Below are 115,343 nucleotides of genomic sequence, written 5' to 3' on the forward strand. Positions count from 1 at the left end.
GACTGTTGACTGTTGACTGTTGACTGTTGACTGTTGACTGTTGACTGTTGACTGTTGACTGTTGACTGTTGACTGTGAACTCGAATTTACTATTCCGATGCTAACGGATTTGATATGAGGGGGAGGGCGGGCTTAACAATAGCCGGAAAACTTTTCGGATCTCTTGTTTATAGCCGAGGCTCGCTCCCCCTGGCCAAGGGCGGGCACGGGGGCACCGCCCCTACGAAGGGGGATTTTCCGAGTTTCCGGTTCTCCCTTTCTTAAGGCTAGGGGGGATTGAGCTTAATTGTTTAACAGCTTCTTCAGTCCCCCTCTGTTCGGATGAAAGTTTGACTCTTGAGCGGTTGAAACCGCCGAGTTTTTTCTGCTGGGATTTAGACGCGCTCGTGGAAAGTCCGTTTAATCACATCTAATTGTTGTTCGCGGGTAAGTTTGATGAAATTAACCGCATAACCGGAGACACGAATTGTTAGCTGGGGATAGTTTTCTGGATGTTCCATCGCATCTAGTAATGTTTGCCGATCGAGGGCGTTAACATTGATGTGATGGCCGCCATCGTGGAAGTAACCGTCTAACAGACCAACTAGGTTATTAGTCCGATCGCTCTCCATTCTGCCCAAGGCCTGCGGTACAATCGAAAAAGTATTCGATATGCCATCTTGACAATCACTGTAAGGCAGTTTTGCTACAGAAGATAAGGATGCGAGCGCCCCACAGGAATCTCGGCCGTGCATCGGGTTAGCACCGGGAGCAAAGGGTTCGCCTGCTTTACGTCCGTCGGGAGTGCTACCAGTTTTTTTGCCGTACACTACGTTAGAGGTAATCGTTAGTACCGATTGAGTCGCTACAGCGCCGCGGTAGGTTTTGTGCTGGCGAATTTCGTTCATGAAGCTTTGCACAAGTTCGATCGCCAGACTGTCTACGCGATCGTCATTATTGCCGTATTTGGGATATTCTCCTTCGATCGAGTAATCCACTGCCAAACCTTGCTCGTTGCGGATCACCTTAACTTTAGCGTGTTTAATCGCCGATAGGGAGTCCGCCACCACAGAGAGTCCGGCAATTCCGCAGGCCATTGTCCGGTAAACATCGCGATCGTGCAATGCCATTTCTAGCCGTTCGTAGCAGTATTTGTCGTGCATATAGTGAATGACATTCAACGTATTGATATACGTTTTTGCCAACCACGCCATCATGTCGTGGAACCGGGCTCTTACCTCGTCATAATCGAGATATTCGGTAGTAATCGGTGGGAACTGCGGCGCGATTTGGTCGCCGGACTTCTCATCTTTACCGCCGTTAATCGCATAGAGCAAAGTCTTAGCCAAGTTAACTCGCGCGCCGAAAAACTGCATTTGCTTGCCAATTCGCATGGCAGAAACACAACAGGCGATCGCGTAATCATCGCCGTATTGAGGACGCATCAAGTCGTCGTTTTCGTACTGAATCGAACTCGTATCGCTGGATACCTTGGCACAGAATTCTTTGAAGTTTTCCGGCAAGTTTTCCGACCACAAAACAGTGAGGTTTGGTTCTGGTGCAGTACCGAGGTTTGACAGGGTGTGCAAGAATCGGAAACTGTTACGAGTTACCAATGTTCTACCGTCAGTGCTTATACCGCCGATCGCCTCTGTTACCCAAGTTGGATCGCCAGAAAACAGAGCGTTATAGTCGGGAGTCCGCAAAAACCGCACCATGCGGAGTTTCATTACAAAATGGTCGATCAGTTCTTGCAATTCCACTTCGGAACTCGCGCCACTTTGCAAATCGCGCTCGAAATAAATGTCTAAAAACGTCGATACGCGGCCCAGAGACATCGCTGCCCCGTTTTGTTCTTTCACTGCTCCCAAGTAGCCAAAATACACCCACTGGACAGCTTCTCGTGCGTTTGCCGCCGGACGGCTAATATCAAAGCCGTAGCTAGCCGCCATTTCTTTTAACTCAAACAAGGCCCGAATTTGCTCGGATAACTCTTCGCGCAAACGAATTGTTGCCTCGTCCATCGCCTCTAGTTCGAGTGATTCTTGCTGGGTTTTTTTATCATCAATTAGGCGATCGACACCGTACAAAGCAACGCGCCGATAGTCACCGATGATGCGCCCGCGTCCATAGGCATCTGGTAAACCTGTGATGATACCAGAACGTCTCGCCAGACGCATCGAGCGCGTGTAAACATCGAATACACCATCGTTATGAGTTTTGCGATATTTCGTAAATATTTCTTCTGTTTGCTCATCTAGCTGATAGCCGTAAGCTTCTAAACCGGCCTTGACAACGCGAATTCCGCCAAAGGGCATAATCGCGCGTTTCAAAGGTTTATCTGTTTGCAAACCTACTATTTGTTCTAAGTCGCGATCGATGTATCCTGCTGCATGAGCCGTGATAGATGTGGGAACTTTTGTATCAACATCCAATACACTTTTTTCGCGCTCTTGCTTCATTAATTCCAGAACTTTTTGCCAAAGCTGCTGGGTTTTTTCGGTTGGTGCTCTGAGAAATTCTGCATTCCCTTCGTAGGGGGTGTAATTCTTTTGGATGAAGTCTCTGACGTTGACTTCGTTTGTCCAGTTGCCTTCAGTAAAGCCGTGCCATTCTGCAAACATAGCTTGCTTTCCCCTCAATTTTTTGTTAGCGATCGATCTTTTCTTCTTCGACCACTACATCTAGTATATATTTAATTTCACTATTTTAAATCCTCAGTTCGCTATTTGTTACAAAAGTTGACTTGCTAATTCCGTGGGAAGAATTAAGATAGATAGTAGGCAGAGCATCCTGTTGAATTATTGTTGAGGAAGCTCTGACAAACTTGGCTCCCCAACTAACACTTGGACAACGGAAATGTTGTTTAAGGGCGGGTCGGTCGGCAACGGGCAAGGAGATTTTTGGGTCACGAACCGCGAACACGAGAGAAAGATGAAGAAAAAGCCGAAAAAGAGTTCGGATTTGATTCGGTGATTGTTATCGAAAGCAGAGCAATATTAATTGCTGATTAATTGAAGAAGGGTATTATGCAGATAAATTCAATGAATCAAAGCACTGCGAGCGATCGGGCTCACGATATTTGGAAAGAACAGCGTCATCCGCTCGATCGGATTTTTCGGCCTCGCTCCGTGGCTGTAATCGGCGCAACAGAGAGAGAAGGAAGCGTCGGACGAACTCTCCTGTGGAACTTGATTCGGAATCCGTTTGGCGGAACAGTTTTTCCAGTGAATCCCCAGCGCCACAGCGTCTTGGGACTCAAGTCTTATCCTGACATTGCTAGCGTCCCGGAAGTAGTGGATCTGGCGGTGATTGCTACGCCTGCTGCTGGGGTGCCGCAAGTGATCCGCGAATGTATCGCTGCTGGGGTGAAAGGGGCAATTATTGTTTCTGCTGGGTTTAAAGAGATTGGCGCGGCTGGGGAGGCTTTAGAACAGCAAGTTATGGCCGAGGCGCGTCGGGGCGGAATGCGGATTATCGGCCCAAATTGCCTCGGGGTGATGAATCCTGTGCTTGGGCTCAATGCTACTTTTGCAGGTACGATCGCCCGTCCGGGTAATGTCGCCTTCATCAGTCAAAGCGGCGCCCTCTGTACTTCGATTCTCGACTGGAGTTTGGGGGAAAATGTCGGTTTTAGCGCTTTTGTGTCGATCGGCTCTATGCTTGATGTCGGTTGGGGCGATCTGATCGAGTATTTCGGGGACGATCCCCATACCCACAGTATCGTTTTGTACATGGAATCTATGGGTGATGCTCGTTCGTTTCTGTCCGCCGCCCGCCCAGTGGCGATCGACAAACCGATCATCATTCTCAAGGTAGGACGTACCGCCGCCGCCGCCCAAGCCGCCGCTTCCCATACGGGGGCTTTGACCGGTAGCGATGACGTGCTTAACGCTGCTTTCCGCCGCTGTGGCGCGTTGCGCGTACATACGATTTCCGATTTGTTCGACATGGCAGAAATTCTGGCCAAGCAACCGCGACCGCAGGGAAACCGCCTATCGATCGTCACCAATGCAGGAGGCCCAGGGGCGATCGCCACTGATGCCTTAATTAGCGACGGCGGTGCGCTGGCAAATCTGTCACCGGAGACGGTGCAGAAGCTTGATGAGTTTTTGCCCCCTCAGTGGAGTCATCACAACCCGATCGATATTTTGGGCGATGCTAGTAGCGATCTTTACGCCAAAACTCTAGAAGTTGTCGCTCCCGATCCCAATAGTGACGGATTGCTGGTCATCCTGACGCCACAAGCGATGACAAATCCCACCCAAACCGCAGAAAAACTCAAGTCTTACAGCAAACTCGGAAAGCCCTTATTAGCAAGCTGGATGGGCGGTGTGGAAGTGTCAGCGGGAACGCAAATTCTCAATCAGGCAAATATTCCGACTTTCCCTTATCCCGATACCGCCGTCAGGTTATTCAACTATATGTGGCGGTACACATACAACCTGCGCGCTATCTACGAAACGCCATCTCTCCCCGCTGATTGCGAAATCGAGACTTCCGGGTGTGCGACTGCTGCGAAGATTTTGACTGCCGCGGGCCAAAATAATCGCACTCTATTAACCGAGTACGAATCAAAACAGTTGCTGGCAGCTTACGGCATTCCCACCGTAGCGACAGAAATTGCAGCAAGTGCGGCCGAAGCTGTGGAAATTGCCGATCGCCTCGGTTATCCAGTGGTGCTAAAACTCCATTCTGAGACGATTACTCACAAAACCGATGTGGGGGGTGTAAAACTAAATTTAGGCGATGCTAACGCTGTAATTAGTGCCTTTGAGGCGATCGCCCAGCGGGTACGGGCGATCGATCCTGCAGCGTTTCTTGGCGTAACCGTGCAGCCGATGGTGCATTTGGAAGGCTATGAACTAATTTTGGGTAGCAGTATTGACCCACAATTTGGGCCGGTGATGCTGTTTGGTTCCGGCGGACAATTAGTGGAAGTCTTTCAAGATCGATCGCTAGCACTTCCGCCTTTAAATACCACCCTAGCGCGGCGGATGATGGAGCAAACTCGCATCTATAAAGCTTTGCAAGGAGTGCGCGGTCGATCGGCAATTGACCTGGTACAACTCGAACAGTTATTAGTTCGTTTCAGTCAACTGATTGTAGAGCAACCTCAAATTGCCGAGATTGATATTAATCCGCTGTTGGTTTCTCCTGAAGGTGCGATCGCTCTTGATGCCCGCGTTGTTCTCCAGACAACAGAAAACCGCATTTCACCCGCGATTCGCCCCTATCCTACGCAATACGTTCAAAAATGGTCAACGGAGGGCGATCGTCCCCTCACCATCCGTCCCATTCGCCCAGAAGATGAGCCGCTGATGGTGCTCTTCCACAAAGAACTTTCCGAAGAGAGCGTGTATTTGCGTTACGCTCACATGGTAAAGTTAAAGCACCGCATCGCTCACGAACGTTTGACCCGGATTTGTTTTATTGACTACGATCGGGAAATGGTGTTAGTAGCCGATCGTCAAGACCCGGAAACCTCAGAACACCGGGTTTTGGGAGTAGCGCGTCTGAGCAAACTCCACGGCACAAACCAAGCCGAATTTGCGCTGATCGTTAGCGATAGCTATCAGAAGCGCGGTTTGGGAACAGAATTATTGAGGCGGATGCTGCAAATTGGTCAGGAAGAGAAATTAGAGGCGATCGTTGGCTACATTCTCAATAGCAACTACCAGATGCAGAGCCTCTGTAAAAAACTAGGATTTGAACTCCAACCAGACCGAGACGAAGGAATGTTGAAAGCTGTTTTTGTCTGCTAAGCTGTGGAGCATTTAAACCACTAACGAGGCTTGTATGGTGCGTCAGGAGTGAACACTTACGCGCTTATGCGGGAAACACTTCTGTACGCTCCGCACCCTACAATCGTCTTTTAAATGCCGAACAGCTTAATAGCAAGTTTGGTTAAACTGATATCTTGCACCATTCTCAATTAGCCGTAGGGGCGGGTTCGCCAACAGCCTTAAAGCTTGCAAATAGGTTCTATAAACCCGCCCGACCCCACGAAAAATCCTCTTATTGATATTGCTGCAAGATGTCAGGTTAAATAATTCTCATTCATCACCACTAAAGTCCTCACTACAAACCGATAAAGTTTGTAGTGAGGACTTTAGTCCTCAAACTAAGATGCTACTAAGCCGCAGCCAAATTTGCTGCTGCGAAATCCCAGTTAGCCAAATTATCCAAGAAATTAGTAATGTAGTCGGGACGGCGGTTTTGGAAATCCAAATAATAAGCGTGTTCCCACACATCCAAAGTCAGCAACGGAGTTTGACCGTGTGCTACGGGGGTGTCAGCGTTAGCTGTTTTGGTAACTTTCAAAGTACCGTTGTCCACAACCAGCCAAGCCCAGCCGCTACCGAACTGAGTTGTCGCAGCAGTCTTAAATTCTTCTTTGAATTTGTCGAAGCTGCCGAAGTCGGCGTTGATTTTCTCAGCTAAAGCTCCTGTCGGAGTGCCACCGCCGCCCGGTGCGAGGGAATTCCAGAAAAAATTGTGGTTCCAAACTTGACCTGCATTGTTGAAAATGCCAGCTTTGGATGGGTCTTTAGCAGATTCCTTGACAATTTCTTCAAGGGATTTGCTCGCCATTTCAGTTCCTTCAATCAGTTTATTCAGATTGGTCACGTAAGCAGCGTGGTGCTTGTCGTGGTGGAACGAAAAAGTGTTGGCCGACATATGACCTGACTCTAGGGCGTCAGCGGCGAAGGGTAATGGTGCAAGTTCAAATGCCATTGTGTTCAATCCTCTCTGGATTACTTTTGGTTTTTGGGCTAACTTTCCGGCTTTTGTATGATTAAAGCCGAGAGTCGCTAGCTTGAGTTTATCAAGCTGTGGTAAATAATTCTTTACAATTTTCATATTTTATAGCAGTTGGGGCATTCCAGCATTCAGACTTGTATTTTTTAGATATCAAAGCTACTTATTGCAGGTTTCACATAGCATAAAGTATCACTAAATGTCAAGCCACCGGGGTGGCAAATAAAAGTGTGTGTGAAATTGTCAACCGAGCGAAATTTTATGAGACTGATAAATAGATTAAACCTGTAAATTGTCAAAGATTAACCTAAGTTCAATTAAGCTGTAAGGAAGTCAAACAAGTTGCAGGAGCTGTCAATGGAAAAGCGTTTAAACAACTCGTCCAGTCACCCCCCTCAATGGTTGAATCTTCAATTAATCGTCACCGCTCTGGAAACAGTCCAAGACTTAATTGTAATTTCCCTATGTATTGGTTTGTTTTGTTTCATGGTGCTCGAACTGCGAGAAATGTTCTTCTCGCTGCTACCTCCTTTGAATTTCCAGGAAGTCACTGCCGACATTCTATTCTTATTGGTTTTGGTGGAATTATTTCGCCTGCTAATTATTTATTTACAAGAGCAGCGGGTTTCGATAGGTGTGGCTGTGGAAGTTTGTATAGTATCTGTTTTGCGAGAAGTTATCGTGCGGGGAGTGCTGGAAACTCCCTGGGTTCAAATATTATCAACAGGCGCATTTTTGCTGGTTTTGGGAGTGTTGTTGGTAGTCCGAGTTTGGTTGCCGCCAACCTTCGAGGGAATTGACCCGGAACGCCGCCTTGCTAGCAGAAATAGAAAATTTTCAGAGCCTGAATCTTCTTCGGAGCCTCTTGCAGTCAATAGCAAGTTTAATTCTCATTGAATATGGCATGACAGGCGATTTTAGATTTTAAATTTACTCTGATATTGCTTGTCACGTTACCAGCCATCATTTCCCGTAAAACTGAGATGTTGCACCATTGTCAATAAGGGGCTCTCCTGCCCGTTCCACAAAGAGTAGATTTTCTCGTGGGGAGTAGGGGTTGGGCAGGAGAACCCACCCAAAAAAGGATTATTGAGAATGCAATACGCTTGGGTTAAGCTCGATCCCCCGGCGCCTAGGGCGGGCACTCTTGGCACCGCCCCTACGAAGGGGAGTAGGGGGTGGGACAAGAAATTACTCAAAGTCAACCCCTACTCCCCAACAATCAGGGGGAGTAGGGGGTATGCGAGGGGGATATAGCCCGGAATAAATAGTTTTAACCCAAGCGTATTGATTGAGAATGGTGCAAGATGTGAGGTCAAATCAACGGGAGCATCTCACCTTTGCAGCCCTCCGCTAGAAATTGGAGTTTTGAGGCAGGAGGCAGGAGGCAGGAGGCAGAAGGAAAGAGGCAGAAGGAAAGAGGCAGAAGGAAGGAGCCAGAAGAAGTATTTTTACAAATATGAGATGCTCCCAAATCAACCTGATAACGTTTGCAGTGAAGACTAAAATCATCTGCATTTTCAGAGGATTTTAGTCCTTACTACAAACACAAGCTTCCTCAGTCATTCCCAATTCTTCCAATCTAAAATCTAAAATCTAAAATGGTATTACCCGTTAGCCTGCAATTCCCCCAAACGGGCAAACACTTCTTTAGAATGAATCGCCGGATTAATCTTCACAAAAGTTTCCCGCAAAATGCCTTCAGGGTCAATAATAAAACTGTGCCGCGCCGAGATAAAACTCATCCAAGAACCGTAAGCTTTACTCACTTTACCATCCGTATCAGCTAACAGCGGAAACTTTAAACCTTCCGAATCGCAAAATTCCGCGTGGGAGTTGACATCATCAGCGCTAATACCGATAATTTGAGTATTCTTTGCCAAGTATTTCGGCAAGTCTTCCTGAAATCTCCGTGCTTCGATCGTACATCCCGATGTAAAGTCTTTCGGATAAAAATAGACTACCAGCCACTTACCGCGATAATCGGACAGGGAGACTTGTCCCTCGCCGCTGTTTGTCGGCAAACTAAAATCCGGTGCCGCTTCATTCAGCGTCGGAAGCTTGCCACCGAGGGCCAATGCAGGTGTGGCAAAATTGAAACTTAGAACAACTAGACAAATTGCCAATAAAGTGCTAAAAAACTTGCGACGGGACATCATAAATTTAGAAGTAGAACTGTACTTAAGACAAGTTTACAGTTTTCTGATTAAATGGGTAAGGGCAATTCGCGGATTGCTTCTAAAACCCAACGATCACTCACTCAAATAGCAATTTACCCATGAGCGCTGCACTCCCGTTAACAGGCAAAGCTATAGTAGTCCAGGTAATTAACGGTCAACCCGTTACGATCGAAGTAGACGGCACTAATGCCCCGATTACTGGGGGAAATTTTGTTGACTTAGTTGAACGTGGCATTTACGACGGGGTGATGTTTCACCGAGTTGTGCGCCAGCCAGAGCCTTTTGTGGTGCAAGGAGGCGATCCGCGCAGCAGAGATACGACAATTCCCGCAAGTCAATTGGGAACGGGTAATTTTATTGACCCGGATACCAATCAGCCGCGTTTTATTCCTTTGGAAATTAAGCCACAAGGGGCCGCGCAACCTGTTTACAACCAAGTTGTAACCCAGACGCCGCAGTTGCCGCACACTCGCGGGGCTGTGGCAATGGCTCGTTCTAATGCTTTGAATTCTGCTTCTTCGCAGTTTTATTTTGCTTTGGATGATTTGCCATTTTTGGATGGTAATTATGCTGTTTTTGGCAACGTTATTCAAGGTTTTGAAACGGTGAATGCGGTGCAGCAGGGCGATCGCATTTCGACTGCAAAAGTCGTTCAAGGAATCGTTCCCAGTCGGGTTTCTAGCATAGTTAGCGATGTTAATGCGCTTAACGCTTTAATCAATAGTACCAATTTCGTAAATCTATCTTTGCGAGCGCTCAGACTGTCAAACACCACCAATAACTATCAAGTCACTTCCCAAGACTCTCAGCAAAATCCCAGCGGTGTAGTGGGAGGTAGCGGCAACAATGCGATCCTCGGTTCACCCACGGATGATGCAATTAATGGCAGCCAAGGCAACGATACCCTCACGGGCGAAGCGGGTGACGACTTTCTCAGAGGCGGCAAAGGTAACGACTCCATTAGCGGAGGTGTTGGCAACGATATTCTGATTGGCAATTTCGCTGACGATATTCTCAATGGTGATGCTGGTAACGACTTTTTGCGAGGCGGTCAAGGGAATGATATCTTAATTGGTGGTGATGGCAATGATATTTTGATTGGAGATACAGGCAACAATACTCTCACAGGAGGTAGTGGTGCAGATACTTTTGTTTTGCTCGGAGTAGATCCTGCTTCTCTTCCTTTTATTACCCTACCCCCGACAAGTCATACAATAGTTGATTTTAGACCAGAGGAAGGCGATCGCATTGCTTTGACAGGAAATTTATCCGATACTACATTCACTCAATCTGGAAGCAATACTGTAATTAACTTGGCAGCGGCTTCTACTGTGGTACAAAATGCTACCGTCGCCTCTGTTCAAAATGCAGCCTTTGCAATTCCTTTATCTAGGATTCCTAGTGCTCCTAACCCTCAACCTACCGATGCAGCCTTGAGAATTGGCTAACTTTAACTAGAGGTGTAAGGTGCGCTGCACCTTACCCAATTCCCAATTCCCAATTCCCAATTCCCAATTCCCCAATTCAACTAATACCATAGCTGGCTAATTTTAGAAACCGCATCTTGATAAGAATCCATTCTCCCCTGCAGCTTAAAAAGCCCTGCCGCCTTCTGAAAATCCTCAAATGCTCCCTGAACCTCTCTCAATTTATATCTAATCACTCCTCGGTTAAAGTAAGCTTTAGCAAAATCGCTATCGAGGCGAATTGCTGACTCAAAATCAGCTAGTGCTGCCAGGGAATTCTCCATTTGCAGGCGGATAGCACCTCGGTTAAAGTAAGCTTGGGCTAAATTGGGGTTCAGCAGCAGTGCCGAGTTGTAATCTGCGATCGCCGCAGTATAATCTTTTAAACCAGTCAGCATAAAACCGCGATTGCTGTAATACTTGGCTCGGTAAGGATTGAGTTTGATGGCTGTAGTTAAATCTTCGATCGCCGATTGCTTGTAGCCTAATTTGTAGCGGGCCACACCGCGATCGTTATAAGCTGACGCGAATTGCGGATTAATGTTAATTGTGGCAGTAAAATTTTTAATAGCGCCGTGCAAGTCTTGTTGTTCGAGATTTTTTAAACCCTGAGTGTAAAACTTTTTGGTAATAACTTTTAAATTTGCCTCTTGTCGGGATTCAGCTTGCTCCCCCGGAAATACTTTGCCTGCAATATTAGTGAATCCCAAAGATTCGATCGAATTGAAAATAGTTGTGACAACTAATTGGCTTGGGAGAAGGGGGATAGTAGGCATGGGAGGAGTGGTGTTCAACTGTATGCACTTATTTTCCTCCATACTTCAGCTACTGACAGTGATATCCGTAGTCTCAGGAACGTGATAAGTTTGATGAGATTTGGTGATGCTGGGGCTTGAGTTGTGTGATGAAAGTTGGGCTTAGTTAGTGATGACGATCGCAATTGTGAACAAATGCGTCTACAACCCTTTAAATATAAGGTTTTCAGGCTAGCTTGGCGGTTTCTTTCTTCCCATAGTGAGCAGTTCCTACCGGGATTGTTTGCAGGTAGGCCCCTGGGGGAGCGATCGCAACTGCCCGCAGCAAGTATTACTTTGTAGCGATATTCGATCGGGATTTGTCCATCGAACACGGCCATCTTAAACCCGGTTTTTACTCACGCCCAGAGCACCATTCTCGCTTAACAGGCTTTCCGGCCTGTTCCACAAATTACTAATATTTTTGAGTAATCTTGCTGAGGAAAGTTGCAGATTATTTGCTATGCTTTGATTAGACATCAATAATTAATGGCGCAAATTAGTGTCAATGAAAAGAGTTATGAGGTTGAAAATTTTCTTCGCGGCCGTATTGGCGATCGTCCTGTTCACTCTCTACTTAACTCCTCCTGTGATGGCCGCGAATGGGGAGGATTTGAGTCACCTATTAAAAGATAATTGGTGCGTCAGCTTTCTCTGGAAGCAATGCGATTTGAGCGCTGTCGATTTGCGGGGAGCTAATCTCCAAGAAGCCAATTTGTCCGGCGCTAATTTGTCCGGTGCTAATTTGTCCGGTGCTAACTTAAAAAATGCTGACCTTTCTGGCGCAGACCTCAGTGGCGCTAATTTAGCAAATGCTGAGATTTTAGGCACGGATCTCAGTCGAGCCAATTTGACCGAAGCTAATTTCAACGGCACGAAGTTGTGGGATGCTAATCTGACTTTGGCAAATCTGAGCCGCGCCAATTTACAAGATGCTAATGTCTTAGATTCTCGACTTTGGGGAAGCAATCTCACGGAAGCTAATTTAACGGATGCGACGCTGCACGGTGCTGATTTGCAATATGCTAATTTAGCCGACAGTAATTTGAGAGGTGCTGACTTGCACAGCTTCTTTTTCCGAGGTTCCAAACAAGTCACAAATTTGAGCAATGCTAATTTAGAAGGTGCTACTTTAACGGGAGCAAATCTCAGAGGTGCGGTGCTGGCAGGGGCAATAATGCCGGACGGGTCTATTAATGAAGAAAGTGGCTTGAATTTACAGTAGAGTAAAATTAAAGTCTGCTTGAATAATTTCAACAACAGGCTTTCGGGCTGATTTCGCAGTGAATGAATTATCGGGTGTAGCTGCGCCCGTTGCCAACAGCTTGTTGAGGAGGCTGTCAATCGATTTTAGATTTTAGATTTTAGATTTTAGATTGAAGCCTTGACCCCACGGATAAATTCGGGGGCTCCTTTATCGGATACAGGTTTTTATTTCTGGGTCCTGAGTCTGCGAAGGAATGAATCCGGGGGCTTGTATCCTGGATGCTTGCGGTCAAGATATCAATTTAAACCAGGGTGCGATCGACCTTTTAACTCCCAAGCTGCGCCCATTGCCAACAGCTTGTTGAGGATGCTGTCAAGATATCAATTTAAACCAGGGTGCGATCGACCTTTTAACTCCCAACCAGTAAATATCGCTAAAATCTAAAATCTCAAACCGAACCTGCGCGCATCTGTTACAATTTTCAACAAAGCCAGAACACCCCCGAACCTGAAGTCACCTGCCTAGGGCTACAAGCCCCCGACAGGAGTCGTGAAGAGCAAAAATATTAGGTATTTAGTTGAAACTCCCAGATTCATCTGTAGAGTCAATCTAAAATCTAAAATCTAAAATCTAAAATCGATGGGCTGTGGAGTCAATCTAAAATCTAATAATCTAAAATCTAAAATCTAAAATCGATGGGCTGTGAGTCAATCTAAAATCTAAAATCTAAAATCTAAAATCGACTGATGGAAACCCTGCAAACTCAACTTTACGAACTCGCACAATTTGCTAATAATTTAGTAAATACTCAACTGACAAACCTCAGTTTAGTCAGCGTCGGAGTCATCTTTCTGGCAGGGTTGCTAACGAGCTTAACACCCTGTATGCTTTCCATGTTGCCGATCACGATCGGCTACATCGGCGGATACGAAGCAAAAAGCCGCCTGCAAGCTGCCGCCCAGTCTGCGTGGTTTTCCCTGGGATTAGCCACCACCCTTGCGGGTTTAGGTATTGTAGCATCATTTGCCGGACAAGTTTACGGGAAAATTGGCGTGGGTTTGCCGATTCTTGTCAGCATTATTGCTATTCTAATGGGGCTGAATTTACTCGAAGCTTTACCCTTGCAACTGCCGTCTTTCGACGCTGTGGGGTGGGTGCCGAAAGATTTGCCGGCGGGCGTGCGATCGTACTTATTGGGCTTAACTTTTGGTTTAGTAGCGTCTCCCTGCAGCACGCCGGTTTTAGCTACACTCTTAGCTTGGGTTTCCAAAACGGGAGATACAGTTTTAGGTGGTGTGTTGCTGCTGTTTTACGCTGCTGGCTACGTCGCTCCGCTGATTATAGCAGGTACTTTTACTGCTAGCATTAAAAAGTTGTTAGAATTACGTCGGTGGTCGAGTTGGATTACGCCTTTTAGCGGCGTTTTGCTAGTAGGATTTGGTGTTTTCTCCCTGCTTTCCCGGATACTTCCCGCGTAAGGTTCGTACTCAGGGCTTCAGCCCTTATTTATAGATATGGCAATCACTACGAAATGCGTGAATTAAGTTTTTTTTAACGAACCGCGAAGACGCGAAGAACACGAAGGAAGAAAGAAAGAAAAGAGAAAGAATTCAAAATTGATTGAAACTTTTTCAATAAAAATAATAATATTGGGTTCATCTTTTTTTTCCCTCCTTTCTCTTCCTTCTCCCTTCTTCCATCCGTTACATCCGTTACACAATCCGTTGCCGAACTTCCTTCCATCCGTTACATCCCGTACATTGCTCGTTGCCGAACTTCCTCCATAATTACCAATGACATCAAAAGAAGTATTTCTATCAAAACTCTCAAACTGGGCGACAGCCCCTCAAAGGTTTTTCAAGCGAGAAATCTTGCCGGTGCTAGCAGATTTGCGGCTGGCAATTATCTTGCTGCTGACGATCGCATTTTTCAGCATTTCTGGCACTGTCATCGAACAAGGCCAATCAGTACCCTTTTACCAATCTAACTATCCAGAACACCCCGCTTTGTTCGGCTTCCTAACTTGGAAAGTTGTGCTAATTGCAGGACTTGACCACGTATACCGCACTTGGTGGTTTTTGTCAATCCTCATTTTGTTCGGCAGCAGCTTAACAGCTTGTACATTTACCCGACAATTTCCCGCACTAAAAGCCGCCCGCCGCTGGAAATTTTATGAAGAACCAAAGCAGTTTGAAAAATTAGCTCTCAGTGCGGAATTAGAAACAGTTGCTTTAAGTTCGTTAGAACCACTTTTGCAGCAAAAAAATTACCGCATATTTCGAGAAGGCGAAAAAGTTTATGCCCGCAAGGGAATAATTGGTAAAATCGGCCCGATTATTGTTCACGCCAGTATGCTAATTATTTTAACTGGGTCGATATGGGGCGCAATGACGGGATTTCTCGGTCAAGAAATTGTTCCCAGTGGCGAAACATTTCAGGTGCAGAATATCCTGGATGCGGGGCCTTGGGCCGGGCCGCAAATACCGAAGGATTGGTCGATGCGAGTTAATCGGTTCTGGATTGATTATACTCCCGAAGGCGGAATCGACCAATTTTACTCTGACCTGTCAGTTTTGGACAAAACAGGCCAAGAGGTCGATCGCAAAACCATTCACGTTAACGAGCCCCTCAGATACCGGGGAGTCACTTTTTATCAAGCAGATTGGGCAATAGCCGCCGTGCGAGTTCGCCTCAACAAAAGCCCGGTTTTACAATTGCCAATGGCTCAGCTAGACACTCAAGGTAAAGGCCGAATTTGGGGTGCTTGGATTCCGACAAAACCCGATTTGAGTGCAGGAGTTTCTCTGCTAGCAAAAGACTTGCAAGGAACGATGTTAGTGTACGGTACGGATGGCAAATTGTTAACTACTGTTCGCGCAGGCACAGCGGTGGAAGTTAACGGAGTGATGCTGACAATTGACGAAGTTGTAGGCAGTACGGGATTGCAAATTAAAGCCGATCCGGGCATTCCGATCGTTTATACTGGCTTTGGGTTGTTGATGCTTAGCGTGCTGATGAGCTATCTGTCTCACTCGCAGATTTGGGCTTTGGAAACCAACGGCAAACTATACGTCGGCGGGCGCACAAATCGCGCTCAGGTGAGTTTTGAGAGAGAAGTTGTGGAGATTTTGGACAAGTTGGCAGAATCTAAAAAAGAGGAAGAAAAGGGCGAAATAGCGCCGACTTCTCTAGCTAGTCAAAATTAATTTTATGGTGGGCATTGCCCACCATTGATGTCAACAACCAGGTAAAAGGTAGTATCAGTCTTCTGTCTGAGTCACAATCCCCTCGATCTCTCCTAGCCCCCCTTAAAAAGGGGGAAGAGCATTCAAAGTCACGCCCTACTCCCTTTTTAAGGGGATTTAGGGAGATAGAGACTCGACTACAAGCGACCTTCATTATGGGTTGGAGCCTGGTTGGTGACACGAATGCAATAGATTTTATATCGGAAAATAAGTGAATTTACGTAAATTATGGTACTGCTAATCAGGGAATTTTTAATAAAAGTCAGTGACTATACAATTGTAAATCTTCACAACAAGAGATATCATCTACAAATAGTTATTTAAAATTTAAAACCTCAATAACTATGGCTCAATTTATCCTGGTATTTTTTTATGCCAATTATCGTTCCTTTTGTCCTTCAAACAGTTTTACCTATACTCAGTGCGCTTTTCGCTCTTTTGATTCCTGTACTGGCTCCTGTTATCAAGTTCGCTCTGACTCGCATTCCCAAAATTCCCTCATATATTCGGCTCCTCAAAATTTTGTATTCAGATATTGACTCATCTGCCAAAGAGCGAAAAATTATTACTGTTGGACTACTGGTAATTAGTAGCATTGTGACTTTCATGGCTTATTCCGTTATACCTTGGACGGGTGTACCCCTGATCGGTGCTATTACCAGTCCCATTGCTGGCGCTATTGCTCTTGTGGTGGCACTGGCACTTTTAGATATGATTTTTGACATGAATAAAGGCTATTACTTAGAGCGACTAAGAGGAAAAGGTTTTGCTGGATTAAATGACATAGAAACCGATATTAAAGATTTAAAAGATATTTTTGGCCAATCCTGGAAGAAAGTTAAATCTACTATTAACGATGCCAGCCAGAAAATTTATGAAGAGGGCTGTAAGCGTGGCATCAACTTTAGTGATAAATCTTATCAAAGCTATATCGATCGTGAATTAGAAGGATTGAATGTATATGTTGGTAAAAATTCAGTTGCAGAGTATGAAGGTATAAGTGCCGACTTATTAAAGCAAAATAAGGGGCAAGATTGGACAAAAGATGCTTTTGCACTAGGGACAGGTGCAACTGTAGGGGCTTTGGCTGGTGTTGGCGCTTCAGCAGTTGCGACCTCAGTATTTGCGCCGGCTAGTATTTGGACAACTATCCACAGCATTCCTTTGATTGGGGGCTTGGTGGGCAGTTCAACGGGTATTGTTGTCAGTGCAGGGTACTACTCATTACTAACATTTGCTGCTCCTGTTGGACTGGGAGTATTAGCAACTGTCGGGATTTACAGCGGTCTGACGGGCTGGAAAAATCAAGAAGAAGCTGCCAAGATGAGCAAGTTTTTATCAGAGATAATTATTGCTGCTTTACCAATGGCTTGGATTGATGGTCAATTAGATGACAAGGAGAAAGATACTATAGATAGATTGATGACTACCTCCGGTATGAGAAAGGAAGAGCGAGATTTAGTTCGCAAAGCCATAGAACAACGGCAAAAATTTGATGAAATCATGACAACGAGTATTCCTTTTGATGAAGAACATCGGGAAAAAAGTTGTAGTCAAAGCAATAAAGAGCGACTAAAGCATCGCCTAATATTATGTACAGCTTGGGAGATTGCCGTTGCTGATGGCAAAATTGATTTGTCAGAATTACATCTTCATAACTGCATGGCAGATAAGCTAGGTATTTCTCGTGAGGAGGTGAAAGAAATCCGGCGGGCGATAAACATCAAGCATGAGCAAGAGCTTTGGCTGACGGAAGCCTTAGAACCAAAGGGTTCCAAGACTAAGTTATTGAGCGTCCGCGAACAATACCGCCTCCAACCAGCAGCGGATAATCTTTAGTCTTTGATAACAATTTATCTAGTTAAGTGAGCAAGGGCTAAAAAAACAGAATACTCAGATACCCGACTTCTTTAAGAAGTCGGGTATCTGAGTATTCTGATAACGCACATTTAAAGGCTGAGCCTTCTACTTCTGGTGCGACACCTCAATCACGGTGTGTACATTCCCCCGCGGCGAAAAATCGCCCTTAATCGTCGCTTCCAGCGGCGCGCAAGCCGCCACAAAATCGTCTAAAATTTGATTGATCGATTCTTCGTGAGAAATGTAGCGATCGCGATAACTGTTAACGTACAGTTTCAGCGCTTTTAACTCTACCACCCGCTCGTCTGGCACGTAAGTAACGTGAATAGTCGCAAAATCGGGATAGCCAGAAAACGGACACTTGCAAGTAAACTCCGGCAAAGTGATGTTAATCGAGTAGCGCCGCCCGACTCGCGGATTCGGGAAAGTAATTAACTCCCCTTCCAAAATCTGGCGTTCGCCGTATTTCATTTCTTCGGTGCTTGACTTTTGCGACATAGTTTGTTCCGGTGCGTAGTTGTTCATAGCGATTGACCAAAAACTTGTAACATTAAATTAAATTTACGTTCAATATCTGTAACAAATATCTTGACGAATTGTGTTGCGATCGATCTAATTGCAAATAGTCTCAGGCTAAACTAAAACAAGTTCACCCTCGCCATCTACAATTATGCAAAATACTACCTTATCTGACAATACTTCCCCCGAAAACTCAAATAGTTACTCTCCATCGGTACCGATTTCCCTCTATCGAGAAGTCACGGCAGAGCTCCAAGCAGCCCAAGCGATGGTGGACTCCCTCAAAACCCACAATCAGCAATTAGTCCAACAAAATCAACAACTCCGGCGAGAAGTAGAAACAGTAGTTCAAGTATCCCAACAGTTACAGCAAGTAGTCAACTCGGCTCAGAGCGTCACCCAGACAGGAATGCCTCAAATGCCGTCAGTCAAATTCAATTTCAGCATTGAACCTCCGCCCCCACCACCTGTAACCTCGCAGACTAACTCTGCCATACCTCAACCACCTCAGACAGTGGCTTTCCCCTTCCCAATACCGGAACCGGAGCCAACAGCCACCTCAATGCCGCAGCCACTTCCCGAAAAATTATTTACAGAGGTGCCAGAAACTCCTTACCGTGTGCGATCTCAACTCAAAAAAACCTCAGATTTAAGCGGATTGTGGTTGGCGATCGCGATTTTTCTGATTGTGATTGCAGCTTTCGGTGCAGGTTATTTAGTTGTCCGCCCTTTATTAATGAAAAAGTAAATTCCAACAAGAATCCCACGGCTCAAGCCGTGGGATTTTAAACAAAACCTAGCATAAATTGTTCAAAGTTACGCTAATTGGCCATCATCCTCTGGCGGCAATCGTTTCTACTGAACGAGGGGCATACTGCTCTTCACAAGCAGAACCTACGATTCCCACCCCTGGCTCGAAACCGCGCGTGAACTCAGTGAGTTTTACCTGTTTAGCTTCCAAAGCTGTCTGTAGCACCTTCATGGCTCGGTGAGGGTCGCCGGCTCCGCAGAAAAATAAATCTGCAGCAAAATAACCGTGTTCAGGCCAAGTATGGATTGCTATATGGGACTCTGCCAAAGTAGCAGTAGCTGTCACTCCGTGAGGACTAAACTGGTGTACGCACAAATCGATGAGAGTAGCTCCTCCGGCTTCGATCGCATCGAGAATAGCGCGGCGGATACGTTCAGGATCGTTGAGCAGGTCTCCAGGAGACTGCCAAGCATCAGCGACCAGATGGGTTCCCAATTGTTTCATTCTGCGGGGTTTTACCTCTATTGAAGTTAAGTCTCAAACCTTTTAACGTTAGCACGATGTCAAAAATTTTGCAAGTATTTTTCACAAAGAAAGATGCAGGTTAGGAGAAGTACGCATCACCAACCGCTTGCGGTATAGTGGGGTCGAACTGTCTCACAGGCAGAGGCCACTAATCGAATTCGTGTTATTTCAGCGCTGCCAAGTTCTTCTCAAACCACCTTGTTTGATTAAAGCGATCTTTTGTTTCCATTGGCTAAAAACCAAAGCTCGATCGTTCCGGCCGTGACGGAATTGATATGAGATCGAAAGGCAAAAGATGCACGGCTATCCTCTCATGCGTAAAATTCGCCACAGCCGGAACGATCGCCCGCCGGGCCGATTCCAGCGCTCGCTCTGGCAGCCTATGCTGTAAAAGTTGACCAGCAACAGGCGATCTCCGCTGGGTTTCTGGCGTCACCTAGCTAAACCCGCCCGGTCAGCCGAGATAGTATCGTTGCCCGTTGGTGTGGGCTCAATGGAAAGACAAGCGCATGATCCAGCAGTATCAACTCGTTGAACAGATTTTTGCAGGCAATAGCGAGATGGCGATGCTGATGCGATCGCACGATTGGTCGCTTTCTGCCCTTGGTGCCGTTGAAACCTGGCCTCAAAGCTTGAAAACCGCGATTCGGATCATCTTAGGCTCTCGCTACCCCATGTTCGTCTGGTGGGGACAGCAGATGACCAACTTTTATAACGATGCTTACATTCCTGTCCTCGGCAAGCGACATCCGCAAGCACTAGGTCAGCCTGCGTCACGGGTATGGGCTGAAGTCTGGGACACGGTAGGGCCGCAAGCAGAAGCGGTTTTGAACCAGGGACAATCGACGTGGAATCAAGAATTGCTTCTGGTTCTGGAGCGCAACGGGTATACAGAGGAAACCTACTTTACCTTTTCCTACAGTCCGGTGGCGAATGATGATGGCCCAGTGGGGGGCGTTTTCTGCGCCTGTAGCGAGGAGACTCAGCGCGTGTTGAGCGATCGCCGCTTGGCAACGTTGCGCGAATTAGCAGCAGAAACAGTCACTGCCAAGACGCAAGAAGCAGCTTGCCAGATTTCCGCCACCGTATTGACCAATAACGCCTATGACATCCCGTTTGCGCTGTTTTATCTACTCGATGGCGAAAGCGAGCTCGCACGACTCGCGGGTACAACCAGGTTAGCAGCCGGAACCCTTGCCTATTGTGAGGCGATCGAGCTTACATCCGCCCAAAAGTGCCAGTGGCAATTGAAGCAAGTCATCGAGACGGGCGAAAGCAGAATCATTGAAGATTTGGAGGCGCAATTTGGACTTTTACCGGGCGGCGCGTGGTCCGGGTCTCCTCATCAAGCGGTAGTTCTACCACTAGCTCGATCAGGAGAAACCTTCGGGTTCCTGATTGCTGGGGTGAGTCCGCTTAGAACGTTTGATGATGATTACAAAGGTTTTTTTGAGTTGATGGCAGGGCAGGTGACAACAGCGATCGCCAACGCCCAAGCTTACGAAGAAGAGCGTAAACGTGCCGAAGCATTAGCTGAGTTAGACCGTGCTAAAACCACGTTTTTTAGCAATGTGTCTCACGAATTCCGCACGCCACTCACCTTAATGCTGTCGCCGTTGGAAGAAACGATCGCGAATTTGAATGGAACAATTCCACCTCAAGAACGCGAACAATTACAGTTGGTGCAGCGTAACGGAATGCGACTGCTCAAACTCGTCAATAGCTTGCTCGATTTCTCACGCATCGAAGCAGGTCGAGTCCAGGCCGCTTATGAACCTGTAGATTTGGCAACCTATACGGCGGAACTTGCCAGCACGTTTCGATCGCTGATTGAACGGGTGGGAATGTCGCTAATTGTTGACTGTCCACCCTTGCCCGAAGCGATTTATATCGATATCGAGATGTGGGAAAAAATTGTTCTCAATCTATTATCAAATGCTTTTAAGTTTACGTTAGCGGGAACAATTACTGTTCGATTGCAGTGCGGCGAAAATTGTGTTGAATTATCAGTTGCAGATACAGGAGTCGGTATTCCGTCCGAAGAACTACCGCATTTATTTGAGCGATTTCATCGAATCAAAAACTCGCAAGGGCGGAGTTTTGAAGGTTCCGGCATTGGGCTATCGCTAGTACAAGAACTCGTCAAACTACATGGGGGAGCGATCGATGTCACCAGCACTTTTGGACTGGGAAGTTGCTTTACAGTGACGATTCCCACCGGAACAGCTCATCTGCAGCCGGAGCGCATTGGTGCCAGTCGCAGGTTAGCATCAACGGCGTTAGGCGCGATGCCATATATCGAAGAAGCTCAACGCTGGTTGCCAGAAGGCGATTTTAGATTAGAAGAATCGAGCATGGCTCCATCCACTCATGAACTCGTCAATCAACCCGCTCAATCTAAAATCCAAAATCTAAAATCTAAAATTCTCCTGGCCGATGATAACGCTGATATGCGCGATTATATTCGACGACTCCTGAGCGGTTCTTATATTGTTCAAACCGTCGCCGATGGCATTGCCGCATTGACTGCCATTGAGAAGAATCCACCCGATTTGGTATTGACAGATGTGATGATGCCGGGGATGGATGGGTTTGAGTTGTTGCGATCGCTGCGTTCTAATCCCGCAACCCAAGACATTCCCATCATTCTATTATCAGCCCGCGCGGGCGAAGAAGCGCGTATTGAAGGACTCGCAGCCGGCGCCGACGACTATCTGATTAAACCCTTCTCGGCGCGTGAACTGCTGGCAAGGGTAGAAGCAAGTTTGAAGCTGGCACGGCTACGACAGGAAGCAACTGTGCGAGAGCGAACCATTTTGGGGCGGGTGACCGATGCGTTTATGGCAATGGATCTCGACTTTCGCTTTATCTACGCCAACGAATCGGCACAACGAGTGTCGCGAACCCCCCTAGAAGCAATGCTGGGCAAAACGATGTGGGAAGCCTTCCCAGGCACGATCGGCAATCAGTTTGAAATCCAGTGTCGCCGATCGCTCAGCGAGCAAATCGCGGTGGAATTTGAGGAATATTATGCGCCGTTTGATTTGTGGCTAGAGGTTCACGTTTATCCTTCACCGACGGGGCTGTCTCTTTTCTTCCGGGATATCAACGATCGCAAAAAAATTGAGCAGGAACGGGAACGGTTTCTGGCCGTCGGTTCGGATTTGCAAGTGATTACGGGCATAAACGGGTATTTCCACTGGGTCAGCCCAACCTTTGAACGAACCCTCGGCTGGACACCAGACGAAATGACATCCCGCCCCTGGACTGAGTTTGTGCACCCGGACGACTTGGACACCTCCATTGCAGAAACCGACAGTCTGTTCTCCGGTAACAAAACCTTTACGTTTGAAAACCGTTACCGCCACAAAGATGGCTCCTATCGCTGGTTTATCTGGAATGCCCAGCCGCACCCAGAAGAACAAGTGATTTACGGTGCTGCCGTTGACATCACCGAGCGCGTGCGCGTCGAAAACGAGCGCCAACGGGCGGAAGCAGCCTTGCGTGAAAGCGAGGAGCAGAGCCGGAATATTATAGAGAGCATTGGTGAAGCATTCTTTGCCGTGGATGAGAACTGGCGGTTCACCTACGTCAATCAATTTGCCGAAACCTTGCTCGATCGCACTCCGGGTGATTTGATTGGCAAGAATTTATGGGAAGAATACCCAGGACTGATTGGTAGCGAGTTTGAGCCGATCTACTGGAGCGCCATGCGCGATCGCCTGCCTGCGTCACTGACGGCGTTTTATCCCGACCACGATCGTTGGTACGAAGTCCGCAGCTACCCTGCCGCACAAGGAGTCACCGTTTATTTCAAGAATGTCACCGATCAAATTCAAGCGGAAGCAGCCCTGCGCCAATCGGAGGAACGGTATCGAACGCTGTTTGAGTCGATCGATGAAGGCTTTTGCATCATTGAAGTGCTGTTTGATGCCAATAACACGCCGATCGACTACCGCTTCTTGGAAATCAATCCTGTCTTCGAGCAACAAACAGGACTTCGACAAGCCGTTGGTAAAACGGTGCGTCAGTTAGTTCCAGATATTGAAGACCACTGGATTAAGGTTTACGGACAAGTCGCCCTGACGGGTAAATCCGTCCGCTTTGAAAATGGCTCCGAAGTAATGAACCGTTGGTTTGACGTTTATGCTTGCCGCACCGGGCAGCCAGAAGCCCGAAAAGTGGCGCTCGTGTTTAAAGATATCAGCGATCGCGTTTCGCACGAAGCTGAACGCGAACAACTCCTGCAACTAGAACAGACAGCACGAGAAGCCGCCGAACGTGCCAACCGCATTAAAGACGAGTTTCTGGCAGTGCTGTCTCATGAGTTGCGATCGCCCCTCAACCCTATTCTCGGCTGGTCGAACTTGTTACAGCGAGGGAATCTGGACGCTACAAAAACGGCTACCGCCCTTGCCACGATCGAACGCAACGCCCGACTCCAGTCACAACTGATTGATGACCTGCTCGACATCTCCCGCATTATGAGTGGCAAACTGAGTTTGAATCGGATGTCCGTTGACTTGAATATGGTGATCTCAGCCGCCTTGGAAACCGTTCGACTAGCCGCCGAAGCCAAGTCGCTGGAAATTAAAACAACTTTTTCACCCTCCCAGGGAATGGTAATGGGCGATTCCGGGCGTTTGCAGCAAGTAATCTGGAATCTTTTATCCAATGCCGTGAAATTCACCCCTCAAGGCGGGCAAATTAGCGTTAGGTTAACCCAAAGTAGAACTCATGCCCAGATTCTTGTCACCGATACTGGAAAAGGCATCAATCCTGACTTTCTGCCTTATGTGTTTGAGCATTTTCGGCAAGAGGATGGAGCCACAACTCGTAAATTTGGGGGTTTGGGATTGGGGCTGGCGATCGCACGGCAAGTTGTTGAGATGCACGGTGGCAGAATTTGGGTTGAAAGTAGGGGTGAAGGACAGGGAGCCACCTTCACCGTTGAACTTCCCCTCTTGCATACCGCGAATCGGGTTGAAGAAGTTGCCGATACAACTGAAGTTCGATCGAACGATCTTCACCTTGCCTCTCTGCGCGTGTTGGTTGTGGATGATGAACCGGATTCACGCGAGTTTGTGGCGTTTGTAGCCCAACAAGCCGGAGCCAAAGTGACTGCCCTTGGGTCTGCGATCGAGGCACTGCAACTGCTCTCAACCACACCCTTCGATATCCTCCTGTGCGACATCGGAATGCCGGATATGGATGGCTATATGCTAGTGCGGCAAATGAGAGCTCTACCACCAGAGCAGGGCGGGCAAATTCCGGCGATCGCCCTGACTGCTTATGCTGGAGACTTTAATCAGAACCAAGCTCTTGCTGTTGGGTTTCAACGTCATCTTGCAAAACCTGTTGAACCCAATGAGTTAGTCCAAGCAATCGTGACATTGCTAAGGAAACTGAATCGCTGACTGCGAATTTTAATAGATTGTCTGCGATCGAAAATCTATAGCAATCCTAAATCATTTGCATAATTATTGTAGGGGCAATCCCCCCGTGGTTGCCCGATAGATAGGGGGTAGGCACGGGGAGTAGGGGTAGCACTACCCCTACAAATTTATCTGAATCATTTAGGATTGCTATATATAAACCCGCCTCGCACAACCAATTACTCAATTCTGACTCCTGGCTCCTGAATTCTTTATTGTCAAAAGTTTTGAGTTTTAAATTAAAGATTATTTAACTTAAAACTCAAAACTATTTTCCCTTAATCAACTCCTCATATCAATTCCTGCTGCGCCGGAATGATATCAAATCCGCGCTTCATAGTAGGGCGTAAAGTCGAATCCCAATGCCAACAAATAATTCGCGCAATTTTCATTTTTTTAACCCCTCCTTCAACCGTCAACAGTCAACAGTCAACAGTCAACAGTCAACAATGATAAGGAGTGCAACCGGAATCGATATCAATCCCGGCTGTGAGTAGCTCCATTCGGCAAAATTGCGCCGCCCAAAGCTGCTTCATTCAAATTATCAACATTCAAGCTCGCCCCAATCAAATTAGCCTCGGACAAATTAGTTCCTGTCAAATTCGCCCCTGTCAGAGAACTTAGCAGCAAACCCGCTCCCGACAAATTGGCGTGACTCAAATTCGCCCCCCGCAAATCCGCTTCCAGCAAGCTAGCGCCTGCCAAATTCGCACCGCTCAAATTAGCTCCCCGCAAAGAAGCTTTGTTCAAATTCGCAGCCCTCAAATCAGCATTGTGCAGAATCAAACCATTTAAATTAGCTTTACTCAAATTAGCTCCCTGCAAGTCGGCACCGCTCAAATTAGAGCCATTTAGATTGGCCGATTGCAAGTCAGCACCGCTCAAGTCAGCACCGCTTAAATTAGCAGCGCTAATAGAAGCCTCCCGCAGACTTGCTTCGCTCAAACAAGCCCCAACTAAATTGACGCCGCTGAGATTTCCGCGATTGAGATAAGCCCGAGTTAAAGTTGCTCCGCTCAGGTTCGCCCCGGTCAAATCTACCTCGCTGAGAATCGCTCTAGTCAGATTTGCTCTGCTTAAATCAACGCCGCTCATAATTGCTCGGCTCAGCGTCGCCCCGCTCAAATTAGCCTCCGTTAGTTTCGAGCCGCTTAGCAAACAAGCTCCTACTAAACTCGCTCCCGTCATCACAGCTTTGCTCAAGTCAGCCTGAGACAATATTGCTCCGCTGAGATTTGCCCCGCTAAAATCTGCTGCGATCGCCACAGTTCCAGTTAAACTAGAACTGCCGAGGTTAGCTTCAATTAATTTCGCCTTAGACAAATTAGCCCCGCTCAAGTCGGCGGCGTTTAAATTAGCTCCAATCAGTTTGCTTTTAATTAAGTTGGCGCCTTTCAAATTAGCGTTGCTCAAATTTGTTCGACTGAGATTAGCTTCACTCAAATGAGCTGCAATGAGGTTAGCCCCTCGAAAATCTCGTTCCCCGTTTCTATGTCTAGTTAAAAGTTCATCGGCACTTAAAAGTTCAGTGAAATTCATAAAAAAATTGAGTGAGTTTCCTTAATTTCTCGATGTTCTATGTTGTCTGAAAATTTGTACTATCGTGTTTGGCCGTAAGTTTTTTAAACCTATACTGCCACATTAACAATTGTCAAAACTGGTTGATTCCTAGCATCACCCCGCTCACCTAGTTATAACTCACGAAAAACCCGGTTTGTCGTAAATAATCTGGGTGTTTTCAGCGCGGCAGTCCTGAAGAAACCGAGTTGCTCGCCGCCTGTAAGCCCTGTAAGTCTTATGGGGCTAGTAATTAGTTGGCGGTTGATGTTAGTTGTTAATTGTTAGTTGTATTTATACTAACTGCTAATCACTAACTATTAACTGCTAACTATTTACCAAAATACCGAGAATTTGTCGATCGATCTTGTCCAGGTCGATCGAATATTTGGGGTATTGCTGGCGGCATCCGCGCCGCATTCTGACCGGAAAAATTGCTGGTACAGGCGATCGAATTTATTAGTGCAATCAAGAAACAAGATATCGGAGCTTCAACCCCAAATGCCTTCTACATAAGTGCCTTCTATCTTCGATCGTCCATGAAAGCAGAGCCCGGTCAGCTCAGCTAGTTTCACCTCCCCCCACTGTGCTGTGCACAGCGTGAAATCCAACAGGAAGGCTGTTTCCCTCGGAGTGCTGAGCGAGTCGCAGGCAAAGCAAACAATACGCTGCCCTGAGCCTGAGATTTCGCGAAAAAAGACGCCGCGAGCCATTGTGCTCCCGCGCTGCTGTGCTTGCTGTTAATCTTTACTCGATCCATGAGCGCTTGCGGTTCTAATTAACAGAACACCGGACACCTGACGCGCTCCCGGACATAAAAGCTGTTCCTGGGCTTCTCAAATGTTTCGCTGAGGCATTCCCAGAAAAACTGTATTCCTGTAGCAGGTCTTGCCAACGGCAATTCGGCTGCTACAGCCAACTAATGACCAGCCTAAGTGTTGCCCGAAGGCTCCGACAATTATTACTATTCTAATATTTGCCGACCACCGCAGGCATTTCTGGGCGCGCGGGACTGGGTACTTCACCTGTATAAGTTGGTGAAATTAGCCACCCCATAATTAAAGATAGTCGCTCTTTGACTAACTGGGCAATATCTGCTGTAATTTATGTCATCAAATTTGATAATACTACAGGGTTTGCAATCGAGCTGTAGTGAGTGTTACAGAGTCAAAAAACACTGCGGATTTAGGGTATAAAAATTAAGGGAGCCGATCGATCCTCCGGCGCAAAGCCCAGCTCACGGACTGGGCCCCTAATCAAAATTAAACTTTTGACCGGTGGCTTTTTTAAGTTTTCAGAACAAAACAAAAGTCGGCTTTCAGAGAAAAAGCCGACTTTTGAGATAATTTTACTGACGAAGTGCAAAACCGCTAGCTCGCCCGTCCTGGTTCGCTCACTTTCCACAATCCGATCGCGCGAGTGCGACTACTTTGCAGAAAGTAGAAACAATAACCAAACAAACTCTGAAGTATTAAATCAGAGGGCGGCCGGTAGTGCCATAAGTTGGATCGTAAACACCAGCGGTAGTATCAACCCCTGGAGTGCCCGGTGCGCCGTAATCAGCCCGAGCGCTATCGACGCTGGGATTATTATAGTCGTAGGTGTTCCAATGCTGAATGCCTCCGCGGCTCAGAATGGTTTCAGCTTTAGCGACTTCTGCTTCGCTGCCGTCAACCAGTACCAAGTAATCTCCTCTTGCCACGCGATCGTTGTATGCTCTAGCTTCCTCTTCGGGAATTCCCATACCGACTAAAGCTCCGATCAAGCCGCCTGCTGCCGCACCCAAAGCCGTACCGGCGAGTGTAGTGGCGATCGCCGTAGCTGAGGCTCCTGCCAGCATAATCGGCCCGATTCCCGGAATTGCCACTAGGCCCAGACCTACCAACAAGCCTGTCAAACCGCCCAAAGTGCCACCTGTGAGTGCGCCCTTTGTGGCCCCTTCATCGGATTTGTTGTCCGCGCTGTCGTGTACGTCAATGCCTGCGATGTCGCCTTTAGACTCAGCATCCTTAGCGATGACCGAAACCCGATTCATGTCGAAACCGGCAGTTCTCAGTTCTCCCAGTGCGTGTTCCGTCTCGCGGCGGGTTGAAAACACTCCCACGGCGCGCTTCTGGCGACCCGAAGCTCTGCGGCCGGTGTCTGTCGGCACATCGTAAATGCCCCAATCCTGGATGCCCCGCACAGTCATAATTCCTTCGGCTGTGGCAAGTTCGGCATCTGTTCCTTCTACGAATACCAAATATTCTCCACGCGAGACGCGATCGTTATAAGCCTTAGCTTTTTCTTCCGGAACTCCCAAGCCGACCAAACCGCCTACCAAACCGCCTGCTGCTGCCCCAATCGCGCCTCCAATTACAGTATCTGCCAGCAGAGTTGCGATCGCACCCCCCGCCATCACCGGGCCAACTCCTGGAATCGCTAGCGCTCCAATGCTTCCGAGTAACCCAATCAAACCACCCGTCACGACTCCCGCTGTCGCGCCTGCTTTTGCGCCGCCGCCCACCTTGTCGTCGGTACCCTTACCAGTACCAGTACCAGTACCAGTGCTAGCGCCGGCAATTTGGCTGCGATCGAGATTTTCGCCAACTACCGAAACTTTATTCATCGGAAACCCGGTACTTTGCAGTTCCATCAGGGCTAGTTCCGTATCTCGGTAATTAGAAAATGCTCCTACAGCTCGCTTGTGTTGACCTAAAGCCATTTTTTTTCTCCTGAAAAATATACTACTTTTACACAACCACAGAATTTATGCTCTGCCATCAATCACATTTAGTCATTTTTTCCCAACAATTTTCATCGGTCGCTGGGAATAACTTCCCGCTCTATCTTCAGGTTGGTTTCCAACTAATTGTCCGGGATGGGAAATCGGAAATTGGGAAGGGGAAGTTGCAGGTATTGCGCGAGTTTTGAGTGCGGAAATTGTAAATTCAATTTAAACTCTTTCACTTAAAACCCCACTCTCCCTAGAGAGTCACCTAAGCCTTGCGATCCGCTCCGAAAGCCATCTTACAATGCCCAACTTTACCCTCTTCCCTCAGACTTCTCTCCTAGATAACTACATCCTTTTCCCTTCTTTCCCTCGCAATTCTTCCTGCTAATTTATTGATTGCTGCTAGGCGATGCGGGTGCAGCAGGGGCGACAACAGCCGTAACATTCACCTGTTTGACACCCTTAATCTCTTTAGCTAGTGGCTCAATTTTAGCTAAATCAGCTTGATTGGGAACTGTGCCACCTACGGTGACAAGCCCATCTTTTGCGTCAACAGTTAGCTGACCTTTAGTGATGTTTACTTCTAACTTGGAGCGTACTTCACTTTGCAGGTCGCCATCGGCTCTGATGGCATCGCCACCCGTCACATTGTTGCGCTGTTCTCTGGCCCTGATATCAGAATTTGCTTGTGCTTTGCGAATATCGCTAGTTGCGTCACCCTGAGTTTTTTGAACAGTCTCGGCTGGAGGCGGGCTAGTGGTATTTTCTGTGGTAGAATTAGGAGCATCAGCGCTAGTTTTAGCCCCCTCGCTGCAAGCAGCAGCTCCAAATAATAGGATGCCGCTGAGGAGAATGGGTGTTAGTTTGTTCATAATAGGTTAATACCCTCCGGGTAAGCTTTCGATGAGCCTGACTTCCCTGCCTTCGTTAAGCCAGATGGGAGCCAGATGGATCAAGACAGCATCTTTATTTGTGCTTTCTGCGATTTAAAAATCCTTATATCAAATATATAAACTTGAGGAAGTATCTACATCGCTCCACAGGTGTAAAATTTATCTATACCGTTAGATAGAGTACAAAAAACAAAATAAGGTATTAAGTCACATTTAACTTAGGAATGAGAATTAAATAACTTGCATTTTTTGTAGGTTGGGTTGAGGCACGAAACCCAACCCCAAGCTTGATTGTTGGGCGGAGTGAAACGGAGGGTTCGTTCCACGGGCCCAACCTACTACGGAAGTTATTTAATCCACGATCCTTAATGAGTTCTGACCGCATTATTCCTCAGAAACTCGGTAGATAGCTTCATTTTTCGTTACCAAAGCCAATATTTTCCTATAAACCAAGTTTAAATGCGTAAGTTTTATTAATAAATTCGATCGCCACTCCCAACTAATTTTTCCCTCGAACCTCGAACCTGGGACTTCTTCCCTCAACATCCCTCCATTAAATCTGTTAAATCTCGCTACACTACTCATTGTAAAACTTCCTGCTTCAAAACAAACGAAAAGAGTCGAGAAATTTTTGAGCATTTTCGGGTTCTGGGGTAGTGGCAACCAGCCCGTAAACGCGCGTTTCCACAAAAAAAACTTGACCTACACCTACAGGTTCAGTGGGGGAAAGCGGCTGAAACTCAAATTCTTTTCCCGGATAGCCTCCGAGGGAAATATCCCGCACTTGCAACAATTTAGCATTCGCCCCCACTACAAATAAATCAACGGCATTATTTAAAGTAATTCTGATATTATTGATATTATTGTTCCTCATCCGAAAATCTAGGTCAAAGTATTGAAGCAAATAAGTTTCTTTATTTTTTAAGTTCGATCGGTATGTATGAGCAATAATTTGATTTGAAAAAATTTCGGAATTAATTTTGGGATTTCCCGGCATATCGATCGCAAACTGACCCATCGCTGAGCAAAATGGCTGCCACTCTGCCGTCGGAATGGCTGTCCGCAGCGGGGCTGGTTGAGATGCAGCGGGACGGGCAAATTTGAGAGGCAATACAAGTAATGTAGCAGTAGCTAGAAGTAAATACAGAAATTTCATTTGGTTAAGAAATATATTTGACCGATCGATCTGCGCTAGCCTAGAAATATATCCGCAAAGGGGGGATTTATGCTGAATATTATATTTACTCAACGGCGACGCAACTCTCAAGGGCGATCGCCAGCTAAAACCAGTAAAACCAATAAAACCAATAAAACCAATATACTCGCTGCTGTAAATACTTGGCTAGCGGTGTGTCTGCTGGCTGCTGTCACAGCTTGTGCAAACAGCCCCAACAGCAAGGCACTCGAAGAATCTTTAGCCGCCGATCCGACATTAAAACAAAATCCAGTGGTTTTCTCTTCCCCGCCACCAGCGACAGCAATTGAGACAAACTCTACCGCCAAACTTCCTCCCGATTTCCCTACAGAGATTCCACTCTATCCTAATGCTGAGTTAATCGAAGTTAGTGGGCAAACAGATTCGTTGCCAAAAAATGTGCGGCTGCGCTGGGAGAGCACAGATCCTGTGAATTCGGTACAGAACTTTTACTCCACAGAGTTTGGGCGTCGCAACTGGGAAATAGTCAGCCGCCCCACCGCCGAGGGACAAGGTTCTTTGGTAGCAACGCGAGATAATTTACGGGTAACAGTGTCGCTTTCTCCTACTCAGAAAGTAGGGGGTTCTACAGAATTTGCGATCGACTACAGCAAAGAAAGCCCAGAAATTGCCGCTAGTCCCCAACCTAATAATTCCGAGTCTAGCCCATCTCCAACCGCTTCACCAACTCCATCTAATTCAGAGGGAAATACTCCAACACCATCTGCCTCGCCAAAATCAGCAAAAGTTAGCCAACAAGAAAGCCAAATTCCTCAACAGTTGCGGCAGTATGTGGCAGATTTAAGTCAGTTGGAAGTGCTGAAAGTGCGAGCCGCAGAAAGTGCTAATTTAGAAACTGCCACCACTTTGCCCAAACCCAACAAAATTATCACTCGCCGCGAATACGCCCGCTGGTTAGTAGCAGCTAACAATCAGATTTATGCTAGCCGTCAAGCCAAACAAATTAGATTAGCAGTAGACTCTAGCGAACCGGCTTTTTCTGACGTACCCAAAACAGACCCGGATTTTTCAGCAATTCAAGGTTTAGCAGAAGCCGGTGTAATTCCGAGTTCGCTTTCGGGAGAAACTAAAGATGTGAAATTTCGCCCGGATGCACCTTTAACTCGCGAAACAATGATTCTCTGGAAAGTGCCTTTAGATAGTCGTCAAGTTTTGCCGACAGCTAACATTGAAGGAGTGAAAGAAAAGTGGGGTTTTCAAGATGCTTCTAAAATTGATTCCCAGGCGTCGCGGGCAGTTTTAGCTGATTTTAACAATGGAGATTTGGCGAATATTCGCCGCGTTTTTGGTTTTACTACTCTGTTTCAGCCTAAGAAATCCGTGACTCGCGCCGAAGCTGCTGCTAGTTTGTGGTATTTTGGCGTTCAAGATCAGGGATTGTCTGCTAAAGATGCCCTGGAAGCAAAGTCTCAACCTGCTGAGTAGAGTTTTTTGGGGTAGTTAAAAGTTTTCACCACAGCATCTATAGCCTTTCTCAGAAAGATGAGGTACTCATGGGCATAGGGCATAGGGCATACCTCACTTTTTTGAGAACCGCTATACTTACCAATACCTCAAAAACCGGGTTGTTTCTCTGTAAGCAAACCCGGTTTTTGCGTCCAAGACTGACGAAATTGTACCATTTTTTGATTGATCGGCGTGCGATCGCCAGCCACAAAAATTGCAGCTTGAGTTTCAAGGATTTCTGTGAAGATAGCTTACCCAGAAACCGACTTTTATCTACGAAAATGCCCACTCAAACGCGAGGCATATCCGTTGAAAAACCCTGTTTCTTTTCCTCTGGGGGAGTTATCGTAAAAAACCGTTTGCTAAATTATACATCGGCTTTTCTTCCTTGTGGCCTACCCTAGGGGATAGATTTTTTTTGCTTTAATCTTAATTTCTGTATCCTGCCATACAACCGCTGCATTGGGGGGCAAATTTTATAGATATTTCAACCAACACTGTGTTTAAAACTCTCAGTAGGATTCCGGATGGCTTAGCGGACTTAACGATAAATGAAAAACAGTGTTTGAGCTCTTGGAGAGCATTTTTTAATGTACGATATTACCTTATTTACCCCGCAAGACATGGCGAAATGCAGCTTAGTCCTGCGCCATTTAGGTAGAAATACTGCTAGTATGGAAGCCAGCAGCCAGAAGATTGTTAACTATATTTACCGACATTTTTGCGATTCGCAAACTGGAGAAAATACCTGTGCCTTAGTGCGTTTGTTCAAAACTCATCCCTACGGGGAATTAGAAGACTCATTGCAACAATCTGCGCGCCGCTTGATGAAGGGCAATTCCCCCGCCGCCGACATGAAATGTTGGACTCTGCTAGCAGCCGCAGGCACAGAACCGCAGTGGAATTCTCGGCACACAGCAGCAAAAAATACAGCTATTCCATTAGTTAGCCCAAAATTAGTGGCTCAAATGCCGGCGATTTCGGAAATAATCCGGCAGTTTGGTTTAGACATTCCTACCTTCCTCGGAATTGAGCGAGAAAGGTTCCTGCAATTAGAGTCCGCAGTATTAAATATTTTTCACGTATCAGAGGCAAAAGGCAGCCCCTTTATTCCTGAGCAAAATTCCTTAATTATCCCCTACCAAGTCAAGTCTGTCTTGGGATTTGGGGGACTTCTGCCGTCAGGAAGTGTGTTTGCGGTAGTGATTTTCCTGAAAGTTAAAATTCCCCAAAGCACGGCTGAAATGTTTAAAGATTTGGCACTTAGTGTCAAAACAGCATTGTCCATGCCCGACAAACAAAGTGTTTTTGAATATTCAGAAAATCCTACCAGCTTTGTTACAAATAACAATATTTACGAAACCAAATTACTGGAATCTCAAGTTGCAAATCTGATGCAATTGCTGGAGTTTTCCGAACAAGAAATGCTCAGACAAGCGACTCGCTTTCAACAGACTATTGACAATTTACAGCGCGAACTTGCAGAACACAAAAATAAGGAACAAGCTTTGAAAGTAACCCAAAATTCGTTTACAGGTATCCTCAATATTCCTAAAGATGCTATTGGGTGCGTAGAGGAAAATCAAGGAATTCAGCGTTTTAATCAAGGGGAAGAACCGATTTAAATCAAGCTCTGTGTTTAGCAACCCGGTTTATCCAAGAAAGCGGGTTGTTGCTGTGTTTGTTCAGTGAATCTTACTTTTATCGAAAAAAGTCAAAAGGTAAGAAAGCTTTGAGTAAAAAAAGATTTTTTACTTTTGGCTTTAGACTTTTGACTTTTAGCACATCGAGTATTCAACTCAAAACTCAAAACTTAAAACTCTTAAGGCGCTGCTGCCGCCCTGCGGTTGGCAACAATCAGATTAGCCTGATACTCTGCCGCTTTTTGCTGAGCCTTTTGATAGTTCGGGCTGGTTGACGGTACGGATCTCATGAGCTTAACGGCTTGCTGCCACTCGCTTGCTACTGCGATCCACTCATTTTGAGACTGAGCCGTCTGGGCCGAAATTGCTGCCTTCTGAGCTGTGTTAACGGCTTCTCTCCAAGAGTCAGGCTTAGGCGCGGCGGGTTTTGGTGCAGGAGAGGCTGCCTTGGGCGCCGGAGATGCAGCAGCAGCTTTGGGTGGTGGAGATGTCGGAGTTGGGCTTGCTGGCGCAGCAGCAGTGGGAGCGGGTTTTGGTGCAGGGGAGGCTGCCTGTGGGGTGCCCGGAGATGCACCCGGAGAGGATGCGGCGGCTTTAGACGCGGGAGATGCGGGTTTCGGGGAAGGGGAAGCAGCTTCGGGGGCGATGGGTTCTGGGTTCGAGTCGCCGAAGGGGAAAGTTTTAGTAAAGAAAAGCCCTGCGATCGCCGCCAGAGGTACTAAGATACCCACAGGTATTACCCATTTGGGAAATTGTTTTTTCGGAGGCGGGGCTTGATCTTCGTCTTCGTCTTCGTCTTCCTCGTCGTCATCTCGATCGAATTCTCCTTCTTGATAATAGTCTTCCTCTTCTGGCTCGACATCATCTAAACCTACAGATTCGTCAGGCATTCCACTATCCAAGGGGTAAGGCATTGAATCTGCAGGCATCAGATCAATTTCATCTTCCCACGCAGGCTCACCGTCACCTGTTCGACGCCCGTAAACCTTTACAGTGTGAATTGATTCGAGTCCCAGCTTCGTCATGCCGGTGCGGATGAAATCGACCAATACCATTTGATCCGGTACTTTGTCTGCCTCCAGAATTATGTGGAGGCAGCCGTTGTCCCGCGTCACATCGGCGTTGATGCCTTTGGGTTTGAGTGTACGGTTGATGCTAGATGCGATCGCTTTTGGATCGCCTTGCTTGAGCAGTTCCCGCGGGTTCTGTTGTGTCATGGGTAGCGCTCTTTTTTTTGGGGGGGTGGAGAGCCGGCAAATAATATTAACCGATCGGCATTCGGCGGACAATATTTATTTACCACATTAACTTCTAATTTGGCATTCTGAGAGTATTTCTAGTATCTATTGACCTTTTGGCCCGCGAGCCGGCATCAAGCACATAGCCGAAGAAAGAAATTTGTTGTAAAAATTTACAGTAACGGGTCGCTCCTGTGCCCTGTCGCGCATCAGCGAAACAAGCTAGAAAGTTCTATAACTTTGGTTTGCAGGGTTGAGATTTCTTCCCGGCCGCGCTTTAAAGAAGCTTCTAAGTCTAGCAGCAAGGGCAAACTTTTTTCCAGTTTTTCTAAGCTGGCGTTCTTGACTTCTTGACGAAAATAGTATACTCGTTTCGGATTGCCGAGGTCTAGAGCTTGAGCAATTTTATCATCGCGATCGCCCGCTTGGATCATCGCCTTTACCCACAGCCAAATCCGAAACTTACCAGTCAAGCCAGCCACAATCCTCAAACCAGGCTCGCTGCGGCCAGTTAAGCCTGCCAATAAATCCAAAGCGGCGGAGGTATTGCCCTCGCGAATCGCATCGGCTAGCTGGAAGGTATTCTGGGCGTGACAGTGCACCAGTGCCGCAACTTCTTCCGGGTTCAGAGGTTGGCTGCGGTTGCCCGCAAACAGCAGCAATTTTTCGAGTTCGCTGTATAGCTGGCGGGTATCGCTGCCAATGGATTCGGCCAAAAGTTCGATCGCCGTGGCGGTCAATTTTACGTTCATTTCGCCTGCGACTTGACGCACCCGCTGGGCTAATTCTTTGTCATTCCAAGGCGGAATCGGTGAAAATTCTCGAAATTCGGCGGACTCTTTCAGTAACTTGGTAGATTTGAGCCGGCTGTCGGGTTTTTTGACGGATGTCAGCAGCAGCACGGTGGTAGGGGGAATCACCGGCAGCGTCCGTTCAAATTGTGCTAACAGTTCAGGAGAGCACTGCTGCGTTACAGTCGTATTTGCCAGCCAGACAAAACGGCTGCCGGTACCGAAGGGCGGCGTTAAGGCTCGATCGAGCCCTTCGACCACAGATCCGGCGGAATCGGCAATAATTTTGTCATAGTTAAAACTAGCCCAGTTGGGGTCGAGGACTGTTTGGCGCAAACTTGTCACAGCCTGCGCCATCGCAAAGTCGTCTTCCCCCCAAAACAGGTAAATTTGCATAAACGCTCACTAGCCAAAAAAATCAGAGTTGCAGGCGAGGCTTGTCCAACATATCCTGAATAGGGCTGTTGGAAGCCCGCGCCATAATATAAAATTTGGTGTGGGAGTATGTCACCGCGAGGAAATCAAGATTGGATGATACTTATCAAGCTTACGTAAATCGGGTGGCGCGAATGACGCTGCTGGACTCCTACAAGTCCCAGGTGGAACACATTCAGGAATCTCCAAAATTTAAGCCCGACGAAGCAGGCCGGAGAAATCCTGTACCTTTTCCAGGTTATTCGGTGATTACGCCCCCTGCGGGGGAAGATGCAGAAAATGCTGCATTTTATAGTAATTTGCACTCGAGCCAACAACGGATATTGCAGGAAATAGCGGAGGGTGCGATCGTGGCACTGCCTCCTGATACCTTCCATTTAACCGTAGCCGATTTAATTTGGAGCAGCGCTTTTCGAGATGCCTCTGATAAAAATCCCGAATTTGAGGAGCAACTGCGCTCGCGCATGGCCGATCGTTTTGCCGCCTGTAAACCCTTGGCGGGCGGCCCTCCGATTCGCTGGATAGTGCTGGGGTTGATGGTGATGACTAGAGCTGTGGGTGTTTGTTTGGCACCGACGGACGAAAACTCTTACAAGCAAATTCTGGAGTTTCGCCGATCGATCTATCAAAATCCCGATTTAATGGCTTTGGGAATTGAACAGCAATATCATCTTACGGCACACATTACTCTGGCTTATTTTGGGGACATCGGGCCGAACCTTGACCGCGCTCGCTTGTGCGCTTTGCTGTCCGAGTTAAACGAGCAATGGCTGGACACGCCGCAAGAACTGTCCGTAAACCGAGTGGAACTGCGGAAGTTTGACGACATGACCACCTATCTCCGGCAACCGGAATGGCCTGTTTTTGAGTTTTAACGAAGGAAGAGGGAAGAAGGAAGAAGGAAGAAGGAAGAAGGAAGAGGGAAGAAGGAAGAAGGAAGATTTTTTCCCATCTCCCCCTCTCCCCATCTCCCACTCTCCCAGTCTCTCTCCCCCTCTCCCCCTCTCCCCTGTGGCAATAGTCAGGATATTGCCTATTAACTACCAGCCGGGAAGTCCCGGGCGTATATTTAGAGGGGATTAATCAGATCGCTGGGCCCCGTACCCCGTTGGGAATTACGCCCGCGTGATGAAAGGCTCGTCGGGTGTAGGTACCCAAACCGACAATTATTCTTTTATACCCCAAGATGCTCTGGAAATACTCTGATACTATATTAGCAAGTGGGGGTGGAACTACCTCACTATAAAAAGCATGAGAAAAAAAAGGAAAAAGAAGCCTTCGGTCTAACTGTACTCAGTTGACCGTCTGGTTTGTTCACATGCTTTAATTATTTTTGTTTGACATTAAAGTCAAGGAAAAAAATTATGAAAAACCAGGAAAAATCAGTAATTCTGGTTTTTTACTTTTTGCTTAAAAAGTGACAGTAAACGTTGTTGGTATAGGTTTAGATGGAGCTGCTGGGCTGAGCGAATCGGCGCGGCAGGTTGTAGAAATGGCGGCTCTGCTAATAGGCAGCGAGCGCCATTTAAGCTATTTTCCCCAGCACGACGGAGAGCGCTGGGCGTTGGAAGATTTGACCGAAGCAATTCTGGAAATTCGGCGATGGTGGGCGACCCAAGCCGAATTATATCCCTCTGGGGAGACGGTGGAACCCCGCGATCGACCGATCGTAATTTTAGTGGCCGGCGACCCGCTGTTCTACGGCTGGGGAAAGTTGTTAATTGCCCAATTGCCACCAGAAAAATTGACTTTTCATCCCCACGTCAGTTCTGTGCAGTTGGCTTTTAACCGCATGCAAATTCCTTGGCAAGACGCTCATTTTGTTGGCTCTCAAGGACGTTATTTTGAGGAACTGACGGCAAAACTCAAACTCGGTGTCGAGAAAATTGCAGTGCTCGCGGACGAAACTCATACTCCGGCTACCCTGGCAAATTTGGTGAAAGCTCTAGATTTGCCTACACGCTACGAGTTTTGGGTTTGCGAAAATTTGGGGGCGGCCCAGGAACGGGTAAGCCGCAAGTCTCTGTCAGCTTTGCTGGGAGAGTCTTTTGCACCGCTGAGCGTGGTTGTGATGCTGCGCGAGTCCCCCGCGAGGGCAGAACCTTTGGATTTGGAAAAGTTGCCTTTGTTGGGAATACCGGATGCAGCTTTTATCGGTTGTGGCGACAAGCCTGGTTTGACGGTTGAACGGGAAGTGCGGGTGTTGGTGCTGGCACAATTGGCTTTGCAACCGGGACAAGTTGTCTGGGATGTGGGTGCTGGTAACGGTTCTGTGTCGATCGAGATTGCTCGTTTATTCCCGCAGTCTGAGGTGTACGCGATCGAAAAAACGGTTTTTGGCACTTCTGCGATCGAGTTCAACTACGGCCGTTTTGGGCTGCAAAATGTGTTCTCTATTCACGGAACTGCCCCGGAAATCTTGCACCGCTTGCGTCCTCCGCACCGGATTTTTATTGGCGGTAGTGGCGGAGGGTTGACTAAAATTTTGGGCGTTTGCGCCCTGCGGCTGCTCCCTGGAGGCTCGATCGTGCTTGCTTTGGATGCTTTTGAGGATATTGCTACTGTTTTGAGCTGGATGGGCGATCGGGTGCGCCGGGAACCCCACTGGAGTTACCGAATCGTGCAAGTGCAATTGTCGCGTTCTGTGGCTGGGGGGAATTCTACTCGTTTTGATGCGTTGCGGCCTGTTTCGATTGTGACGATCGATCGACACTTGAATTAATCTGAAATCTGTGATATTCGCGCTTCCAAAGTCTGGCGTAAAATCGAGTCAACATTCAACACTCAACCATCATTCAGTTTTTCGATTAACAGTCAACAGTCATGAGGAGTGCAACCGGAATAGATATAACTACAGCATATTCGGTGGTTCGTGAAGTACACTATAAAGCTCTATTGTTGGTACATTGTTATGTAGGGTGCGTCGCTGCTCATGTTTAATGAAACTTGCAGATTGAATGGTGGCGACGCACCTTACTTACGACAAGGTTGTGTGTACCGAATATACATGGAATATGCTGTATAACTTTCGGGTGCACGCAGAACACAGAGCATCCTCTGGTTAGCGGACAATCTCCAAGGATTGCAACAATGAGTTGAGAATTCAAATAATTAATTTAACACCTATGGATCAACTGCTGCGCCAACTAATTGAGGAGGTATGCGAGTATCCCCAAAACAGCTCCCAAAGGCGCAAAGCGATGAACCGATTGCTCGCCGAACTACAGGAACTTCCCGGACTACGGCGATCTGCACATCCCGATTATTTAGACGCCTTAAATAAAACCTGGGTATGGGTGAACAAAAGCATTTGCTCGAACTTCAAGCTTAGCGATCCGAATGTTTCAACACGACTACGACAATGGATAAATAGTTACCTAAAGTGGCGCATTAAGGATTTGAAGTTACCTTCTGAACCGCCCACCTACAGTTTAGATGCCCTCATAGGAGTCTCAGATACTGAAACCGCGTTGCTGGATTTGCTTTCAGAAACAAGTTTTTCCACTCCTACACGCAGTGGTTTGGATGGGTATATCGCACTTTTAGAGCAAGAAAATTATCAGAATATTATTCAACAGCTAGAACAATACGTCCAAGAAGACCCCGATGGGAAATTTCGCTCCTGTCATCCTAAAAATCATCCAGAGTGTAACTGTCAAGTTCTCACATTAAAGGTGCTGTTTAAAACCACGCCTGACAAGTTTACTGCGATCGCCAAAGAATTTAACATCAACTACCAAACTCTAAAATCACACTGGGAAAGGAACTGTCGCCCCTTGCTCCAAGTGATCGCATTAGAGCTAGGATACACAAGAGAAGATTAAATTATGCAAAGCACAAACCCAACGCTATTGACAGTTCCACTAGGTACTGATGCTCACCGCACCGCTCGAAAATTTGCTGCCGAAACTCTGCAACTCGCTCCTGAATTGACAAAGCATGAGGCTGCCAAACGAGTTTATGTGAATACTTTAGCAGTTTATGTTGTCTATAGTTACCTCAAATGGCAAGCCTACGAACCCGATTTAATTCAAGGCGATAGTTGGCATCCAGTCGTCCGTGCCCAGTGGGATATTGCTGATTTAGTGTTACCAGGGATGGGTAAATTAGAATGCCGCCCGGTTTGGTTTGGAGAAAGTGCGATCGTAGTTCCACCAGCAGCCATAGAAGACAGAATCGGCTATGTAATAGTTGAATTTGGAGAAACATTAGACTCAGGGAAACTGCTAGGATTTACCCCATCACTGGATAATTCTCCGTTGCCAAGCCAGATCCAGATTGCCCAACTCCAAAACTTAGATGCTCTGATCGATCATCTCTATCGTCTGGAATTAGGAAATCAGTTTTTTAGAAGTGACGATCCAGTAGCCGTAGAAGTGCGACAACTCTTAGAAACACAAAATTTTTCAGAAATTATCGCTCAATTAGAGCGCATTTACCGAACTACTAAACCCCTTAAATGGCGGTATGCAGGAGCAGATGTATTAGTCGGTAGTCTTCCTATTAATCCTCATCATCAAATAGTTGATTCTTCTGCTGAACAACAGGCTTTTATTGGAGAAATTGGTCGAGAAGAAAAAGTTCTCTCCGCAGATTTACACCGCCAACAATTAGCCCATAAACTGCTAAATAAATTAGCAGAAATTTGGGAGATTGAAACAAAAACTTAAATATTTTTTTTCAAAAAACTGAGAACATCCCATGTTGTAAAAAGCATTTTTTAGGAATGCGAGTATCATGCTCGCTTGCCTATATATTTGTAACGATACAGATACTTGCACTCCTGTGATATCAAATCCCCTACCATCGGAATGAATATTACCCACAGCTTTCGACACGGCGCAGTGCCCCGTCTCCCGAAAATTAATCCGGGTAGGGAAACGGGACTGCCGTCTCCTCTATATCATGTCGATCGTGCAACCGGAATTGATATGAAACCAAAACTGGTATTAACCCAAAAAATGTAACATGAAAGAACAGCTAAACTCTGATTATCGTCACCTAATTGAAATGCTACGTACCTGTCCCGAAGGTGAAGAACGAGATATTTTGGATGACTATTCAGACCTCCTTAATGAAGGTTTATTAGAGGTAATGGACGAGGTAGCAAACGAGTTATTAGTTGAGGAAAATGAAGAGGGATCTGACTGGCTGCGGAGTGCTGCGACGAGGATAAAAGACTTAATTAATATTCGATCGGAATTAGCTAATTCTGAGGAATCGTTAAATTTTTTCCTAGAAGTTTTGGAAGCAATCGAAGCAAGTGAAGGAAATGCAGAAGTTGTATATCCTATTTTAGAAAAAAATTTAGATAAATTAGATGATAATTTTGATTGGTTTTTGCGAACTTGGGCAACTGACATTCTAGCGAAATTAGAGTCTGAAGAAGCTTACGATATAGCCACTGTAATTGGCACTTTTAGTGGTCTTATTCAAGAATTTACTATGGGCGATTGTGTAAACAATATTGAAATTGCGATCGCGGGATATCAACAAGTAACCACGGCGCTCAATCGAGAAGATTACCACCAGGATTGGTTGATTGCTCAAAACCATTTGGGGTTTGCTTATCAAATTCGCCTTGCTGGGAACCGTAGCAGGAATTTAGAAAGGGCAATTAAGTGTTATGAATTAGCTTTACAATGTTGTAATGATACCGATGAACCGCAATTATGGAGTGTAATTCAACATCGCTTAGGTTTAGTTTATTTTGACAGAGTTGAAGGTGATTTAGAAGAAAATCTGGAGAGGGCGATCGCTGCTTTTGAATTAGCATTAAAAGTCTGCAATTGTCAAGAGTTTCCCTTAAAAACGGCGGAAATTCAGCATGATTTAGGTTTGGCTTATCTCCACCGTGTTAAGGGAGATGAATCGGAAAATATAGAAGTAGGAATTAAATATTATCAAGCTGCTTTGGCTGTTTATCCAAAAGAGGATAATCCTACAGATTGGGCAAGAATTCAAAATAATTTGGGTCTAGCTTATTATAATCGTATTCAAGGAGAAAAATTAGATAACCTTGAAAGGGCGATCGCCACTTTTCACAATGCCTTACAAGTCCGTACTTATACTGATTATCCCATACACTGGGCAGAAACTCAAGAGAGCTTAGGTAATGCTTATATTACAATTGAAGAGAATCGAGACGACAATCTCCAAAAAGCAATTGAGTGTTATCAAGCAGCTTTAACTGTTTATAGTGCTGAAGACTTCCCCGAACAATCGAGTACGATCCAATTTTGTATGGGAGATGCTTACCGTCAAAAAATAGAAAATCGTGCTGATAATCTTGAGAAAGCGATTGAGTGTTATCAAACTGCTCTACAAAGTTGTAATAAAGAAGAATTTCCTGAATTATGGGCTTTTATTCATAATGATTTAGGGGCGACATATCTCAGCAGATTCAAGGGAAGTCAAGAACAGAATATAGAATTAGGTAGGAGTTTGATAGAGGCTACTTTACAAGTTTATAATCGTGAGGATTATCCCGACAATTGGGCGAACACTCAAAATAATTTAGGATTTTCCTATTACCTTTCTACAACGGGGAAATATTCGGATAACTTGGAACGGGCAATTGCATATTATGAATTAGGATTACAAGTGTATAATTCTGAGATTTTTACAGAAGTGTGGGGATTGATACAACTTAACTTAGGAGTTGCTTATTTAGAGAGATTAAAAGGAGATTTCTCCGAAAATATTGAAGCTTCAATTGCTGCTTCTCAAAATGCCTTAACTATTTATGATCCAGACAGTTATTTAGAAAATTGGTTAAAAATTCAGAATAATTTAGGGTATGGCTATCAAAATAGAGTTAAAGGAGAGCGAGTTGATAACCTTGAGAAAGCTCTCAGCTATTATAAAATTGCTTTAGATGCTGGCTGTTCTAGTCAATTTCCTGAAATTTGGGGTTTGCTCAAAAATAACTTAGGAACTTTTTATTTAAGAAATGCTCAAGGGAATCAAGCAGAAAATGTAGAAGAAGCTATTGTTCTTTATCTTACCTGTCTTGAATCTTATCAAAAAGCATTTAATCGTAAACAATGGTCGATGATTCAAAATAATGTAGGGATTGCTTATCTCAATCGCAAATATGGTAGCCGTCTCGAAAATATAGAATTAGCAATCGAAGCTTTTAATAATGCCTTGCAAGTTCGTAATTATGAAAATTATCCTGAACAGTGGGCGGAAACACAACAGCATTTAGGAGTTGCTCATAGTGAACGAATTTATGGAGATTCTTTACACCATTTAGAAAGTGCTATCAAATGTTATGAAAATGCTTTACTAATATATACTCGTTCAGATTTCCCTGAACAGTGGGCAATGCTGCAAAATATAATTGGTAGTGCTTATAGCGAACGTCTGCTAGGAGATGAGGATAATAACTTAGAAATAGCCATTAATTACTATCAAATGGCTTTGCAAGTAAATACCCGTCAAATTAACCCGGAAAATTGGGCAATGATCCAAAATAATTTAGGAAATGCCTATAGGAGGCGCACTATTGAAAATGAAGTTGAAAATTTAGAAATGGCTATTTTTTACTATAAGTCAGCTTTGGAAGTTTATACTCAGAAAGATTTTCCTGAAGATTGGGCTATGGTGCAATTAAACTTAGGTTATGCTTATAGCGATCGCACTCAAGGAAGTGTTGACGAAAACCTCAAACTGGCGCGGGACTATTACCAAGCTGCTTTAGAAGTTTATACTCTCAAAGATTTTCCTGAAAATTGGGCAACTGTACAAAATAATTTAGGTTATCTCTACCACAATTTAGAGCAGTTTACCGAAGCAATTCAATACTTTAAGTTAGCATTAAAAGTCAGAACGCCTCAAGCTTTCCCACAACTTTGTCTGATTTCGGGACAAGTTTTAGGTCAAATTGCCTTCAAATTAGGACTATGGAGAGAAGCCATTGAAGGGTATAGTCTTGGTATTGAAGCTTTAGAACAATTGCGAGTTTGGGCTAATACCGATCGACGCCGCCAAGAAATTTTAGGAGAAGATATATATCTTTATGAAAATATTGTACAAGCATTAGTTAATACGAAAAATTTTCCACAAGCTTTTGAATATGTAGAACGTTCCCGCTCTCGTCGGTTAGTAGATTTAATTGCCAGTAATGACCTTTACTCTCATGGAGATATACCTTCAGAAGTAGAAGAATATTTAGCCGAATTTGAAGGAATTCAACGACAGATAGATTGCGAACGTTCCGGTTTAAAGAAATCAAGTAAAAAGCAGAAGTTAATTGCATTTAGAGCTAAGGATCTAATTGATATGGATTGTACACGCAATAGAGCAGCTTTAGAAGCCATTAGTGAAAATATCCAAGGTTTAGAAAGTGAAAAACAACTAATTTGGGAACAACTAAGACGTTTAGATCCGGTTTTAGCGGGCGAAATTCAAGTCAGTCCCCCTAATTTAACCGCTATCCAAGAACTCATCGATCGCCCTACTACAGCAATACTTAATTTTTACACTACTGAGGAAGATACATATGTATTTGTTTTGCGACAAGCCGAACTTAATTTGTACAAAATAACTAGAAGACGAGGGAAAAACTTACAAAAATGGATTAATAAAAATTGGCTAACACCCTACTTAGATTCTGGCGATTCAAGTAAATCAGCCCAAGAGCAATTACAATGTAAAGCTAAGTGGAGAAATCGAATTCCGCAGTTTTTAGCTAAACTTTCCCGCCGTCTGCAAATCGATAACCTGATTCGTCAGTACCTTAATAATATCGAGGAACTGATTATTGTTCCTCACCTTTGCCTACACCAAATTCCTTTTGCTGCTTTACCCTTAGAAAATGGTCAATATTTAGGCGATAAATTTCTAATTCGTTACACTCCTAGTTGTCAAGTTTTAGAATTTTGCCACAAACGTCCACCTGTCAACGATCGACTAATGTATGGTATTGTGGAAGATGCAACGGAAGATTTACCCTGTGCAAGTTTTGAGGGTGAACAAATTGCCAAACTGTATAATATTCGCAATGAACAACACTTACGAGGACGTAGCCAAGCAACGGTCAGCAACTATCGGCAACTTTCTTTACAAGTCCAGGGAATTATCTCTAGCCATCATGCTCAATCTCGCCTTGATAATCCGTTAGAATCCCGACTGCAATTGGCAGATGGTAGCATTACTTTGGGACAGTTAATGACACCGGGCTGGCGGCTGCCTCATTTAGTTGATGTGTTTTTATCCTGTTGTGAAACAGGGTTAGGAACTACGGAAATTACTGATGATATTTTGACATTATCGACGGGCTTTTTATGTGCGGGTGCTCGGAGTGTTGTGAGCACGCTGTGGGCTGTAGATGATTTAGCAACAGCGTTATTTTCAATTTTTTATCACAAACTTCGGCAGCAAGGAAGTAGCCGCCCAAAAGCATTGCAGCAAGCACAAATAAATTTGCGATCGCTCTCTGGATCAGAATTTGTCGCTTGCTATTCTCCCCAACTTGCTGATTTATTAGAACGCAAATTTGAAGAGGCGGAGGGCGATCGCCAGTTTGCAGAAAACCAGCGTAATTCCTATCCAGAAGGTTCTGCCAACTATCTACAATGGCTACAAGAGGAAGAAAAGCGGGCCGAAACAGCAACACGCAATTACAAAACTTTGGAACGACTGCAAATAATTAGTTGCTTAGATTTCCCTTTTGCTGACCCTTTTTATTGGGCCGCTTTCACTTGTTCCGGTTTACGGTAAACTTCAGCCTCAATCTAAATCTGGACTCTTCAGCATCCCCATTAACTTCCGCTTCCGATTGTGTACTTGCATAAGTTGAGAACGATAAGCACACCACTGAAGATTTTGCCCCATTTGTAAATAGGCAGCGCGGGCTTTTTCCAACCACTTAATTGCACGATCGTAGTCCTCTGATTTCCCCCGATCCATAATCGATTCAGCAAGCCGACAAGCATTGGCGATCGTCCAATCGGGGCGGTGGGCGATCGCAGCCCCCATTACTCGGTGAATCAGTGCCGATTCGTAGCCACTCAAACCATCAGCAACAGCGATCGCATCTTCAATAAGTCCCTCATAGAGAAAAATATCAACCTGTGCTTCAGAAACTCCCCAACTTCTATCACTTCTCAGAGTTGCTAACAAATTTGCTTTCACAGTTGACCAACTGTTTCCTGCAAACTCCTTCACTAAAAGATAATCGGCAAAGGATGGTTTGATTTGAAATACCCGCATTCTAGAATTTAATGCAACTTCGTTTTCTCCCAATTCAACAGCCAACTCACTCGTCCAAATTGCCAGTTTATAAAGGCAATTGCCTGACAAATTCAACCCAGTTTGAGCAATTTTTAGAGCTTCAGCTTGGGCTTCCTGTGCTTGTAAACTTTGAGCGAGAGCAAAAGCATCTTCCGCTGAGTTCATCTGAGTAGCAGCAGCTTCCACTGCTTCTTCTACTCTCCCCAAACGACTTAACATCGTCAAGTATTGTTGAGAGCAGTTTTCTGCTTGGGCTAAGTATAAGTATTCTTGATAGCGTTCCTGGCGATCGAGGATTTGCAAGCGAATTAATGCTAAGTTCTTAGCACATTTTGGTGGGTCATTAGCTCCTATTTCTTGCCCCGTAATATTTCCTTGAAGTACCTGTTGAATTAGGGGGTCATCCAAACCTTGGCGTAATGCTTTCAAGCTCATGGTGAAATCGCAATCCCATTCATCTTGCCAAGCTTCTAACATCCCCTGAAGATCGATCTCTTCTTCAGCAGTTAGTTCAGCCGTTAAAATGGCTTCTGTCCAAGCTTCATCCAAAGCGTTAGCTATATCTGAACTTTCAGCGCCATATTCTTCTACGTCATCCCAATCTTTAACGCAGGCTTCGGTGATGGCTTGTAAAATTACTAAGCTGTTCGGCATTTAAAGGACTTGCGTAAGGTGCGTCAGCATCTAAGGTTTTCCGTTTCAGCGTAAGGGTTCGCGAATGACGCACCCTACTAGCCTCGTTACTGGTTTAAATGCTCCACAGCTTAAGGCGTTGTTACCATCTCCCTCTGCAATCAATTCCTGTGCTTGCTGAATCACATCTAAAACTTCTTCTGTAATGGGGTCTTCTTCCCCCCATCCCTCGTCGAAATAACGCACAGCATTTCGCAAAATTTGTCGTACTTGTTGTCTAAAAGGAGCCGGATTAATGGAGGTACGACGGGGTGCTTTAGTAGGTTGCTGTGGAGGCGTAGGAATAGCACTTAAGTTAACGTATCGTTCGATCGGATCGATGAGTGAGGGTTGCTTTTCTACTAAATGTTGTATTAATTGCTGGGTTTGTATATCGTTGAGGCGATCGAGTAACTGTTCCAGTGTGGGGCGCTGCTCAATTATTTGTGGTTGTCGCAGACATAATAACATGGTAGCAACAATATGTTTACACCACCCAACGCGATCGTAAGCACAAGTGCAATTTGATGATGCCACATTAGCGTCATCAAAGTTTATCGTAATACGGTAAGGTTGCACAGCAGAACCCTCCACTATTGCTTGCACAATATTGCCACGCAGGACAGCGCTAGTAACATTACCCGCTAAATAGTAAGTTTCACCGCGCTTGAGGGAGGCGGCAGAGGTATTATGCTGGATCGTCGCTTCACTAAGTTTGGGAATTGGCATGAGACTATGCCTGAGCAATTAAAGGATTAGACTTAATTTTACCTCAGAGATGTACCCTGCCTAGGATTTAATTGCGTCTCAATGTACGATTTACAGAAAATTCAATAATCCGTAAAGCAAGCACTGAGAAGGTTTGCAGCTTGATGAGGGGAATTTTTTTATTAAAATTTTGCATAATTGTTTCCCTACCCCCTGGTTAATAATAGAGCGCAGTTGGCCAACTAGCTTCTCCCTTATCCCTTTCTTTGACGGAGAAACGAGCTGTGATACCTATAGTTTCATCTACCCCCCTGACATTATTAGCAATGGGGGTTCCCAATGCTGCGGGAGAAATCATTGCCAATATAGAGGCAAGTTTAGTATCAGCCGTTGGTAGTTATCCCTTGATGGAAATTGCCCAAGTTGAGCGCAGAACAAAATGCACTTCTGGAGAGGACGATCCGATAGTTCCTCCGAACTAAGGAATGAGAAATAAATAACTTCCACAAGTTTGTGGGATGGGCGTCCCGCCCGTCCCACAATAACAATTAAAATTGTAAGTTATTTAATTTGCGATCCTAAATAACTTTAATTGCTAGCGAGCTTTCAGTAGGGTGCGTCAGCTAGTTAAATGGTGAAGTAGGAGCGAAAAACTGAGAACTACTGACGCACCCTACTGTAATTTAATTAAAATTTAATTAATTAGGTTCTCGGCCCGAAGCACTGAGCCTCTCGCGGGCAAAGCTCTTCCAAATACTTAATTCTGGAAGTTTCCACGCCATACCTTCTTGTTGTTGGCCTTGGGCAGAGCAATTCAGGCATTTTTGCCAGCAAGAAAGAGCTGCTGTTGTCTCCCCTTTTGCTTCGAGAACTTGTGCTAGCAAGCAGTGTGCAACAGCATAGGAGTTACCTAATTCAATTGCTTTTTCCAGATGAGTCTCGGCGTCACTGTAAAGTTGCATTCCTAGATAAGCCCATCCCAGATTTTTGTGGAGCGTGACTTGCACCATTTTGTCATTAACTTTTGGCAAAATGGAGAGAATTAGCTCTACCGCTATGTCAAAATTTTCGCTGAGAATTTCCAATCGAGCTAAATTATTGACAGCCGCACCGGCAGCGCGACTGTTTTTATATTCTGCTGCTTTTTTGTAGTGCTGGCGAGCGTTGGACAAATCTTCGAGTTTTTCGTAGGTTGACCCTAAATTGTAGTTAGCTGCTGGCAGTTCTGGATTGTAGCGAAGGGTTTGTGTTAAATAACATTTGGCCGTCTGTAACTCACTCTCTAAGTATTTCTTGTAACCAATTTGATTCAGGTATTTAGCAATTAATTGATGGGTGACAAATCGCCTAGCCTGCGGGCTGACTGTCAGGCGTTCTTCCCCGGACTCGGTGAGGGCTTGCAGGAGCGATCGCTCAATTAGAATTTCTATAGCCAGTTTCAATTCTGATAAGTCTTCAGCAAATAGTAGACTGGATTGCAACTCGCTAATGGTGGCGGGTTTATTGCTTGCCAAACTAGACAACACTTTTACTTCTAATTCATAAAAATCCTGAAATTGATGCTCAAAGAAATCTCGGACAATGCCCTCAATAACCGAGGGAGTTTTTTTGATGAGTTGTGCTAAATTGCCGGCTAACATATCTTGAGCGTGAGTGACAGCTATTTTTAAAAGGAGGGGATTGCCGCCATATAGGTAAATGAGTTCTGATAGTAAATTACTCTCTGAAGTAGAAACTTGGGGGGCGGATAAAATGATTTGTTTGGCATCCTTTTCTGGTAACTCACTCAGTTCTAAAGCTCGACAATGTAAGGTTTCTTCTGCTAAATTATCGATTTCTATAGGGTGAGTCCAACTGATGAGAAGCAGGCAACTTTGGTGAGAGGTTTGTGCTATTTGTTGGAAGAGTTCCCGGTAACTTTCGTCTCCGGGGCGGTAGTGTCCTGCTAGCTGTCCGCTTTCGAGGATAGTTTCGACTTCATCGAAGACTAATAAACAGCGGGTTAAACGCAAATGTTCTATTAATTGGGCGATGAGTGAGTTGCTGGGTTTGGGAAGGTCGATTTGTGAATGATGAGATAGGAATTGCAATAGCTCTGGCAAGAGTTTTTCAAGGGGGGCAGAGGTGGCGAGATTTCGCCATATTATGGTTTGAAATTCCCCTTGAATTTGTTGTAGAGTTTGGGTAGCTAATGCTGTTTTGCCAATCCCTCCCATGCCACAAATTGTGACTACTCGACAACGGTTTGTTACTATCCATTTTTGGAGAGTTTCTATTTCGGAATTGCGTCCGTAAAAAGGTTCTTTAGCTGGGACTTCTCCCCAATCAATACGCGGTGAGAATTGAGGGATAGTTGTGTCTTGAAAGCGGGTATTCTCTACGGTTGGAGCAACTTCGCGGTCGCTTGTGGCATCGTGACGGTTAGTGGAAACTTGTTTCTGGTATTCAGTTACGAGAATTTGCTGGAGTTTGGCTAATTTTCCAGGCCCAGCACCTTGAACTTCAAATTTTTTATACACTTCTCCCAGGCGTTTTTGTAAGGCATCTTTGCGAACGCGAAGCTGGTCTGAAATATCAGACATGGATTCGCCTTTGATTGCTCTTGATAAGACTTCAAATTCGTTTTCGGAAATGCCAACTTTAGTGGCTAAAGTTATTAAAAAATCTTCGGGAAGTTTCATACTACGTTGAATACAGGTATTACAAAGCTGGCGGTTCTACTCAAAGATAGCTGGGAAAGGACGGGGCGATCGCGCGAAATCAGCGAACACAGGAATTTTGGCAGTGGAAACAGAGGCTTCTGGGCTGTAACTTGATTATATGGGCTTTTTTCTCACTTAGAAAGAGATAAATGAGATAGACAACAGAATAGTTGAGGGGCGATCGGCTGAAATTTGGAGCCATTTCTAGGTCATGCTACTTTATTTGTAAAGGTTGAGAGCTTAGTTAAGTTGCCGTTAGAGGGTCTAGAGCCTTGTGAAATCGACTTTTGAGGGTTTTATCTCATTTAATGAGATTTTTGTGAGCATTAGCTTGACAAACTAGAACTATGCTTGATACATTAATCTCAGTTAGGTGCGGTGGACGTTTCAGAAAGTCGGTACAGCCGGAGAGCTTTCTGAGTTCAGCGAACCTGAATACAGTTTCCCCCTCAGTTTTGCATAATTTTTGGGTTTGACCCTGGTTAATCAGTGGAGGTCGAAACCAGATTTACCTGTGAAAACTGCTGGACTAAAACAACTTACGAGCATCGTTGCTGATTGGAGAGTAAAAGGCCATGTTTAGGTGCGTCAAGTTGATAACCGCTTTACCGACGATCGCGCTTCTGTCTGTTTTCAATCTGTTTCCGAGGGCGATCGCCCAAGAATATCCGGGGTGTTTTCAGTTGAATTCTGAAAGAAAACAGTATGAATCTCTCGATCGGCTTTGTCGATTTCCCAAACCACCTGAAAACACGCGGAAGCCAGACCCTTTTAGGGTTCAGCTTGTGAATGGACTGGAGTTAACTGGATTAGCGATGCAAAATACAGGAACTCAGCGATTTCTGGTAGGGCGGTTGACCAACAAGCAAAGTAAGACGGCTAAAGTTCAGTCTATCAGCGTCCAATTTATCGATAAACGAGACGGGGCTGTAGTCGAATTTTTGACTGTTAAGCTTGGGGGTGTATTAGCTCGCAATCAGGGTTATGAATTCAGGGAAATTATGGATAATGCTCTTCAACTAGGCGATCGTAGTAACAATGATTTGGCGTTGCTGAGTTAGAGTATGAATAGGAGGAATAATTTATGCAATGCCCAGAATGTAAATTAACCCATATCCGTAAAAACGGCAAGAAGAAAGGAAAACAAAATCACATTTGTGTCCAATTCACTCCATACACTGATAGGTTTTAGAAATGAGCAGTTCACAGAAGTTGGTTCAATGCCCAAAATGTCGTTCTTTAGTAAGATTTGATCGGCTGAAAAATCATTTGAAGAAAGTTCATCATGATCAACAATCTGTTGTCGATAGCGAAGAATCTAACGATGAGTCTGATGACTATGTAGATTGGTATGCTTGCAACAGCGTAGATCGAATGGATGGAAGCAAGTATATTGGATATCATCGACGTGAATACGAAAACAGCCGCTTCGGTTCCTTTCCAATACATGATGACTATAGTGAAGAGTCATGGGCAGATGATAATCCCTGGGAATAGAGTTTGTTATTCACAGCAGAGATAAGTACGCGCACCACCTAACAATCGCGCTGCACCGGAATGCACCAGTCGATAGGTTGAGATGCAAAGTTTATCTGCGTCCGGTGAGCGCGAACGTTAACCTGCTAGATTTTGATTCAGCATCATAGGAATGAAAAATAAATAACTTAATGAATTACTCAGGTTGGGGTACGGCTCGATAATTCCATTTGGGCAAATAAAGTAAACTTCATAGTTAATCATACCAATTCACTATGAAGGTACACTAAAATATAGGGTAAAAGTAGAGGAAATCCAATATGGCGAACAAACTTCAGGTACAAATCCAGGAAACGGTTGAGGAACTAGAGCATCGACTTGAACGGAGTGCGACCGCCGTAAATAAAGAAAAATTAGGCGTTGCTGACTTAGAGTATGAATAGGAGGAATAATTTATGCAATGCCCAGAATGTAAATCAACCCATATCCGTAAGAACGGCAAGAAGAAAGGAAAACAGAATCACATTTGTGTCCAATGTGGTCGTCAATTCATCAATCAGTATGAACCCCATCGAGGTTATAGCGAGAGCATCAAACGTGATTGCCTAAAAATGTACGTCAATGGTATGGGTTTACGGGCGATAGAACGAGTTAAGGGAGTTCATCATACGACAGTAATAAATTGGGTAAAACAAGTCGGAAAACTGTTACCAGATGTTTATGACCCTGAAGTCATTCCAGAAGTGGGTGAGCTCGATGAATTACAAACTTATGTAAAAAAAAACCGACAAGATCTGGTTGTGGGCAGCGGTTGACCACTTTCAACCAGGAATTTTAGGATGGGTATTAGGGGAGCATAGTGCTAAGACATTTGAACCATTATGGGACAAAGTAAGTGCATGGAAATGCTATTTTTATGTAACTGATGGATGGTCTGTATATCCCATGTTTATTCCTGATGGCGATCAGATTATCAGTAAGACTTATATGACACGAGTAGAAGGGGAAAATACAAGACTAAGACATTATTTAGCCAGACTACATCGCAAGACTCTTTGTTATTCTAAATGTGAGAAAATGCTCAAGCATTCTATTAAGTTATTAATACATTACTTGAAATTTCACGATCTTCCCATTCCTGGGGCATTCATACCTTGATTCAGCAACGCCCAATGATTTGTCTATCAAGTTTTTGGAGTGGGACTAGGTAAGATACTAGAGACCAAACTTAAACACCTACCAAATCCTTCAATAAATTAGGAAAAATTCATGAAATAAGTAAGTAAAATTTGGGGCTTCTTTCATTGAATCCCTTTGTTAAACGGAAGTCAAGGCAAAAAAACCAAATTATCGGATTTTTAATTCCTCTATATACAGACTAGGAGCAACATTATGGACGAGTTTGTTAGGAAAGCTGCTGGACTAGGATTGCCTGTAATTTTACTTCTAATTGTGATGGCAACTACAGGTTTTGCAGGAGCTGCCGCAATTACGACTGCTTTGGCAATGTTAGGTGGGCCAGCAGGAATGTTCGGTGGTATTGCCTTGCTGGGCATCATCGGTTTAGCGACAGAAATGTTATCTAAGTACGGTCTTGAAGCGCTGTTAATTGGAATCTACAGGCAGCGCATTCAAAATGGAGAATCTCATGCTGCAATTTGCCAAGAAATCCGCCAATTACCACTATCTGGAGATTTGAGGCGGAGACTTGGGGAAGAGTTTGGGTTTTAGTAAACATCAGATGAGCAATTTTATTTGTAAATTGCCCAATATATATCTCTGCTAAGTGCTTAGAGAATCAAATAGGAGGAACAGATGGAGAGCGAATTGATTGGAGAGGTTAGATTACGCAACTGCCACCTAGTCTACCGTGAAGGCTCAAACTATCGAGTAGATGTGATTAAGGCTCAAAGACCTACAATCGTATTTACAAAAAACATTACTTGTGAAGTAGTGGAGTATTTGTACAATCAACTCAAGGGACATCAAGTTAATAAAGATGAAGCAGCAGATGTCCTCAAACCCGTTGCCAGCAAGTTAGATTTACCTTACAGCTATGGGCATCAGCTTGCCTATTATACGCAGGAGGTTTTAGTGGTACTTGTGGCGATAGGGAGAGCAAGTTTGAGTCAACAAATAGGTCGAGGTTGTTGTTATACAATTCTTCGGACGTGCTAAACCCTAAAACGAGGCGATCTAATAGCTTTTCCGAACCGCCAATAGACAATAAATATGAAATCTAATCAACTCATCCAAATCAGCGGTACACCTGGTCAAATTGTGGGGATTGTTCCCGTTCAAAGTAATGGCACAATTACGGTTAAATTGGCAGGCGAAATGTTACAAATTAGCTCGGAATCTTTTTTCGGGTTAGAAACAAAAGAAGTGTTTATTCCGATTGAGGATGTTAGAGCGATTGAAACAGGAGAGGGTTGTACTTGGTGGCTATTTTGGTTAGGAATTCCGACTCTCAGTATTTTTATCGGTGTTGTCTTTATTATTCTTGCCTTCATTGTCAAACAGCGGTATCTGACTATTTACAGCAGTCGGGTTAATGTGATAGTATTTCACAGGAAGGGAGAAAAAGTGGCTCAGTTTAGAAGTGGTGTTTTAGAGGCTCGCTATTCTAAGTCTCTGGCGATCGCTAAACCGCCCATGCCACCACCGCCATCACGTCCTTTGAATATTTGATTCAAGAGAGTAGATATCATATCAAATCCGCGCTTGATCGTCGGGCGTAAAATCGACTCAACATTCAACACTCAACCATCATTGAGTTTGGCGACCTCGAATTAACAGTTAACAATTAACAGTCAACTATTATGAGGAGTGCCACCGGAATTGATATCATAATCCAAATCTCCTGAGTTTATGGTGCTCAGCAGAATAAAAATGCTCGTGGTGCGATCCCCATATCCCGGATGAGGAAGACGCTTATATAGCAATTCTTGCAGCAGCCATAAATTTTTTAACCCCACCCCAACCCTCCCCTTGCTAAGGGGAGGGAGTAAGAAATTCACAAATGATTTAGGATTGCTATACTATCATTTATACCACAAATATAGGAGAGCCAATCTTTTATAAGAAACCGCATTTATTAGGGTAAGTCTTATTTAAATTAACAAAAGCACGGCTGCTGTTGCTAGCAATAACAGAATTCCGGCTGCACCGGCTAGGGGCTTGGCGGCGATTCCTGTAATCCATTCTGGTACGGTAGAAGTAGGTTTAATTGCGCCTTCTGTATCTACGGTAGTTATACCCCAAATCCAAGCTGCGTGAATGCCGATCGCCAATCCTAAACTGCCATTGTCGGCGATGCGGGCTAATGTTAAAACCATCCCCATCAGCCACAATCCGGGCAGTTGCGGTAGAGTTTCTTTGGCGGCCCAAATTAGGTGGGCGATCGCGAAAATGAAACTGGCGATCGCTGCTGCGATTAGCACTGAGTAATCTTGCTGGAGTATCGTTTGCAAGCAGCCGCGAAAGATTAACTCTTCTGTGGCGCTAATCCACAGTCCTAATAACAGAGTCAGCAGACTAGCAGGGCTAAAAATTAAAGTCCAAAAATTAATTGTTTTTTCGCCTGTTTCTGTGGAATTTTCGCTTTTTTTTAGCTCGATGCAGCCTGCGGTTAATTGCAGACCGAATAAAATTACTAAACTAATTATTCCTAATCCTAATCCCCGCATTAATGACATCAAAACTGCGGGTTGCCAATCCCAACCCCAATTGGTAAAAGAGGTGTTTTCAATCCACATTGTCGCCCATAAAATGAAGGGGACAATCACGTAGAGGGAAGCTAGTAAAGGTAATTTTTTGTTTCCCAGGGGTTGGGGCGGATGCCATTTGAGGGCGATCGCCAGCACAATTGCTATGGGCAGCCACACAACAATCCAAGTCAAGAAAAAGAAGATTATTTTGACAATTGCTGGTATTGACGGCGACAGCAGTCGCAGGTTAGTTATACTATTCCACATTTAAGGGGTTGCAACTATAATACTGTTGACTGTTGGCTGTTAACTGTTAACTGTTGACTGTTGACTGTTGACTGTTGACTGTTGACTGTTGACTGTTAACTGTTGACTGTTGACTGTTAACTGTTGACTGTTGACTGTTAACTAATGACTAATAACTAATAACTAATAACTAATGACTAATGACTACTGACTACTGACTACTGACTACTGACTACTGCCAACTGCCAACTGCCAACTGCCAACTGACTACTGCCAACTGCCAACTGCCAACTGCCAACTGCCAACTGCCAACTGACTACTGCCAATTGACTACCGATCGAGCTTGCGCTGAATTTGCCTCAGAGACTGGTACATTTCGGGCAAGCGGTTGTAGACGGCTGCGGCTTTGAGAAATAATTTATGCGGAATTGCTGGAACGCCCGTCACGATCGCACCTGCGGGCACATCGCTGTGAATTCCGGCTTTAGCAGTGGCGATCGCCCCATCTCCGATTTTGGCTTGATTGGCAATTCCTACTTGACCTGCCAAAATTACATTGTTGCCAATTTTTACTCCGCCAGCCATGCCAACGTGAGCGGCAAAAACGCAATTTTTCCCTACTTGACAGCCATGACCTACCTGTACTAAATTGTCGATTTTTGTATTCTGGCCGATGCGGGTTTCTCCGACAGCGGGCCTGTCGATCGTGCTGTTGCAGCCAACCTCAACGCCCTCTTCTAATACAGTGCAGCCAGACTGCTCCATTTTCACCCATCCTGTGGCTGTCGGCACGAACCCAAAACCTTCGGAACCGATCGCCGCACCGCTGTGAATCACGCAATTTGCCCCGATGCGAGTACGTTCGTGAATGACACAGTTAGCGTGTAAAACAGTGCCTTCGCCTATTTCCGCATCTGGGTAAATTACGACATTTGGATGAATGCAAACGTTGCTGCCAATTTTGACTTTTGCTTGAATAACGACGTGGGGGCCGATATAGACATTTTCACCAATTTCTGCTGAGGGGTGAACGACGGCTGAGGGATGAATTTCGGATGCTGGGCGAAACGGTTGATAGAAAATGGCGATCGTTTCAGCAAACAGCAATCGCGGATCTGCTGCGGCAACCCAAGCAATATTGCGATCGTCGCATTGAGCTTGAAGACTTTCATCTAAGGGCAAAATTAAAGCCGAAGCATTTGTAGTGGCTGTATGAACGGCAAATTTAGCACCTTCTATGTAACTGATTGTGCCCGATGCAGCTTCATCAACAGGGGCCGCGCCTGTAATTTCTGGATCGGTAGCAACCGACGCTGTGAGGGTGCGACTGGTGGCTAAATTAAGTTTTTGTACTATTTCGCTAAACTTCATCTATAAAAATTTGTTGTTAGCACAGATGGATCATAGTTAAAATTACCAGCTTTGGAGCACGATCTGAGCAGTTGCCATTTAAAAAACAAAAACCCCGGTTTCTTGAAGAAGTCGGGGTTGTAGCGCTCGATTATTTTTGGCAATTATTTTACAGAAACTGCATCTACGTCAACGGTGCTGCCGTTGGCTTCTGAATAATTGGCACCGGTGGCTTCGGATGCTGAAGCTGTCTCTGTTTGGCGGGATTTAAAGTAGTCGATCGCCATTTGGGAAACTTCGGAAATCAGCAAGACTGCAATTGCCACATCGTCAATTTGTCCAACGACGGGGAGAAAGTCTGGGGCAATGTCGATCGGGCTTACCAGATATGCCAGGGTTCCCAGAATAATCCACCAGCGGTATTTGGGGTTGCGGAGGGTGTCGCGATACCAGTTGTAAACAGATTGTATAGAAAAGTTCATCAGGTTGTCCTCTACTTATATTTTCCATCTTGACAAATTGTCGCTCGAAATGCTTGTGGAGATATCCCCCCTAGGGTTGGCAAGAGACTTCTACCTGGGAGTATAGGGAATTGGGGAGGGAGAAGGTGTCAATCGATTTTAGATTTTAGATTTTAGATTTTAGAATTGAAGCATTGACCCCACGGATAAATTCGGGGGCTCATTTATTGGATACAGGTTTTTTATTTCTGGACGGATGAATCACGTGGCGGGTATCCTGGATGCTTTCGGTCAAGCTGTGTGGGAATGGCGGGGACTCTTGGTAACGCCCCTACAGAAACCTGACTGATGAAAGCCGATGGAATTTATCTGTGTTTATCTGTGTTTATCTGCGGTTTAAAAAAACATTCATATTGACGGTAGATTCGGCATTTTTTACTTGTATATCGTTTAAAGCAAGTTACGTTGATTGGGATTTTTTAACCGCAGATGTCAGCAGATAAACACAGATGAATGCTGATGGGATTCATTTGTCTTTATCTGCTGTTTAAAAACATCTTCATATCTTTCACTCACGAATTTTGAAAGATCCATTTTTGGTCGCCGATCGCAATTTCGCAACCATTTGGTAGCCAAAAAGGCTCGTTAGCAGCCAGCCTCTGCCCCCCTACAAAAGTGCCGTTGGAACTGCCGCTATCGACAAGCTGATATCGCTGTTTGCCAATTTCGTCAGTGGCGCGGCGGATTTGAGCGTGGTAGCGCGAACTTTGCGGATCTTGTAATACTAAAGTGTTGGTCGGTTCGCGTCCAATTGTAAAGGGATTGGCTGTTAGGGCGATCGCCTCTCCAGAAAGTTTGTAGATTAAATATGCGGTTGTTTGGCGATCGCTGCTTGCGAGTACAGTTGGTGCAAGTTGGGGAGGATTTCTCCCAGCAGGGAGACTGTTTTGAGCAAGTTGTTGTGTTAGTTGTTGTAAATCGCGATCGAACCCTGCTGCTGTGTCTGAAGCTGGAAGACTCGCAGGAGAATTACCTGAAATTAAGTTTAACTGCTGTACGGGAGATTGAGGAACAATCGGGCGGCCTGCTTCGGCAATTCTCATTTGCAGGGCGGCGGCATTTTCTGCTTCCTGTCGGGCACTCATTCCCTCAACTTGGCGAATAACTCCGTTGGTTTCGGGAAAGCTGACATCGCCAATTCGCACGTCTTCTAAGTTAAAACCCAGGGTATAAAAATCTTGGACGCGATCGAGCAAATTTTGGCGCAGCAACAGCCGTCCTTGACTAATAAGCTGTTGTAGGGGTATTTGCCCGATCGCTAATCCCATACAATCCTTAACTGCACTTGCTAAAGCACCTATAGGATCGGACAATTCCAAAGCTACCCGTTTCGGATCTATAACTTGATAAATAACGGTCAGAGTGGCATCAATTAAAAATCGATCCTTAGACAAAAAATCTCCGTGCGACTGCACCTCCAAATTGCGGAGTTTGGTGTCTACGAGGACAATTTGAGACTGTTCCAGCAGGGGAAGGGCAAAGCTGAAATGCCGCCCGGATTTCAGGGTACGCACGGCGCGGCCGTTTTTGACCAACAAACCCGTGTAACCCGCCCCTATAAAGTCCATACTAAACCCGGCCCAGCGTTCTGGAGTTATCGTTTGAATCAGGGGAGAAGCGTTGTTCATGGGAGGGAGTTGAGGGAGGGGAGATTCTATTTTTAGGGTAACAAATTGCTGGGGGCGAGCGATCGGGCGGTGTGCCGGTTCCGCAACCTCTATTCTATACTTCTAGACACCCCGCGATTCAGGCCGGACTGGATCTAGCTTGCATCTAGTTGATGGTGGGGGCGATCGAAATACTGTCCGTAGGGTGCGTCTGATCCTTCCAACCTGTTGAAATCGAAAGAATTAATGTCTAACGCACCCTACAATTTCCTGTAACTGTGACTATTTGTGCTAATATTAAAGAGCTTAAAAATTACCAATTAATAGCCTTAAACTATAATGTCTAAGGAATCCGTCATCACAGAACATATCGAAATTACGCCTGGGGTACTTGGTGGTAAGCCGTGCATTGCCGGTCATCGAATTGCTGTAGCACACATCGCCGAAATGTATCTCAAAATGGGGATTTCTATATAAGAAATCGCGGGAAAGTACGATCTGCCACTGGCATCGGTTCATGCAGCAATGACCTATTATTACGATCGTCGAGAAGAAATCGATCGTCGCACGGCTGAAAGTCGAGCTATTGTGGAAGAATTAAAGCGTAATAGTCCACCATCTCCGTTACAAGAAAAATTGAGGGCAATTAGAGGTGAGTGAGCAAATTCGTTTTCATTTAGACGAACATATTGACTCTAATATTGCGCGCGGTTTACGTCGTTACGGGATAGATGTGACGACAACAGTTGATGCAGGGTTGCGTACTAAAAGCGATGAGTCACACCTAGCGTTTATTCGCTAAGAGCAGCGCGTGATATTAACTCAGGATGATGATTTTCTAATTATGGCAAGTGATACCACCGATTATCCGGGAATTGTCTATTGTCCTCCTAATTCTCGTTCTATTGGCGAGATTATCCGTAGTTTGATTTTAATTTATGAAGTCTATACACCTCAAGAAATGATCGGAAGGATTGAATATATTTGACATTATTGTAGGGCGATCGCACTTTAGGAAAATAAGGGCGATTCCCTACGGGATAGCTCCGCTTCACGCACTTTGAAAAAGCAACAATTGCGTTACACCCAAAACATTAGGAAACTGCTTTGAGGTATTGCGTTACAGGCTTCAAATCGATGTCATCGTTGTCAGTCAGTATTTTAAATAAATGACGCGGGATGCCGGCTGCAATCAAAGCTTCCAAATCGCGATCGAGCTTTGAGAAGTCTTCATAGATACCCACAAACTGACTTACGCAAGCTAAAGATGAATCTTTCGGGTCATTGACTCCCGTGTATTTGTACTGAATATCAAAACCTGCTTTTTCGCCAATTTCTTCGATATCCCAGTCTACAAGATTAATATCTATCGCTTCAACGGCTAGGGCAATATGACCGGGCGGTATGGGGTCAAGAGGCTCGCAGCACCAACCCTCAGAATGATTCCATACACTTTGACCAACTGATTCTCGAATTTTCATGGATTTTCCCTCACTGAAAGTAGCAGCGAAACCAGGCTTTGCCTTCAGGCCGAACATCTGCAAGAGACCGTTCATATTCAGTTGCTAGCTGTTGGCATTTCTTTTTCGCTTCTTTTAGGTTATACGCTTGTACGGGTTCGTTGATGGGATTGCCAAGCTCTTCTTTTTCTCGATCTGGATCTCTCACTCGCCCCCCTTTTTGCTGGTGTTGCTCGATGAGGGGGCTTGCTGAGCCTGGAACCATATTTCTATTGCTTCTTCCAACCCTTCTCCTATATTTAGCTGCTTGAGAGTACACGCAGCTTTAAACTGAAGTCCTAGGGCGCCGGTTCAGTATTCGGACTTGACAAAACTAAAGGTCTATGATAAGTGAATTGAGAAGCCGGTTAAATTCTAACAATCAGGAAGAAAGAAGAAATTTTATGCGTCCTGCCTCATGGCATCCTCCCATTGAACTGTCAGACTCAGAAGCGTTGATTATCAAACGCATCAAAAGAGCCAAGCTATTCACATTTCTTCGGCTGAACCGTTCATCCATATTTAATGATGAATTCCAAGACGAACTCGCTACAATTTTTAAAGACAGCACTGTTGGCAACTGTCCAGTGCCTCCTGCACAACTTGCGTTGGCAACAATCCTTCAAGCCTATATGGGGATTTCCGATGATGAAGTGATAGAAGAAATGGTAATGGATCAACGTTGGCAGTTGGTTTTAGATTGTCTGGGTTCCGAAACTCCACCCTTCAGTAAAGCTACCTTAATTAGATTCCGGAAGGGGTTAATCAAAAAAGAACTCGACCAACGTTTAATTGACCGCACCGTAGAAATTGCTAAACAAAAAGGTGGGTTTGGCTCATCTCAATTAAGAGTCGCCTTAGATTCCTCACCATTATGGGGAGCTGGTAAAGTCGAAGATACATATAATCTATTGGGTCATGCTTTGCGTAAGGCAGTGAGTGTGATAGCTCGTCAGCAGGGGCGGGGGCTGACAGAAATGGCTGATGAAGTCGGTGCGCCAATTCTCAAGAGTTCCAGCTTAAAAACTGCCTTAGACTTAAACTGGGATGATCCAATCGAGCGTCAAAACGCACTTTCAATTATCCTAAACAGCTTAGATTCTGTAGAAGAATGGATGCAATGTCAGTCCGATTGTGATGAAATTGAAGTGGCTCAAGAAACTCTGGATATTGCTCGATTCATTGAATCCCAAAATGTGACTTTAGACTCTCAAGGAACTCCTATTCTCACCAAAGGGGTGGCCAAAGACCGTCGCATTTCTATTGAAGACCCAGATATGCGGCATGGACGGAAAAGCCGCTCTAAGAAAATAGATGGGTATAAACGTCACGTCCTCAAAGATTTAGATATAGGTGTAGTTCGGGCTGTGGCTTTGACGAAAGCAAATACTCCAGAATCTGCTGCTACGGTTGACCTAGAAAGTGACTTAAGATTCCAAAATCCTCACCTAGCTGAGTTACATATTGACCGAGCTTATTTATCCAGTCATTGGGTCACACAGCGGGATGAGCAATTAAAAATATTTTGTAAGGCGTGGCCGGTCAGAAATTATGGCCGGTTTGATAAAAATGCCTTTTTCCTAGACTGGGATACGCATTTAATTAGCTGCCCAAATCAGGTAAGTATCCCATTTGAACCCGGAAAAGTTGTTCATTTTCCTGAGAGTGAATGTGCAATTTGTCCTCTGAGGGAAGACTGTACGAACAGTAAAAAAGGACGCAGTATATCAATTCATGCTGATGAAGCCTTAATGCAAGAGTTGCGAGCGCGTCAATCCACTACTATTGGTCGTCAAGAATTGAGAGAGCGTACTACAGTTGAACATTCTTTAGCTCATATTGGTCATTGGCAGGGGAATCGTGCCCGCTATATTGGACAACGTAAAAATCTCTTCGATCTACGCCGAGTCGCTGTTGTCCATAACCTTCATGTCATTGCTCGAATGGATAAGGTTCTGCCAATTAAACCGAGCATAGAGTCGAACTCATTGACCGGGTAACTGCATACAGCCTTTTTCTTGTCAATACCTAATACTGAACCGACGCTCTAGTTCTTTTCGGACATCTCCCGATAGCTGTATGTAATTTGGGTCGTGTCGCTTGGCTGGCACTTCTGTACTTTTTCCCATTTAGGTTTCCTCCAATTTTTATATTCTCACGATCGTACACCTGTTCTGCTGATATGTTATCATGTTAACAAGTTGAATATGTGCGCGAGTAAATAAAATAAGGGCGATCGCTTTTGGGATATGTGGATGGAAAAGATCGATCGATCGCCCTTTTGGATTCGGAATGAGAAAGGCGATCGAGCTTTGAGCAGTCCTCATAAATGCCGACTTGCCTGACTTACGCAAGCTAAAGTAGCAGCGAAGGATGGATTTGGGACAAGAGACGGCCGATCGCAATGCAGGGAAAATAAGGGCGATCGTACTTTTGGTTATTTGGGGAAAAGGGCGATCGCTCTGGGAAAAACAAAAAACTGCTACATCTGAGCAACTTGTCTCATTAACTCATTCAGTTCTCCATCAATAGCATTTAGTCGCTCTGAGAGCAATTTTAACTCCTGAATCTTTTGGTCAACATTGACTTGACCTTTTTGCTTTTCCGCCAAAATTGAGTTAACTTGAGTCCGAAGACTTTGAATCTCGCTACCAAGTCCTCTATCTACACCGTCCTCAATTTCTTTAATCTTAGCTGCAACAGCATTAGCTACTTCATTTGGCTGGTTTGATGCTTGCAATGTAGCTCCATATTCTTTGCCTACTTGTTGTTTAACCTTATCGTTAATTCCGTTAACCTTAATAAAGGCTTGTAGTGTACTACTACCAAATATTGCTGGAATTAATACCCAAGGATTGAGTCCAGCAAACGCTATTGTTACTGCAACGGTAGCAATTTGAGGAATCAGACTCTTGAGCATTTCCTTGTAGCCAAATAACCCTCCTATCGCGGCTGAACCATAGTCCATGAATACAAAACCAGCAATACCAGAGAGAATGCGATTAATAGGAGAAATTTTAGTGTCTTCTACTTCTACATCTAGTTTTGATATCTTAGTTCCAGAAACCTCAACACGCACTCGATCTAAATCGGAGAAAAAATTACCTGCCTTGTCTTCTAATTCTCGGAATAGATCGTCCAAACGGCTTCCCAAAAAAGGCTGTAACTCCTGACGTTGCCATTGGGTAAACTCTTTCTCTACTTTGCTAGAAAGATATTGAGTTACCTCTTCGACAACTCTTTTAGCTGCCGCTTCCATGTTGAAGATATCTTTAGAGAATAGTTTTACGCTTTCTTGGATTGTATATTCACTCACCCAGTCATCAAGTTTTTCATCGACTTTATTGAGAAGCTCGCGAGCTTTACCCCGAACTAACTCTTTAATATCTTCGCGGAAGTTCGATATCCGTCTAACTATGCTTTCACGCTCCTTTTCTAGGGAGCGCAATGACTCCTGAGCATCAGCATAGCGTTTTTCCAAAGTTTGCAAATCAGTTCTCAGCATGGATTCTCGCTGAGGAATAATTTTTCTGGATTCCTCAACAGACATTCGGAAAATTTTTTCTGAACGAACAATTTTTACCCGCCCTCTTTCCTTAGCTAAAAATGTTGCTAGTGCTTGCTCTACAAGTTCTATACCAGAAGCCTTAATCCGGTTCACATCGTTCTCTAAATAACCTTCCAAAGCATCCACAGCCGTGATAAAAAAGATACCCTTGGTTCCTTGTTTGGTTAGATTACTAAACTGAGATAAGCCGTGTTGTCTGACTCGCTCTTGCTCTTCTTTTCTGCGAATATCATTGAAGCGATTGCAGATAAAAAAGATATCCTCATGACCGCAATTACTCAACAGTTCGATCATCTTCTGTTCGGAAATTGACGGACCGAGTTGTTCGCAAGACAGAACAAAAAGCACAGCATCGACTCTTGACAAGTAATCTACTGTGACTTGCTGGCGTACTTCGTTCTCATTCAGTCCCGGAGAATCAATAATTTCTACACCATTGCGACAAAGTTCTAAAGGCCAAAATAATTCCACCTTTTCATAGGGGCTTTCTTTGCCTTCTTTTTTACCAGAGTCTTTAATAACAACATACTCCTCAATTTTGTCCACAGGTATTTCCTGGGGCGGTCGCGGTGAACCAGAAGCAGGCTTTTTGTGATATAGCATCGCTTTCTGCTTATCTCCCCATTTAACTTCATTAATGATTGCAGTAGTTGGTGTTGAGTATGCTGGTAGCACTTCTTGTCGCAACAAAGCATTAATAAAAGTGCTTTTCCCCCGCTTAAACTCACCCACTACAAGCACTTTGAAGCCATCGGTTAAAATTCGCTCCTCTAGCTTACGAATATTTGCTTCTGTTTCGGTCATGTTAAGAGAATGTAACACATCTATTTGCTGCTTTACTAAAACAGCTAGGGCGTTACGTTTTTGTTGAAATAACTGATATTGTCGATCGTTAGAGTTCATAGTAGTCTCCTTTTGACTATTAGATAGAGTTAGCCAGTGAGATTAGAAAGATTGAGTTAGGTAACTGATTTAATACATCAACGTAAATTGACTTTTATTTGCAGTTGCCTTCGCTCAATCTCCGCTAAGTCAGCTTGAATGGTCGCTTGCAACTGTGTCAATCGCTGCAATTCCATTTTTTGTTCGTTCAACATACCATCTACAACAAATTTGTAGTGAGTAATGTAAGCATTAATACGCTGATTGATGGCTGTCTTCAGATTGTCCGCATCTTTCTTTACTGTTGGTTGCACCTGTTGTTTGATTTCAGCAAAACAGTTATAAATTTTAGGTCGAATTTCATTCCAAATCTTTTGCTTGCGATCGTCAAGTAAGCCACGAAATACATGAGAGAAAAAGCCTGCCATTGCATTACCAAAATTTGAACTATTGAGTTGTTGTGCAGAAGAAATAACTGAATATGTATTGATTGAAATATTACTACTTGCGAACACCGAATTAGTTTCAACACGCCCACCTAATGCTTGCAAGGTCTGATACACTTCAGTAAATCTTTTATCAAAATATTGCCCCACTTCTTGTGCAGACTGAGAAAGATTCTGGCATTCATTTTGAATACTATCACTTAGTAAGTTTTGTTGATCTCGTAAAATTGTCGCAACCTTAGTATTAACAACATACTTGAGACCGTCCCAATCACTTGCGCCAAAAATAGCTTCTTTTACTTTAGCATTAGTTCGATCTCTAAAATTATCAACATGATCGTTGATTTTATTTTCCGAGCGAGTAGCAGTTCTATCGATCATATTAATACACTCTCTATATTGTTGATTTTTAAAAAATTCAATGTCTTGAATGGTTTCTTTCTGAATTTGAGCTTCTTTTTCCTTGTATTGATTCCATTGAGATTGTAAATAACTTTTGATTTGATTAAATAGCTGACCAAATAAACCTTGGATATTTTCACTAATAATTGCATTTCGTTCAGCTTTTAAGCGTTCTATGATTTCAACCTGCATTTGCGTGAATTGCTCGATCCAAAATTCCGGGTTATTTACTGCTTGCTGCTCTCCTGTGACATCATCCATAACAACCTGAGCAGAACATGAATACAATTTATTAGGATTAACTTCTAGCTGCTCTACCAATCTCTCTCTCACATTAGCCAACATTCTATTATGTTCTCTCTGGCGAATTTGATCCATGCGGCTAACAACATATATACAGCGATCTAGCGAAGAACGTATTGTCGCGATCAAAAATTCCGCCAAAGTGTCACTAACAGGTTGTGTAGCAGGTATTATAACAATAGCAACATCAGCTTTATTTTCTACAATTTCTCGTGTAATTTGTGCGTGTCTGGTATTGGTAGCATTAGTACCAGGTAGGTCAATAATCACGATATTATTTTGTAGAAAAGTGGCTGGATGATTAATATTAGCATCAATAACTTCTTTAGCTATCTCTTCTTCAGATGTAACTTTGTGAATAAACTCCCTAATGTCTATACCCTTAGCCCTAATGTCTTCAGATGTAATTAAATTTGTAAGATTATTTGAGCTGTTAAAAAAGCTGAGTAAAAAAGCAACGCCATCATTCAAAAATCCTTCAATAGCAGTTATTATGTCAAAGTCTAAACCTAATTTTTCGAGAAATATAATAATAGCTGATATCGCAGTTTTAGCCCAAAATCTTCTTGGTTTAATTATTTCTGGTACTTGCCTAAAATTTATTTCTATGTTAATTTCTTGACCATAGCGTAATCTAGTAGCAGCAGCAGTTGTCACTAAAGCTGATGTTTTCAGCAAATTATCACGGAGTAAGGCATTGATAAAGGTACTCTTACCACTAGAAAATTCTCCAATCACTGCTAAATAAAGATTGGGATCGTTTTGTCTTTGCTGAATACGTTGTATTAGCTGACGTAACCCATCTCTTTGAGATTGGGGAAGTTGAGATCGCTCAATTACATTGTTGGCAAATTGTATATGGTCATCATAATTATTCATATTACTATCCGTTCAATTTTTGATACAGAAAAGCGTGTATTGCCCGATCGCACCGCAAACAGATACCGCAATGCCTAAGCATCCAGTACCAACTCAGTCCCGCACCAAGCAACGTCTTCCTCCTATATATGTATTCGGCTTCAATCCCGAATTTTTATGCAGAATTTGGCGTATTGTTACAAATCTTTACACTTACCCATTAACCGCTGCTGTATCTGCACCATAAGCTCTTTACAAACAGCTCTATTTTTTTAAAGCAGAGCGATCGCCACACCGGTTTCAGCAATGATAAACTAAATTATACTCAGATAGCAACTAGCCAAAGCTATAACTTTAGTTAGGCTGTAGCTATCAACTAAGCGAGACATACTGCCATGACATCCAGCGACGAGATGTTTGCTGAAGCTGCGAATAACTGGGACTTGGAAAGGCTCTACAAAGCTATGGCAGAAGCCAAATGGCAAGTATCTCCCCGTGCCAGAAAGGGACTGACAGAACGGGAAAAGCTGTTTCTCCGAGGTTTGCTCTGCGGCCACAGTCCTGCTGAAATAGCTAGCCAACTCCATCAAAGTCGTAAAGGTGTTGAGGTTTATGTATCTAAAACTTTATATCAATACTTCAAAAAAATTACAGATGTACCTAACGAAAAGGTAAGCAACTGGAGAAATATTCACAACTGCCTAGAGGAAGCTGGATATAAAACTACGCCCTCTGTTAAATCTCACTCAAGCAATTATTCACCCCAAGTTCCGTTAGTAAATATAGTTAACATAGGTTTGAATAATCAAACTCATACCATAACAATTGACATTCACCTTCAACTAACATTACCTTCGCTTTCAGAGCCAACAATGACAGAAGACATGGATACAAAAGATCGCCCCTAACCAACCAATCTAATTGAAGGGCGATCGCCCTTTCATTCCCAAAAAGCGATCGCCCTAAAAAGGAATATACTCAACAGCATTCCTCCATTCATCGGATTCTGAGGCTAAAGCAAGGAGTTCCAAATACCACTTACAACAACCCCTTAGCACGCATTCTCACGAAAAATGGTGAAGGCGAAAGCAGAGATTTTTCCTGTTGTACCTGCTCCCATTCCGTGCGAATCTCCTGCTCAATTTCAGCTTGAAAGTCGAAGTAATAAGCCATTGCTGCATGAGCCTCCGACTGCATCAAATAAGGATGCTGGCGACACATCTCTTCCACTGACCAACCGTAAGCTAGATAATCCATCACAATCTGAGCAACCCGCACGCGGGGTATCCGCTGTAACCGTGCGGGTTGACCCGCTACTTTCTCGATATGAGGATAAATTAAAGCTGATGTCATTGCTTTTTGGATCTATCTCTACAGGATATTAGCATAAATAGTCTTATAACAGTCAGCAAAAATCCAAAGAATTAAACAAAGCGATCGCCCAACTCCATCCATCCTCATCATTATGCTACGATTGGCCTAATCTGAGCTAACGCTTCTTCTCCTGGAATTGGCTCAATCATACCGCTTCGGATTTCATCGCGACGTTGCTTAGCTTCCACAGTCCACAACTTTTGAACTGTTCCGTCTATATCAAATTCAAGACTCTCAACTAGCATCTCTGCTAACTGCGCTCTCAACGCATTTAGCAAAGATAAAGCTTCTTTCATCAGTCGCTCAATTGATAGCATAATGGTATCCCAACTAAAATCGCTAAATAGTTAAGTTTAAAAGGCAGCACATTGTACAATCTTGTTTGATTATAGCCTAAGTCGGGGCGGGTTTATTAGATTACTGGTATTAGGCAGAGATTGTTGGTAAAACCCGCCCCTACGCGCTCGCAAATTATTCGATCGCGAATCAACCTTTTATATCGTGCCTGTTAGCTTCGGTTGAAAAGTGTTTTTGATGCTGTAGGGGCGGGTTCACCAACAATAATTGCCTGTAATCGACAATCTCATAAACCCGCCCCCACCCAATGATAAATCGCAATCTACCTCTTTCTTGATACAAGATGAACATACATAAATGCCATCATGTCCACCTACCTACCTCACCAAAAACGCCGCACACTCAACATGAGAAGTCTGAGGAAAGAAATCAGCCGGCTGCACTCGCGCTAACTTATAATCCCCATTTTCGCACAAAATCTTCAGGTCGCGAGCCAAAGTAGCAGGCTTGCAGCTAACATAAACAATACGATTTGGTTTGATTTCCTTGATAGCTTCCAAAACCGCGCGATCGCACCCTTTCCTCGGCGGATCTAGCAGCACAATATCCGGTGTCAATCCCAAGGAAGGCAGCAAACTCTCTACAGTTCCGGTGTGAAAATCGACATTTCTCACGTCATTTAACTCAGCATTTAATTTTGCTTGTTCGATCGCCGCCGGTTGCACTTCTAAACCTATGGCTATTTTTACTTGTTTTGCCAGGGGTAAAGTAAAAGTACCAATTCCGCAGAAAGCGTCAACCAAAATCTCGTTTCCCTGCAAATTCAATTCCCCTACCATCACCTCTAACAACGCTTCAGCCGCCTCAGTATTAACCTGAAAAAAAGTATCTGCTCTTAGCTGAAATTTCAAACCAGCAAAACTTTCTCGCAGATAAGAACGACCCGCAATGCAGCGAGTTTCCGTCCCAAAAATCACATTAGTTTGAGCGGGATTGATATTCAAACAAACACCTACCAATTGAGGATATTGTTTCAGCCACTCTGATGCTTGCTCTTCTAGTCCCGGCAACTCTCCAGTGCGAACTATTAAAGTTAGCAGCATCTCGCCCGTGCGCCGTCCGATCCGCAAGGACAAATGACGCAATTCTCCTGTATGTTTCTTTTCGTCGTAGACTTGCCAATCCCGCCAGTGGATGTCTTCTTTGACCTCTTTTAACAAAGGATTGAGGCGCGGATCTTGCACCGGACACTGATTGAGATTGACTAATTTGTGGGTGCTTTTTTGATAGTAACCTGCTTGGACTTGACCTGTTGCAGATATTGCCACGGGATAAGTCGCTTTGTTGCGGTATCCCAAAAATTGGGGAAATCCCTCGATTTTTCCCGTTAAAATTTCATCCACTTGGGGATTGCTAAATCCGCCAATCCGTTCTAAGGCTTGAATGATTTGATTTTGCTTGGCTGCAAGCTGATATTGATAATCTACGTGCTGCCACTGACAACCGCCGCACTTGTCGGCGACAATGCAGTTAGCTCGAATGCGGTGTTCGGAGGTTTCCAGAAGTGTGTCCAGCTTGCCTGTAGCATAGGTGGATTTGACTTGCACGAGGCGGACAAGGACTCGATCGCCCGTCACGGTATCGGGCACAAACACTACTAACTCACCAAAACGACCAACTCCGTCGCCGGTGTCTGTCAAGTCGGTAATCTCTATCTCAATCAGTTGACCTTGCTGGCAAGGGTTTGCCAATTTCGTCGAGTTTGGGGTCGGGAATTTAGATTTGGTCACAAGTAGTCGTGGTAGGATTTAATATGGTAATGCAATATCGCTCTCTCTTTCCTGAGATAAGTCGTAGCGAAGCGGGGCTCCATCCATCGCACTCAAGCTCAATAGCAGGCTGTATTCCTGCTGCTGAACGTCTTGCTGCTAAAGCCAAGCTTCAACCTGCAAGTCAAGCCTGCCGTGAGTTGTCTCGATCGATCCTGTGCGATATGCTGTTGGGGCGAGCTAGCAAAAACTCGTTAAACAGTCAAAGTGTCTGCCGACATCAAAACTCTCACTCGCAGTTTTTGAGTTTTTCCCGCAGTACCCTGGAACACAGGGAAACTGGCTTGAACATCAAGCATAACGTTTGCGGAGATTTATCGGCTACTTCTAATGTTGATAAATGTTAGAAGCAAAGTAAATCGCCCAACCAAGAATCTCGTCTTTAAGGGATGAGAATGTCAATTAATCTTACTCTCAAATATCCTCAATTTTTTTGAATAACAATGAGCGTAGTTAGCCAACTAATTCTCCAAGCCGACGACGAACTTCGCTATCCCAGTACCGGCGAACTTCAAAGCATCAAAGATTTTTTTAAAACCGGAGAACAGCGGGTGCGTATTGCTACTGCGCTGTCTGACAGTGAGAAAAAAATTGTTGAAGAAGCTAGCAAAAAACTCTGGAAAAAACGCCCTGATTTTATCTCTCCTGGCGGCAATGCTTACGGCCAGCGCGAACGGGCTTTGTGTCTGCGCGACTACGGCTGGTACTTGCGCCTGATTACCTACGGTATCTTGGCGGGTGACAAAGAGCCGATCGAAAGCATCGGTTTGATTGGCGTTCGGGAAATGTATAATTCTCTCGGCGTTCCTGTTCCTGGCATGGTCGAAGCTATCCGCTGTTTGAAGGAAGCTTCTTTGGCTTTGCTCAATCAGGATGATGCTAAGGAAGCAGCTCCTTATTTTGATTATATCGCTCAGGCAATGTCTTAATTGCTTTGGCGATCGCTTTCCTGAATGTGGCGGAGCATTCGCGGGTGATTTTTGGGGTGATTTTATCTCGCAATTGCTCGCAAATGTTTCGCTTCTGTTTTTTGGCAAGGAAGAGTTGACAGTTGACAGTTGACAGTTGACAGTTGACAGAATCAAAGGCAAGGGTTTGAGCAATTAACAGCGTCCTCACGGTTGGGTGCGGTTGCTAGTGTTAGGAAATCTGCCTCATTTCCGCTAGGAAGCAATGCTGTTTAAGCTTTCCCAGATGTTGAGTTCGTCTTGTTTGTCACTGCACATTTGATTTAAAAAGTCAAGTGTTTTTGGGATAAATTGTTTTTTGAATTTCCGGCTGTCGTAGTGAATGGATGTTTTGAGCTGCGAGAGTTCTCCAAGGGTGGGGCAGGTTTGGATTTGATGGGCGATCCTCTTCGAGGGCTTCGCTAACGCATTTTGCCATTCTTCCAGCCTGCGGTAGCTGACAAACAGGCCGCCTCTATCCCGATGGTGCACAAAAACCACGAAAGCCCATGATTCGACTCGCTTAATCAGGTTTTGGCTGATTTTGAGCAGTTGGGCGATGGCTACGCCCCGGCTTACGCCTACGACCTGACGGTGATGCGGAGCTTTTTCGAGGGCTGGATGCGGCGAAACAGTGCTGTCATGGCTGTATACTCAGGGCTTGAGAGGCAAGTTCGGTTTAGAGTCAATTACATATTACTATATCAGACTCTTATTGCACTTGTGAAATAAAGTTAATTTAAACTTCTTCAGCTCAGATGTTGCTCGTGCAACCCTCAATCATTGATGCTGTGCTAGTTTGAGAGTTAACGTAGGTAGGAAAAATGTCAGGACTCTCTAACAAAGCTGTGGTAGACAAAGAGCAGGAATTGCGTCCCGTTCGCTTCACGGAGACGGGGCGGATGCGTTTGGGCAAGATGTTAAAGGCTGCAAGACAGACAATAGGTTGGTCTGTTAGCGAAACACAGTTCAAAACAAGGGGGTACGAAGAGGCGCTGTTCACAGCTACAAATCAACCCGTACCCAAAGATGTGGGTATCAGTGCCGCAACAGTCAACCGTTACGAACGCGGGAAGCTGGATAATTTGGATTGGCGATCGCTCTCTCTGTTATGCTTTGTCCTCAAGCCGATCGATCCGGTGACAGGGGAACCCCTGGAACCGACAAATGCTTTATATATCGCTTGCGAACATCCCCCGTACAATGACGCGAAGCTTTACGAATAGTTGATTTTTGATATCTGATTAAAGAAAATTAGTTAGATTGGGAGTTTTTAACCGCAGAGGGCGCAGAGGGCGCAGAGTTAGAGAAGAGAGAGATTAATCATTCTGATACCAACGGATTTGATATTACGCATCGCCCTTTTGTTGAGCAATTAAAGCTTTAGCTTGCTGCCACAGAGATTCTAACTCTTCTGGGGCATAATCTGACAAAGGTCGATCGCACGCAGCCTCCACCATAGCAAACCGTTGCACGAAGCGATCGTTCGTTCCTTGCAAAGCAGCCGACGGATCTAAATCGTACCAGCGAGCTAATTGAATCAACACAAACATAATATCTCCCAATTCTGACTGCTGCGCTGCCTTATCCTCGTGTTTGAGAGCGTGTTCAAATTCTGCCATTTCTTCGTGAAATTTATCCCAAACGCCGTCTACACTGTCCCAATCAAAACTCACTTCCGCAGCTTTTTGAGAGATTTTCATCCCGGCGGTTATCGGCGGCAAAGTGCTGGCATAACGGCTCATTCTCGAGGCTAAAGTTGCGGGCTTTTCCGAAGTTGTGCCTTTTTCTGCTGCTTTGATTTTTTCCCAGTTTTCGTTGACTTCATCGACGCTGTTGATTTCGACATCGCCGAAGACGTGGGGATGTCGCCGAATTAGTTTTTCTGTTATGCCTGCAGCGATTTCGGCGAAGGTAAACTGATTGGATTCGCTGGCAATTTGAGCTTGCAGAATTACCTGTAACAGTAAGTCGCCCAATTCTTCGACGATCGCATCTTTATCTCCTTTGCGAATCGCGTCGGCGGTTTCATAAGCTTCTTCGATTATGTGAGGAATTAGAGTTTGGGGAGTTTGAGCTAAATCCCAAGGACATCCGCCGTCGGGCGATCGCAATTTAGCCACAACTTCTATAAGTTCTTTGAGTGCTGTGAGCGATCGACTTTCAGAATTAGACATAATAATTTACCTTTTATATCCACCGCCAAGACGGTTATAACGTTGTTAATGGCTCCAACCATTGATTTTATTACATCTTCCTTCTTCTTCCTTCTTCCTTCTTCCTTCTTCCTTCTTCCTTCTTCCTTCTATCCTTTACATCCGTTACATCCGTTACATAATCCGTTGCCGAACTTCCTTCTTCCTTCTTCCTTCTTCCTTTCGCTATAGATTTGCTAGATGTGCGAGTGGGAGCTTTGATTTTGGGCCTCTTAATTGTCTTAGGAGACCGCAACCCGCTCAATCCTTTCTTTTTGAATCTTTTGTAAGCAGAGCCGCCCCAATCGCTCAGATAGTGGCTCATAGCGCCCAATTCTAGACCGATATAAACGGCTAAAAATTCGATGTGGTGTTCCCAGATCGATCGCCCGTAACTCAAAACCACATCCTGCCAATTCCAGCCGAAGTTTCCGACTTTTTCGGCAATTGCCAATCCCACGATTCCGAGAACCGCGATCCAGATAGCGAGGTACAAGATTCGCAAAGCAGTGCCGATCAGAGGGCCGTGGGACAAAAAAGAGCGGTGGCGCAGGCTTTTTTGGTACGGGAGCCAAATGGGTTTGAACCATCCCCAGCGCTGATACTGGCAGGAGTAGATATCCAAGTCGGGGCCAAACATCAGCCCGCCGAATAAGAAACTGCCGGAAACGAGCAAAGTCAGGTTGCTGCTCTGAGTCTGGCCAAAGGTGAGGGCTGCCACCAAGGGCAAACTCCACAGGGTTATTTGATCGTGGGTGCGGCCAGAGGGCATTTAAAGTTTAGGATTTTTTTTACTTGATCTTTCTGAGTTACTGTGATATGATAAATCCCGGTGAGTGCAATTGGGTGATTAGCTCAGTGGTAGAGCGCCTGCTTTACACGCAGGATGCCGTAGGTTCAAATCCTACATTACCCATCCGATAACTCAATATCAACAGTTTCAGCCGTTTTTAGCCGTCAAGCCGAGAACGGCTGTTGCTGTTGAGGGTTGACTGTTGAATTTGGTGACGACTCAATTTAACATTCTGTGGCGGATGTCTCAAAAGTTGGCACCCAATGCTAGAAAATTAATTTATTGATTTTCTTTTTTAGAACCCTGTATATGAAGCCTAAAATAACTAGCCCGATCGCTTGGCAGCAAGCTGAACTGCTCATGCAGCCAGCGATGATCCGAGTGATCGACAACATCCGCAAACAATTAGAGGAGTCAGTTTGGACGGGTACTTATCAAGAAGTGCAGATTCCCATTCCGGGCTATCAACTAATTTTAGAGCTTCAAGGCGAGCAAAGATGTATCGATATCTGGGAACTTTGCTATCGAGTCTGCTTTGTCAACTACCAGCCCGCCCACAGTCAAATCCAAAGCCAAGAAGTTGTAATTGATACTAGCTTGATTGATGATGAGACTGGCGATGTAGATTGGAATCGTCTTGATGCTAAAGCCAGTCAATTAATACAAGAAATATTCGCCAATTTGGGTAAATAGTCAGTTGACATTTGTCAGTTGACAGTTGACAGTTGACAGTTGTCAGTGGTGAGCTTTCCAGCCAACAGCGAACAGTTAACAGTCAACAGTTAACAGTCAACAGTCATCAGTTAGTTAACAGTCAACAGCCAACAATTAACAGTCAACAAAATCTTATGATTCAAGAATTGCACGACATTCAAGCAGCGACAGGTGCTACATTTGCAGAGTTAACAACCAAAGAAATTGTGCCAGTCAGTTTTGGTAACGACGCAGAAGCGATCGCAGCAACGAAACAAGGTGTGGCTTTGTACGATCGCACTCACTGGGGACGCATTCAAATCTCAGACAGCGATCGCCTGCGGTTCTTGCACAATCAAAGTACCAATAACTTTAATATACTCAAACCCGGTCAAGGTTGCGACACCGTTTTCGTCACATCCACCGCCCGGACGATCGACCTCGCCACCGCTTACGCTACAGAAGATGCCGTACTGCTGCTAGTTTCAGCCAACCGCCGCCGCCAACTGCTGGAATTGCTCGATCGCTATATTTTCCCAATGGATCGCGTCGAGTTAACAGATTTAACCGATACAACTGTTGCTTTCAGTGTCCTCGGCCCGGAAAGCACTCAACTATTAGAAAAAATCGGAGTTACCGAACTCGAAAATCAACCTTACGCTACTCACAAATTGATAAATTTTGCAGGTATTGACATCCGAGTTGCGGTTGGTAGCGGTTTAGCGACTCCCGGATACACGTTAATTGCGCCAGCAAGCGATGCAGCCAACTTGTGGAAGGAATTAGTCCAAGCTGGGGCCGTACCGATGGGCGATCGAGTTTGGGAACAACTGCGAATCGAACAAGGACGCCCCGCACCCGATTTTGAACTCACAGACGATTACAACCCCTTAGAAGCCCGTCTTTTACACACGATTACCTATGACAAAGGCTGCTACATCGGTCAAGAAACAATTGCCCGGTTGAACACCTACAAAGGAGTCAAACAGCAACTTTGGGGCGTGCAGTTAAGCGGTGCGGTTGAACCCGGAACAGCAGTCACAATCGGAGAGGATAAAGTCGGCAAACTCACCAGTTTTACGGAAACTGAATCCGGCTTTTTTGGTCTTGCTTACATCCGCACAAAAGCGGGCGGCGAAGGACTGAAAGTGCAAGTCGGATCGGTGTCAGGGGAAGTAGTAAATGTACCTTTCTTAAGTTCGTAGTTGCGCTCGGTCGCCTGTTGGCGGCGCAGCGCCAAAAACTTTTTTGTTGAGGTTGATTTGCGAAGAATGCTAACACCATAAATTGGTTCAAAGTCCTATCTTTAGATAGATTTGCAAACCAACAACAGCAATTAATCTATATTAGAGTCGTCACAAAAAAACAGAGTTTTTCAATGAAAAAGTTTACATCGCGCTTAGTTACAATTTGCCTGCGAGTAGGAATCATCTTTGCTGTAGGAATAGCGCTGATTTTTAGCTCAGAATTGGGATTGTCGGGCGACAAAATGCAAGCGATCGCTACACCTTTAACCCCAGAAGCTAAGTCTTACGAAGTTGCCCGTCCCGCTCAGCAGCCAACAAGCGATACAGAGAAGGATGCCACGGGTGTACTTGACAATATCCGAGAAAAGCTGAATCTCGACCAACCCATTGCCCCCAGTACCAAAAAATTTATAGAATCGGTAAAAGATAACGTGGGCGAAGCAGTTACGCCGGGACAGGAAGCAGTAGAAAAAGCGGCAGAGCGAGGTAGCAGCGATCGAGCCAACTAATTCAATCGCATATCAAATTCTTAGTCCCTCTCTGGTGGGACGAAAGTTTGTGTAGTAGCGATTTCAAGCCGAATCATGGAAGCGATAACGAAACCGGATTTGATTGTTCATATTGGCACTTCAGGTTGGAGTTACGACCATTGGGAAGGTGTGCTTTATCCCCACCAGCTACCGCCTCGCTCTAGGCTCGATCGCTACATCCAGCACTATCAAACCGTCGAAGTTAATAGCACCTACTACCGCTGGCCACCAAACACTACCTTCGCTAACTGGCGAGAGCGCCTCCCCCAAGGATTTCTGATGACCGTAAAAGCGCCCCGTGGTCTAACGCACTCCAAGCGTCTTTACTCCCCAGAAAAGTGGTTGGAACGCATGAGTGAGGGACTTCAATGCCTGGGCGATCGACTGGGTATTCTGCTCGTCCAGCTTCCTCCCCAGTTCGGCTGCGATTTGGCCCGGCTAGCTTACTTTCTAGAACAGGTGCCCTCCTGGATCAAAGTAGCTGTGGAATTCCGACATCCAAGCTGGCACACAGAAGAGGTATTTTCGCTGCTGGAACGCGAAGGAGCGGCTTACTGCGTGATGAGCGGCGCCCACCTTCCGTGTATCCTGCGCGCAACAGGCTCATTTGTCTATGTGCGCCTCCACGGCCCCGACTCCCACAATCTCTACGGCGGCTCCTACTCGGATGATGATTTGCATTGGTGGGCCGATCGCATCCACGAGTGGGAAAGCCAGGGGCGAAGCGTGTTCGTCTACTTCAACAACGACGGAGAGGGAAATGCAGTGAGGAACGCTTCAAAGCTAAAAACCTTTGTGGAGAATGGTACTTCCTGACAGACTCTGATTGAGAGCGTTCCCATTCTTTTGGGCGCATTCAAAACGCTCCGCACTTCCCTGAAGCTGAATTAGAAATCGGAGATGGCGTTCGTCTAGGTTATTGTTGGACGATCGCACTCACCCCGAACCCGCACATCCAACTCAACATCACCCACCACAAGCCGATCGCATCCAACTCAACATCACGATCGCACTTTTGGCTCCATTTCAAACAAACCCCGTAGGGTGCGCTTGACATTGGGAAACAGTTTGAGTCGATGGGAGGTATTATCCTCCGCACCTCTCAGTTAGATCCGGACGTGCTGGTTTCCCCGCATCCGGCTCCCGATGTTCTTGGCTTGCGCCTTTGCTCATGTGGATATAATCGTGGCAGCTTTCGTGAACCGCTAAGAGGTTATTAGTTTTCGAGTTATTATGGTTTCCATCTACATGGTGCAGATGTACCTTTTCATCGCCTAGCATTTTTAGACCACATTTCCCACATTTATGGTTTTGCCGTTTTAAAGCTTTAGAGGTTTCGCCGTTATAGAGTTTGCTGTTACGCTCACTCCAGTAAGCTATATCTCCGTCGTAGGGTGATTTCTCCCCTTTGACATTGACAAATTTGTTTTCGGAGTGAGGAACCGCCGGGAACGCCTTTTCTACCAGTTTCCTGGCAGTATAGCGGTTCTGTTTTGATTCCTTGTTAAATACCTTGAAGGCTCTATTGTTGAGGAACCACAGCGAAAACCGTGACCCATCTAACTTACAGTAGCGATGGTAATTTCTCCAACCTCTAACTACAGGGGCTAATTTCTCAGCCTTGTCCGTAGCACCATAATTCGAGTTGTTAACGATGTGTTTTACCTTCTGACGAAACGCTTTAAAATTGTCCGCTGATGGAACGCATCTAAATTTCCCGTTGTTTTGCACTTTGAAATGCCAACCGAGGAAGTCAAATCCATCTGTCGTAGCAGTTAGCTTGGTTTTCTTTTCACTAACCTTCATGCCTCGTTCTGCCAGAAATTTGCTGACTTTATCAAGTATTGCCTCCGCATCATCTTTAGGTTTCAGAATTATTACCATGTCATCCGCGTAACGGACTGATTGATGTATTTCCTCAATCCCATTGAGAGCGATATTGGCTAATAATGGACTAACCACACCCCCTTGTGGGGTTCCTTGTTCTGGAAATCCTGGATTGACTCCTGCTTTTAGACAGCGGAATATTCCGGTCTTGATGCCTCTTGGGGCGATGAGTCGTTCCATTATGCTGGTGTGGTTTATCCTGTCGAAGCATTTTTCGATATCGAGCTCGATAACTCGTTTTTCTATTCCGTTGCAACAAGAGCGTAGATTATTAAATAGGATTTTTTGCGCGTCATGCGCCGACCTTCCTGTTCTAAATCCATAACTCCTAGCGTGGAAAGTTGCTTCGTGCGCTGGCTCTAGCGCGTATTTTGCGAGGCATTGCCAAGCTCTATCGGCGATAGTAGGTATCTTAAGGAGGCGGGTACTCCCATCCTTTTTAGGGATTGGTATTGAACGTAACTTCTGATGTTTCCAGTTGTTATTTTTGTCTCTGAGTTCTTCACTCAGGGAAAACCTTTCCTCAAATGTGAGTGAGGCTTGGACATCGATTCCCGCAGTCTTTTTGCCAGCATTTAGTTGAGTTACTTGACGTATCGCCAACATTCTTGCAGCCCGAGATTTCAGAATTAGCTTTTGAAGGGACTTCGCTTTCGGCTTGTCTCCAACCTGAATCGCTTTAAACACTCGTTTTTGTAGGCGAAATAAATTACGGCGGAATTTCTTCCACGGTAACGTCTTCCAAGATTCACGCTTCGTTGCTGTTGTGTCTAATCATGCTCTGCTCTAACTTATGTTTTCTGAACACCTCAGACCAATTACGGTCTGTCCTACCCGAACTAAGGGAGTTCCGCTGCTCGTCTAGCCTACGAAAGAGTTCGACTTCCCCTTGACCCTCAGCTCGTTTTTCTTCGTTCCCTCGGTTAGATTGATTGTTCCTTTAGGTGGAGCCACTTTAACTACTGGATTCCCTGGACTCTTGCCGATATTATTTCGATATTCGGCGGGAATAATTTCCAGTGGAGTCGGGTGGTTGGTCTGTGTCCCGCTCCGGAGTAAGTTACTTTTCTAGGCTCTGTTTTCACCATCGGAACTCCCCATTAACGCCAGTGTCACCCCACATTGGATGTCTGATTGCGTCCTGTTCCCAGCTTCATTCTCCAAGAATCGAGCTTGGTCGGTGTGGGCAGATAGGGAGTCATACCTGAGTCTGGTAGAAGGGGCTTGCACCCTTATCAGACCGAGAGTTCAGCCTTGTGGCTGGAAACGCTATGTACGGACTGATTACCGTGATTCACGTTTCAACGAATCGCACCGAAATACTCCGTCAGTTTCTCGATGCGATAATTAAACGCTTTGTAGGGGCGTTTGAAGTACAATTGCACCTTCCCTCGGCGTTCCCACACTCCCAGCAAGTTGATGGCAACCTCTGAGTAATGTACTCTCACATCCCGCTGCACTTCGGCTATCCCTTCCTCCATTAGTCGAGTAGTAATTCCAATTTTATAGAAGCTGTTGCCGTCAGCTTTTACCTCAAGAAAGTAGAGCGAGTTCACTCTTGATGCGCCTCAATTGTGCGCGGTAAATATTCAAATCTGCCCGCCGTTCGTCCAAACAAGATAACTCTTCCGCGCGGCCAACATCTACGGAGCGATCTAACTAACAGGGAATTGAAAGCCCCTGCTTATTCTCAGTCAGGAATCAGGGAGTATTGGATTCTAGATATCAATGCCCGTCGATTGTATGTGTTTCGGGAGCCAGGGGCAGAGTGTTATGCTAGCCCGATTGTATTGGCAGAGTCGGATTTAATCGCAGCTTTGACATTTCCAGATTGTCAACTGTCTGTGGAGGATTTGCTCAGGAGGAGTGCACCGCCCAGTTGTGAGTGAGGAAACTTTAAAAATTTATGGACAGACTGAAACGGACTTGCAATGCTGTATCAGCCATCCGCTACAGACAGCACTTTTCAAGGCAAGCGTTGTTTTTTGGACGCTTGCTACACAAACGCCAAACTCTAACTTAACTGCTTGTAACGAAGTATACACTTGATTGTGTTTATAAGTCCCTCTAAAGAATTATTTGTATATTCTCCTGAAGACAGATGATAGCAGCGACCAAGGTAAATAACATACAAAGTGTACAGAGTTATTAGGTAATCTAAAGGCAGAATTTAAAAGCAGTCTATTTGCGCCTTATAGGAAAGACATTCGACTGACGACGCACTTGCCCAATGTAAACAAAGTGGCAGTATGTGGTGTAGTCTTGTGCCTTACTTCACGTTAATGACTACTTGATATTTGATAGTTAATTAATTAAGTTTACCTGATTTCTTCTTTCTCTGTTCTACCTGTAAAACCCTATTTACCCAGTTGTTATAAGTACCTCTAAAGAATTGTTTGTAGATTCTCCTGAAGACGGATGATAACAGCGACCAAGGTAAATAATATACAAAGAGTACAGAGTTATTAGGGAATCGAAAGGCCGAATTTAAAAGTAGTCTATTTGCGCGTTATAAAAAAGACATTCGACTGACGACGCACTTGCCAAAGCTAAACAAAGTGGCAGTATGTGGCTTAGTCTTGTGCCTTACTTCAGGTTAATGACTACTTGATATTTGATAGTTAATTAATTAAGTTTACCTGATTTCTGCTTTCTCTGTTCTACCTGTCAGACCCTAATTACCCTGTGGCTAAACGTTTCCTTGTAGATGCCACAGAGTATACCTAAAATTTTCCCAGTTTAAGATATTTGTCCTGCTTGTAGGTCATGGGCTATACCCAGACAGACCTACTCTTTTTTACCTGATTATCCACTTCTTTAAGAACTGTCATGGTTAACTTACTCAGACCGCCCAGTGTTTCTTCGAGTTCTCGCTTCGGTACTGTAACTGGTTTGTGGAGGCAACAGTCTCTTTACGACAGGAGGACGCTTAAGACTGGTATCGTCCATTTCGGGCCAGGTCGTTTTTTTAGGGGGCACCTTGCCTACATTATACATAACTATCTTGCACAGAAGGATTCCCAAGAGCAGAGATGGGGGATTTGTGGGGTTAGCCTCCAGAGTCAACAGACCATTACTAGGTTGAAACCGCAGAGATTCCTTTACACTTTGACCAAACACTCTAGTTGCGCTCAAAATCGTGAGGAAGCGGAAGTTATAGGTTCTATCAGGGAAATAGTTAATGGTAGAGAAAAGTGCGAGTATGTGCTTGAAAAGATGGCGTTTCCCTCGGTGCATCTGGTGACTCTTACTATTACTCAAGGAGGCTACCATCTAGACAAGAATTTTAATCTCGACACCACGAATGAAGACATCGCGCACGATTTGCAAAATCCTTCCACTCCAACTACTGCAATTGGCTTTATCGTAGAGGCGCTACGCCGACGGCGCGATCGCAAAATGACCCCGTTCACCACACTTTCTTGCGACAACCTCCCAAGAAACGGGGAAATCCTGCGAAAAGCAGTGCTAGCTTACGCTGAAGAGATCGATCCTCAACTTGCAGAATACATCAGGGATAACGCCACGTTCCCTAATTCTGTTGTAGACAGGATTGTGCCTCAAGAGCAAGAATCCGACTATAACTACCCCAGCCGACTGTTGCAAGTTCGCGATCGCGCACCCATTGTAACCGAACCATTTTGGCAGTTTGTCGTGGAGGACAACTTCACAGGCGATCGACCCAAGTGGGAAGATACGGGGGTGATTATGACTAGCGACATCACTCCCTTTCTGTATATGAAGTCGAGATTCTTGAATGCAGTACACTCCTTCATAGCCTGTTTAGCTGTAAGAGCAGGTATAGAGTATATGCACGAGGCGATCGCCCTACCGGAATTCCAGTTGTTTACTCGGCATCTCATGGACGATATCGCAGCAGCAACACCAGTGCCTCGCCAGATGTGCGAACAATATATGGAACAGGTGTTACTAAGGCTCAGTAACGAGGATCTTCCCGATACTACTGAGAGAATCTCTTCAGAAACAGCCAGGAAAGTAGGCAAGTATATATTTCCGATACTTCAGGATGCTTATAGCCGAAAAGTCAGCATGAAGCGGATTATACTTCCTGTTGCGGCGTGGCTTCTTGCAGTCAGAGAAGAGGCGAGCGAGTCTGGTCAACCCTATTATGCCAAGGATACCCAAAGCGCAATTACAGCCATTCAAAAAGGCGCCGTAATTAGTGGGATTCTGGGATTGGACAATTGCGAACACACAGAGGTCGTAGATAATGAATGCCACAGGGCTTTGCAAGATATCCAGACCCACGGACTATTGACTACGCTTAAGAATTACAGTGAGGGAGGTCTTTTAAATGAAACAGCTTCAGCATGATAAGGTGGTGCTTTTCGATCATGACGGAACTGTTGTTGACAGTGAAACCATAGCACTTAAGAGCGCATGGAGGCTGACAAATGAAGTGGCTCGTGAGTTCCCTGGCGCTCAATACTATGAGCTTGAGGACTTTGTTAAATGCTTCGCCGGAAAACCCTACAGGGAAATACTCAAAAAGCTCTACCCAGATCCATTAACCAGTCTTAATGAGCGCGATATTGACAAGCTAGTGGCTGAAGAAGAAAAGAGAGCGATCGAACGGCTTACTATAGAGGCAAAAGCGACGGTCGGAACGCCCCAAGTGCTGTCTTCCCTGCGCGACGACGGATTTAAATATGCACTTGTAAGTAACAGCAGCTTACAGCGGCTGAGTGCTTGCCTTGGTGCTGCTGCCCTGACTGACTATTTCCCAAGCCAGCAGGTATTTAGCGCTCACGACTCTCTCCCGGTTCCGCGTCCCAAGCCGCTTCCTGACATCTACCTATATGCAGTGAAGTGTCTGGACGCTGAAGTTTCCGATTGCGTGGCAATTGAAGATTCTATCAGTGGGGTAAGGTCTGCCGTTGCCGCTGGAATTGGGCAGATTATCGGTTATGTAGGGGGAACTCATATAAGCGAGGATGAACGAAGCAGCCGTGCAGATGCTCTTGTGTCGGCTGGTGCCCACAAAGTTATCGATCAGATGCACGATCTTATCGGTCTATTATCACCAACCCCAGTGTAAGGACACGGGGCATCAGGCGATCGCTTGATGCCCTTAGCCTGGTGTGTGAAAAATTAGATTTTGTCAAGAATAGCTCGGGCGACAACTTCATCGGCGATCGGTTTTGCGATCGACTTGCCATGCAGAGCCGCCAAAATTGAACAAGAATTTCAAAGGTGGTACCCGCCACGTGATTTATCCGTGGAATCAATCCAAAATCGAAAATCGAAAATCCTCAAGCCCCCGCATTTATCCGTGAGGTCGCCTCTAAAATCTAAAATCTAAAATCTAAAATCGATTGACTCCACCTTTTTCAACCATCCTGCAATACTGATAATAAGCCGTGATCACAAGGTCATAAATTAAGATGAACAGCAATACCAGCACAGACTCAACAATCAAGCTGAATCAAGCATCCCTGTCTCTTTTACCTGGAAACGTGCGCGTACCCAAGTACGATCGCCCTCAAATTACCAATGGCATTGTGCATATTGGGGTTGGTGGATTTCATCGATCGCACCAAGCGCTCTATCTCGATGATTATTTCCATCAGAATCCTGGTAGTGACTGGGGAATTTGTGGGGTTGGATTGCTTGACAATGACTATGACAGGCGAATGCGGGATGCGCTTCAATCCCAAGACTGTTTGTATACCTTAGTTGAGCAATCGCCTGAGAGCGATCGGGCTCGGATTATTGGTTCAATTACTCGATATCTATTTGCACCAGACAATCGTCAAGCAGTTATTGAAGCATTAGCAGATCCCAAATGCCGAATTGTTACTCTAACGATCACTGAAAGCGGCTACTACTACATTGAAGGAAGTGGCAATTTCGATGTAAACCACCCGACGATGCAGCACGATTTGCAACATCCTGACCAACCAATTGGGACATACGGTTTTTTGACAGCCGCACTCGAAAAGCGGCGTAAACAGGGGTTGGCCCCCTTTACAGTCTTGTCCTGCGACAATATCCAGGGCAACGGCAACATGGTGCGGAAAATGCTAACGACATTTGCCCAAATGCGCGATCCAGATTTAGGAAGTTGGATTGCTGAACAGGTTGCGTTTCCCAACTGCATGGTCGATCGCATTACTCCGCTGACAACCCCAGCAGATATCAAAATGGTGGCCCAACAGTTTGGTATTGATGATGCGTTTCCATGCGTCGCGGAGCCTTTCACCCAGTGGGTAATCGAAGATACCTTTTGTGCAGGCAGACCCGATTGGGAATCCCTTGGCGTACAGATGACTAAGGATGTTCATCCCTATGAAATGATGAAAATTCGGCTGCTCAATGCCAGCCATATGCTGATTGGCTATCTCGGCTCTCTGGCAGGTTATAACTACGTTTATGAAGTCATGGCTGATCCCTTGTTCCAGCAAGCAGTCGCTAACCTGATGGACGAGGTGACACCAACGCTCCAACCCGTTCCTGGGATCGATTTAGACGATTATAAAAAAACTTTAATTGAACGGTTTTCCAATCCCAAAATTCGCGATCAGCTTCCGCGCCTTTGCCTGAATGGATCGGCGAAAATTCCTAAGTTTGTTTTGGGTTCGATCCGCGATAAATTACAACTTGGAGGTGCGATCGATTACCTAAGTTTGACGATCGCTGCTTGGTGTCGATACATCAATAGTCATGATCAACAAGGGCAACCTATTCCCATTGATGACCCATTAGCAGACATCCTCACTCAACGCGCCAGTGTGAGTGAATTAGATCCCAGACCATTACTGGGCCTATCTGAAATTTTTGGAGATTTAGGAGAGTCGCCGCGTTTCGTCGAGGCTGTTGCTGACAAGTTGCGTAGTTTGCATGAGTTTGGTGCTCAAGGAACGCTAGCGAGATTGTCGTAGGAACTATCCGCATCCGTGAGGAAACTTATTAGAGAATGCCACGGCTGCACTACGTTAAAGCCGTGGGATTCTCCCGTCTAGCCCACCTCTATGTCTACGAGTGCAAAGGGAAATTCAGCAGCCAATACAGCGCAATATTGATTGAGGTCATTCTTTCCTATGTTCCCTCTCACCAAATCATCTATCTTAAGGCAGATTCTCCTGAGTGATTAACTCAGATTCAACTAAACCAAAAGGAGTCCCGCGCTCTACCTGTACTCAGGTGAGCGTCGGGAGGAATTTGCGTGAGCCCGGAGAGCCGCCCAGAACCAAACCGATAGCTTTAGGTGCCGAAGGTGAGGGGCGGTCGATGAGCGAACAAATTATTTTTGCTACACCACTTGCTTTTGCCATCTTCACGAGATAGAATTTTCTTAGAGTTTGTGAAAGTAATGCCTCAAATAATCACCGCCAAGTTAAAACTAAACCTGAATACCGAGCAAAAAGCTTTGGTGTCTCAGACTACATTAGCCTATCGGGATGCCTTGAATCATACTTCGCGAGTTGCTTTTGATGCGAACAAAACCAGCAATGGTGCTAAGTTGCAAAAAGCTGTCTACAACGAATTGCGAGTTAGATTTGGGCTTGGCGCTCAGATGGCTTGCAACGTACCCAGACAAGTATCGGCAACCTACAAAACTCTCTGGACTAAGGTAAAACAATCTAACGACGCTATTTCCAAAGGGTACACAAAGAAACGATACAAAGGGCTAGATCAACCCCCTAAATACATCTCTCGAACCTGTACCTTAAATTATCAGCGCGACTACTCGTTTAAATCCGAGCAGATGGTGAGTCTTATCACCCTGGCTGGTAGAATAGTAGTTTCCTATGACGGCTACAACAAGCATTTGGATTTAATTGCCAATGGTTCCAAGGCCCTGGCAGCTAAGATTGTCTATCAGCGTTCCTCTAAAGTTTACTATTTGATGGTAGCTGTTGAGGTAGAAACCCCTGAACTTGACCCGCTGAAAATAACCAGAGTTTCTGGTGTTGATGTGGGAATGCGCTACTTAGCCGTAGAAACAGACTTACAAAACAAGTCTAATTTCTACTCAGGCTCAGAAGCTAGACATAAAGCCAACCGCTATCACAAGGCTAGACAAACTCTTCAGCGTAAAGGCACTCGTTCGGCAAAGCGCAGACTAATTGCTTTGTCGGGAAGAGAAAGACGGTTTATCGCTGATGTGAACCACCAAATCAGCAAGGATATTGCAAAGCCTCACAGCATAATTGGGCTAGAAAATCTAACCGGAGTTAGGGATAGAACGAAGTCAAAGTCTGGCAAAAAGGCTAGCAAGAAGCAGCGAAAAGCTAATCGAAATAAAGCTAAATGGTCGTTTGCCGAACTGCACGGCTATATTGACTACAAAGCTAATCTGAACGGCTCTTTGGCTACTAAAGTCCCAGCTCATTATACTTCGCAAAGTTGTCCAAAATGCGGACACACATCAGTAGAGAATAGACCGAGAAAAGGACTATTATTTCGCTGTGAATGTTGCGGACATGAGCTTCATGCTGATTTGGTGGGTGCGAGAAATATTGCCATGAGAACGTTACTCGTCCGGCAGGACTGGACGAGTACGGGGATCTTGTCAGCATCCCCTAATGTGTCGGGCCGTGAAACTAAAGCTGAGATTCTGCAAAGGTTCTCAGAATTGCGGTGGAGCTCAGATACAAGCCCACATCTCCGGCGGTACTCCGCTTGATGCTGGGTAGTTGACTGGAGAAGACCGTGTATGCCTACGGATGAATCTTCATGAAGCGCGACGCCACAGGCAAGTTTGTTAGCAATTGGAACTCGGAGATGAAACAACGAGTGAGCATATCTCTGACTAATACAGCATGGCGATCGCTCGATAAAGAGGCTCACAGGCGAGGAATTTCTCGCTCTGAAGTCATTGAACGCTTTGCCCGCACTCTTGAAGGCGAACAGTTGATTGCTGCCCAAGAAACTGAGGGCAAGGTAGCAACAATTCTGGAAAGCATTACCGATGCGTTTGTCGCCTTCGATCGCGACTGGCGCTACACCTACGTGAATGGGGCGGCGGCTCAAATCCTGCACAAAACACCAGAAGATATACTAGGAAAGCACGTTTGGAATGAGGTTTTTCCTGAGCTGGTTGGTGCAATTCCCTATCGAGAACTCCATCGGGCAATGACGGAACAGGTTCCTGTTTCCTGGGAAGAATTTGGGGAATCAGTCCAGCGTTGGATAGAGGCGAAGGCCTATCCCTGGAGTGCAGGAGTAGCAGTTTATTTTCGCGATATTACAGAACGCAAGCAAGCAGAGGCAGAACGAGAACGGTTATTGCACGAGCTTGAAATTGAACGCGCCCGATTTGAAGCCGTTTTACGACAAATGCCTGCGGGTGTAATGATTGCTGATGCGGCATCCGGTAAGTTGGTTCTGGCCAACGAACAAGCCAAGCAGATTGTTGGGTATGGCTACGAACCATCGCTTGAGCTTGAGGAATATGCACCCATTATTCCATTTGAAGCCCTTCGCTTAGATGGTCAGTTCTATGCCCCTCATGAGTATCCATTAGCGCGATCGCTAAAAACAGGTGATGTCGTTACCAACGAGGAGATGGAAATTGATCGAAATGATGGTAGCCGCATTTTCATTAACGCCAACTCAGCACCGATTTTAGATAAGCAGGGGCAGATTGTTGCAGCCGTTGTTATCTTCCAAGACTTGACGGATTACAAACAAGTTGAACAGTCATTACGAGAGAGCCAAGAACGCCTGCAATTGGCACTGACGGCGGCTCAGATGCTGGTCTGGGATATGGATTTGCAGACCAATCAAATAGCGTGTTCTGCAAATGCTCTAGACGTTTGGGGTCTTCACGAAGGCACAGGAGAAGACTTTTTTGCACTCATTCATCCAGACGATCGACAACGGGTGATCCAAGCGGCTCAAGGGGCAAATGCGGTCGAACAGTCCTACGTGCAGGAGTACCGGGTAATTACTCCCGACGGAGTTGTGCGCTGGATCAACAGTCAGGGGCGAGTTTATCTGGATGAAACCGGACAGGGAGTTCGCATGGTTGGCGTTTCGGTTGACATCACCGAACGCAAACAGATCGAAGCAGAGCGCGATCGCCTTTTAAAACGAGAACAATCTGCCAGACTCGAAGCCGAAACCGAACGCCAGCGGTTGCATGACATCCTGATGCAATTGCCTGCCATGATTGCCATTGTTAAAGGTGCCGATATTGTGTATGAATTTGCCAATCCAACCTATCTGCAAGGGACTGGGCGCAATCCAGACATGATCGGGAAATCAATGCGGGATGTTTTCCCGGAACTAGAGGGACAAATTTACTTTGAAGCGCTCGATCGCGTTTACCGGACGGGAGAAACATTTATTCGGAATGAATCGCCTGCTTACTGGGATAAAAACGGTGATGGTGTGTTGGAAGAGGGATTTTTCAACTGCATCTGTCCGCCTTGGCGGGATGCAGAGGGAACCATTCAAGGCGTGTTGATTTATAACGTTGAAGTGACAGCCCAGGTGCGGGCAAGGCAACAAATTGAACAACTGCTCAAGAACCTCCAGCAGAAAGAAGAAATTCAACAATTCCTAATCGAATTGAATGAGGGGATTCGTGCCATTCAAGACCCAAAAGAAATTATGTGGCAGGTGGTTTGTGCTACAGGGCAACACTTTAGTGTCACTCGCTGTACCTACGGTGAAATTGATCCAACGCAGGAATATGTCATTGTCGATCGCGATTATTGCAATGGTGTAATCAGCGTGGTGGGTAGACATCACCTAGATTCGTTTGGCCCTGAACTCATTGCTGAATTAAAGCAGGGCAGAACAATTGTCGTGGATGATGTCGATCGCGATTCTCGGACTGCCGGAGTTGGGGCGGCTGCCTTCGATGCAATCCAAACCAAGTCTCTGCTATGTGTTCCCTTGGTGAAAGAGGGGAAATTTGTCGCATTGTTGGTGTTGCACCATGTCTCTGTTCGCCGCTGGACGGAGGAAGATGTGGTGCTGATGGAGCGAATTGCTGAAAAAACCTGGCTAGCCGTGGAGCGGGAGCGGGCAGAAGAGGAATTGCGAGAAAGTGAAGCTCATCTGCAACTCGCGCTGAAGGTCGGACGCATGGGAACGTGGGACTGGGATATGCAGACCGATGCCTTGCTTTGGTCAGAAGGACATTTTATGGTACTCGGTCTGCAACCCAATGAGTCCGAACCCTGCTATGAGGTTTGGGCAAGTCGGGTTCATCCTGATGACCTAGCACAAACCAATGCAAAACTTCAGCAAGCCATAGCAGACAAGAAGGAGTATCACCATGAACATCGCCTGCGTTGGCCTGATGGCTCCATTCACTGGGTGGAAGCGAGAGGACAGTTTACTTATGATTCTCAGGGAAATCCCAAGCACTCGATCGGAGTTGTCATTGATATCACAGAACGCAAGCAAGCAGAAGAGGCGTTGCGTCAAGCCCTACAAAAGCTTAACTTCCATGTTGAAAACTCTCCAATGGCAGTCGTTGAATGGAATCGAGACTTTCAAATCATTCGCTGGTCTGCTGGTGCAGAGCGGATTTTGGGCTGGAGGGCCGAAGAAATTCTGGGCAAATCTTTAACAGAGATACCTTTTGTCTTTGAGGAAGACCTCGAATCGGTGACTGAAGTCTGCCAACGGCTGGTCTATGGTGAAGAACCCCATATTTTTTCATACAACCGCAATTACACGAAAGCTCGCAACATTGTGCATTGCGACTGGTATAACTCCAGTCTCAGGGACGAATCGGGACGGATGATTTCGGTGTTATCGCTGGTGCTGGATGTGACGCAGCGCAAGTATGCAGAACAAGAACGAGAACAACTGTTAGAACGCGAGCGCCAAGCACGATCCGAAGCCGAAGCCGCACAGCGCCAACTGGAAACCATCTTTGAAACATCACCCATTGGACTTGCTCTGTTAGATTCCGAGCAGCGATTTATTGCCATCAACGAAGCCTTAGCAGAAATTAATGGATTAACCCGCGAGCAACACTTAGGCTATTCAATTCCAGATATTTTTGGTCAGTCCGATCCAAAATTAGTTGAAGTCTTCCATCAGATTTACGCCACAGGGAATCCTTTCATTTCACCCAACTTTGCAGTGAATGTTCCGGGACGCGGAGATCGCCGTCCCGGTTACTACAACGTTTACTATCTTCCAACTGTTAACTCAAATGGTCAGGTTGAAGGCATTCTCGTGTATGTGGTAGATGTGACGGAACGGGTGCAGTTAGAGCTTGCCCAACGCTTTCTCTCTGAGGCAAGTGCGGTGCTGGCATCCTCACTCGATTATCAAACTACTCTAGAGCAAGTCGCGCAGCTTACAGTGCCGGAATTAGCGGACTGGTGTACGATTCACATCATAGACGAGGATGGTGCGATCGAGCAGATTGCGGTTGCTCACATCAACCCTGCCAAACTCGAATGGGCATATCAGATTAGAGAAAAGTATCCGCTGAACCCGGATGACCCTCGCGGTGCTGCATACACCTTGCGAACTGGGGAATCTGATTTGGTGCCGGAGATTCCCGATGAACTATTGGTACAGGCAGCGCGTGATTCAGAGCATTTAGAGATTCTGCTGCAGGTTGGATTCAGATCCGTAATGACGGTGCCGCTACGAACTCAGGCACGAATTCTAGGGGTCATTTCCTTTATCTCAGCCGAATCTGGACGACGGTATACCTCAGCAGATTTGCAACTGGCAGAGGAATTGGCGCGTCGTGCTTCCTTGGCGATCGACAATGCTCAGTTATATCGGTTAGCTCAACGCGATCGCGCAAAAGCAGAAGCCGCTAACCGGATTAAAGACGAATTTTTAGCCGTATTGTCCCACGAGTTGCGATCGCCCCTGAATCCGATTCTGGGCTGGGCAAAATTGCTACGAACTGGGCGACTCGATGCCACAAAAACCCAGCAAGCCCTAGAAACGATCGAACGCAACGCCAAGCTGCAAGCGCAATTAATTGAGGACTTGTTGGATGTCTCGCGCATTCTGCAAGGAAAAATGACGTTAAACGTCGCGAGTGTGAATCTAGCAGCAACGATTGAAGCCGGCCTGGAAACGGTACGACTAGCAGCCGAAGCCAAACACATTCAAATCCAGACCACGTTTAATCCTATTTCAGGAACGGTTTCAGGTGATACGAATCGCCTCCAACAGGTAGTCTGGAACCTCCTTTCCAATGCCGTGAAGTTCACCCCAGCCGGAGGACGAATCGAGGTGCAACTAGAGCAAGTTGGCACGTATGCTCAGATTCAAGTCAAAGATACGGGAAAAGGCATCAGTCGAGACTTCTTACCCCATGTGTTTGACTACTTCCGTCAAGAAGATGGCACAACGACTCGACAATTTGGCGGATTGGGATTGGGGCTGGCGATCGTCCGTCATTTTACCGAACTGCATGGAGGAACCGTTCAAGCAGACAGCTTAGGACAGAACTTAGGGGCTACATTTACCATCCGGCTACCGTTAAACCTCGTAGAACCGGAATCCTCTTCTGATGACAGGCACCCAGAAAGTGCGGCAGACTTAGCAGGTGTTCATGTCTTGGTTGTGGACGACGATGCAGATATGCGAGAGTTGGCAGCCTTCACCCTGATGCAATCTGGCGCACAAGTTGCCACAGCCGCTTCGGCTGCACAGGCGTTGACTCTCCTGAATCAATCTGTCCCCGATCTGCTGTTATGTGACATTGGGATGCCAGAGATGGATGGTTATGCCCTGATTCGGCACATTAGAAAGTGGTCTCCTGAACAGGGAGGCACGATTCCTGCGATCGCACTTACTGCCTATGCTGGAGAAATCAATCAGCAGCAAGCCTTAGCTGCCGGATTTCAGATGCATATCTCCAAGCCTGTTGAACCTGATGAATTGGTAAAAGCGATCGCCCGTTTGCTAAGGAATGAGAATTAAATAAGTTGCATTTTTTGTAGGTTGGGTTGAGGAACGAAACCCAACCTACGAAGTTATTTAATCCACGATCCTAAGACACTGAATAATTGAGGATTAGCCCAATGCTGCTTGGAATAGATTTAGGAACAGGCTCTGCTAAGGCATTGCTCCTAGCGACAGACGGAACCACTATAGGTGAAGCATCAAACTCCTATCCTGTTCATGCACCCCAACCTGGATGGGCTGAGTCGGAACCAGAAGATTGGTGGTTAGCGGTTGCCTCGGCTGTTAGGAAGGCAGTGGGAAATCACGCTGATCGGGTACAGGCGATCGGACTTTCAGGGCAAATGCACGGTGTTGTCCTAGCTTCGGAGTCTGGTGAGCCCCTGCGCCCTGCTATCCTCTGGGCAGATACTCGCTCTAGTGCCACGCTGAACACTTATCATTCGATCGATGCGGCTATTCTAGAGCGCTTGGGCAACCCGATTACGGCTGGAATGGCGGGCCCCACTTTGTTGTGGCTACGAGAACACGAGGCTAATGTTTACACCGAAGCGCGTTGGGCACTCCAGCCAAAAGATTGGCTGCGGTTACGGATGACTGGAGAAGTTGCAACGGAACCATCTGATGCTAGCGGTACTTTGCTTTACGATGTTGTGTCGGATAACTGGGCAGAGGATGCAGTCTCAGCGCTGAATCTACGTGGTGATTGGTTACCAAAAATTATCCCCTCTAGTGCGATCGCAGGCTACCTAACAACTATTGCTTCAGAGCATCTTGGCTTAAGAGTTGGCTTACCCGTTATTGCTGGTGCTGCGGATACGGCAGCGGCGGCGCTTGGTAACGGACTACTAGAGCCTGGATTGGTTCAACTAACCATTGGCACAGGCGCTCAAATCATTACACCTCGATCGCAACCAATTATCGATCGTCATGGTCGTACACATCTCTATCGAACCGCCCTACCTAACCAGTGGTACACCCTTGCAGCAATGCAAAATGCCGGGTTAGCGCTTGAGTGGGTGCGAGGTATCCTCGGCTTGAGCTGGCAGGAAGTCTATACTAAAGCGTTTTCTGTTCCCCCAGGATGTGAAGGGTTGACATTTTTGCCCTACCTCACGGGTGAGCGAACTCCACACCTTGATCCATATATACGTGGGGCATGGGTGGGGCTGGGACTTCATCACACACAGGCGCACTTGATGCGGGCGGCTTTAGAGGGAGTTGCTTTTGCCTTGCGACAAGGTTTTGAGGCACTTGAGGCAACAGGTTTTAAAGCGACAGAACTGCGTTTAGCAGGCGGTGGAACGGCAGAAATGCCTTGGAAACAATTACTGACCGATGTATTGAGAATACCCCTCTATGCAACTACAGTTGCTGCTGCTTCCGCGCGTGGTGCTGCTCTACTGGCGGGTATCGGAATTGGCGTATACGCAGATGCTAATGACACCATCAAACTGGCAGCCACACCAATGCTTGCTGCCACTCCCCAATCAGTTGATCCAATCCTAGAAGAGGCTTGGTTTCGATATCAATCCCTTTATCCACGACTTAAAAAAATGTGATAGCAGTTATGCCTAAAGGAGGACGTGCTAGAAGCTAGCTACAAATTATTCTTAAGCTAAGACTGCTTAAGAGCAGTCAAATTAAATTACTAAGTTTACTACAAGAAGAGGTACATATTACATGAACATATTAGCTGGAATTAAGCTCCCAAAATCCGCCGAAAGCGCCGATGTATATATACGGTGTAATGAATCTGCATCTATAAACTACCAGGAAAATGACAAAAAAGTTGTTTTATCTCAGGGGGGTGTTGTCTCCTCAAATTCTTACTTTAATTCGTTTTATGAGAGATTTTATACTCAATATACAACTCTTAGCTCTATCTACTATGTGCTGAAACTTGAAGGCGATTTTAAGGTTTCTGTTTACCGAGAATTTGATGGACAAAAAAACAAAGAAATAATTTCTGAAGAAAGCTTTGATAAATGTCAATTCTCAGATCCTGTAAAACTCTCACCAATAAATCTCCTTCAAGGCAAAAAAGCGGGCAGAATATATTTTGAAATAACTTGTTCTAGTGAACAGGGTGAATTTAAAGGGGCATGGATAGCAACCGATCAAAGTAAAACTAGAGAAGCATCCTTGGGGATTGTAATTTGCACTTTTAAAAAAGAGGACTTCATACAAAATACATTAAAGGCAATTTTTCAAGATGAATTACTAGAAACCAAGGACTTTAAAGTATTCGTTGTTGATAATGGTAGAACTTTAGATGAAGCTGATTTTGGAAAGTCAAAACTGAGGCTAGTTCCTAATATAAATGCTGGTGGAAGCGGGGGCTTTACCAGAGGGTTGGTGGAAGCTTTAGAGGAAAAAAAATATTCTCACTTTTTGCTTATGGATGATGATATAGAGTTAGAAAGTGAATGTATTTATAAATTATTTCCTTTGTATGAATACGCCAATTCTGATTTTGCTGTAGCGGGTGGACTGCTAAATTTACAGAAAAAGCATATCTTGTATGAAGCAGGAGCATCGTACAACGCCTATTCTAAAACTAGAGGATTTGGGCCTGGGGCATTAATTGCTTTAAATTATAATATCGATTTACGAGATTCTAATTCTCTCAACAGGTTGCTCAAGGAAGAAGATGTAGACTATGGCGGATTTTGGTTTTTCTCTTTTTCTAAGGAACTTGTTGAACAAACTCAATTACCGCTGCCTTTATTTATCAAAATAGATGATGTAGAGTTTGGTTTAAGAATAAAAGAGTTGGGCAATAACATTGTAGCTTTTCCATCAATGGCGGTGTGGCACCAACCAGCGGCGGCCAAAAATGTAAATTGGGAAAATTATTATTATATCCGCAATGATTTAATAGCTTATTCCATCCATTACTCTCCAGAATATATGGCTGCAGTTGAGCATTTGACAAAAGTAATCCTTCAGGCTTTAGCAAACTTTGATTACAATCATGTAGAGATGGTTGTAAAAGCTTTTGAAGACTATCTAAAAGGCCCAGATTTTATCAAAAACACTGACCCAGAAAGCTTTCACATGAGCATTGTAAAGCTTAGTAAAAGCTATAACAACCAAAATGAGGTAGATAAAGTAGCTGGTACTAACCTTTTGACTAGGTGGTTTAAAGTTGCTGCTGAAGGTATTAATGAATGGTCATCCGTAAGTGAAAAATGGAAAAGTGCTTCAAAGGAAATGACATCTACTATATTTTGGCAGCAATACCTTGGGCTAAAGAAATAGAATTGACCGCCTCCACTGGTTAATGGTTGACAGCTTAGGCTGCTAGCAACTCAACAATCCACCACAAAAGCGCCTTGGGATTAATTGTGGTAGTTGACACTCTCCCGTCACAGCGTAGGGCTGTTTCGGGGCAACCACGGGGAGTAGGGGTCGGATTGCCCCTACGGAAAATCAGGCTTTTGTAGTTTCGGGGCAACCACGGGAGGATTGCCCCTACGGAAAATCAGGCTTTTGTAGTTTCGGGGCAACCACGGGGGGATTGCCCCTACGGAAAATCAGGCTTTTGTAGTTTCGGGGCAACCACGGGGGGATTGCCCCTACGGAAAACCAGGCTTTTGTAGTTTCGGGGCAACCACGGGAGGATTGCCCCTACGGAAAATCAGGCTTTTGTAGGGGCGGTGCCCCCGTGCCCGCCCTCACCCACAGATGATTTCATGGGTATTTCAGGCATCGGGGCAACCACGGGGGGTTTGCCCCTACAAGAGAATGAAACAACCCTGCCGGATTAGGGCATTCCCACTTTCTGATATCCCATGAAAGCCAATTTACAACAGATTGCAAGCTTATAGAGGACAATAGCAGCATTTAGAAAACCAGTTTTTTAGATGTTGAGGGTTAATTAAATAAGCGTGCGAAGTGCGACCCGGATTTGGTATCATGGAAGCAAGTTGAGTTAAATGATGACATAATCTTCGCCCAAAACAGGTTGAGTGACCTGTGGTTCCGGCTCTATTGGGTCGCTGTAATGAGTCTCAATGTGTTGGATGAAACTTTCCCGATAAGCTTTGAGATGCGAGTTAAGTGCTTCGATATCCTGCTCTCCTGTCGCGTAACCCCTCTCTCTTCGGAAGTGGCCGGATTCCTTAACAAAAGCCATGTCAACTTGCCACAAAGCTGAATCAATCGGGCGATATGCCAAATCAACAATATCGTAAGCTGCGAAGCCTTGGGACTTCATAAAACTCATTACATCATACATCTGACCGAATAAAGTAACTTCTACAATTACATATTCAGTCTGCTGCAAAATCTCAGTTGCTCCTGCTAAAACATCTAATTCCTGTCCGTCTACATCAACTTTAATTAAATACGGGCCTGGCAAGTTTCTTTCCCTGCATATTCCATCCAGGGTAATTGCTGGTATGTTCCTCAAATAAGGATTGCTGCTGTCAGTAACGCGATTTTCAGCAAGTGAAGAATGCACCATACCGGGACTGACGTTGAGGGTGAAAACTCCCGATTCTTTGGTCGCTGCAGCAATAATGTATTCTGCACTTTTGAGCTTGCGGCAAATTTTGGCGAGGTAAGGTTCATTTTCGGCGATGGGTTCAATTAGCAAATGTCGCGAATTGGGGAAAGTTTCGTAAAGGTTAAAAGTTCCCAAGGCGGCACCGACATCAATCACAGTTCTTGGTTGAAAACCTAACTGTTTAGCCAGCAACAAGCTGCCTGACATCGAGTTTCTAAGAGGTTCTGTTTGTTGGCTCACAATTTTTCCCAGATTTAAATGTGGATATAATTAATATTATGTCTGCCAGCAGAGTTATTATATGTCCGAATAAAAAAAACGAAGCAATCGCCGAGGTTTGCGATTGCTTCCCTTCGGATCGCAATGACAGAAATAGGTTTCAACTGAGATATTGCACCATTCTCAATCAGTTTTTTTAGGAACAGGCTTTCCGGCCTGTTCCACAAAGAGTGAATTTTCTGGTGAAACAGGGATCTTGCCTGTTAAGCGAGAATGGTGCAAGATGTGAGTGTCAATGCAACCTGCTACTATTTCGCGGATTTCTGCGCCTTGTTTTCCGGTTCGACAGATTGCAAAGCTTCGTCGAGAATTGCCCGCGCTTCTTCGGCTTTACTTCTAGCTTCTCGATAGCGGACGTTAGCTTGAGCAAAGTTTTTGAGAACCTTGAAACCATCTTTCAAACGACTAATTTCCTCGGCAGTCACAGCCTCATCTGTAAACAAAATGTCGATCGCCGCCCGGATTTTGAGTGCTTCTTCGCGGGATTCCATCACTTTCAATTTGAGACTTGCCAAATTGCTCAAAATCTGCACGGCTTCAGTAATCGCGTCCTCGCCTTCAGACGCAGCATCTTCGATATCCTTAACTTCAACAAACTGCTTGGGCCCAAATCCCTCCACGAGTTCCGTAGGCAGCTTGCCCTCATCCATGAGCTCCATCAGCCGATCCATCGCTTCTTCGCGGGCTTTGGCTGAATCTTTCCCTTTGACAGTTAAAATAATTTCGGGGCTTTGAGGAAGTGTATAGCGAACCATATTTTGACAGCCTGTGCGCGAAAACAATTGAATGATATTTTATCTTTATTCGATCGCCAGTTGCAGCTATCAATCCGCTCCATTACCAACCGCTTGCCAAAACTTGACACATATACACTCAAAAGGAACCCTCGACAATGAAAGATAAATTTCTTAACTTGCTCAACTTGTTTTTAGTAGCTGATGTGTTTTTCGTCTTTGCCATTTTTGGGTGGTTTGTGATCGCAGTAGCAGGTCGATCGACTGGCGTGAATCTCGGTTTTGATTTGTGGTACAGTCTCTGGCAGCCCGTATTTAATCCCGCCCTCGGAATTCTTATGGGCGGTGCTATTCTCAGCGGTATAATTAACCAAGTTTCTAAACGCCTCAATCCCAAGTAAAATTGATGTTTTGTTGGAGACGGTGATTGGCGATGCTACGCAAGTTGGCGATCGAACTTGTGGAATGCTTCAGAGATGAGGCACTCAATTAGGTCGATGAAGCTTGAAAATACATAAGTAGTCAAAAACGAGTGAAACGCTCCCCAAAGGAGCGATATCTTATGAAAGCAATCACAAAAGTTATGATAGCTTTACATTCTGTTACAGAGTAAAGTTTATTTTTGCCTACCTATTTACGTCTAAAATCAGGATTGGACGATCGGGATCTAAAAATATCAACTCATATTCAGAGTAACAAAAGTCGGGCAATTATGGGAGAACAAAAATGTATCGGTATCCTCACCAGCGGGGGTGACTGTGCAGGCTTAAACGCAGTTATTAGAGCCGTTGTCTACCGCGCAACGGGAACTTACAATTGGAAAGTGATGGGGATTCGTCAAGCCACCAACGGATTGATGAGTCGTCCCCCTGAAGCAATTCCATTGGATATTGAGAAAGTAGACTCGTGGCTCACCATTGGTGGTACGATGCTAGGCACGACAAATAAGGGCGACCCTTTTGCTTTCCCGATGCCGGATGGGACTCTACGCGATCGGGCTGAGGACATTATCGAAGGCTATCATCAACTAGGTCTGGATGCCTTAATTGGCATTGGTGGCGATGGCAGTCTCGCCATTCTCAGGAAGATTGCTCAACAAGGTAATTTGAATTTAGTTGCTATTCCTAAAACTATTGATAATGATGTCGGAATTACCGAGCGTTCCATCGGTTTTGATACTGCTGTCAATATTGCCACTGAAGCACTCGACCGCTTGCATTTTACTGCGGCCAGTCACAGCCGCGTTATGATTGTTGAAGTCATGGGACGCGACGCCGGACATATTGCAATTAGTGCCGGAATTTCAGGGGGAGCTGATATAATTCTGATTCCCGAAATCCCTTACACAATTTCCAAAATCTGTGCCCAAATCCAAGAACGCCAAGACCGGGGAAAAAACTACTGTTTAATTATAGTAGCGGAGGCAGTTCGCACTGAAGAAGGCGAATTAGTAATGCACACAAATCGTTTAGGTCAAAGTCGATTAGGCGGAATTGGTCAGTATTTAGCTGATACAATTTCTGACTGCAGCGGTGCAGAAACTCGCGTCACCGTTTTGGGACACATTCAACGCGGAGGAACTCCTTCATCGCTAGAAAGATTAATTGCTTCTGCTTTTGGCATCGCAGCAGTTGATTTAATTGCCGAAGAGAAATACGACTGCATGGTATCTTGGCAAAAGCGGGAAGTTGTGAGCGTTCCTCTGGAAGATGCGATCGCCAAATACAGACCTGTAGACTTCGATGGTACTCTGGTTAAAACTGCCCGCGGTTTAGGGATTTGTCTGGGAGACTAAACAATTACCCGTCCGATTTCTCAAAGGTTTAGTCGGGGACGCACTCAGAACCACGAAACTGGGTTAACCGAGACTGAGGGTTTTAAGCCAGTGTATTGTGGTTAAAAAACCAAGGTGCTCACCGATCGTGCTTCCACGACTAATATTAACCTGGAAGTAGTGGCGTTTCAACTATGATTAGTGTAACTTGCAATCAGTTCCGATCGAGTATCGACCCAGAGCGCGATCGCACTCGGAACTACAAAATACCGCAACAAGTGGAAAGGTGAGAAATTGGCACCATTTACTGCACAAATTAGAGTGCGCCATTACGAAATGGACGCCCTCGGTCACGTAAATAATGCTGTCTACCAGCATTATTTAGAACACGCTGCGATCGAACATTTAGAACACTTGGGATTTACACTCGATCGCTACCGGGAATTGGGCGGCGTCTTTGTCATGCGGCGGATAGAGATTGACTATTTGCGATCGGCAGCCTCGGGCGATCGATTGGAGATATCCACTTGGATCGAACAAATGCGCGGCCCGCGCGCTGTCCGCCGCTACGAAATTCGCTTGGCTGGAAGTGACGAAATATTGTTAAAAGCAGAGGCGCTTTGGGTTTGGGTTGAAGTGACCACCATGCGCCCGCGAGCAATTCCCAAACAAATAATTGATATTTTTGAATCACAATCTCAAGCATTACCAACATAAAGCCAAAATCAACTATTATATTTGCAAAATCCTGTAAAAATCTATTGGTTTGTAGTGACGGCTTCAGCCCTTCATTCCCCCTTTGTAGAAGTGCAAAAAGTTGATTGTCGCCGGGGCCGCAAATCCCGATCGCAAAAAGTCGGATCGCCCGCCTGCCAGTTTGGATGCCGCAGAGGTACGATGGAATATAGGGAGGGAGGCCAAGCCGGCGAAGGTTAAGCTTGGTGACAATACCCACAGGAAGGAAAAAATGACACTTAACTTGCGGCGACCGATTTTGATAGGCGGAATAGGACTTTCAGCAGCGCTGTGGCTGCTGGAAACTCTACAGCATTCGGGTTCAGAAATGGGCGAAACGGCACTCATCGGCTTGGCGGCTGCCGGTGCGGGGTATTGGTGGTGGAAGCAACAATCCCCCAAACTCGAACTCGCACTCCCGCAACCCCTGGCCAACCGGGAAGCAGCCGAAAAAGCGATCGCGACTTCAGAAACAGCAATTAAATTGCTCGCTTCAGAAGCTCCAAACTCTGCTGATCCTGCTAATCTAACAGCACAGCTCGATCGGCTCAGAAGCGAATTAGATAGACAAGATTTACGGATTACCGTAACTGGCGGCAAAGCTGTCGGCAAAACTGCCTTAATTCAAGTTTTAAATTCTAATTGGGTCTCTCAACACTCGCAAAAGCTTAGTTTACAAGAAACAGCAGCGCTGTTTGCTAATACAAATGCCGATGCCAAAATCAACGGTGATTTAGTGCTGTTTGTGACAGCGGGCGACATCACAGATTCGGAATTTCAAACATTATCTCAGCTAGCGTCTGCAGGTCAGCGCGTGCTGCTAGTCTGGAACAAACAAGACCAATATTTGCCAGAACAGCAGTCGCAGGTTTTGCACTCTTTGCAGCAGAAAATGCAAGGAATATTGGGGACAGAAGAGATAATTGCGATCGCAGCTTCTCCCAATTCTATTAAAGTGCGGCAGCACCAAGCGGACGGCACAGTTCAAGAACGCATCGAAAATCAAGTCTCTCAACTCGACGGGCTGACCGAAAGATTGACTAAAATCTTAACTGAAGAACGGCAACAGTTGGTCTGGGCGAGTGCAGTGCGCGAGGCTGCAAGTATCAAGTTAGAGGCGAAAACCTTATTAAATGCAGTCAGGCGCGATCGGGCACTTCCCATTATCGAACAATATCAGTACATCGCCGCCGCCGCCGTCTTTACTAACCCGGTTCCAGCTTTAGACTTGCTAGCAACAACCGCCATCAGTACCCAACTTGTAATCGACCTCGGCGCTATCTACCAGCAAAAGTTTTCCTTAGACCAAGCTAAGACAGTAGCGGCAACTTTGGCAAGTCAAATGTTTAAATTAGGGTTGGTAGAAATGTCTACCCAAACTATTACTGGACTGCTGAAAAGCAATGCCGTCACCTACGTAGCAGGAGGCGCGGTGCAGGGAATTAGTGCAGCATATTTTACCAGAATAGCTGGACTGAGTTTAATTGAATATTTCCAAAGTCGAGAAGGGGAAAATGCTGGAATAGGCATTTTAAATATCGACCATTTGACTAAAACTTTGCAAGCCGTATTTACGCAAAATCAGCAAGTTTCTTTCTTGCAATCTTTCGTCAACCAAGTGGCGAGTCGCCTTTCCTCTCAGGTATCTGGACCCGAAACCCTTAAGTCGGCGGTCAATTAAGTAAAATAAAGGAACAGGCTTTCCGGCCTGTTCCACAAGACAGTTTTTTGTTGTGGAACGGGCATCTTGCCCGTTCCCCGGCAGAGCAGGGGAACCAGTTAATATTTTCCTTCTTCCTTCTATTATACAATCAAAGACAGTTTGCACGATGATACAAACTCAACCAAAAATACTAACCTTTGAAGAATTTATAGAATCCAAAGCTGAGAACAGATGCTACGAACTTCACGATGGGGTAATGGTTGAAATGCAGCCAACAGGAGAACACGAAGATATCACAGCATACCTTGTTCAAGAATTTACGCTGCTCTACACCGAACTGCAACTTCCATACCGCATTCCCTCGAAAGCGCTAGTTAAGCCACCAGCTAAAGATACAGGATATATCCCTGATGTTTTGTTATTAAACCGTCAGGCTTTAGCATCTGAACCCTTATGGTTGAAGTCAGCAACAATCACCCAAGGAACATCTATCCCGCTACTTGTTGAAGTTGTCAGTACCAACTGGCGCGACGATTATCTAAAAAAGTTGGCAGATTACGAAATGATGGGAATTCTCGAATATTGGATTGCGGATTATGCTGGATTCGGCGGTATACGTCATATTGGCGACCCCAAACAACCCACGCTTTCGGTTTGTCAGCTTGTGGACGGAGAGTATAGGATTACACAGTTCAGAGGGAGCGATCGCATTATTTCGTCTACATTTCCTAACATGGAGTTGAACGTCGATCAAATTTTCCGAGGCGGAGCCTAGTGTTAGGGAAAAGAACAGGCTTTCCGGCCTGTTCCACAAAAATTTTTTGTGATTGTGGAATGGGCAAGATGCCCGTTCAATATTTTTTGGAAAATTAGTAACTAAAAAGCTAGATTTTTTTTTTAAATTGTATTAAAATAAGAAATAGGATTTATAATTCGACGATCAATTATACCTGCTTAAACAAGCCGATCGCCAATGGCTGACAATTCCCTTCAAGAAAATCGCTTATCTCTTGCCCGTGCCAGTTTGCGCGAATCCCTGGCGCGCTACTCTCACCTGCGCCAAGGCAAAAAAAACTCGAATAATACAGAATTAGAAGCGGCGCTGCAATATCAGTTAGATATTTTAACTTCCACCTCAGAAAAACTAGACCACAACATAATCCGCATTGCTACTTTCGGCTTAGTCAGCCGTGGCAAGTCAGCCGTATTAAACGCGCTTTTAGGTCATAAAATTCTGCAAACAGGCCCTCTCAACGGCGTGACTCAGTGGCCGCGTTCCGTGCGCTGGAGTGTGCCTTTATCCTTCCTTGACAGCGAGGAACCCCCCCAACCCCCCCTTGCCAAGGGGGGGCTTATGGAACCCCCCCTTGCCAAGGGGGGGAAAGGAGGGGTGCAAGTAGAATTAATCGATACTCCCGGACTTGATGAAGTTGGCGGCGAAGTGCGCGGCGAAATGGCGAAACAAGTAACTCGCCAAGCTGACTTAATTCTGTTTGTCGTTGCAGGCGATATTACCCGAACTGAATATCAAGCACTGTGCGAATTGCAAACAGCTCAAAAACCGGTGATTTTAGTTTTTAATAAAATTGACCTGTATCCAGAATTAGACAGAAAAGCTATTTACCAAAGTTTGCAAGCGCTGGGAAATTCTGAAGAGTTAGCAGCCGCTGCGGTAATAGAGGAAACAGATAGCGAAAATTTGTCCGATCGCCCAAACAACTCCTCCGATAAATCTACTGTAAAATCACCGCCTAAAACTTCCAAATCTTTAGAAATAGTCATGGTAGCCGCCGAACCAGCGCCGGTGCAAGTGCGGGTGGAATGGTCCGACGGAAGAGTCACTTACGAATGGGAGTCGCCGCCCGCGCAGATAGACGAACTCAAACATAAAATTTTGACAATTCTTAACAGAGAAGGTCGATCGCTCCTCGCTCTAAATGCTTTAGTTGAAGCTAGAGATGCCGAAGCAAACATTGCCCGTCACGTTCTCAAATTGCGGCAAACAGAAGCCGAAGATTTAATCTGGCAATTTGCAAAATATAAAGCTTTGGCTGTCGGTTTAAATCCCGTGGCTTTCTTGGATGTAATGGGAGCAAGTGTCGCAGATTTAGCGTTAATTCGCTCTTTATCGAGACTTTACGGCTTACCTATGACTGGTTACGAAGCCGGGAAACTTTGGCAGACTATTTTCTCCAGCGCTGGCGGCGTACTTTTGGGAGAATTGGGTAGCAGTTTCCTCTTGGGATTTGGCAAAACTGCGGCCGCTGCGGCCCCGCACATCGGCTTTTCTACTTTTGCCGGAGTTGCTGTCACTCAAGCTAGTTTAGCAGCTTACGGAACCTACGCTGTCGGTCGCGCCGCCCAAGTTTATTTAGAAAAAGGCTGCACCTGGGGCCCCCTTGGACAAGATACGGTAATTCAAGACATTCTCGCCACCATCGAGCGTAATACAATTATCGATCGCCTGCAGCAAGAGTTTAAAATTGGCAATTAAAAATTGCCCTAGTAGTTGAGTAGGGTGCGTCACCAGATGGTTATTTGTGAATAATCGAAGAGCTAGCATCTGACTCACCCTAATGCTTTTCTTCTTACACAATGGTCAAAAAAGTATGCAACTGTAGGTAAACTCCCAACCACCATACTCATCAGTAATTCCCAATTCTCTAATCGAAAATCGAAAATCCAAAATCGAAAATCGTATTACCGTCTGGCAATTCTAACACCTTCCCTAAAATGCGCGATCGTCGCAATTACCGCTATAGAAAAGTAAAATATTCTAATCAGCCAAAAACAAACCCGCATTGACCAAGAAACAATAGTCGGAGCAATACCTGTGAACTGTACAAATCTGGAATTAACTTTTTTTTCAAAGCTGTCAAGGTCTTTCATCTCTGATTGTTTCGTCGGAATAACCGGAAACTGACCACTATATACGTAATAACCGATAAAACCAGGCAGTCCTACCTTTCTGTTCAAAAATGAGTTAGTTAATGTGGCAGTTTCCGGAGGCGATAATTTATCGGATTCTCCTACTTTTTCCAGCCAAGAATTATATCTGATGGCTGGCGTAATCATGAAAACTAAGGGAACTATAACTATCAACAAAGCCGCACTAATTTTGCGACCGTATTGAGGGTGTAGAAGCCTTGTCGCCACACCCACTCCCATACCGATAAATGCAAATACCAATATATTTAACAGTTCAATAATTTCGATACCCCTCAACAAATCCCCGATAATCAGAATTGTATATAATAATTTGTCTGCCAGTAGCAGAGCTGCCCACTTGATGAGCATTGAAACGCCTACAATACTAGCTACAATTGCTACATATCCGATGGCACCTAGAACGTAGAGTAAAATCGAGCCGGCTTGTTTGAATGATTGCATGGAATTATTCACTCTTGTGAAAGTTTAGGAGTCTGATTGACAAAAAAATTGAAATTTTAGATCAATCTGGAGTTCCTAATTTGACTTTTAAAATAGATTAGCTTGACATCTTGAAATCAATCTACAATCTACAATCTACAATCGATCGACAAGTTCCCGCGCCGCCGCTTTGGTAACTTGTGCGATCCGTTCCTTCACAACATCCTCTTCGTTAGCGCAGCCCTCGAAGAGGATCGCCCTCGGCTCTGGCTCCTGTTCGCGATCGATCCCCAACCATAAAAGATACTCGATATTACCGGCCGGGCCAAGTAAAGGCGACCACGTTAAGCCGCGTTGCTGCCATCCTAAAGCTGTGGCTGCCTTCCACACTTGAAAAATCGCATCAGCTTGAGTTGCTGAGTCTCGCACTACGCCTTTTTTCCCGACTCTCTCCCGCCCTACCTCAAACTGCGGTTTTACCAGCAACACTGCTTCTCGCGGTGGTACCAACAATTCCCACAGCGCGGGTAAAATCTTATCCAGGGAAATAAACGACACATCTACTACCGCCAAATCTGCATAAACCCCTATTGGCAAAGAATCTTGCTCCCCCCCTTGACAAGGGGGGGCTGGGGGGGGTGAATCTTGCTCCCCCCCTTGACAAGGGGGGGCTGGGGGGGGTGAATTTTGCTCCCCCCCTTGACAAGGGGGGGCTGGGGGGGGTGAATTGCCGTAAAGCTCAGTAGCAGTCATGTACCGCAAATTGGTGCGTTCTTTCAAAATTACTCTCGGATCGTTCCTCAAGCCCCAATCTGCTTGACCGTAGCCAACATCTACGCCGTACACTAGGGCAGCGCCGGCTTGCAGGAGACAGTCGGTAAAACCGCCTGTGGAAATGCCACCGTCGAGACAAATTCTGCCTGCAACGGGAATCGCAAAAACTTCTAAAGCTTTGGCTAATTTGTCGCCGCCTCTGGAAACATAGCGCGATCGCTCTTTGATCTGAATTTTTGCTGCAATGTCAACCTCAGTGCCCGGTTTGTCAACTACCTGTTGGTTGATGGAGACTTTCCCAGTCCGAATCAAGGCCTGAGCTTGCTGTCTGGAACTGCACAAATCTAGGCTGACCAATAAAGTGTCTAGTCGCTGTTTAGCCAAGGTTTTTAATCTGTACGGATAGGGTTAAGAACCATTAATGTCAACAATCGCCTGAAACCCTTGGGAAATCTCGTTTTTACGCTAAGTCTAGATCCCCCTAAATCCCCCTAAAGAAGGGGAGTAGGGGTTGACTTTGAAAAGACTCTTGTCCCCCCCTTCGTAGGGGCGGTGCGACCCCTACTCCCCGTGCCCGCCCGCTCGCTAGGGGGGATCTAGATTTAATAGCCACACAGCAGTCTGTGATGGGGTTTGACGTTAAGTTGACACCAATGGGTTAAGAACAGTACCAGATTAGCACTTACGCACAAGCCCCACTGCTAATTTTTGGCGATTATTTTGGTTTTTCCATTGTCGCGGGGCGATCGCCCCACCTCACATGATGTGACTGAGATCGCTCTGAGTGTGTAGTTTTATCACAGATAAACATCCGTAGAATCACACAATAATTTTTGCGACTAGCGGATGATTTATATGCAGCTAAAAGCGCTACAAATACCATCAGGGCGATCGACCATGAAAACAATTAACTTTCCTATCAGAAATCCTGGCAATTGTCAAGAAAATCCCCTCGCCTTCGTCAGCGGTGACATCATCCACATTCTTTACCCCAACGGCGAAGTAGAAGCAACAACCGTCGCACAAGTCGCTCTGCGCCAAAGCAAAAATCCCCTGGACAAATGCCTCGTCTGGGGATGTGTTGGCGATTTTTAGCACGAGTTTCAAACAACCATGCAATTATAGGGAAGCTCCAAAGCCTTAATTCGTTAGTCATTCCCCCTTATTAAAATTTTTAATCTATAATTTTTAATCTATAATTTTTAATCTTAAATCTTTAATCTCAAATGGCATAACCCATAAAAAAAGATCGCTTGGAGGCTGTGAGGTCAAAAAAAGCGATCGATCCAACTGCTGCTAACTGCAAGCAACAAGCGGAATTTGCTGCTAAAAGAACTAGCAAATTGACGTGAACAAACCTGACGGTCAACTGAGTACAGACTGAGTACAGTTAGACCGCAGGCTTCTTTTTCCTTTTTTTCAAAGGCTTTTTATAGTGAGGTAGTTCCACCTCCACTTGCCAATATAGTATCAGAGTATTTCCAGATTATCAAGGGATATACAGAAATAATTGTCGCTTTGGATACCTACACCCGACGAGCCTTTCATCACGCTCGGTAATTTATTCGGGGTACTTCGCGCAGCGCTCAGATTAATCCCCTTTAAATATACCGAGGGACTTCCCGGCTGGTAGTTAAATATCTTGTTCGCTCAATTCGCGAATCATGTAATCAAAAGGCTGATCCAAAAAAGGCCCCACAGACAAGCCAGCAGCTTGCACTTGAGCCTTAACCATCTCCTTCATAATGCTAATCCCCATCACCGTCGGGCCAATGGGAACGCTTAGAGAATTGTAAGTTTCTCGCAAACCTTGCAGCACGCGCTCGTCGAGCACGTCGGTACTTCCAGCCACCAGGGCGTAAGTAGCATAGCGCAAGTAGTAGTCCATATCCCGCAGACAAGCCGCGTAGCGACGAGTCGTGTAGGCATTTCCCCCGGGACGGATCAGTTCCGGCTGTTCAGCAAATAGCTGAATACCAGCTTGCTTGACAATTGCCGCAGCATTGCTGTTAATCGCCGCCGCCGCCTGTACCCGTGCCGTGCCCGTTGCAAAATAAGATTTCAACCGATCGATACCATCTCGGTCTAAATACCTACCAGCAACATCATAATTTTCAATCAGGCTCGTCACTGCATCGCGCATAAGTTTCTCTCCCAAAAATCTTTATCAATACTTTGCTATCTGAGACAGACCGCCTATTGTAGACTACTACAAATCGGCGTTTGATTAAGATTTGAGATAGGATTTTCACGAAGGGTAGTCTATCCGCGGCAAACTGTCGTAAAATTCAGCCGTTTGCCTTGTATGTTCAGCCGAAAAATAATCCACAGGGCAAGAATCTCAAACTGCCCGGCCACACTGGGCCACTATTTCAAAATTTTGTAGCCATAGATACAAAATAGTGGATACTGAAGGCCTACGATCGCCCAAACAGTCTGAAATCGGCAGATCGCCAAGACACAACCAATATCAGGAGTAAGTCATGTTCCAGACACCCCAAGAAGCCTTAAACTACATACAAGAAAATAAGATCCAGATAGTTGACCTAAAATTCATCGATATGCCGGGGATCTGGCAGCACCTTTCCCTGTACCACGACCAAATCGACGAAACCGCATTCACAGACGGCGTACCCTTCGACGGTTCCAGCATTAGGGGCTGGAAAGCCATCAACGAATCAGACATGACGATGGTAATCGATCCGACCACCGCTTGGATGGACCCGTTCATGGCAGAACCGACCATCAGCTTCATTTGCAGCATCAAAGAACCTCGCACCGGCGAACCATACAGTCGCTGTCCCCGCACCATTGCCCAAAAAGCCATAGACTACTTGCTTTCCACCGGTCTCGGCGATACAGCATTCTTTGGCCCGGAAGCAGAATTCTTTATTTTTGACGACGTTCGCTTCGACCAAACCCAAAATTCCGGCTACTATTACGTAGATTCGATCGAAGGTCGTTGGAATTCCGGCAAAGAAGAAGCAGGCGGCAACCTCGGCTATAAACCGCGTTACAAAGAAGGTTATTTCCCAGTAGCACCAACCGATACCTCTCAAGACATGAGAACGGAAATGCTGCTGACAATGGCAAAATGCGGCGTACCCATCGAAAAGCACCACCACGAAGTCGCCACCGGCGGTCAATGCGAACTCGGTTTCCGCTTTGCCACTTTAGTACAAGCCGCCGACTACTTGCTGACTTACAAATACGTCATCAAAAACGTCGGCAAAAAATACGGCAAAACCATCACCTTCATGCCCAAACCGCTGTTTAACGACAACGGTTCCGGGATGCACGTTCACCAGTCGATTTGGAAAGACGGCCAGCCTCTATTTGCAGGCGATCAATATGCTGGTTTCAGTCAAATGGGACTGCATTACATCGGCGGCATTCTCAAGCACGCACCGGCACTTTTGGCAATCACCAACCCCACGACCAATTCCTACAAGCGTTTAGTTCCGGGCTTTGAAGCGCCTGTAAACTTAGCTTACTCTCAAGGGAATCGATCGGCATCAGTGCGGATTCCGTTGTCGGGAACCAACCCCAAAGCCAAGCGGTTAGAATTCCGCTGTCCCGATGCCACATCCAACCCCTATTTAGCATTTGCAGCCATGCTGTGCGCCGGCATAGACGGCATCAAGAATCAAATCGATCCGGGCGAACCTTTGGACGTGGACATCTACGACCTTTCCCCTGAAGAATTGAGCAAAATTCCTTCAACTCCCGGTTCCTTGGAAGGCGCTTTAGAAGCTTTAGAAAAAGACCACAGTTTCTTAACTGAAACCGGCGTATTTACTGAAGACTTCATCCAAACCTGGATTTCCTACAAACTCGACAATGAAGTCAACCCGATGCGGCTGCGTCCTCACCCCTACGAGTTTGCTCTCTACTACGACTGTTAGAAAATTAATAATTGAAAATTAAAAGTTAAAAATGGTAATTATACCATTTTTAACCTGTGATTTTTAATTAAAAAGAACGCCGCCCTTAAAAGCGGCGTTCTTTTTGAGTTTAGAACTTCTGGATCAACGCCCAGACTCTCCCGTCACCCGACACTATCTGGGCAACGCTGTGAGTAGTAGCGCCCTCTGTAGCTTCTGAGACATCCTCTACAGCCCATTTATTTGCTTTCTCATCAACAATAAACAAATCCTCAGCGGTAGTGCCTTCCTGAACCCGATATATCTTATTCAGAATGAAACGCTGCCGCGCCTCAGCTTTTGGTATGCCAACCACATCATCTGGATCGACAGAGATGGCACTGCCTTCTTTTAATGTACCTTTCGAGTTGCTTAAATTGCGATCGTCCCTTTGAGCAACCCGCACGCCGTGAATCTGCAAACCAGGCTCATTCTCAGAGATATTCCAGACAGCAGCTAGGGCCCCACTTCTTCCCAAACCGAGAACCGCTGCACTAATAGTCAAAATTAGCAAAAACTTGAAATAATTCACTGTATTTATGCTCCTTTGTTTGTGAGATTATGCACTCATTCTAAATTAGCAATTAGCAATTACCAATGACCCAATGATGTCCGATATTTTTGTGATGATCCGCAATCAGAGTAACGTCGCCATGACTTCAGTTGACGGCATTGCGTTTGTCACTTTACTGACTCAAGAAGGACGAGTGGTGGCCGAGGAGACAGTTGATCTGTTTGAGGCCGATGTGAATTTTGATAACCTGAAGCAGGGAAAATATACTGTAGTTGTAAGGCACGAAGGCGTTGAACCTCGATCGGCAACCTGTAGTGTTACAATCACCGATGAAGATAAAGTAATCATGCTGACATTTGTTTACTTGGAGCTAGAACGGGTGCTGCTGGGCATTCAGACTTCAACCGAAGAAAGACTATGACCGTAAGGAACCCCACGCTTAAAAGCGGGGGCTTTTGGGAAGTCCGGCTCGATCGCCAGCGGTGCAAGAAGAAAGCCCGAACCTTACCAGAGACAGGATTAGACCTACGTTTTTTGAGTCATGATACCGGAGAATGCGACGCTAGTTTTCCGCTCTATCGCTAAAAGTTAAACAGGCTCGGGCGGGGTTAAACCAGTGCTTTTGGCATAACAAGCTCATAAAACATTCAAGGGAGCGAACATTACCCAGGAATGGAGGACTTTATGTCTAATTTCGTTTTTGTACTTGATAGTCACAAACGACCGCTCAATCCAATCCGCCCAGGATTGGCTCGCAAATTGCTAACCACTGGCAAAGCTGCTGTTTTTAAAAGGTATCCATTCACACTCATTCTCAAAGTAGAGGTAACAGCACCCCAAAAACCAATCACTCTTAAATTAGACCCTGGCTCCAAAACTACTGGAATCGCATTAGTGCAAGGAGAGGACGTAATCTTTGGTGCAGAACTAGCTCACGCCCGGTCAATCAATTAAAGCTAGCTTGGAATCTCGCCGTTCACTGCGTAGGAGCAGAAGAAATCGCCATACTCGCTATCGAAAAGCGAAATTTTTAAATAGAACTCGCCCGAAAGGGTGGCTGGCTCCAAGCCTACAACATCGTGTCGAAACAACCCTAACCTGGGCAACTAGATTGATGAAAGTCGCTCCCATTGGTTCTATTGCTCAAGAACTTGTGCGATTTGACTTACAACAACTAGAAAATCCAGAGATTAGTGGACTGGAGTATCAGCAAGGCGTTTTATGTGGTTACGAGATCCGCGAATATTTGTTGAATAAGTGGGATAGAAAGTGCGCGTACTGTGGAGCTACAGATACACCACTACAAGTCGAACATATTCATCCCAAAGCCCAAGGCGGATCTAATCGCATTTCTAATCTTTGTCTTGCCTGTGAAAAATGCAATGTCAAGAAAGGAACTCAAGGCATTGAGCAATTCCTCTCTAAGAAGCCAGATGTCTTGAAAAAGATCCTGTCTCAAGCAAAACGTCCATTAAAAGACGCAGCAGCCGTTAATTCGACTCGCTGGGCGTTATTTAATCAACTCCGTATGACTGGTTTACCAGTTTCTACTGGTAGTGGCGGCTTGACAAAATTCAATCGCACTCGTTTGCAGCTACCTAAATCTCACTGGTTAGATGCTGCTTGCGTAGGTAAAGTCGAAGAATTAAAGGTGCTGACTTCTCAACCGCTGCTAATAAAAGCAGCAGGACACGGTACTCGACAAATGTGTGGCACGGATCGGTTTGGCTTCCCAATTCGACATAGATCAAAAAAGCAGATCCATGTGGGTTTTCTCTCCTGGCGATATTGTTGGCGCGACAGTCACCGCAGGCAAGAAAGTCGGTTCCTACGTGGGACGAGTTCTTTGCCGTGCATCCGGTTCGTTCGACATCGCTACAATGAAGGGAAGAGTAGCAGGAATTAGTCATAAATATTGCCAACCTATTCACAAAAAAGATGGCTATTCCTATGGATTTTGATTCAAGGCGACTGAAGTCGCAGCCGCTTTCCTCCCCATGTCTAAAGCCAGGGGCTTCTCGCTCGTTTTCTGGTGAAAGTTACTCCGCCAAATTCAATTAAAATGTTTCGCCCCGCGAGTGCATTTCTTGGCAAAAGACCTCTGGAGGGAAAAAAACCCGATTTGTCGGATGAATCTGGCTTTACAGTTAGCTGATGTGGCGACTACTCTGGCTAGATTAGAAGTAGAAGAGGCGCGAAAATTTCAACAAGAGTCTGCTAGTGTTGAGGCTTCAGACTCGACGGAACCTGACAAGTTTTGAGTGTATGAGGTTGCTTTGTGTGCTCCGCGCAACCCTTGCGTGATAGGAGCTTAAAAAAATAACGTAACTGTAGAAAAGCTCCAAACCCTGATAGTCATCAGTCATTTTTAATCTAAAATCTACAATCTAAAATCTCAAATGGTATGACTCGCAACTCAAAACTATTGTCATTGGTTGAGCTAGTAAAAAAATTGTCTGTATAAAATTCAATCTCCGTGCTAAACAATAACTTTCTGCCTTGCGAGTGAATTAGGAAGCCGAAAAACTGCGTTACACTTATATAGGTATCTTTACAAAACAACATAAAAGCATGACTGTTGCCTATCCCCGCAAGCTGCGGAACGCTATGGGAGCGCGCGAAATTTTAGCTCAAGTGGTGCGCGATCGCGAAATTCACCTGATCACCCTCAACCGCTACCGGTTTAGCGAACAGCGCAGTTGCAAAGACCTCACCGAGGTGATCGAACAGCTAAACGGGGAACCAGCCGAACTCGTGCGCGACCTGTCTCGGCACATTTCCGACGAAGCGCGGCACGCCATGTGGCTCACCGACTTGCTGGTAGACCTCGGCCAAAATGTGGGAACGCCGCCAGGAGTCTCCTACATTGACGAATTTGAAAGGTTGTATGACAGCGAAAAACAAGACCCCACCACAAACCGCGAAGACTTCGTAATTTCTTCCCTCGCCGCGATTAACGTCACCGAGAAGCGGGGCTGCGAATACTTCTCAGCGCACATCCACGCCCTCAAACAGGCTCCCCAAACCGCAGAAAACATCAAAATCCGCGAAACAATCGAAAAGATTTTTCCCGAAGAAGCTGGTCACGTCCGCTGGGGCAACCGCTGGCTGGGTTCCATAGCTGCCAAAAGCCCGGAACACCGCCAAAAGGTGGAACAGGCAAAGCGCAAGTATGTGGCGATCGAACAAGCAGCTTTTGAATCGGGAATGGATATCATGTTGGGGGCAGAACTCCGCCGCGTCACCCGCCTAGTGGATATTGCCAACACCATGCCGATGTGGGAACGCCCGCAATACCTGATGGAACGCTTACCCAGAACCCTGCTCGCCCCGGATCTGCAAATGACTAGAGTCGATGTAGCTCAGCGCGCCTGGAACCGCGACCCGCAGGCATTTATGGAGAAATTGGTGCCCATGTTCCTCAACGGCTTGAATACCATTGAGAAGAAGCCGACGGCGACTAAGCCCAAGCCTTAAATACGATCGGGAACCTGGTTGAAACCGCTCTGCAAGTCAAACTTGCGTCTGCCTCCGCAAACAAGCGAGATTAACTGGTTCCC

Annotated in this window: 100 protein-coding genes, 1 tRNA gene and 2 pseudogenes; 61 read left to right on the plus strand and 42 right to left on the minus strand. The window is 45.5% G+C overall.

From position 1 onward, the window contains the following. Nucleotides 1–374: 374 nt before the first annotated feature. The gene (pflB, locus tag QUB12_RS05780; RefSeq protein WP_333305911.1) at nt 375–2,603 is read right to left on the minus strand and encodes a formate C-acetyltransferase; all 2,229 of its coding nucleotides are present in this window, start codon (nt 2,601–2,603) and stop codon (nt 375–377) included. Nucleotides 2,604–3,023: 420 nt separating this feature from the next. Here pflB and QUB12_RS05785 point away from each other — a divergent pair, with 420 nt between their 5' ends. Further along, the gene (locus QUB12_RS05785; protein WP_333305913.1) at nt 3,024–5,744 is read left to right on the plus strand and encodes a bifunctional acetate--CoA ligase family protein/GNAT family N-acetyltransferase; all 2,721 of its coding nucleotides are present in this window, start codon (nt 3,024–3,026) and stop codon (nt 5,742–5,744) included. Between the two features lie 370 nt (nt 5,745–6,114). On the opposite strand, the gene QUB12_RS05790 is transcribed toward QUB12_RS05785, so the two are convergent. Beyond that, on the minus strand, nt 6,115–6,717 hold the full coding sequence (locus QUB12_RS05790; RefSeq protein WP_333140780.1) for a superoxide dismutase: 603 nt from the start codon (nt 6,715–6,717) through the stop codon (nt 6,115–6,117). Between the two features lie 381 nt (nt 6,718–7,098). Between QUB12_RS05790 and QUB12_RS05795 the strand changes: the two genes are divergently transcribed. Next, nucleotides 7,099–7,638, plus strand: coding sequence for a phosphate-starvation-inducible PsiE family protein (locus tag QUB12_RS05795; protein ID WP_333105942.1), 540 nt, complete (start codon nt 7,099–7,101; stop codon nt 7,636–7,638). A gap of 443 nt (nt 7,639–8,081) precedes the next feature. After that, complete coding sequence (locus QUB12_RS05800; RefSeq protein ID WP_333305915.1) at nt 8,082–8,204, plus strand: hypothetical protein; 123 nt, start codon at nt 8,082–8,084, stop codon at nt 8,202–8,204. 144 nt (nt 8,205–8,348) lie between these two features. Here QUB12_RS05800 and QUB12_RS05805 read toward each other — a convergent pair whose 3' ends face one another. Next, nucleotides 8,349–8,900, minus strand: coding sequence for a peroxiredoxin (locus QUB12_RS05805; protein ID WP_333140602.1), 552 nt, complete (start codon nt 8,898–8,900; stop codon nt 8,349–8,351). A 119-nt stretch (nt 8,901–9,019) separates the two neighbouring features. Here QUB12_RS05805 and QUB12_RS05810 point away from each other — a divergent pair, with 119 nt between their 5' ends. Next, nucleotides 9,020–10,369, plus strand: a complete 1,350-nt coding sequence (locus QUB12_RS05810) for a peptidylprolyl isomerase (protein WP_333140604.1) — start codon at nt 9,020–9,022, stop codon at nt 10,367–10,369. An 80-nt stretch (nt 10,370–10,449) separates the two neighbouring features. Here QUB12_RS05810 and QUB12_RS05815 read toward each other — a convergent pair whose 3' ends face one another. Continuing rightward, nucleotides 10,450–11,163 carry a tetratricopeptide repeat protein gene (locus tag QUB12_RS05815; protein WP_333305917.1) on the minus strand — a complete coding sequence of 238 codons (714 nt, stop codon included), beginning with the start codon at nt 11,161–11,163 and terminating at the stop codon, nt 10,450–10,452. Between the two features lie 538 nt (nt 11,164–11,701). Here QUB12_RS05815 and QUB12_RS05820 point away from each other — a divergent pair. From QUB12_RS05820 to QUB12_RS05835, 4 genes are all read left to right on the plus strand, one after another. Continuing rightward, nucleotides 11,702–12,406: a pentapeptide repeat-containing protein gene (locus QUB12_RS05820; RefSeq protein ID WP_445300656.1), complete on the plus strand. Its 705-nt coding sequence runs from the start codon at nt 11,702–11,704 to the stop codon at nt 12,404–12,406. A 728-nt stretch (nt 12,407–13,134) separates the two neighbouring features. Next, nucleotides 13,135–13,866, plus strand: coding sequence for a cytochrome c biogenesis protein CcdA (locus QUB12_RS05825; RefSeq protein ID WP_445252019.1), 732 nt, complete (start codon nt 13,135–13,137; stop codon nt 13,864–13,866). A gap of 315 nt (nt 13,867–14,181) precedes the next feature. Next, the gene (locus tag QUB12_RS05830; protein WP_333305919.1) at nt 14,182–15,594 is read left to right on the plus strand and encodes a cytochrome c biogenesis protein; all 1,413 of its coding nucleotides are present in this window, start codon (nt 14,182–14,184) and stop codon (nt 15,592–15,594) included. A gap of 411 nt (nt 15,595–16,005) precedes the next feature. Further along, nucleotides 16,006–17,472 (plus strand): TerB family tellurite resistance protein, encoded by a 1,467-nt coding sequence (locus QUB12_RS05835; protein ID WP_333305921.1) that lies wholly within the window; start codon nt 16,006–16,008, stop codon nt 17,470–17,472. Between the two features lie 126 nt (nt 17,473–17,598). Here QUB12_RS05835 and queF read toward each other — a convergent pair whose 3' ends face one another. Then, nucleotides 17,599–18,018 carry a preQ(1) synthase gene (gene queF, locus QUB12_RS05840; RefSeq protein ID WP_006633986.1) on the minus strand — a complete coding sequence of 140 codons (420 nt, stop codon included), beginning with the start codon at nt 18,016–18,018 and terminating at the stop codon, nt 17,599–17,601. A gap of 145 nt (nt 18,019–18,163) precedes the next feature. Here queF and QUB12_RS05845 point away from each other — a divergent pair, with 145 nt between their 5' ends. Beyond that, the gene (locus tag QUB12_RS05845; protein WP_333140615.1) at nt 18,164–18,760 is read left to right on the plus strand and encodes a hypothetical protein; all 597 of its coding nucleotides are present in this window, start codon (nt 18,164–18,166) and stop codon (nt 18,758–18,760) included. An 84-nt stretch (nt 18,761–18,844) separates the two neighbouring features. Here the strand turns inward: QUB12_RS05845 and speD are convergent, their stop codons facing one another. Beyond that, nucleotides 18,845–19,267, minus strand: coding sequence for an adenosylmethionine decarboxylase (gene speD, locus QUB12_RS05850; protein ID WP_190743421.1), 423 nt, complete (start codon nt 19,265–19,267; stop codon nt 18,845–18,847). Nucleotides 19,268–19,520: 253 nt separating this feature from the next. Next, nucleotides 19,521–19,724: a hypothetical protein gene (locus tag QUB12_RS05855; RefSeq protein ID WP_333140617.1), complete on the minus strand. Its 204-nt coding sequence runs from the start codon at nt 19,722–19,724 to the stop codon at nt 19,521–19,523. Nucleotides 19,725–19,797: 73 nt separating this feature from the next. Here QUB12_RS05855 and QUB12_RS05860 point away from each other — a divergent pair, with 73 nt between their 5' ends. Continuing rightward, on the plus strand, nt 19,798–24,705 hold the full coding sequence (locus QUB12_RS05860; RefSeq protein ID WP_333305924.1) for an ATP-binding protein: 4,908 nt from the start codon (nt 19,798–19,800) through the stop codon (nt 24,703–24,705). Nucleotides 24,706–25,200: 495 nt separating this feature from the next. Here QUB12_RS05860 and QUB12_RS05865 read toward each other — a convergent pair whose 3' ends face one another. From QUB12_RS05865 to QUB12_RS05890, 6 genes are all read right to left on the minus strand, one after another. Further along, entirely contained in the window at nt 25,201–26,262 is a 1,062-nt protein-coding gene (locus QUB12_RS05865; protein ID WP_333140621.1) for a pentapeptide repeat-containing protein, read from the minus strand. Between the two features lie 349 nt (nt 26,263–26,611). Then, nucleotides 26,612–26,752, minus strand: coding sequence for a hypothetical protein (locus QUB12_RS05870; RefSeq protein WP_333305926.1), 141 nt, complete (start codon nt 26,750–26,752; stop codon nt 26,612–26,614). A gap of 999 nt (nt 26,753–27,751) precedes the next feature. Beyond that, a complete protein-coding gene (locus tag QUB12_RS05875; protein ID WP_333140623.1) occupies nt 27,752–28,984 on the minus strand; it encodes a histidine kinase in 1,233 nt (410 codons plus the stop codon). A gap of 398 nt (nt 28,985–29,382) precedes the next feature. After that, complete coding sequence (locus tag QUB12_RS05880; RefSeq protein ID WP_333140625.1) at nt 29,383–29,865, minus strand: BON domain-containing protein; 483 nt, start codon at nt 29,863–29,865, stop codon at nt 29,383–29,385. 405 nt (nt 29,866–30,270) lie between these two features. Next, on the minus strand, nt 30,271–30,471 hold the full coding sequence (locus tag QUB12_RS05885; protein WP_333140627.1) for a hypothetical protein: 201 nt from the start codon (nt 30,469–30,471) through the stop codon (nt 30,271–30,273). Between the two features lie 16 nt (nt 30,472–30,487). Next, complete coding sequence (locus tag QUB12_RS05890) at nt 30,488–31,042, minus strand: hypothetical protein (protein WP_333140629.1); 555 nt, start codon at nt 31,040–31,042, stop codon at nt 30,488–30,490. Between the two features lie 69 nt (nt 31,043–31,111). On the opposite strand from QUB12_RS05890, the gene QUB12_RS05895 reads away from it, so the two are divergent. Both QUB12_RS05895 and QUB12_RS05900 read left to right on the plus strand, forming a co-directional pair. Beyond that, on the plus strand, nt 31,112–32,527 hold the full coding sequence (locus QUB12_RS05895; protein WP_333305928.1) for an S-layer homology domain-containing protein: 1,416 nt from the start codon (nt 31,112–31,114) through the stop codon (nt 32,525–32,527). A gap of 611 nt (nt 32,528–33,138) precedes the next feature. Further along, a complete protein-coding gene (locus QUB12_RS05900) occupies nt 33,139–34,173 on the plus strand; it encodes a histidine kinase (protein WP_333140633.1) in 1,035 nt (344 codons plus the stop codon). A 197-nt stretch (nt 34,174–34,370) separates the two neighbouring features. Here QUB12_RS05900 and QUB12_RS05905 read toward each other — a convergent pair whose 3' ends face one another. Beyond that, nucleotides 34,371–35,408, minus strand: a complete 1,038-nt coding sequence (locus QUB12_RS05905) for a hypothetical protein (RefSeq protein WP_333140635.1) — start codon at nt 35,406–35,408, stop codon at nt 34,371–34,373. A 230-nt stretch (nt 35,409–35,638) separates the two neighbouring features. Further along, nucleotides 35,639–36,616, minus strand: coding sequence for a DNA polymerase III subunit delta (holA, locus tag QUB12_RS05910; RefSeq protein WP_333305930.1), 978 nt, complete (start codon nt 36,614–36,616; stop codon nt 35,639–35,641). Between the two features lie 173 nt (nt 36,617–36,789). On the opposite strand from holA, the gene QUB12_RS05915 reads away from it, so the two are divergent. The 6 genes from QUB12_RS05915 (at nt 36,790) to QUB12_RS05940 (ending at nt 46,381) form a co-directional block, all read left to right on the plus strand. Further along, on the plus strand, nt 36,790–37,530 hold the full coding sequence (locus tag QUB12_RS05915) for a DUF1868 domain-containing protein (protein WP_333140784.1): 741 nt from the start codon (nt 36,790–36,792) through the stop codon (nt 37,528–37,530). Continuing rightward, nucleotides 37,520–37,738, plus strand: a complete 219-nt coding sequence (locus QUB12_RS05920) for a hypothetical protein (protein ID WP_333305932.1) — start codon at nt 37,520–37,522, stop codon at nt 37,736–37,738. Before QUB12_RS05915 ends, QUB12_RS05920 begins: the two co-directional genes overlap by 11 nt. Nucleotides 37,739–38,072: 334 nt before the next feature. Beyond that, nucleotides 38,073–39,377: a precorrin-6y C5,15-methyltransferase (decarboxylating) subunit CbiE gene (gene cbiE, locus QUB12_RS05925; protein ID WP_333305934.1), complete on the plus strand. Its 1,305-nt coding sequence runs from the start codon at nt 38,073–38,075 to the stop codon at nt 39,375–39,377. 403 nt (nt 39,378–39,780) lie between these two features. Beyond that, nucleotides 39,781–40,479: a hypothetical protein gene (locus QUB12_RS05930; protein ID WP_333305936.1), complete on the plus strand. Its 699-nt coding sequence runs from the start codon at nt 39,781–39,783 to the stop codon at nt 40,477–40,479. 3 nt (nt 40,480–40,482) lie between these two features. Beyond that, nucleotides 40,483–41,325 (plus strand): DUF1822 family protein, encoded by an 843-nt coding sequence (locus tag QUB12_RS05935; protein WP_333305938.1) that lies wholly within the window; start codon nt 40,483–40,485, stop codon nt 41,323–41,325. 298 nt (nt 41,326–41,623) lie between these two features. After that, nucleotides 41,624–46,381, plus strand: a complete 4,758-nt coding sequence (locus tag QUB12_RS05940) for a CHAT domain-containing protein (RefSeq protein WP_333305940.1) — start codon at nt 41,624–41,626, stop codon at nt 46,379–46,381. A 9-nt stretch (nt 46,382–46,390) separates the two neighbouring features. Here the strand turns inward: QUB12_RS05940 and QUB12_RS05945 are convergent, their stop codons facing one another. Further along, nucleotides 46,391–47,548 (minus strand): hypothetical protein, encoded by a 1,158-nt coding sequence (locus tag QUB12_RS05945; protein ID WP_333305942.1) that lies wholly within the window; start codon nt 47,546–47,548, stop codon nt 46,391–46,393. Between the two features lie 45 nt (nt 47,549–47,593). Then, the gene (locus tag QUB12_RS05950; protein WP_333305944.1) at nt 47,594–48,295 is read right to left on the minus strand and encodes an SWIM zinc finger family protein; all 702 of its coding nucleotides are present in this window, start codon (nt 48,293–48,295) and stop codon (nt 47,594–47,596) included. Between the two features lie 263 nt (nt 48,296–48,558). On the opposite strand from QUB12_RS05950, the gene QUB12_RS05955 reads away from it, so the two are divergent. After that, nucleotides 48,559–48,756: a hypothetical protein gene (locus tag QUB12_RS05955; protein WP_333305946.1), complete on the plus strand. Its 198-nt coding sequence runs from the start codon at nt 48,559–48,561 to the stop codon at nt 48,754–48,756. Nucleotides 48,757–48,972: 216 nt separating this feature from the next. On the opposite strand, the gene QUB12_RS05960 is transcribed toward QUB12_RS05955, so the two are convergent. Further along, complete coding sequence (locus QUB12_RS05960; RefSeq protein WP_333305949.1) at nt 48,973–50,955, minus strand: NB-ARC domain-containing protein; 1,983 nt, start codon at nt 50,953–50,955, stop codon at nt 48,973–48,975. Between the two features lie 596 nt (nt 50,956–51,551). On the opposite strand from QUB12_RS05960, the gene QUB12_RS05965 reads away from it, so the two are divergent. The 8 genes from QUB12_RS05965 (at nt 51,552) to QUB12_RS06000 (ending at nt 55,143) form a co-directional block, all read left to right on the plus strand. Then, nucleotides 51,552–52,037, plus strand: a complete 486-nt coding sequence (locus tag QUB12_RS05965; RefSeq protein WP_333305950.1) for a hypothetical protein — start codon at nt 51,552–51,554, stop codon at nt 52,035–52,037. 23 nt (nt 52,038–52,060) lie between these two features. Continuing rightward, nucleotides 52,061–52,168, plus strand: a complete 108-nt coding sequence (locus tag QUB12_RS05970) for an IS1/IS1595 family N-terminal zinc-binding domain-containing protein (protein WP_445243127.1) — start codon at nt 52,061–52,063, stop codon at nt 52,166–52,168. Between the two features lie 2 nt (nt 52,169–52,170). Beyond that, nucleotides 52,171–52,473: a hypothetical protein gene (locus QUB12_RS05975; protein ID WP_333212423.1), complete on the plus strand. Its 303-nt coding sequence runs from the start codon at nt 52,171–52,173 to the stop codon at nt 52,471–52,473. A gap of 299 nt (nt 52,474–52,772) precedes the next feature. Continuing rightward, nucleotides 52,773–52,895: a hypothetical protein gene (locus QUB12_RS05980; protein ID WP_333212425.1), complete on the plus strand. Its 123-nt coding sequence runs from the start codon at nt 52,773–52,775 to the stop codon at nt 52,893–52,895. Nucleotides 52,896–52,907: 12 nt separating this feature from the next. Next, nucleotides 52,908–53,610 (plus strand): IS1 family transposase gene (locus tag QUB12_RS05985; RefSeq protein WP_333212427.1). Its coding sequence is split into 2 segments (ribosomal slippage): nt 52,908–53,230 and nt 53,229–53,610, totalling 705 coding nucleotides; the frame shifts between segments, so codons are not numbered across the junction. A gap of 234 nt (nt 53,611–53,844) precedes the next feature. After that, entirely contained in the window at nt 53,845–54,183 is a 339-nt protein-coding gene (locus QUB12_RS05990; protein ID WP_333154976.1) for a hypothetical protein, read from the plus strand. Between the two features lie 84 nt (nt 54,184–54,267). Further along, a complete protein-coding gene (locus tag QUB12_RS05995) occupies nt 54,268–54,630 on the plus strand; it encodes a hypothetical protein (RefSeq protein WP_333212429.1) in 363 nt (120 codons plus the stop codon). A gap of 54 nt (nt 54,631–54,684) precedes the next feature. Beyond that, nucleotides 54,685–55,143 carry a hypothetical protein gene (locus QUB12_RS06000; RefSeq protein ID WP_333140657.1) on the plus strand — a complete coding sequence of 153 codons (459 nt, stop codon included), beginning with the start codon at nt 54,685–54,687 and terminating at the stop codon, nt 55,141–55,143. A 422-nt stretch (nt 55,144–55,565) separates the two neighbouring features. On the opposite strand, the gene QUB12_RS06005 is transcribed toward QUB12_RS06000, so the two are convergent. From QUB12_RS06005 to QUB12_RS06020, 4 genes are all read right to left on the minus strand, one after another. Next, nucleotides 55,566–56,429, minus strand: a complete 864-nt coding sequence (locus QUB12_RS06005) for a CPBP family glutamic-type intramembrane protease (RefSeq protein ID WP_333305952.1) — start codon at nt 56,427–56,429, stop codon at nt 55,566–55,568. 309 nt (nt 56,430–56,738) lie between these two features. Beyond that, the gene (gene lpxD, locus QUB12_RS06010; protein ID WP_333140661.1) at nt 56,739–57,779 is read right to left on the minus strand and encodes a UDP-3-O-(3-hydroxymyristoyl)glucosamine N-acyltransferase; all 1,041 of its coding nucleotides are present in this window, start codon (nt 57,777–57,779) and stop codon (nt 56,739–56,741) included. A gap of 143 nt (nt 57,780–57,922) precedes the next feature. Next, nucleotides 57,923–58,240 carry a YkvA family protein gene (locus QUB12_RS06015; RefSeq protein ID WP_333140663.1) on the minus strand — a complete coding sequence of 106 codons (318 nt, stop codon included), beginning with the start codon at nt 58,238–58,240 and terminating at the stop codon, nt 57,923–57,925. A 551-nt stretch (nt 58,241–58,791) separates the two neighbouring features. Beyond that, entirely contained in the window at nt 58,792–59,907 is a 1,116-nt protein-coding gene (locus QUB12_RS06020; protein ID WP_333305954.1) for an SPFH domain-containing protein, read from the minus strand. Between the two features lie 318 nt (nt 59,908–60,225). On the opposite strand from QUB12_RS06020, the gene QUB12_RS06025 reads away from it, so the two are divergent. The 3 genes from QUB12_RS06025 to QUB12_RS06035 all read left to right on the plus strand — a co-directional run bounded on the left by QUB12_RS06025 (nt 60,226) and on the right by QUB12_RS06035 (nt 60,874). After that, nucleotides 60,226–60,363 (plus strand): DUF433 domain-containing protein, encoded by a 138-nt coding sequence (locus QUB12_RS06025; protein ID WP_333305956.1) that lies wholly within the window; start codon nt 60,226–60,228, stop codon nt 60,361–60,363. 48 nt (nt 60,364–60,411) lie between these two features. Then, the gene (locus tag QUB12_RS06030; protein ID WP_333305958.1) at nt 60,412–60,546 is read left to right on the plus strand and encodes a hypothetical protein; all 135 of its coding nucleotides are present in this window, start codon (nt 60,412–60,414) and stop codon (nt 60,544–60,546) included. A 184-nt stretch (nt 60,547–60,730) separates the two neighbouring features. Further along, nucleotides 60,731–60,874 (plus strand): hypothetical protein, encoded by a 144-nt coding sequence (locus QUB12_RS06035; RefSeq protein ID WP_333305960.1) that lies wholly within the window; start codon nt 60,731–60,733, stop codon nt 60,872–60,874. A gap of 106 nt (nt 60,875–60,980) precedes the next feature. Here QUB12_RS06035 and QUB12_RS06040 read toward each other — a convergent pair whose 3' ends face one another. Next, nucleotides 60,981–61,367 carry a hypothetical protein gene (locus QUB12_RS06040; RefSeq protein ID WP_333305962.1) on the minus strand — a complete coding sequence of 129 codons (387 nt, stop codon included), beginning with the start codon at nt 61,365–61,367 and terminating at the stop codon, nt 60,981–60,983. Between the two features lie 10 nt (nt 61,368–61,377). Beyond that, on the minus strand, nt 61,378–61,611 hold the full coding sequence (locus QUB12_RS06045) for a hypothetical protein (RefSeq protein WP_333305964.1): 234 nt from the start codon (nt 61,609–61,611) through the stop codon (nt 61,378–61,380). Between the two features lie 178 nt (nt 61,612–61,789). Between QUB12_RS06045 and QUB12_RS06050 the strand changes: the two genes are divergently transcribed. Then, nucleotides 61,790–63,385, plus strand: a complete 1,596-nt coding sequence (locus tag QUB12_RS06050; protein WP_333305966.1) for an IS1182 family transposase — start codon at nt 61,790–61,792, stop codon at nt 63,383–63,385. Between the two features lie 482 nt (nt 63,386–63,867). On the opposite strand, the gene QUB12_RS06055 is transcribed toward QUB12_RS06050, so the two are convergent. Together QUB12_RS06055 and QUB12_RS06060 are read right to left on the minus strand one after the other, a co-directional pair. Next, nucleotides 63,868–65,856, minus strand: a complete 1,989-nt coding sequence (locus tag QUB12_RS06055) for a dynamin family protein (RefSeq protein WP_333305969.1) — start codon at nt 65,854–65,856, stop codon at nt 63,868–63,870. A gap of 77 nt (nt 65,857–65,933) precedes the next feature. Then, the gene (locus QUB12_RS06060; RefSeq protein ID WP_333305971.1) at nt 65,934–67,865 is read right to left on the minus strand and encodes a dynamin family protein; all 1,932 of its coding nucleotides are present in this window, start codon (nt 67,863–67,865) and stop codon (nt 65,934–65,936) included. 374 nt (nt 67,866–68,239) lie between these two features. Here QUB12_RS06060 and QUB12_RS06065 point away from each other — a divergent pair, with 374 nt between their 5' ends. Continuing rightward, a complete protein-coding gene (locus tag QUB12_RS06065) occupies nt 68,240–68,752 on the plus strand; it encodes a LuxR C-terminal-related transcriptional regulator (protein ID WP_333305973.1) in 513 nt (170 codons plus the stop codon). Between the two features lie 130 nt (nt 68,753–68,882). Here QUB12_RS06065 and QUB12_RS06070 read toward each other — a convergent pair whose 3' ends face one another. The 3 genes from QUB12_RS06070 to rlmD form a co-directional block, all read right to left on the minus strand. Next, on the minus strand, nt 68,883–69,197 hold the full coding sequence (locus QUB12_RS06070; RefSeq protein WP_106331699.1) for a DUF433 domain-containing protein: 315 nt from the start codon (nt 69,195–69,197) through the stop codon (nt 68,883–68,885). Nucleotides 69,198–69,307: 110 nt separating this feature from the next. Continuing rightward, nucleotides 69,308–69,535 (minus strand): addiction module protein, encoded by a 228-nt coding sequence (locus QUB12_RS06075; RefSeq protein WP_333305975.1) that lies wholly within the window; start codon nt 69,533–69,535, stop codon nt 69,308–69,310. A gap of 357 nt (nt 69,536–69,892) precedes the next feature. Then, nucleotides 69,893–71,305 (minus strand): 23S rRNA (uracil(1939)-C(5))-methyltransferase RlmD, encoded by a 1,413-nt coding sequence (gene rlmD, locus QUB12_RS06080; RefSeq protein ID WP_333305977.1) that lies wholly within the window; start codon nt 71,303–71,305, stop codon nt 69,893–69,895. A 23-nt stretch (nt 71,306–71,328) separates the two neighbouring features. On the opposite strand from rlmD, the gene QUB12_RS06085 reads away from it, so the two are divergent. Continuing rightward, nucleotides 71,329–71,691 (plus strand): hypothetical protein, encoded by a 363-nt coding sequence (locus QUB12_RS06085; protein ID WP_333305980.1) that lies wholly within the window; start codon nt 71,329–71,331, stop codon nt 71,689–71,691. Nucleotides 71,692–71,787: 96 nt separating this feature from the next. Beyond that, the gene (locus tag QUB12_RS06090) at nt 71,788–72,273 is read left to right on the plus strand and encodes an allophycocyanin subunit alpha-B (RefSeq protein WP_190746013.1); all 486 of its coding nucleotides are present in this window, start codon (nt 71,788–71,790) and stop codon (nt 72,271–72,273) included. Between the two features lie 234 nt (nt 72,274–72,507). Here the strand turns inward: QUB12_RS06090 and QUB12_RS06095 are convergent, their stop codons facing one another. After that, complete coding sequence (locus QUB12_RS06095) at nt 72,508–72,792, minus strand: hypothetical protein (RefSeq protein WP_333305982.1); 285 nt, start codon at nt 72,790–72,792, stop codon at nt 72,508–72,510. 323 nt (nt 72,793–73,115) lie between these two features. Here QUB12_RS06095 and QUB12_RS06100 point away from each other — a divergent pair, with 323 nt between their 5' ends. Next, entirely contained in the window at nt 73,116–73,517 is a 402-nt protein-coding gene (locus QUB12_RS06100) for a helix-turn-helix transcriptional regulator (RefSeq protein WP_333140698.1), read from the plus strand. Between the two features lie 123 nt (nt 73,518–73,640). On the opposite strand, the gene mazG is transcribed toward QUB12_RS06100, so the two are convergent. Then, entirely contained in the window at nt 73,641–74,468 is an 828-nt protein-coding gene (gene mazG, locus QUB12_RS06105; protein ID WP_333305984.1) for a nucleoside triphosphate pyrophosphohydrolase, read from the minus strand. 70 nt (nt 74,469–74,538) lie between these two features. Further along, nucleotides 74,539–75,258, minus strand: a complete 720-nt coding sequence (locus tag QUB12_RS06110) for a metal-binding protein (protein ID WP_333305986.1) — start codon at nt 75,256–75,258, stop codon at nt 74,539–74,541. 72 nt (nt 75,259–75,330) lie between these two features. Here QUB12_RS06110 and QUB12_RS06115 point away from each other — a divergent pair. From QUB12_RS06115 to QUB12_RS06135, 5 genes are all read left to right on the plus strand, one after another. Next, a tRNA-Val gene (locus tag QUB12_RS06115) sits at nt 75,331–75,402 on the plus strand. A gap of 186 nt (nt 75,403–75,588) precedes the next feature. Continuing rightward, nucleotides 75,589–75,972, plus strand: coding sequence for a hypothetical protein (locus QUB12_RS06120; RefSeq protein WP_333305988.1), 384 nt, complete (start codon nt 75,589–75,591; stop codon nt 75,970–75,972). A gap of 155 nt (nt 75,973–76,127) precedes the next feature. Beyond that, nucleotides 76,128–77,177, plus strand: coding sequence for a CAF17-like 4Fe-4S cluster assembly/insertion protein YgfZ (gene ygfZ / locus QUB12_RS06125; protein ID WP_333306015.1), 1,050 nt, complete (start codon nt 76,128–76,130; stop codon nt 77,175–77,177). A gap of 173 nt (nt 77,178–77,350) precedes the next feature. Then, nucleotides 77,351–77,728 carry a hypothetical protein gene (locus QUB12_RS06130; protein ID WP_333140709.1) on the plus strand — a complete coding sequence of 126 codons (378 nt, stop codon included), beginning with the start codon at nt 77,351–77,353 and terminating at the stop codon, nt 77,726–77,728. Nucleotides 77,729–77,803: 75 nt separating this feature from the next. Then, on the plus strand, nt 77,804–78,565 hold the full coding sequence (locus tag QUB12_RS06135; RefSeq protein ID WP_333140710.1) for a DUF72 domain-containing protein: 762 nt from the start codon (nt 77,804–77,806) through the stop codon (nt 78,563–78,565). A 100-nt stretch (nt 78,566–78,665) separates the two neighbouring features. Here QUB12_RS06135 and QUB12_RS06140 read toward each other — a convergent pair whose 3' ends face one another. The 4 genes and pseudogenes from QUB12_RS06140 to QUB12_RS06150 all read right to left on the minus strand — a co-directional run bounded on the left by QUB12_RS06140 (nt 78,666) and on the right by QUB12_RS06150 (nt 81,192). After that, nucleotides 78,666–78,806 (minus strand): hypothetical protein, encoded by a 141-nt coding sequence (locus QUB12_RS06140; protein ID WP_333140712.1) that lies wholly within the window; start codon nt 78,804–78,806, stop codon nt 78,666–78,668. Between the two features lie 29 nt (nt 78,807–78,835). Beyond that, nucleotides 78,836–79,480, minus strand: a complete 645-nt coding sequence (locus tag QUB12_RS37495) for a group II intron maturase-specific domain-containing protein (RefSeq protein ID WP_445300657.1) — start codon at nt 79,478–79,480, stop codon at nt 78,836–78,838. 6 nt (nt 79,481–79,486) lie between these two features. After that, nucleotides 79,487–80,368 (minus strand): annotated as a pseudogene (locus QUB12_RS37500) (reverse transcriptase domain-containing protein); the annotation flags it as partial. Nucleotides 80,369–80,937: 569 nt separating this feature from the next. Further along, complete coding sequence (locus QUB12_RS06150; RefSeq protein WP_333140716.1) at nt 80,938–81,192, minus strand: hypothetical protein; 255 nt, start codon at nt 81,190–81,192, stop codon at nt 80,938–80,940. A gap of 18 nt (nt 81,193–81,210) precedes the next feature. Here QUB12_RS06150 and QUB12_RS37505 point away from each other — a divergent pair, with 18 nt between their 5' ends. The 8 genes from QUB12_RS37505 (at nt 81,211) to QUB12_RS06185 (ending at nt 96,769) form a co-directional block, all read left to right on the plus strand. After that, nucleotides 81,211–81,525 carry a Uma2 family endonuclease gene (locus tag QUB12_RS37505; RefSeq protein ID WP_445252018.1) on the plus strand — a complete coding sequence of 105 codons (315 nt, stop codon included), beginning with the start codon at nt 81,211–81,213 and terminating at the stop codon, nt 81,523–81,525. A gap of 940 nt (nt 81,526–82,465) precedes the next feature. Beyond that, nucleotides 82,466–83,971 (plus strand): mannitol dehydrogenase family protein, encoded by a 1,506-nt coding sequence (locus tag QUB12_RS06155; protein ID WP_333305992.1) that lies wholly within the window; start codon nt 82,466–82,468, stop codon nt 83,969–83,971. Further along, entirely contained in the window at nt 83,952–84,695 is a 744-nt protein-coding gene (locus QUB12_RS06160; RefSeq protein ID WP_333305994.1) for an HAD family phosphatase, read from the plus strand. Before QUB12_RS06155 ends, QUB12_RS06160 begins: the two co-directional genes overlap by 20 nt. Before the next feature lie 346 nt (nt 84,696–85,041). Next, on the plus strand, nt 85,042–86,538 hold the full coding sequence (locus QUB12_RS06165; protein WP_333140722.1) for a mannitol dehydrogenase family protein: 1,497 nt from the start codon (nt 85,042–85,044) through the stop codon (nt 86,536–86,538). Between the two features lie 431 nt (nt 86,539–86,969). Next, nucleotides 86,970–88,286 carry a transposase gene (locus QUB12_RS06170; RefSeq protein ID WP_333140724.1) on the plus strand — a complete coding sequence of 439 codons (1,317 nt, stop codon included), beginning with the start codon at nt 86,970–86,972 and terminating at the stop codon, nt 88,284–88,286. 50 nt (nt 88,287–88,336) lie between these two features. Next, on the plus strand, nt 88,337–93,523 hold the full coding sequence (locus tag QUB12_RS06175; protein ID WP_333305996.1) for a PAS domain S-box protein: 5,187 nt from the start codon (nt 88,337–88,339) through the stop codon (nt 93,521–93,523). Nucleotides 93,524–93,624: 101 nt separating this feature from the next. Further along, nucleotides 93,625–95,067 carry a xylulokinase gene (gene xylB, locus QUB12_RS06180; RefSeq protein ID WP_333140728.1) on the plus strand — a complete coding sequence of 481 codons (1,443 nt, stop codon included), beginning with the start codon at nt 93,625–93,627 and terminating at the stop codon, nt 95,065–95,067. Between the two features lie 121 nt (nt 95,068–95,188). After that, nucleotides 95,189–96,769, plus strand: a complete 1,581-nt coding sequence (locus QUB12_RS06185; protein WP_333305998.1) for a glycosyltransferase — start codon at nt 95,189–95,191, stop codon at nt 96,767–96,769. Nucleotides 96,770–97,442: 673 nt separating this feature from the next. Here the strand turns inward: QUB12_RS06185 and QUB12_RS06190 are convergent. Continuing rightward, nucleotides 97,443–98,258, minus strand: coding sequence for an FkbM family methyltransferase (locus QUB12_RS06190; RefSeq protein WP_333140732.1), 816 nt, complete (start codon nt 98,256–98,258; stop codon nt 97,443–97,445). A gap of 287 nt (nt 98,259–98,545) precedes the next feature. Beyond that, a complete protein-coding gene (locus tag QUB12_RS06195) occupies nt 98,546–99,052 on the minus strand; it encodes a hypothetical protein (protein ID WP_333140734.1) in 507 nt (168 codons plus the stop codon). Between the two features lie 137 nt (nt 99,053–99,189). Between QUB12_RS06195 and QUB12_RS06200 the strand changes: the two genes are divergently transcribed. From QUB12_RS06200 to QUB12_RS06225, 6 genes are all read left to right on the plus strand, one after another. After that, nucleotides 99,190–99,432 carry a hypothetical protein gene (locus QUB12_RS06200; RefSeq protein WP_333140736.1) on the plus strand — a complete coding sequence of 81 codons (243 nt, stop codon included), beginning with the start codon at nt 99,190–99,192 and terminating at the stop codon, nt 99,430–99,432. Nucleotides 99,433–99,743: 311 nt separating this feature from the next. Next, nucleotides 99,744–100,826, plus strand: coding sequence for an ATP-dependent 6-phosphofructokinase (locus QUB12_RS06205; protein WP_333140787.1), 1,083 nt, complete (start codon nt 99,744–99,746; stop codon nt 100,824–100,826). Between the two features lie 273 nt (nt 100,827–101,099). Further along, on the plus strand, nt 101,100–101,522 hold the full coding sequence (locus QUB12_RS06210; RefSeq protein ID WP_333140738.1) for a thioesterase family protein: 423 nt from the start codon (nt 101,100–101,102) through the stop codon (nt 101,520–101,522). 250 nt (nt 101,523–101,772) lie between these two features. Continuing rightward, complete coding sequence (locus QUB12_RS06215; RefSeq protein ID WP_333140742.1) at nt 101,773–103,221, plus strand: slr1306 family protein; 1,449 nt, start codon at nt 101,773–101,775, stop codon at nt 103,219–103,221. Between the two features lie 148 nt (nt 103,222–103,369). Then, nucleotides 103,370–103,978, plus strand: a complete 609-nt coding sequence (locus tag QUB12_RS06220) for a Uma2 family endonuclease (protein ID WP_333140744.1) — start codon at nt 103,370–103,372, stop codon at nt 103,976–103,978. 198 nt (nt 103,979–104,176) lie between these two features. Further along, entirely contained in the window at nt 104,177–105,697 is a 1,521-nt protein-coding gene (locus QUB12_RS06225; RefSeq protein ID WP_333140746.1) for a DUF697 domain-containing protein, read from the plus strand. Between the two features lie 206 nt (nt 105,698–105,903). Here QUB12_RS06225 and QUB12_RS06230 read toward each other — a convergent pair whose 3' ends face one another. Together QUB12_RS06230 and QUB12_RS06235 are read right to left on the minus strand one after the other, a co-directional pair. Further along, nucleotides 105,904–106,593 (minus strand): hypothetical protein, encoded by a 690-nt coding sequence (locus tag QUB12_RS06230; RefSeq protein ID WP_333140748.1) that lies wholly within the window; start codon nt 106,591–106,593, stop codon nt 105,904–105,906. 135 nt (nt 106,594–106,728) lie between these two features. Next, the gene (locus QUB12_RS06235; protein WP_333300354.1) at nt 106,729–107,730 is read right to left on the minus strand and encodes an SAM-dependent methyltransferase; all 1,002 of its coding nucleotides are present in this window, start codon (nt 107,728–107,730) and stop codon (nt 106,729–106,731) included. Between the two features lie 471 nt (nt 107,731–108,201). On the opposite strand from QUB12_RS06235, the gene QUB12_RS06240 reads away from it, so the two are divergent. Continuing rightward, nucleotides 108,202–108,441 (plus strand): hypothetical protein, encoded by a 240-nt coding sequence (locus tag QUB12_RS06240; RefSeq protein WP_333140752.1) that lies wholly within the window; start codon nt 108,202–108,204, stop codon nt 108,439–108,441. 538 nt (nt 108,442–108,979) lie between these two features. Here QUB12_RS06240 and apcB read toward each other — a convergent pair. Further along, nucleotides 108,980–109,489, minus strand: coding sequence for an allophycocyanin subunit beta (apcB, locus tag QUB12_RS06245; protein ID WP_333036060.1), 510 nt, complete (start codon nt 109,487–109,489; stop codon nt 108,980–108,982). 340 nt (nt 109,490–109,829) lie between these two features. Here apcB and glnA point away from each other — a divergent pair, with 340 nt between their 5' ends. Then, nucleotides 109,830–111,251 (plus strand): type I glutamate--ammonia ligase, encoded by a 1,422-nt coding sequence (gene glnA, locus QUB12_RS06250; RefSeq protein WP_333057654.1) that lies wholly within the window; start codon nt 109,830–109,832, stop codon nt 111,249–111,251. Nucleotides 111,252–111,360: 109 nt separating this feature from the next. Here the strand turns inward: glnA and QUB12_RS06255 are convergent, their stop codons facing one another. Further along, nucleotides 111,361–111,801: a hypothetical protein gene (locus QUB12_RS06255; protein ID WP_333140754.1), complete on the minus strand. Its 441-nt coding sequence runs from the start codon at nt 111,799–111,801 to the stop codon at nt 111,361–111,363. 73 nt (nt 111,802–111,874) lie between these two features. Between QUB12_RS06255 and QUB12_RS06260 the strand changes: the two genes are divergently transcribed. The 5 genes and pseudogenes from QUB12_RS06260 to QUB12_RS06280 all read left to right on the plus strand — a co-directional run bounded on the left by QUB12_RS06260 (nt 111,875) and on the right by QUB12_RS06280 (nt 115,260). Next, nucleotides 111,875–112,204, plus strand: a complete 330-nt coding sequence (locus QUB12_RS06260) for a hypothetical protein (RefSeq protein WP_333140756.1) — start codon at nt 111,875–111,877, stop codon at nt 112,202–112,204. Continuing rightward, nucleotides 112,201–112,368, plus strand: a complete 168-nt coding sequence (locus QUB12_RS06265) for a hypothetical protein (protein WP_333140758.1) — start codon at nt 112,201–112,203, stop codon at nt 112,366–112,368. Before QUB12_RS06260 ends, QUB12_RS06265 begins: the two co-directional genes overlap by 4 nt. 99 nt (nt 112,369–112,467) lie before the next feature. Beyond that, nucleotides 112,468–113,744: pseudogene (gene iscB, locus QUB12_RS06270) on the plus strand (RNA-guided endonuclease IscB). A gap of 168 nt (nt 113,745–113,912) precedes the next feature. Beyond that, nucleotides 113,913–114,044 carry a hypothetical protein gene (locus tag QUB12_RS06275; protein WP_333140760.1) on the plus strand — a complete coding sequence of 44 codons (132 nt, stop codon included), beginning with the start codon at nt 113,913–113,915 and terminating at the stop codon, nt 114,042–114,044. Nucleotides 114,045–114,354: 310 nt separating this feature from the next. Further along, nucleotides 114,355–115,260 carry a ferritin-like domain-containing protein gene (locus QUB12_RS06280; RefSeq protein ID WP_333140762.1) on the plus strand — a complete coding sequence of 302 codons (906 nt, stop codon included), beginning with the start codon at nt 114,355–114,357 and terminating at the stop codon, nt 115,258–115,260. Nucleotides 115,261–115,343: the final 83 nt, after the last annotated feature.

Source organism: Microcoleus sp. B7-D4, assembly GCF_036705125.1.
Lineage (GTDB): Bacteria > Cyanobacteriota > Cyanobacteriia > Cyanobacteriales > Microcoleaceae > Microcoleus.

What these genes read in the sequence shown, in the direction of transcription:
- pflB (WP_333305911.1), bottom strand. Translation starts at nt 2,603, where the DNA reads ATGTTTGCAGAATGGCACGGCTTTACTGAAGGCAACTGGACAAACGAA.
- QUB12_RS05785 (WP_333305913.1), top strand. Translation starts at nt 3,024, where the DNA reads ATGAATCAAAGCACTGCGAGCGATCGGGCTCACGATATTTGGAAAGAA.
- QUB12_RS05790 (WP_333140780.1), bottom strand. Translation starts at nt 6,717, where the DNA reads ATGGCATTTGAACTTGCACCATTACCCTTCGCCGCTGACGCCCTAGAG.
- QUB12_RS05795 (WP_333105942.1), top strand. Translation starts at nt 7,099, where the DNA reads ATGGAAAAGCGTTTAAACAACTCGTCCAGTCACCCCCCTCAATGGTTG.
- QUB12_RS05805 (WP_333140602.1), bottom strand. Translation starts at nt 8,900, where the DNA reads ATGATGTCCCGTCGCAAGTTTTTTAGCACTTTATTGGCAATTTGTCTA.
- QUB12_RS05810 (WP_333140604.1), top strand. Translation starts at nt 9,020, where the DNA reads ATGAGCGCTGCACTCCCGTTAACAGGCAAAGCTATAGTAGTCCAGGTA.
- QUB12_RS05815 (WP_333305917.1), bottom strand. Translation starts at nt 11,163, where the DNA reads ATGCCTACTATCCCCCTTCTCCCAAGCCAATTAGTTGTCACAACTATT.
- QUB12_RS05820 (WP_445300656.1), top strand. Translation starts at nt 11,702, where the DNA reads ATGAGGTTGAAAATTTTCTTCGCGGCCGTATTGGCGATCGTCCTGTTC.
- QUB12_RS05825 (WP_445252019.1), top strand. Translation starts at nt 13,135, where the DNA reads ATGGAAACCCTGCAAACTCAACTTTACGAACTCGCACAATTTGCTAAT.
- QUB12_RS05830 (WP_333305919.1), top strand. Translation starts at nt 14,182, where the DNA reads ATGACATCAAAAGAAGTATTTCTATCAAAACTCTCAAACTGGGCGACA.
- QUB12_RS05835 (WP_333305921.1), top strand. Translation starts at nt 16,006, where the DNA reads ATGCCAATTATCGTTCCTTTTGTCCTTCAAACAGTTTTACCTATACTC.
- queF (WP_006633986.1), bottom strand. Translation starts at nt 18,018, where the DNA reads ATGAACAACTACGCACCGGAACAAACTATGTCGCAAAAGTCAAGCACC.
- QUB12_RS05845 (WP_333140615.1), top strand. Translation starts at nt 18,164, where the DNA reads ATGCAAAATACTACCTTATCTGACAATACTTCCCCCGAAAACTCAAAT.
- speD (WP_190743421.1), bottom strand. Translation starts at nt 19,267, where the DNA reads ATGAAACAATTGGGAACCCATCTGGTCGCTGATGCTTGGCAGTCTCCT.
- QUB12_RS05860 (WP_333305924.1), top strand. Translation starts at nt 19,798, where the DNA reads ATGATCCAGCAGTATCAACTCGTTGAACAGATTTTTGCAGGCAATAGC.
- QUB12_RS05865 (WP_333140621.1), bottom strand. Translation starts at nt 26,262, where the DNA reads ATGAATTTCACTGAACTTTTAAGTGCCGATGAACTTTTAACTAGACAT.
- QUB12_RS05875 (WP_333140623.1), bottom strand. Translation starts at nt 28,984, where the DNA reads ATGGCTTTAGGTCAACACAAGCGAGCTGTAGGAGCATTTTCTAATTAC.
- QUB12_RS05880 (WP_333140625.1), bottom strand. Translation starts at nt 29,865, where the DNA reads ATGAACAAACTAACACCCATTCTCCTCAGCGGCATCCTATTATTTGGA.
- QUB12_RS05885 (WP_333140627.1), bottom strand. Translation starts at nt 30,471, where the DNA reads ATGAGTAGTGTAGCGAGATTTAACAGATTTAATGGAGGGATGTTGAGG.
- QUB12_RS05890 (WP_333140629.1), bottom strand. Translation starts at nt 31,042, where the DNA reads ATGAAATTTCTGTATTTACTTCTAGCTACTGCTACATTACTTGTATTG.
- QUB12_RS05895 (WP_333305928.1), top strand. Translation starts at nt 31,112, where the DNA reads ATGCTGAATATTATATTTACTCAACGGCGACGCAACTCTCAAGGGCGA.
- QUB12_RS05900 (WP_333140633.1), top strand. Translation starts at nt 33,139, where the DNA reads ATGTACGATATTACCTTATTTACCCCGCAAGACATGGCGAAATGCAGC.
- QUB12_RS05905 (WP_333140635.1), bottom strand. Translation starts at nt 35,408, where the DNA reads ATGACACAACAGAACCCGCGGGAACTGCTCAAGCAAGGCGATCCAAAA.
- holA (WP_333305930.1), bottom strand. Translation starts at nt 36,616, where the DNA reads ATGCAAATTTACCTGTTTTGGGGGGAAGACGACTTTGCGATGGCGCAG.
- QUB12_RS05915 (WP_333140784.1), top strand. Translation starts at nt 36,790, where the DNA reads ATGACGCTGCTGGACTCCTACAAGTCCCAGGTGGAACACATTCAGGAA.
- QUB12_RS05930 (WP_333305936.1), top strand. Translation starts at nt 39,781, where the DNA reads ATGGATCAACTGCTGCGCCAACTAATTGAGGAGGTATGCGAGTATCCC.
- QUB12_RS05935 (WP_333305938.1), top strand. Translation starts at nt 40,483, where the DNA reads ATGCAAAGCACAAACCCAACGCTATTGACAGTTCCACTAGGTACTGAT.
- QUB12_RS05940 (WP_333305940.1), top strand. Translation starts at nt 41,624, where the DNA reads ATGAAAGAACAGCTAAACTCTGATTATCGTCACCTAATTGAAATGCTA.
- QUB12_RS05945 (WP_333305942.1), bottom strand. Translation starts at nt 47,548, where the DNA reads ATGCCGAACAGCTTAGTAATTTTACAAGCCATCACCGAAGCCTGCGTT.
- QUB12_RS05950 (WP_333305944.1), bottom strand. Translation starts at nt 48,295, where the DNA reads ATGCCAATTCCCAAACTTAGTGAAGCGACGATCCAGCATAATACCTCT.
- QUB12_RS05960 (WP_333305949.1), bottom strand. Translation starts at nt 50,955, where the DNA reads ATGAAACTTCCCGAAGATTTTTTAATAACTTTAGCCACTAAAGTTGGC.
- QUB12_RS05965 (WP_333305950.1), top strand. Translation starts at nt 51,552, where the DNA reads ATGTTTAGGTGCGTCAAGTTGATAACCGCTTTACCGACGATCGCGCTT.
- QUB12_RS05970 (WP_445243127.1), top strand. Translation starts at nt 52,061, where the DNA reads ATGCAATGCCCAGAATGTAAATTAACCCATATCCGTAAAAACGGCAAG.
- QUB12_RS05975 (WP_333212423.1), top strand. Translation starts at nt 52,171, where the DNA reads ATGAGCAGTTCACAGAAGTTGGTTCAATGCCCAAAATGTCGTTCTTTA.
- QUB12_RS05980 (WP_333212425.1), top strand. Translation starts at nt 52,773, where the DNA reads ATGGCGAACAAACTTCAGGTACAAATCCAGGAAACGGTTGAGGAACTA.
- QUB12_RS05990 (WP_333154976.1), top strand. Translation starts at nt 53,845, where the DNA reads ATGGACGAGTTTGTTAGGAAAGCTGCTGGACTAGGATTGCCTGTAATT.
- QUB12_RS05995 (WP_333212429.1), top strand. Translation starts at nt 54,268, where the DNA reads ATGGAGAGCGAATTGATTGGAGAGGTTAGATTACGCAACTGCCACCTA.
- QUB12_RS06000 (WP_333140657.1), top strand. Translation starts at nt 54,685, where the DNA reads ATGAAATCTAATCAACTCATCCAAATCAGCGGTACACCTGGTCAAATT.
- QUB12_RS06005 (WP_333305952.1), bottom strand. Translation starts at nt 56,429, where the DNA reads ATGTGGAATAGTATAACTAACCTGCGACTGCTGTCGCCGTCAATACCA.
- lpxD (WP_333140661.1), bottom strand. Translation starts at nt 57,779, where the DNA reads ATGAAGTTTAGCGAAATAGTACAAAAACTTAATTTAGCCACCAGTCGC.
- QUB12_RS06015 (WP_333140663.1), bottom strand. Translation starts at nt 58,240, where the DNA reads ATGAACTTTTCTATACAATCTGTTTACAACTGGTATCGCGACACCCTC.
- QUB12_RS06020 (WP_333305954.1), bottom strand. Translation starts at nt 59,907, where the DNA reads ATGAACAACGCTTCTCCCCTGATTCAAACGATAACTCCAGAACGCTGG.
- QUB12_RS06025 (WP_333305956.1), top strand. Translation starts at nt 60,226, where the DNA reads ATGTCTAAGGAATCCGTCATCACAGAACATATCGAAATTACGCCTGGG.
- QUB12_RS06030 (WP_333305958.1), top strand. Translation starts at nt 60,412, where the DNA reads ATGACCTATTATTACGATCGTCGAGAAGAAATCGATCGTCGCACGGCT.
- QUB12_RS06035 (WP_333305960.1), top strand. Translation starts at nt 60,731, where the DNA reads ATGGCAAGTGATACCACCGATTATCCGGGAATTGTCTATTGTCCTCCT.
- QUB12_RS06040 (WP_333305962.1), bottom strand. Translation starts at nt 61,367, where the DNA reads ATGAAAATTCGAGAATCAGTTGGTCAAAGTGTATGGAATCATTCTGAG.
- QUB12_RS06045 (WP_333305964.1), bottom strand. Translation starts at nt 61,611, where the DNA reads ATGGTTCCAGGCTCAGCAAGCCCCCTCATCGAGCAACACCAGCAAAAA.
- QUB12_RS06050 (WP_333305966.1), top strand. Translation starts at nt 61,790, where the DNA reads ATGCGTCCTGCCTCATGGCATCCTCCCATTGAACTGTCAGACTCAGAA.
- QUB12_RS06055 (WP_333305969.1), bottom strand. Translation starts at nt 65,856, where the DNA reads ATGAACTCTAACGATCGACAATATCAGTTATTTCAACAAAAACGTAAC.
- QUB12_RS06060 (WP_333305971.1), bottom strand. Translation starts at nt 67,865, where the DNA reads ATGAATAATTATGATGACCATATACAATTTGCCAACAATGTAATTGAG.
- QUB12_RS06065 (WP_333305973.1), top strand. Translation starts at nt 68,240, where the DNA reads ATGACATCCAGCGACGAGATGTTTGCTGAAGCTGCGAATAACTGGGAC.
- QUB12_RS06070 (WP_106331699.1), bottom strand. Translation starts at nt 69,197, where the DNA reads ATGACATCAGCTTTAATTTATCCTCATATCGAGAAAGTAGCGGGTCAA.
- QUB12_RS06075 (WP_333305975.1), bottom strand. Translation starts at nt 69,535, where the DNA reads ATGCTATCAATTGAGCGACTGATGAAAGAAGCTTTATCTTTGCTAAAT.
- QUB12_RS06085 (WP_333305980.1), top strand. Translation starts at nt 71,329, where the DNA reads ATGGTAATGCAATATCGCTCTCTCTTTCCTGAGATAAGTCGTAGCGAA.
- QUB12_RS06090 (WP_190746013.1), top strand. Translation starts at nt 71,788, where the DNA reads ATGAGCGTAGTTAGCCAACTAATTCTCCAAGCCGACGACGAACTTCGC.
- QUB12_RS06100 (WP_333140698.1), top strand. Translation starts at nt 73,116, where the DNA reads ATGTCAGGACTCTCTAACAAAGCTGTGGTAGACAAAGAGCAGGAATTG.
- mazG (WP_333305984.1), bottom strand. Translation starts at nt 74,468, where the DNA reads ATGTCTAATTCTGAAAGTCGATCGCTCACAGCACTCAAAGAACTTATA.
- QUB12_RS06110 (WP_333305986.1), bottom strand. Translation starts at nt 75,258, where the DNA reads ATGCCCTCTGGCCGCACCCACGATCAAATAACCCTGTGGAGTTTGCCC.
- QUB12_RS06120 (WP_333305988.1), top strand. Translation starts at nt 75,589, where the DNA reads ATGAAGCCTAAAATAACTAGCCCGATCGCTTGGCAGCAAGCTGAACTG.
- ygfZ (WP_333306015.1), top strand. Translation starts at nt 76,128, where the DNA reads ATGATTCAAGAATTGCACGACATTCAAGCAGCGACAGGTGCTACATTT.
- QUB12_RS06130 (WP_333140709.1), top strand. Translation starts at nt 77,351, where the DNA reads ATGAAAAAGTTTACATCGCGCTTAGTTACAATTTGCCTGCGAGTAGGA.
- QUB12_RS06135 (WP_333140710.1), top strand. Translation starts at nt 77,804, where the DNA reads ATGGAAGCGATAACGAAACCGGATTTGATTGTTCATATTGGCACTTCA.
- QUB12_RS06140 (WP_333140712.1), bottom strand. Translation starts at nt 78,806, where the DNA reads ATGTCAAGCGCACCCTACGGGGTTTGTTTGAAATGGAGCCAAAAGTGC.
- QUB12_RS06155 (WP_333305992.1), top strand. Translation starts at nt 82,466, where the DNA reads ATGGTTAACTTACTCAGACCGCCCAGTGTTTCTTCGAGTTCTCGCTTC.
- QUB12_RS06160 (WP_333305994.1), top strand. Translation starts at nt 83,952, where the DNA reads ATGAAACAGCTTCAGCATGATAAGGTGGTGCTTTTCGATCATGACGGA.
- QUB12_RS06165 (WP_333140722.1), top strand. Translation starts at nt 85,042, where the DNA reads ATGAACAGCAATACCAGCACAGACTCAACAATCAAGCTGAATCAAGCA.
- QUB12_RS06170 (WP_333140724.1), top strand. Translation starts at nt 86,970, where the DNA reads ATGCCTCAAATAATCACCGCCAAGTTAAAACTAAACCTGAATACCGAG.
- QUB12_RS06175 (WP_333305996.1), top strand. Translation starts at nt 88,337, where the DNA reads ATGAAGCGCGACGCCACAGGCAAGTTTGTTAGCAATTGGAACTCGGAG.
- xylB (WP_333140728.1), top strand. Translation starts at nt 93,625, where the DNA reads ATGCTGCTTGGAATAGATTTAGGAACAGGCTCTGCTAAGGCATTGCTC.
- QUB12_RS06185 (WP_333305998.1), top strand. Translation starts at nt 95,189, where the DNA reads ATGAACATATTAGCTGGAATTAAGCTCCCAAAATCCGCCGAAAGCGCC.
- QUB12_RS06195 (WP_333140734.1), bottom strand. Translation starts at nt 99,052, where the DNA reads ATGGTTCGCTATACACTTCCTCAAAGCCCCGAAATTATTTTAACTGTC.
- QUB12_RS06200 (WP_333140736.1), top strand. Translation starts at nt 99,190, where the DNA reads ATGAAAGATAAATTTCTTAACTTGCTCAACTTGTTTTTAGTAGCTGAT.
- QUB12_RS06205 (WP_333140787.1), top strand. Translation starts at nt 99,744, where the DNA reads ATGGGAGAACAAAAATGTATCGGTATCCTCACCAGCGGGGGTGACTGT.
- QUB12_RS06215 (WP_333140742.1), top strand. Translation starts at nt 101,773, where the DNA reads ATGACACTTAACTTGCGGCGACCGATTTTGATAGGCGGAATAGGACTT.
- QUB12_RS06220 (WP_333140744.1), top strand. Translation starts at nt 103,370, where the DNA reads ATGATACAAACTCAACCAAAAATACTAACCTTTGAAGAATTTATAGAA.
- QUB12_RS06225 (WP_333140746.1), top strand. Translation starts at nt 104,177, where the DNA reads ATGGCTGACAATTCCCTTCAAGAAAATCGCTTATCTCTTGCCCGTGCC.
- QUB12_RS06230 (WP_333140748.1), bottom strand. Translation starts at nt 106,593, where the DNA reads ATGCAATCATTCAAACAAGCCGGCTCGATTTTACTCTACGTTCTAGGT.
- QUB12_RS06240 (WP_333140752.1), top strand. Translation starts at nt 108,202, where the DNA reads ATGCAGCTAAAAGCGCTACAAATACCATCAGGGCGATCGACCATGAAA.
- apcB (WP_333036060.1), bottom strand. Translation starts at nt 109,489, where the DNA reads ATGCGCGATGCAGTGACGAGCCTGATTGAAAATTATGATGTTGCTGGT.
- glnA (WP_333057654.1), top strand. Translation starts at nt 109,830, where the DNA reads ATGTTCCAGACACCCCAAGAAGCCTTAAACTACATACAAGAAAATAAG.
- QUB12_RS06260 (WP_333140756.1), top strand. Translation starts at nt 111,875, where the DNA reads ATGATGTCCGATATTTTTGTGATGATCCGCAATCAGAGTAACGTCGCC.
- QUB12_RS06265 (WP_333140758.1), top strand. Translation starts at nt 112,201, where the DNA reads ATGACCGTAAGGAACCCCACGCTTAAAAGCGGGGGCTTTTGGGAAGTC.
- QUB12_RS06275 (WP_333140760.1), top strand. Translation starts at nt 113,913, where the DNA reads ATGAATCTGGCTTTACAGTTAGCTGATGTGGCGACTACTCTGGCTAGA.
- QUB12_RS06280 (WP_333140762.1), top strand. Translation starts at nt 114,355, where the DNA reads ATGACTGTTGCCTATCCCCGCAAGCTGCGGAACGCTATGGGAGCGCGC.